Raw genomic sequence first — 115,343 nt, 5'->3', positions numbered from 1 at the left:
GCTGTCCAGCAGCTGCTTCATGGTTACGACAGCCATAATTCACTTTCATTGCAGTTCATGCCGGCGCCCGGTTGGTCGTCGGCCCTGGCGCCTGGCACGTGTGGAACCCCCGGTGGAGAACGATCACCGACGAGGACTGCCCACACGCTGTCTCGGCCGGCATGACGCTGACCGACTGCAGACGCGCGAAGTCACTCCCGCCGCAGCGAGAGCGCCACATGAGTCTACGCGCGTGAGGGCCCGACACGAAATCGCTTCCCGTGCCGAAGCGGGCCCGATGTCAAGGCCTCGGCGAGCGTTGTGGACAGAAGAATCTTTCATGCACATCTTCGCAGGTCATCGCGCGATCGGCTGACAGATCCAGCAGGCTCGGATCCATGGCTTTCTGGTGGGCACTGTGCCGCGCGGCAGCGCTGTTGGGCGTGATCGTGGCCGCCGTACCGCTGCTCGCGCTGCAGTCGCAGCCGACAGCACGCGCCGCACCCGCCTCGGCGCCATCGCGTGGGTTCACCTGGCCGCTGCCTCCGACCCCACAAGTGCTACGCACCTTCGAGCCGCCCACGCAGCGCTGGCTGCCCGGCCACCGCGGTGTCGATCTTGCTGCGACGTCAGGCGCCACCGTCTATTCGGCAGGCGACGGGGTGGTGCATTTCGCGGGTCCCGTCGCAGGAAAGCCGGTGGTGTCGATTCGGCACCCGGACGGTTTGTTGACCACGTATGAACCGGTGAAGTCCTCAGTGCGCGCCGGTACGCCGGTGGCCCGCGGCTCGCCGATCGGTGTGCTCGAGCCAGGCCATGAGGGCTGCGCTCGCCCGTGTCTGCATTGGGGCGCGCGTCGCGGAGCCGGAGCGTCGGCGACCTACCTCGATCCGCTGGCCTTGCTCGGTGTTGTGCGGGTGCGTCTGAAGCCCCTCGAGACAGGCGACGCGTGAGGCCGGCGGCCGTCAAGCCCTGGGGTGCGCCTGATCGTGGACCTTACGAAGACGTTCGACACTGACGTGGGTGTACAGCTGCGTTGTCGCAAGGCTCGCGTGGCCCAGCAGTTCCTGCACCACGCGAAGGTCGGCGCCTCCTTCGAGGAGATGGGTCGCCGCACTGTGGCGCAATCCGTGAGGGCCGAGGTCAGGGGTGTCGGGCAGGCTCCTGAGTATCTGGTGGACCACCGTGCGGGCCATCCGCTGATCGAGTCGTCCGCCCTTGGCCCCGACAAGCAACGCGTTGCCCGCCTTGGGTTGCGCCAGCGCCGGCCGCCCAGTCCTCAGCCACGTCTCCAACGCGGCGGCTGCGGGGGCGCCGAACGGCACCGTCCGTTCCTTGTCGCCTTTACCGATGACCCTGACGACGTTGCGTCCCGTGTCGACGTCCCCGATATCGAGGCCGCACAACTCCCCCACCCGAATGCCCGTGGCGTACAACAATTCGACGATCAGTCGGTTCCGCTGGCCGATGGGGTCAGCCGGGTCAGCTGGGTCGGACTGGTTCTGTGAACCGTCGGCAGGCGCCGGTTGCATGGCCGCTTGCGCCTGCTCTGTGCTCAACACCCCCGGAAGGGTGCGATGAGCCCGGGGTGCCTGCAGTCGGGTGCCCGGATCCACGGCGAGGATGCCCTCGCGGGTTGCCCAGGCCGTGAAGCGTTTTGCCGACGAAGCCTGTCGCGCGATGGTGGTGCGGGCTGCTCCCGCCTTGCTGTGTGCCGCGAGCCAGGCACGCAGCTGACCCAGGTCGATTGCCGTCGGTGCGACGCCGCGGGCACCCGCGAAACTGATCAGCGACCGGATGTCACCGAGGTAGGCGCGCACGGTGTGGTCGCTGTGCCCACATTCGAGGCGCAGATAGCTCTCGTACTCGTCGATGATCGCGGCACTCACCGATTCAGCCAAGCGATCTCGGACCTCTACTGCAAGACGCCACACCCGACCGTGCGGCTTTTGTGTCCCGATCGCACCCGTTCGCGGGGATCAACAGGTCAGACTGCGCTGCCGGCGGCCTCTTCCTTCTTCTTGAGTTCCGCTTTCCATTGCCGGAACCCTTCTTCTGTCCGGCCACGACGCCAGTACCCCGAGATGGAAGCGTGCGATGCCGGAACGCCGCGCTCTTTCCTGACATAGGCGCGCAGATTGTGCATGACCGCCTCTGCCTCGCCGTGGATGAACACCTGAACCGTGCCCGGCAGCCAGTCTGCCTGCCTGACGGCCGCGACGATGGGAGCGTTGGCGCCGGCTTTGTCGTCCCCCACCTCATCCGACGAGCCACCCCGGTGCAACCAGGTGATCTCGGCGGTGTCAGGGGCTGCGATGTCGACGTGATCGTCCGGCCCGGCTACCTCGATGAAGGCCTTCACGACCGCGCCATCGGGCATCGATTCCAGGGCTGCGGCGAGCGCGGGCAATCCTGCTTCATCGGAAGCGAGCAGATGCCAGTCGACGTCGGATCTGGGGCGGTATCCACTGCCAGGGCCCAAGAATCGCACCACTTCGCCTGGTTGTGTGGATGCCGCCCATGGCCCCGCGAGTCCCTCGGTGCCGTGTACCACGAAATCGATCGCCACTTCGCGGGCCACCGTGTCGACCCTTCGCACCGTGTACGTCCGCAGGACCGGTTGTTGACCTGGCTCGAACTCCTTCCGGATCCGCTCAAGGTCGAACGGCTCGGGATACCGAACGCCCTCGGGCGGGAACAGGATCTTGACGTACATGTCGGTGTCGTCCACCGGTGTGAACTCTTCGAACCCGGGACCACCGAGATACACCCTCACCATGTGAGGGGTGAGTTGTTCGGTCCGTTGCACCGTCATGGTGTTGAGCTTCTTGGCCACGCGTTGGTTCCTCTCATCGCATTCGAACCCACGGTACCGGAAAGGTAGGTGACCCTAAGTTCGGCGATCCGATATACCGTCGCTGCCATGCCCACCATATTGATCACCGGCGCCTCCCGCGGTATCGGACGCGCGACCACGCAGCGCCTCGCGAATGCGGGCTGGAACGTATTCGCGGGAGTGCGTGACGACGCCGCCGGCGCCGAGTTACGCGCACTGGCCCCCGGACTGATCACACCCGTCGTCCTCGACATCACCGACGCCGACCACGTGGCAGACCTGGACCGCGTGTTGCCTGCCGAGCTGGACGCGGTTGTCAACAATGCCGGCATCGTCGTCGGCGGTCCGGTGGAAGCCGTCTCACCCGAACAGCTTCGACACCAACTCGATGTCAACGTCATCGGTCAGCATGCCGTCACCCGCGCGTTGTTGCCCCGGCTCCGGGCCTCCCGCGGACGAGTGCTGTTCGTGTCGTCGGTCAGCGGCCGGATCGCCACCCCGATGACGGGCGCCTACAACGCGTCGAAGTTCGCTCTCGAAGGCATGGCGGACGCGCTGCGAATGGAAGTGCGGCCCTGGAAGATCCCCGTCGTGCTGATCGAACCAGGCCAAACCGACACCGACATCTGGCGCGACGCCGAATCCACCCTCGAAGACCTGGTGAGTGACATGTCGCGCGAACACCGCGCTCTCTACGCCAAACACATTGCCGGATACCGCAAGTCGATCCCCCTCTCGCAGAAGGTGGCGGTTCCTGCAGACACTGTTGCCGCCACCATAGAATCCGCCTTGACGGCGCGGCGGCCGCGGGCCCGTTACGTCGTCGGTGCCGCGAACAAAGTTCAGGCGACAATGGTGGGCGCTCTACCGACCGCGGTCGCCGATCTGCTCCTACGAACCGTCATCGGCGTTCCCCGGCGGCCCTGAGGTAATCACCGCGACCCGGCCAGTCTCCACCCGGATCCATTGGTGCTCAGCAAACCTCGCGTTTCCAGGACGGCCAGCGCAGAGCGCACCTCGCGGACGGCGAGTCCACTGGCGAAAGCAATCTCGCCGATGGTCAGTGATCCACGCGCCGGCACCGCGTCGTAGGTTCGTTGCTGGGTCTCGTCGAGGCCGTCGGTCGGGCGCATCGATGACGTGCGGGCTTCCGAACCCGTCACACCGTCGGGCTCGGCCAGCCTGATGATGTCGTCTGAACTGGTCACCAGTTGCGCCACACCGTCGGCAATCATCCGGTGGCATCCGATGGAAGTCGCCGACGTGACCGGTCCTGGCACCGCACCCAGAGGCAGCCCCAGCTTCCGAGTCCACGCGGCTGTGTTGGCCGCGCCGCTGCGCCCGCCTGCCTCCACCACGACGACCGCCCGCGACAGTGCCGCCACCAGACGGTTCCGGGTCAAGAAGCGATGCTTGGCTGCCGATGTGCCCGGGCGGTATTCGCTGACCACCACTCCGGTGCGAGCGATCTCGGCGATCAACCTTGCGTGACCGGCCGGGTAGTCACGATCCAGTCCGCATGCGAGTACGGCCACCGTGGTTCCGTCCGCGGCCAACGCACATCGGTGCGCCACGCCATCGATGCCGTAGGCACCTCCGGAGATCACCGACCACCCTTCGCCGACGAGACCGCCGGTGAGCGACGACGTGACGTGCTCGCCATAGCCTGACGCCGCCCGGGATCCGACCAACGCCACCGAGCGGTCGACGGCGCCGTCGAGCCTTGCCGGGCCGCGGGCCCACAGCGCCACGGGCTCACCGCCTTTGGCCGCAGTGTCCGCCCGGCCCAGGGCGAGAAGCTGCCAGCCGGGCCATTCGTCGTCTGCGGGCGTCACCAGCCTGCCACCGAGTCGGGCGATCGCGGACAGGTCTTCCTCGGCGGTGTTGACCTGGTGGCGAGCCGCCGTCGCCCGCAGTACCTCTTCGTGGCCGGGCGGCACCGACTGCCGTGACACCGCGCGCGCCGCCTCGGTCGCGCCCACCTCCGCAATCAGCTTGTGCAGAGCGGCGTTCGGCGGCTCGGCCACACCGGCGAGGTATGCCCAGTCGAGTCGTGTGTTGTCGTCGAGCATGTCGTCCCCTCAGTTGTATCCGCGGTCGCGAAACATCAATGCTTGCGCCACATGGTTTTCGGTCGGCTGGTCGTCTCCGGAGAGATCGGCAAGCGTCCACGCCAGGCGAAGTGCCCGGTCCGCTCCGCGTGCCGTCACCCGCCCGTCTCGCAGGAACAGTTCGATCGGCCTGACCACCGAACCCGGCAAGCGAAAATCGCCCCGCCGCAGTACCGCACCCGGCACCTCCGCATTCGTCTGCCACCCGTGGGTGAGCCAGCGCTCGCGAGCAGCGGCGCGTGCCGCCATCACACGCTCGCGGACAACAGCACTCGATTCCGCGGGCCCGCCCGCCAGCGCCGCTGTCCCAGGAGGATCCATCCGAACCCTGATGTCCACCCGATCCATGAGCGGCCCCGACAGCTTGCCGAGATAACGACGACGTGCAGTGGGCGAACACACACAGTCCACGTCGTTCGCCGGGGCGCACGGGCACGGGTTGGCTGCCAGTATCAGCTGGAAGCGGGCAGGGAATCGAGCGACCCCGTCTCGGCGCGCCACTCGAACCTCACCGTCCTCCAACGGAGTTCGCAGTGTCTCGAGCACCTTGACACCAAGCTCCGCGCACTCGTCGAGGAACAGAACGCCGCGGTGCGCCCGCGACACCGCGCCGGGTTTGGCCATCCCCGTACCACCACCGATCATCGCAGTCACCGTTGTCGAGTGATGCGGAGCGATGAACGGCGCATCACGAATCAACGGGTGATCAGACGGCAACCCACCGGCAATCGAGTGAATCGCCGTGACCTCCAACGCCTCGGCCTCGTTCAACGGCGGCAGGATCCCCGGCAGCCGCCGCGCCAGCATCGTCTTCCCGATCCCCGGCGGCCCCGTCAACAACAGATGATGCGCCCCTGCAGCAGCAACCTCCATCGCATACCGCGCCTCGTCCTGACCCACCACATCACACAGATCCGGCCCCGCCACCACCGACCGGGCCGGCTGCCGCGGACCCACCGTGTCCAGCACAAACATCCCCTTGAGCCAGGCAAGCACCTCCCGCAGATGACTCGCCCCACCCACCTCGATCCCCGACACCAACCCCGCCTCGGCAACATTGCCCAACGGCACCACCGCATGAGTGAAACCCGCCTGCCGGGCCGCCACCACCGCAGGCAACACCCCACGCACCGGCCGAACCCGCCCGTCGAGCGCCAACTCACCCAAGAACACAGACTTCTCCAAATACGCAGGCGCATAATCATTTCCCGCAGCCAGCACCGCCAACGCCAACGCCAAGTCGTACATCGACCCCGACTTGGGCAACGTCGCAGGCGACAACGCCAACGTGATACGACCCTCCGGCCACTTCGCAACAGCGCCCTCGCCCCCGTCAGCACCCTTACTCGCCGCAGCAGTGTTGGTGATCGCCGCACGCACACGATCTTTCGCCTCCTTCAACGCCGCATCACCCAGACCCACCAGATGCACCCCCGGCAGACCCTGACCGATCGACGCCTCGATCTCCACCACCACACCCTCGACACCATTGATCGCCACCGACCGCACCCGCCCCAACTTCACCTCAGAACACCCCACGCAAATGCGAAATCGACACCGAGTCCTTCGAATCAATTTGCACGGCAACCACATCAAAACGCACCACCGGCCAACGCCGCCCCTGCTCACGCAGCCACACCCCGGCCAACCGGCGCATCCGCTGATACTTGGCCACCGTCACCGCCTCCGCCACATCGCCGTACAACGACCCGGTCCGCGTCTTGACCTCCACCACCACCAACGCATCACCATCAACCGCGATCACATCCAACTCCCCATAACGGCACCGCCAATTCCGCTGCACCACGGCCCACCCCAAACCCACCAGATACTCCGCCGCGGCGTCCTCCCCCAACTGACCCACCTCACGCCGCGAACGACGCACACCCCCACCTGACTGATCCATACCGAGAACATCCCAAACCGACACATCTCCACAGACCGCAGAACACACCGACCACCACCGGCCTGTGGACAACCCACACACTGTGCACTAACCCGTGAATGGAATAGGCAATTTCGCATCGTGAATACCGACCGAATGGCAGCGGACCCGACATTCCCAACGGGTTCAATTGCGAACAGATCGGCACTTTTGGAAAATGCATTCGCATGAAAAGGATCGTTCACACCCAATAGTTTCTGAGCATTCCGGTTGCCCGACCACCAGGGAATCTGTACCGTCATCGACGAGAGCCGCATCGTTGTTCGGCACTCAGAGCACAATGACATCGAATTGTCTTCGGGGGCGTAGACATTACGGACAATACGACGTCTCGAGCCAAAAACGCAGCACTACAGTCGGCAAGATTTGTCGGCGCCTTTTGATTGCCTCCGCGTTTTCGGCCCAGGACGTCCAGGAGATGACATGGTCAATTTCGGTCTCATCGATGATTGGAAGCCACCCGCTGGCAGAGTGACCATTTGGTCGGCGTCACTGGCATCGATCACACAGGCACAGCAGGCGCCCATCCACCCCACGCCACCCTCACACCAGCAGGAAGAGTATCTGCGGACTGCAGCATGTCGGCAGAACTCGCAGATCAGGTCGTCGCGGCTGTATGTCGGCACCTTCGATCAAGATCACGCGCTTGATCACGCCGCCATGACCGCGGCCGTCAACGCTTTTCTCCGGCGGCACGATACTCACCTCAGTTGGTTCTCCATCGAACCCGATGACTCCGTCGCCCGTCGGGTCATCGATCCCGCGACAATCGATTTCATTCCGCATCACCACGATGTCATCGGGGATCCTGACGAGATAAGGGAACTGGTACAACGTGAGACGCCAGGCCCATTCGAGTGGGATTGCTTCACATTCGGCACCATCGAACACGACTGCGGGTTCACCATGTATGCCGCCATCGACCACCTGCACTCCGACCCGATTTCACAGGCGATCTCACTTGTGGACGCCATTGCGCTCTATGACAATGCGCGCCACGGCCGCGACAACGATCTCGCTCCGCCCGGCAGCTACATCGATTACTGCCATCGGGAACGAACAGCATCGGCTCAGCTGTCACTGGACTCCCCGCCTGTGCAGCGATGGATCGAACTCGTCCAGGCCAATGGTGGCCACCTCCCGACCTTTCCGCTGGACCTCGGCCAGGAAAGTACAGAGAACGCGCGGAGCGCACACCTGACGGTCACATTGTTCGACGAACAGGACGCGAAGACACTGGTCCGGATCTGCCGGGACAGTCGCGCAGGGTTCATCGCGGCGGTACTCACCGTCGCCGGCCTCGCTGCGCACGAATTCACAGGCGACCGTCGATATCTGGCGATCACGCCCAAGAGCACACGGACGACTCCCGCGGAGTTCAGCGCGGTCGGTTGGTTCACCAGTCTGATTCCCGTGCCGATCGACATCGATGAATCGTCGACGTTCACAACTCTGGTTCGCCAAGCACAGGTTGCCTACCTGGCCGGACGCAAACTGTCCGACGTCTCGTTCCACCGAGTGCTCGAACTCGTCTCCGATGAACCCGACCTCGGCATCAGGACCGAACCCGGATGGTCGGTGCCGATGGTCTCGATCATGGACGCACGTCGACTACCGGGCGTCTCCGAGTTCGAGTCCATCAACGCAAGGTTCTACGGTAACCGCGGTACATCGGACGAGGTGTACACGTGGGTCAATCGATTCACCGATGAGACATCCATGAGCCTGTTGTTCCCTCACACCGCACAGGCCCGGGCTTCGGTGGACGTCTATGTGGACCGGGTGCGGCAGATCTTCAAGACGATCATCTCCGAGGGCGACTACGCACCGAGCCCAGGTGTTCGTCAGGTGACAGGTTGGGACCACGAGCTTCGCTCCCGGCTCCCACCACGACTTCTTGTTCCCCAGAAGATCCGCAGGGGGCGTCTCCACGGAGAGCATCGTGGCCGGCTCTGGCCTGTTGTCTCATCGCAGTGTCCATGCAGATGGTCGACATGACGATCGTGAACATTGCCCTGCCCAGCCTCGGGTCTGGACTCCACGCCTCCTCTGGCGAGCAATTGCTTGTACTCAGCGCGTACACACTGGCTTTCGCCTGCTTTCTGCTGACCGCTTCCCGCCTGGGCGAACGGTGGGGCCGTCGACGACTGTTCATCGGCGCTCTCGCAGGGTTCACGGTGGTATCCGTGCTGTGCGGGACCGCAACCGGCGCAGCAGAACTCATCGTGTTGAGAGCTGTTCAGGGCGCTTGCGCGGCACTGGCATCGGCCCAGACCATCGCCATCATCTCGTCCTCGTTCCCCAAGTCCCGGCATCCAGCGGTGTTCGGCATCTATGGCGCGACGGCCGGAGTCGCCGCCATGCTCGGACCGACGCTCGGGGGGCTCCTCATCTCAGCAGACGTGTGGGGGCTCGGCTGGCGCATGATCTTCCTCGTCAACCTTCCCCTCGGCCTGATCGCCTGCGTCGTGGGCCATCGATGTCTTCCGGCCCTTCATGCCATCACCCGTCCGGGCCTTGATCTCCCGGGAGTCGCGCTCTCGACCACCGGGTTGTTCCTGCTCGTTCTCCCACTGGCCACGGGGCGCGAGAGGGGTTGGCCGACCTGGCAATTGTGGATGCTGGTGGGGTCGGTGGTGGTTCTGTGCCTTTTCATCGTTCACCAGCACCGCCTCGGCAGACGGGGCGGTTATCCCCTGCTCGACCTTCAACTGTTCACCGTCAGGTCATTCGCCGTCGGCTCAGTCCTGTCGCTGCTGTTCTTCGGTGTGTTCGCCGCTTTCTTCTTCACCGTCTCGGTGACCGCACAATTCGGCCTCGGATTTTCCCCGTTGCGAACCGGCCTGCTCACCCTCCCTTTTGCGATCGGCGCCGCGGTCGGTTCGGTTGTCTCAGCGCTGCTCGTCAGACGGATCGGGGCACTGACACTGACGACGGGAGCCGTCTTGTTCAGCGGGTCACTCGTCTACACCGCCGCCATCATCGACCCCGCCGCCGGCATCGAGGTGTCGTCGATCATCCTCCCGTTGGCCGTCGGCGGCGTGGCCATGGGACTGTTCGTCGCGCCGTTGCAGGCGACGATGTTGTCGGGCACCTCAGAGCGGACCGTCGGTTCCGCCTCGGGGACCATCCCCACGGTCCAGCAGATCGGAGCATCCGTGGGGATGGCGGTGATCAGCCTGCTGTTCTTCGCAGCAGTTGTCGCACAGTCGGAAGAGGCTGTGCAAGAGGCGCAGACCAGTCTGTCGCACAGTCTCGGCACGTCCGAGGTTGCTCCACTCGCGCGGCCGTTTGTCGTTCACGAGTTCGGTCGCTGCGCCACTGCCCAGTTGGGTTCAGCACACCCGGACGCTCCCGGGCCGGGGTGTCCCGGCGCAGACGATGCCATCCAGCCATACGCGGACGGGCCTCGTTCCGCGGTCGCAACCCAGGCTGAACCGGACGTCAGCGCAGCGGCCCGCCAGGCCGCCTCGCACACCTTCTTGGCGGCCTTCACGGCCGTTCTGTGGACCCTGGCGGCGATCTCGGCGGCACTCGCCGGTCTGACCCTCGCTCTGCGCAACCCCGGACGACGTCAGATCGACTGCCGGTCGGCCGCACAGTCGGCCCCGACGCCGGCTACCGGGTCAGGGCCGCGTTGATCATCGGCCAGGACTTGTGAAGATCGTCCTGCCAGTAACCCCAGCTGTGGGTGCCTGTTGATCTCAGATCGACTGTGGCGGGAATCCCCAACTGCTGCAGTCGGTCACGCATTTTGAGTGTGCAGCGGTTGGTAGCCGTCTCGATGACCGCACCGACCGCGATCTGCTCGGCGAGCTTGGATCCGTTCCCGTTGATGCCGGGTCCGTCGATCACGTCGTACTGGCCGGGCAGACCCGTACCGTTCGAAATGTAGATGGCTTTGCCGCGCAACTTCTCGGCGTTCACATATGGGTCGTTGCGAACCCATTCGGGATCGGCCGGTGGTCCCCACATGTTCACCGTGTTCCCACCGCCACGGATCTCGACGGTCAGTCGGACGTAGGCCTGGCCTTCGGGGTCGCTGGTCATTGCGCAACCGCTGTACGAGCCGACGGCGCGGTACAGATCAGGGGACTTCAGGGCCAGCTGGAACACTGAGGTCCCGGCCATCGAGATACCCGCGATCGCGTTGCGCCCGTTGCCGTTCAGGAGCGCATCCATCAGCGGTGGTAGCTCCTCGGTCAGATAGGTGGCCCACTTCTGGCGACCGAGTTTCGGGTCGTCATTGCGCCAGTCCGCGAAGTAACTCGCCGCCCCACCCATCGGTACCACCACATTCACGTTGCGGCCCTTGAAGAACGATGTGATGTCGGTCTGGTCGAACCAGCTGCTTCCACCGTCGCCACCAGCTGCTCCGTTAAGCAGGTACATCGTGGGCGCAGGAGTCGACCGGTCCTGCGCCGGCAGCACCTTGACCATCAGGTCCGCCTCCATCGCGGCCGACCTCACGGTCACATCCACGACCCCGTCGACCTGTTCGACGGTGTTCACCACACGAGAACCGTCGGCCGAAGTCGTGTCGCCGACAATTGGTTGCCCGTCAGGTTCGGCAATTGCCGATCCCGAGCCGAATACTGTCAGGACCAATACGGCCGACACCAATGTGACAACAATGGTTTCTACATTTAGATGTGTGAGACGAGGTGTACCACCGAAGCGCCACTTCACGACAATCCTCTCTGGTGCGGCACCAGAGGGTTCACCCGACAGGTGGGCACGTCAGAACCCATGGCGCCGCCACGACTTTCGCACATCCAACCACGGCGCAACTGTGCCACGGGACGCAGACGGTACAACCCGCCTAGATCTTAAGGAAGATTTTTTGTTGTGTTAGATCTTTATTTCTCAACAGCTGTTGTCATCCGCTAATCTTCGCTGTAGTTTCACGGGTACACGACAACGCGACAAAGGGTCGGGCCGAGGCGTCATTGAGACGTCGCAGCGCGGATGTCGAACAAATTACTTGAAATGCATTTGGCATTTTGTGTTGCGAATTGCCTTACACAGAAAGCCGCCTGCTCGCAGTCAGTGCAGCGTTTCACCATTCGCCCCGGCCACCAGTGCGCTTTTGCGCTACTTCGACAGGAGCTGAACATGGTCAATTTCGGTCTGATCAACGAGTGGGAACCAGCCACGGGCCGGCTCACGAGCTGGGTTGCGTCCCCTGCCTCGCTGGATGAGGCGAAGGGCGCTCCGGTGCACCCCACCCCGGCCTCACATCAGCAGGAAGAGTATCTCCTGACCGCCGCCCGGAACGAAACCGTCGGCTTCCGGTTCTCCCGATTGTGCCTGGTGGCGTTTGACTTTCAGACTCCGCTCGACGTCGATGCCATGACCCGGACAATCAACACGTTCCTCCGGCGACACGACACCTTCCACAGCTGGTTCTCATGCGAAACCGACGGATCGATCGTTCGGCATGTGGTGGACCCCAGCGTCGTCGACTTCCGACCGACCCCACACGGCGAGTTCGACTCCCCCGACGCAATTCGCGCGCACGTCGAGACCGAAACTCCCGGACCGTTCAACTGGGATTGCTTCACATTCGGCACCATCGAACACGAGACCGGTTTCACTTTGTACGCGGCGTTCGACCACTTGGTGACCGACGGCATCTCGTCCGCACTCACCGTTGTCGAACTCCTGCAGCTGTATTCGAGTGAGAGCCAGGGAACACCGAGCGGTCTGGCCGACGTCGGCAGTTATGTCGAATACTGCGCCAGAGAACGCGCGGGCTCTGCCTCGTTGACGTTGGAATCGCCTCACGTCCAGCGCTGGATCGATCTGGTTCACTCGAACGCGGGTCGGCTCCCTACCTTCCCTCTCGACCTGGGCGTCGCCAGTGCCGGCTATGCGCGCACCGCCCACCTGTCTACGACGTTGTTCAGCGAAGCCGACGCCGAGAAGTTCGCGACGGTGTGCCGTGACCACGGCGCCGCATTCACCCCTGGGGTGCTCGCGGTTGCTGCACTGGCCAGTTATGAGTTCACCGGAGCGTCGAACTACTTCGGCCTGACCCCCAAGAGCACTCGCTCCACCCCCGCCGAATTCAGCTCGATCGGCTGGTTCACCAGTCTCATCCCCGTGCCGGTCACCGTGGACGAATCCTCGACCTTCACGTCCATCGTCGGAGCCGCTCAAGCCTCGTACGACTCGGGCAAAGAGCTCACCGACGTCTCGTTCCACCGTGTGCTGCAACTTGCCGGACCAGACCACGGGGTCAATGTCGACCCTGGGTGGTCGGTGCCGATGGTGTCGTACATCGACGTCCGGAAGCTACCGGGCGTCGATCTGTTCGACGCCATCAACACCGGGCTGTTCGGTAACCGGGGAAGCTCTGAAGAAGTCTTCCTCTGGATCAACCGCTTCAACGACGCGACCACGGTCAGCCTGCTCTTCCCGGACACCGATGAGGCACACGCTTCCATCAAGTTGTACGTCGACCGGCTGTCGGAGATCTTCACCACCATTGCTGCGCACGGCGACTACAGCCCGTCGGTGGCGGCCCTGGCGACATAGCAGTGTCTCTACCGGAATCTGTTGCGGTACAGCCACAACAGGCCGAGATCGCCCCGCGGCGGGCCTGGCTGGCATTTGCCGCCTGCCTGATCGCGGTGTTCATGCAGATGGTGGACACCACCATCGTCAACATCGCACTACCGAGTCTGGCCACCGACCTGGACGCGTCCTATTCGGCGCAACTCCTGGTCGCCACGGTGTACACGCTTGCGTTCGCCTGCACGCTGATGACGAGCTCGCGTCTGGGTGAGATGTTCGGCAGGCGCCGGGTGTTCCTGATTGCTCTCGCCGGGTTCACCGTGACGTCAGTGTTGTGCGGAACCGCCACCGGGGCAACCGAGTTGATTGCGCTGCGCGGCGCACAAGGCGTCAGCGCCGCGGCGGCGTCGGCGCAGACGATCGCGATCATCTCCGTGTTGTTCCCACGGGTCAAACACGGCGTGGTGTTCGGGATGTACGGCGCCACCGCGGGGGTGGCAGCGATGCTGGGCCCCATGCTCGGGGGCGGTCTCATCGCCGCCGACATCTTCGACCTGGGCTGGCGGACGATCTTCCTCGTCAACCTCCCGCTCGGAATGATCGCCTGCATCCTCGCCTTTCGCTATCTGCCGGATGTCAAACCCGGCGAACGGGAGCCGTTGGACGTGGCGGGGATGGTGCTCTCGAGCGCGGGACTCTTCCTGCTCATCTATCCCTTGGCGCTCGGGCGCGAGAAAGACTGGCCGATATGGCTTCTCGTGATGCTTGTCGTCTCGATCGTGCTCTTGACTGCATTCGTGTTCTACGAGCGTCGACTCCAGCGCCGCGGCGGCAGCCCCCTGCTGAGACTCGATCTGTTCCACAACCGGAACTTCACGGTCGGCGCCGTGTTGTCGCTGGCGTTCTTCAGCGTCTTCGCCGCGTTCTTTTTCACCGTGTCCATCGCAGCCCAATTCGGTCTCGGCTACTCGGCGCTTCGAACAGGCGTATTGACGTTCCCTTTTGCGGTCGGTGCCGCCATGGGTTCGTTGATCTCGCCCATCTTGGTCGGTCGCATCGGCGCCCGGACCCTGGCGCTGGGAATGGTCGCGTTCGCAGTGTGTCTCGGCTGGACCGCCATGATCATCGATCCTGCCGGTGGCTCACTGGACATCGCGGTGCTCGTGACGCCACTGCTGATCGGCGGCGTGGGCACCGGCTTGTTCGTCGCGCCACTGCAGGCGACCATCTTGTCCGGAACCACCGAATCCAATGTGGGCTCGGCATCCGGTTCCATTCCCACCATCCAGCAGATCGGGTGCTCCATCGGGCTCGCCGTGATCAGCATCGCGTTCTTCAATCAGGTTGCTGCACAGTCGCCGTCGGCGGTGGATCAGGCCGCCTCCTCGCTGTCGCGGGGCTTGGAGACCACCTCGGTGGCGCCCCCGTTCCGGCCAGTGGTCGTCGATGAGTTCTCTCGGTGCGCGAATCTGCAGCTGTCGTCGGCACATCCGGAACAGACCCCGCCGGGGTGTGGTGCAACCGACGCTCAGAAGCCGGCGACACCGGGTGATGTGCGAGCAACGGTGGCCGCTGCTGCCGCACCGGAACTCAAGACCGCCGCCCGGGAAGCCGCCGCGCATTCATTTCTCGCTGCACTGTCGATCATCTTGTGGGCGATCGCGGCAACGGCTCTTGCCCTCGCGATGATCAGCCTCTTGCTGCGACGAACCGGAGCCGTACCCCGCTAGTCGCCGAGCACACCGTCCTCGGGCAGACGCAGATCCTGTTTTTCCAGTTCCTCGATGTTGACGTCCTTGAACGTGATCACCCGTACCTGTTTCACGAACCGAGCGGGGCGGTACATGTCCCAGACCCAGGCGTCACTCATCCGGACCTCGAAGTAGACCTCGCCGTCCGCATTTCGGGGCACCATCTCGACCGCGTTGGCCAGATAGAACCGACGTTCTGTCTCGACCACGTAGGTGAATTGACCGACGATGTCCTTGTACTCGCGGTACAGGGACAGTTCCATCTCGGTTTCGTACTTCTCGAGATCTTCGGCGCTCATTCCCTCAGCCTAACGTCCTGCGGTCTCGCCCACGCGCACCCGTAGCCGCACATTGCGATACGACATCCTGTGTTGCGGGGACGGGCCGAGCTCGTCGAGACACTGCATGTGCATCTCGGTGCTGTAGCCCTTGTGGACGGCGAACCCATATCCGGGCAGCGACGTGTCCATGTCGACCATGATCCTGTCCCTGGTGACCTTCGCGATGATGCTGGCGGCGGCGATACACGCTGCTGCGCCGTCGCCTCCGATCACCGGCAGGGAGGGCGCGGTGAGCCCTGGAACCCGGAAACCATCCGACAGCACATAGCCCGGTTGGACACCGAGTCCGGCGACGGCTCGCCGCATCCCCTCGATGTTGACGACATGGATACCCAGCCGGTCGACTTCGTCTGCCTCGATGACCACCGCGCTCCAGGCAACAGCGTGCCGGGTCACGGACTTGTACAACTTGTCGCGAGTCTTCGCCGTCAGCTTCTTCGAGTCATCGAGATCGGCGAGCGAGATCAGTTGCGTCGGCTTGAGGATGCACGCAGCGACCACCAGTGGACCGGCACACGCTCCACGCCCTGCCTCGTCCACGCCGGCGACGGGCCCGAGCCCGCTGCGGTACAGCGCTGCTTCCAGGGTGCGCAAGCCGGCGGCTCGCCGTATCACCACACGAGGTGGCCAGGTGGTCGCCACCGGTTGCCTACTTCTGGGGGTCGACGGAGTCGACACCGCCGATACGCGAGAACGGGTAGATGATGTAGCGGACTTTGCCGCGTATGTCGTCGACGGGCACCATGCCACGCAATTCGTCGTCCTGGTGGTACCGGGAGTCGGCCGAATTACCGCGGTTGTCGCCCATCACCCAGACGAACCCCTCGGGAACGTCGATCGGGCCGAAGTCTGCGCCGAAGCACGAATTGAGCTGGCCGGTATCGTCTTTGAGATCGCCGGGACGCATCTGAGCGTTCTCTTCTTGCAGTTTCAGGTCGATGTACGGCTCATCGAGGGGCTGGCCGTTCACCTTGACTCCGGTGCGATCTGCGTTGCGGCACTCCACCCGCTGACCGCCTGTGGCGATGATCCGCTTGACGAGATTGTTCTCATCCGGCGGGGCGAACCCGAACCACGACATGGCGTTCTGGGCGCCGCGGATGACCGTGTTGGACGACCGCGGCGACTTCCAGCCCTGATCCCACGATGACGTGGGTGCTTTGAACACCACGACGTCGCCGGCCTTGGGGTCGCTCCACCGATACACCAACTTGTCGATGACGATCCGGTCATTGGTGCAACCGGTGCAGCCGTGCAGCGTGTTCTCCATCGATTCGGACGGGATCACGTACTGCCGCCCGATGAACGTCTGGAGAACCCATGTCAGCGCGAGCACACAGATCAAGATGATGGCGGTCTCGCGTAGCAGAGACGCCTTCTTCTTCGGTGCGACATCGGCGGTGCCGTCTATCCGGCGCCACGGACGTGCTTGCCGATCGGGGTCGGCCGCACGGTCCGGGTCTGCAGGCCGACTGTCGTACGGCTCGTCGCTGTAGGGGTCTGAACCCTCAGGATTGCGGGGGGTGTTTACCACGCCGCAAGCCTAGTAGGTCAGCGCTTTTCTTTGATCTTGGCTGCCTTGCCGCGCAGGTCACGCAGGTAGTACAGCTTCGCCCGGCGGACATCACCACGGGTGACGACCTCGACCTTGGCAATGTTCGGGCTGTGCACGGGGAAGGTGCGCTCCACACCGACACCGAACGACACCTTGCGAACGGTGAAGGTCTCACGAACGCCGCCGCCTTGACGACGGATCACAACGCCCTTGAACACCTGAACACGTTCTTTGGAGCCCTCGATGACCTTGACGTGGACGTTGAGGGTGTCTCCGGCGCGGAAGTCGGGGATGTCGTCGCGCAGGGATTTGTTGTCCAAGAAATCCAGAGTGTTCATGATGTCGGTTCCAATCTTGCTGTTGGCGTGAGTAGAGGAACCTGGCGGCTTTCGTCCTGGACAATTCAGGTGTGCGGCTCGACCGGTTCGTGCTCCGATTCGTGTGGTCTCCGCGACGAATCAGCCGCCTCGGGCGAACCCGGCGTCTGACCGTCAAACGGCAACTGGTCAATTGTGCCAGAACCACCCCCGACGGACGAAATCGCGGCGGCGAGCACCAGCTCCCCCGATTCGCCCGGGGCCGGTGCTGCGTGCACGGTGGCGTCCAGTTCTGCCTCGGCGCCGGACTTCGCATGCGCAACGTCGGGTTTGCCTGCCATGAGGTCTTGAAGAAAGATTTTCGCGCGAATCAGGGGCCTGCGCACCCGCCGCTCACGTTTCACGGCGGCGTTCATCTTCTTCGGGCGTTTTGTGTAACGCCAACGGGCCCACGGCGACGTCGGGCGTGCGAGTCGTATCGACGCCACCAGAAGTAGCGGGAAGATGAACAGTCCGATCAACCCCGTCCAGATCTTGCCCTTGAGCAGCACGACCCCTGCCAGCAGGAGCACAAACGCCGAATAGACGACGGCCACCACGATCGACACCACGTCCGCAGTGTCGACACCCGCCCAGTCGAGCGGGTGGAACCCGAGGAGAACCAGTCCCATCACCGCGACCGCCACGAACACAGCGTCGATCGACGCGCGGCCCTCTTCGGCCCAGTAGACATCCCGCAAATAGAAGATGAGCGCGAATTCGTCGAGCACCAGCGCGGCACCGACACCGAACAGCGCGGCAAAGATGGACAGGGTGGTCTGTGACCCGTTGATGGCGAGCGCTATCAGCCCGAGCCCCGACAGCATCGTCAGCACGGTCCCGAAGACAACGTGATGGATGTGCATGCCACCGGGGGTGACGTTGCTGAACCACCAGCTGACCTCGGCACGGATCAGTCGGACGCTGATCCGGATTCCGAGAAACCCGAGGATGAAGCCGATGTACGCCATGAAGAGCGGCAGCCGGCCGTTGTCGATGATCGATTCTTGGAACCAATGGCCCATCCGCTGAGATTAGTCGCCGACGTGGTCGCGCAGGAGGTTTGCGACCAAAGACGTCGACCCCATCGCTGCGGCCGCCTCACACACGACTTCGCGGAGCCCTTCCCGGCCCGTGCCCGCGGTTCCGAACTCCACTGCTGCCAGCGCTCGCGCTCGTGCGAACTCTGTCCGGTACTCGGCTGACCGGCCTGCATGAGACGCTGCAAAAGCTGCCGCGTCGAACCGCCCTCGAAGGGATGCGATGGCCAGCTTCTGTGCCGGGCTCAATGGTCTGCCGTTTCTCCAGCAGCTCAGCGCGTCGGTGACCGGACCCTCGGTACGTACCGACGCAGCGTCGAGGGCCATCACCGCAGCGAGTAGGCCGGTTCGGCTGATGTGCCGGGGGTTCACCCGATCCACGAGTCCGGCAACCCCCGACCCCAGGACATCGATGCGGTGAGCATTCATTGTCCGTCCCCCTGCCCGGTGCCCTCGTCACCCGATGAAGTGGTGACACCGGCCTCTGCGAGCTGCGACCGGACCTCTGGAGTGGGAGGTGTGGTGGCGCAGACCGCCAACGGGACGAGGTCCCGGGCGGCGAGATAGTCGACAATCACCAGTTCAGGGGACCTGCCGTCACCGACGACAACCTCGTTCGGTTCGGGCACCGTCCCCGGCCGAAGGTACCCGCCGGGTTCACTGGTACCCACTACGACGATGCGGCGTCCGTCGTGGTCTTGCCCGAGTCCCACGGCGAATCGGATCCATGGCGCCACCTCGGGTGGCTGCATCGAAGACAGATGCGCTGCCCGGGTCTGCAACATCGAGAGGTCTGCGGCCGAGACATCCGTGGCGAAGGGCAGGTCGCCGCCGCGCATCCTCCCGGCTGCCGCGGCCATTGCCGAGCCTGCCCCCATCATGGCGCCGGGGATCATCGGTGCGCCGGCGGCGTTGCCCGTTGCTTGGCCGTGTTCGCTGTCAGGCTGCTCGGCTGCGTGTGCCGACGCGGTGTCAGCTAGTTCGCGACTACCGGATTCGAAGTCGCCGGCGACGGCGGCCAGCACGGTGGCAGCGGCGTGTTCGGCGCCCATGGCCGCGGTGATGTCTCCCGTCGTCACATCCACCACCTGGGCCGCGTGCAGGTCTCGATCCGCGATCGCCGCGGCCACGGTGAGTCGCTCGTGGGTCAGTACCACCAAGTCGGAGAACCGGGCTGCGAGGTCTGATTCGGCGCCGACCAGATGCGCTGCCCTGGCCGCTTGGTTCGCGAGGGCGGTCGCCTTCGCCGCCAGGGCGCTGCCTGTCCGGCCGTCCATTGCGTCGGCGACCTCTGTGCTAACCGCCTCGATGGCGGACTGCAGGGCGAAAAGCCGTTGCGCCACAATACGATACCGTTCGACTGACCGACCGATCATGTCTGGGTCGATCGCCGGCCAGGCATCGCGCAGGAGCCCTTCGACCTGCTCACCCGGCGTGGTCAGCACCGCTCGGCTCCAGGTGTAGGAAGGTGCAGGCCGATATCGGCGGACTGCAGGTCGGTGCATGCGCGACCGATGTCGTCGACGTGGTCCGCCAGGGACATTCGGAGCTGATCCAGAACCGACGTGGTCGCTTGTGAGAGGTGCGCTGCGCCGACCATGAAGATGGCGCCACCGACGTGGGACGAGCAGCGCGCTCTCAGCTCGGCGTCCACGGCAGCAACTTCTTCGCGGATGGAGTCGATCTCGCCGATCAGCGAAGCGAACTCATCAGCACCTGCACGCATCGCTGTGTCATCGAGCCGAAACGATCCGCTTCCGTGCATTGGCCTGCTCCCCCGCTGCCGCATCCCTCAACCCAGCCGCCATCAGTAAAGGTCCGAGTACCCAGGGCCTTGATATTGGACGAGTTCCCCGGCCAACCGGTTCCTTCGTTCGGTGAGCTCGTCATCGGCGCGCCGCACCAGGAGAGCGATCTCATCGGCGAGCTGACCAGCGCGGTAACGTCGCATCGCCAGAGGGTCGATCGACAGGCCGGTGAGCAATCCCCGCGCGTTGATCACCACCGTGATGAGGCGGTCCTTTGATGTCGCCTCGACGGTTGTCCCGCGCATCTCCTCGGCCAGCACACGCAGACGGTCGCGCTGCTCATCCACCTCGGTCAGCACAGCCGCCAACGCGCTGTTGCCGATATCCACCCGCCCGGGCTCGATCCCCATCAACGTCCCCCCCTCGCGTCGCAGATGTTAACCCGAGTCGGTGGCCCACGCTCGATCGACGGCAGCGCCGTTGGTCCTACTGCTCAGGAGGTAGGAGATCGGGGCGACGCTCCCTCGTGCGGGCGAGGGATTGTTCGCGGCGCCACTGTTGCTGTTTTGCGTGGTCACCGCCGCGGAGGACCTCGGGGACCTCGAGCCCGCGCCACACCGGCGGCCTGGTGTAACTGGGCCCCTCCAGGAGGCCGTCGGAGAACGAATCCTGCTGATGCGAGGACGCGTTTCCCAGTACGCCATCGATCAGGCGAACGGTGGCCTCCACCATCGCCATGACAGCCACCTCACCCCCGATGAGGACGAAGTCGCCGATCGAGACCTCCTGCACACGAACGCGTTTGGCGGCGTCATCGATCACCCGCTGATCGATCCCCTCATACCGTCCACAGGCGAAGACGATGTGCTTCTCGCGGCTCCACGCCTGCGCGGTTGCCTGGGTGAAAGGGACGCCTGCGGGAGTGGGCACCACGAGAAGCGCTTCGTCTGGACACACTTCGTCGAGACAGGGCCCCCACACCGTGGGCTTCATGACCATTCCAGGCCCGCCCCCGTAGGGGGAATCGTCGACGGCGCGGTGCACGTCGTGCGTCCAGTCGCGCAGATCGTAGGTGTCGAGTGCGACGATCCCCTTGCCGATCGCCTTGCCCAGCAATGCCATTCGCATGGGCTCGAGATAGTCGGGGAAGATCGAGACCACCCCGATACGGATGGCAGGCCCCGCCTCGTCGGTCATTCCGGATCCAGCAGACCGTCGGGTGGGTCGATTTCGATCAGGCTCCGACTCACCGTCGGCACGATCGCTGTGACAAACGGGATCAGGATCTCGCGGCCTTCGTCAGTGGTCACCGACAACAGATCCCCGGCGGGCAGATGCACCACATCGGCGACCACACCGACGTCGTCGCCATCAACGGTGCGCACCGGAACCCCTTGCAGTTCATGGTCATAGAACTCGTCCGGATCGTCGCCGGACGAAACCTCGTCGGCGTCGATCAAGAAAAGCAGTCCGCGGAGCGCCATGGCCGAGTCGCGGTCCCCGACCTCGGCAACAGACAGCAACAGCCGCCCGGAATGGTTCCGGGCGGCTGTCACCGTATAGCTGTTCTCGACGAAGGTGTTCTTACCGGTGGACAGACGGCCTCGCAGCTTCTGCCCGATGGCGAAGCGCTCTTCCGGATCGTCGGTGCGGACGTCGACCACCAGTTCACCGCGCACGCCGTGCGTCTTGGTGACGCGGCCGATTACCAGGTCCATCGTCGTCGCTTTTCGGTGCCTGCGTCAGCGGTCGGTGTCGACGATGTCGACACGAACGCCCCGGCCACCGATTCCGGTGACCAGAGTGCGCAGTGCAGTGGCCGTGCGGCCATTGCGACCGATGACCTTACCGAGGTCCTCGGGGTTCACGTGAACCTCGACAAAACGCCCTCGCCGTCCGGTGACCAGTTCGACGCGGACGTCGTCGGGGTTGGCAACGATGCCGCGAACGAGGTGTTCGACGGCGTCGGCGACGACAACGCTCACTTGTCAGCGGCCTCGGCTGGGGCCTCGTCGGCAGCGCCTGCCTCTGCCTTGGGGGCGTCGGCCTTCGAGGAATCGTCGGCCTTCTTGGCGGCCTTCTTCTTCGGTGTGGTGGCCTCGGCGGACGGTCCGTTGTCAGCGGCGGCGAGTGCGGCGTTGAACAGGTCCTGCTTGCTGGGCTTGGGCTCGGCAACACGCAGCGTGCCCTCGGCGCCCGGTAGTCCCTTGTGCTTCTGCCAGTCACCGGTGATCTTCAGCAGTGCTGCAACGGGCTCGGTCGGCTGTGCGCCGACTCCCAGCCAGTACTGCGCACGCTCGGAGTCGACCTCGATCAGGCTCGGCTCTTCCTTCGGGTGGTAACGACCAATGGTCTCGATGGCCCGGCCATTGCGACGGGTGCGGGCGTCGGCGACGACGATGCGGTACTGGGGATTGCGGATCTTGCCGAGGCGGGTGAGCTTGATCTTGACAGACACGAGTTACTTCCTTCTATGGTCACAGTGCAATTCGGCGACGCCCCATCGTTGGGGCGCCCGGTTTTGCTGTTCGGTGGTGTGACCGCCGGTCGGTGTCTAGCCGGGTCCGGCGAACCAGCGTCCCATTCTGCCAGAGGTGTGGGCCTGATAAGAAATCCGTCGGAATCACCACGCCGACGCTGGGTCGGGGTCACCACACCACGATGGCTCCTGTCAGCCGGCGGCTGCGAGGGCCTCGCGGGCATCGGCGGTGACGAGTTCCATGTTGATCGCGGACGCCGCAACCGCGCCATCGGCCGCCGCACCGCCGACCTGAGCCATCAGGTTCGCCACGTTGCCTGCGACGTACACCCCGGGAACGTCGGTCAGGCCGGTCTCATCCGCCTCGATGTACTGCCCGGCCCCCTTGGGGTGGTCGGTCAGTGTCAGACCCAGGTCGACGAGGAAGTCGGCCCGGGCGACAAACCGGGGCATCACCACGATCACCTCACGCTCACAGACCGTCCCGTCCGCCATCCGCACCCCGGTCAACTTCCCGTCGGACGACTCGACGGCCGCGACCCGACCTTCGACCACGCACACCCCGCGCGCCGCGAGCTGTGCCGACTCCTCCTCGGTCGGCCGCACGGAGTCGTTGACGAACAAGATCACGTCGGCGCTCCACTGCCGGAACAACAACGCTTGGTGCGCGGCCTGCTCGGTGACCGCCAGGATGCCGATCGCCTGGTCACGAATCTCCCAGCCGTGGCAGTAGGGACAATGCAGAACGCCTGTTCCCCACTGCTCTGACAGTCCTGGGATGTCGGGCAGCTCATCGGTCAGTCCCGTGGTGACTAGCACCCGACGGGCTCGCACCTCCCGGCCGTCGCTCAAGACGACCACAAACCCCAGATCAACGTCACCTCGGACGACTGTCGCCTCTACATCCACCACGTGCCCGCCGTAGCTGCGAACCTCCTCCCGCCCGATCGCCACATATTCCGCCGGCGAGATCCCGTCTCGGGTCAGCAAACCGTGTACTCCGGCAGCGGGAGCGTTCCTGGGTTGTCCGGAGTCGAGGACGAGGACCGACCGCCGGGAGCGGCCCAGCACGAGGGCAGCACTCAGGCCGGCTGCTCCGCCGCCTACGACGACAACCTCGTAGTCGTCGAGAATCTGCTCATCGGTACTCATCTGTCGTGACTACCCCGAAATGCCTGGCAATAATCCTTGCCGATCCAGCAAATCGCGACGACGATGGCTGATTATGGAAGACGAACTCCACCAAGCCCTCACGACGGTTGGCCCGCGGTTGCGAGCACTGCGCAAGGAACGCGAGATCACTCTCGCCGATCTGTCCGAGGCCACCGGCATCTCGGAGAGCACCCTGTCACGACTCGAATCCGGAGGCCGCAAGCCCACACTCGAGTTGCTGCTCCCATTGGCCAAGGTGCATGGCGTTCCGCTGGACGAACTCGTCGGAGCGCCCGCGACCGGTGATCCCCGGATCCATCTGCGCCCGATCAAACGGCATGGTCGCACCTTCATTCCGCTGACCCGGCGAGCCGGCGGCATCCAGGCCTTCAAGCAGATCATCCCGCCCGCGCACGGCCCCCAGGTTCCCACTCCGCAAACACACGAGGGTTACGAATGGCTCTACGTACTGTCCGGGCGGGTCCGGCTGATCCTCGGAGAACAGGACCTCGAGCTCAAGGCCGGTGAAGCCGCCGAGTTCGACACCCACGTTCCGCACTGGATGGGGGCCGCCGGGACCGAGCCCGCCGAGATGCTGTGCCTCTTCGGTACCCAAGGCGAGCGAGCGCACGTCCGCGCCACGTCGTGACGCGCTCGCGAGGCCTCGGATCAAACCACGTGTCCACCGCACACGATGGCCGCGGGCGCACGGAGCGCCGCGAGGTCCTCGACGGGATCCGCCCGTAGCACAAGGACATCAGCGCGATCACCATCGGCGAGCGTGCCGGCATCGAGCCAGGTGCGCGCCGCCGAACACGCGGCGTCGATGGCTTCGGCCGGGGTCAGGCCCACCTTCGACAGAGCCTCTATCTCGTCGACGATACGACCGTGTTCCACGAACCCGCCCGCATCGGTGCCGGCGTACACGGCAACCCCGGCCTCGATGGCCTTGGCGAAAGTCGCCGGGGCGTCGGCATACAGCTTTCGCATGTGCTTCTGATAGGCGGGGAAACGATCTGCCCCGTCGGCGATCGACGGGAAGTTCTCCACCTGGATCATGGTCGGCACCAAGGCGATATTGCGTTCGGCCATGCGTGCGATGAGGTTGTCGTCGAGTCCTGTGCCGTGTTCGATGCAGTCGATGCCGGCATCGATCAGACCGTGCAACGCCTGTGCGCCGAAGACGTGGGCGGTGACCTTCGCGCCGAGGTCGTGAGCAACCGAGACGGCTTCGAGAAGCACGTCATCGGGCCACAGCGGCGCGAGGTCGCCGAGGTCCCGGTCGATCCAATCTCCGACGAGTTTGACCCACCCATCGCCCGCGCGGGCCTGACGAGCGACCTCCGCCGGCAGGTCTTGCACGTCGTCGAGGTCGACGCCGTAGTCGCGCAGATACCGTTTCGGTCGCGCGATGTGTTTCCCGGCGCGGATGAATCGCGGGCAGGTCGGGTCGTCATCGAGTGGGTGGGTGTCGAGCGGCGAGCCGACCTCCCGGATCAGCGTTGCTCCCGCCCGCAGATCCTGGTGAGCAAATGACCGGGCCTGTTCGATGGTGACGCCGAGACCGGGCGCGATCCCCACGTGGTTGTGCGCGTCCACCAGTCCCGGCATGATCCAGCCGCCATCGGTGATCGTGGTGGCCCCGGCGACGGGAGTCCTCGTGATGACCCCGCCATCGACCCAGAACTCGACGGGTTCACCGGAGCCGACGCTGCGTCCGCGAAAGTGCAACTGCGGCAATGACATCGCGCCCGCTACCGCTATTTCTTCTTCGGCCGCTGGAACTGGCTGACGTCGATCCCCTCGAGTCCGGGCGGCAACTGATCAAGACCGGCGGGCATGTTCGACAGGTCCGGGAACCCGGCCGGCATGCCCGGCATGCCACCCATCCCGGGCATACCGCCGCGCACCTTGGGAGGTGTCGGGCCCCGTCCGCCCTTCTTGCCTTTCTTGCCCTTCTTCCGGTTGACCTTCCGGTTCCCGCCGGGCATCCCGCCCATCCGACCCGCCATCTGCGACATCATCTTGCGCGCGTCGAAGAAGCGGTCGACCAGTTGGTTCACGTCGCTGACGGTGACACCCGAACCGTTGGCGATCCGGGCGCGCCGGGAGCCGTTGATGATCTTGGGGTTCTCGCGCTCGGCGGGCGTCATGCCCCGGATGATGGCCTGCACCTTGTCGAGCTGTTTGTCATCGACCTGCGACAGCACGTCTTTCATCTGACCGGCACCGGGCAACATGCCCAGCAGGTTGCCGATCGGCCCCATCTTTCGGATCATCAGCATCTGCTCGAGGAAGTCCTCGAGGGTGAGCTCGCCCTGCGTGATCTTGGTGGCCGCGGCCTCGGCCTGCTGCGCATCCCAATGTTCTTCGGCCTGCTCGATGAGACTGAGCACGTCGCCCATGCCGAGGATCCGACTCGACATGCGGTCGGGATGGAAGACGTCGAAGTCTTCGAGTTTCTCACCGGACGAGGCGAACATGATGGGACGGCCGGTCATCTCCCGGACCGACAGCGCGGCACCGCCGCGCGCATCGCCGTCGAGTTTGGTCAACACCACGCCGGTGAAGTCGACGCCCTCGGCAAACGCCTCTGCGGTCGCCACCGCGTCCTGACCGATCATCGCGTCGAGGACGAACAGCACCTCGTCGGGCTGTACGGCGTCCCGGATGCCTTTGGCCTGACGCATCAACTCTTCGTCGATACCGAGCCGGCCCGCGGTGTCGACGATCACGATGTCGTGAAGTTTGGTCTTGGCCTCGGCGACGCCCGCGCGGGCCACCTCGACCGGCTCGGACAGGGTGTCGCCCGAGGACACACCCAGCTCGCCGGTGCCGCCGACACTGGTGCCGGGGTGGGGCGCGAACACCGGTACCCCGGCCCGCTCACCGACGATCTGCAGCTGGGTGACGGCGCCGGGACGTTGGAGGTCACAGGCCACGAGCATGGGCGTGTGCCCTTGCTTCTTGAGCCAGGACGCCAGTTTGCCCGCGAGCGTCGTCTTACCGGCACCCTGCAGACCTGCCAGCATGATCACCGTCGGCGGAGTCTTCGCGAACCGGATCCGGCGGGTCTCGCCGCCGAGGATGGTGACGAGTTCCTCGTTGACGATCTTCACGACCTGCTGGGCCGGGTTCAGGGCACCCGAGACCTCGGCGCCCTTCGCCCGTTCCTTGATGCGGCTGATGAATCCGCGGACCACCGGGAGCGAGACGTCTGCTTCGAGCAGGGCGAGACGGATCTCGCGACAAGTACGGTCGATGTCCGCGTCGGACAGCTTGCCCTTGCCGCGCAGATCGGTCAGTACATCGGCCAACCGGCCGGAGAGGGAGTCGAACATCCCCCTAGCCTATCGGCACCCCGGATTTACCGGAGTCCTCCTCTGGTTCGCGTGGCGGCGCCGGCGGCGGTACCACCGCCAGGATCGACTCTTCGAGGCGATCCCGTGTGGAGGGTCCATCGCCAGGCAGACGTATGCAGAACGAATCGACCACCGAACCGCCGAGGGTGGCGACCTTGGCCCAGGTGACGTTCGCACCGTGGTGTTCGAGCACCGCGCTCACCCGCGCCAGCAGACCGAGCCGGTCACTGGCCCTCAGTTCCAGGATCACGCTGTTGTCGTCGTATCCGTCGAACCAGAGCACCTTCGGAGGGGCCTGGGCGAAGAGGGCGGGCACGGCCGGAACGGACGCGTCCTCGGACCCGCCCACCTGCTCGGGCGGGGTCGGCACGGGTGTCTCACGCTCACGCACATCGAGCCGGGCGATCACGTCGATGCCACCGTCGACCGCCTGGATGAGTTGCTGTCGCAGCAGACCGACCTCGGGAGGCTCACCGAACAGCGGTGACACCAGGAAGGTGTTGACGGCACTGCCCGCATGGGTCTGTACCGAGGCACTGAGCAGACGCAGACCCCGCAACGCCAGCACACCGGACATCCGCGACAGCAATCCCGGCTGCTCCGGTGCGATCATCGTGACCGAGAACGTGTGCGGATTGTCGGTCGACACCAGTTCGACACTGACACCGCCGGCCTCGGCGAGCTCGGTCAACTCGGCGGTGAGCGGTTCGGGAACCGGCAGCTCACCTCGGTCGAGCAGGCGCAGGCATCGGCGCACGAGTTCCCCGATGAGTGAGGACTTCCAGTCTCCCCAGACGCCGGGTCCGGTGGCCAGCGAATCGGCCTCGGCGAGGGCGGCAAGCAATTCCAGCAGCACCTTTGACCCCCCGAGGGTGTCGACCACCCCCTGCACCGTCGCCGGGTCATCAAGATCTCGACGGGTGGCCACCTCCGGTAGCAGCAGGTGGTACCGGACCATCTTCGACAAGATCATGACGTCGTCGGGCCACAGGCCGATACGGTTGCCCACCTGGTTCGCCAACTCGGCGCCGACAACGCTGTGGTCGGCGCCACGCCCCTTGCCGAGGTCGTGGATGAGCGCGCCGAGGACAAGAAGGTCGGGCCGCGACACCCGCGTCGTCATGGAACCCGCATTGGCGGCGGTCTCGACGAGATGCCGATCCACCGTCCAGGTGTGGATGGGGTCGCGAGGCGGAAGATCTCGCACTGCTCCCCATTCGGGGATCAGCCTGCCCCACAGGCCGGTTCGGTCGAGCGCTTCGATGGGGGCGATCATGTGCGGTCCCGTGCCGAGCAGGACGAGCAGGTCCGAGAGGGCATCGGCGGGCCACGGTTCACGGAGCTCGGGCGCGAAATCAGCAAGCCGGGCGAGCGTGGACGCAGCCATCGGCAGCCCGGTCCGGGCGGATGCTGCGGCAACCCGCAAGATCAGGCCCGGGTCCTTGCTGGGCAGGGCACTGCGCGCGAGGACCACCTCGCCGTTGTGCTCGACCACCCCCTCGTCCAGCGGACGACGGATCGGAGATCGGCGGAGTTTCGAAAGCCCTTTGCGCGGAAGCGAGTTGGACGACGTCCGCAAACCGACGTCCACGGCGTAACCGATGGTGCGCGCACTGTCGCTGATGGTTCGGGCGAGATCGAACCGGTCCCCGATGCGCAGCGCGGCGCCGATCTCGTCGGCGTCTTGGGCACGGAGCTGTTCACGGGGTCGCCCGGTGATCCGGTGGAGTTCGGTACGCACGTCCAGCAACCGGGTGTACGCCTGTCGCAGCCCTCCACCGGGTGAGTCCGGGCGCAACGTCGCCATACCGTCGGTGAGCTGGGCAATCGCCAACGCGTCGAGCATGTGCACATCACGGAGACCGCCGCGGCCGTACTTGAGGTCGGGCTCTGCGCGGTGCGCGATGTCGCCACTGCGCCGCCACCGTTCCCGCGCCTGGTCGACCAGCGCAGGAAATCGCGAGCGGATGTCGGTGCGCCACTGTTGCCGCACTCCGCCGATCAGCAGCTTCGAGAGCTCCTCGTCGCCCGCGATGTGCCGTGCCTCGAGCAGGCCCAGCGCCGCGGTCATGTCACTCGCAGCCACCTGGAGTGCCTGCGGGACGGTGCGCACACTGTGGTCGAGCTTGATGTGGGCGTCCCAGAGCGGATACCAGATCTGATCCGCCGTCTCGGCGACCAGCGCCGGATCCATCTCGTCGTGGAGCAGGATGAGATCCAGATCAGAATGCGGAAGTAGCTCTTGTCTGCCCAGCCCCCGACCGCGACGATGGCGAAGCCGCTACCCGGTTTGATCCCGATCTCGGCCGCCTTCGTGGCGAGCCAGAAGTCGTGCAGGTCCACCAGGACCCGGCGTAATGCCGGGGCGTCGACGCGCTTGTGCCCGTCCACCCGGCTGAGCAGTTGCTTGCGGGCCGTCACCAGATCGGTCGCCGCAGCAGGTGTCAGATGAGACGACTGCGGTCCTGCACCCGAGGGCTCCTCGGAGGCAGGACCGCGACCGCCACGTACGAATGGCACTGTGTCTTACAGCGCGTCGCCGCCGCGTTCTCCGGTACGAACCCGGACAACCGCTTCCACCGGCGACACCCACACCTTGCCGTCACCGATCTTGCCGGTTCGGGCCGCTTCCACGATCACGTCGACCACCTTGTCCACGGCGGCGTCGTCGACGACGACCTCCACGCGGACCTTGGGGACGAAGTCCACCGAGTACTCCGCACCGCGGTACACCTCGGTGTGGCCTTTCTGACGTCCATAACCCTGGACTTCGCTGACCGTCATACCTACGACACCGGCTTGTTCCAGTCCCGCCTTGACGTCTTCAAGCGTGAATGGCTTCACGATTGCGGTAATGAGCTTCACTTAGATCATCCCTCCTTGGCCGTTGCGGCCACTGGAACGCTGTGACCAAATTGCGTGCTGGACCCGCCCAGTGATGCAAAATCGTACGCGGATTCAGCATGTTCGGATTCGTCGGCACCCTCGGACTCGGCTTCGGGGTCGAGTTTGAGACCGATGGTGAACTTCAAGATGAGCGCGATGATTGCGGTGACAACCGCCGAGTAGGCGAGCACTGCGAGCGCACCGACGACCTGGCGCCAGAGCTGGTCGACGCCGCCGCCGAAGAACAGACCGTCCACACCGGAGTAGGTGTCGGCGACCGCGACGAACCCGATCAGGATGGTGCCGACAAGGCCACCGACGAGGTGGACACCGACGACGTCGAGCGAGTCGTCGTAGCCGAGCTTGTACTTGAGACCGACGGCCAGCGCACAGAGGATGCCTGCGACCGCGCCGATGATCAAGGCGCCCCAGGTGTTCACGGCGCTACAGGCCGGGGTGATGGCAACGAGGCCGGCAACGATGCCCGACGCCGCGCCGAGTGTGGTGGCATGACCGTCACGGATCCGCTCCACGAGCAACCAGCAGAGCATTGCCGCTGCCGTGGCAATCGTCGTGGTCAAGAAGGTGCTCGCCGCAGTTCCGTTGGCGGACACCGCCGAACCGGCGTTGAATCCGTACCAGCCGAACCAGAGCAGGCCGGCGCCGAGCATCACGAACGGCAGGTTGTGCGGGCGCATCGGGGTACCGGGCCAGCCTTGACGCCTGCCGAGGATGACCGCGAGAACCAGACCGGCGATACCGGCGTTGATGTGAACCGCTGTGCCACCGGCGAAGTCGATCACCTTGAGCTTGTTGGCGATCCAGCCACCGGTCTCACCGGTGTAGCCGTCGAACGCGAACACCCAGTGAGCCACCGGGAAGTAGACGAAGGTCGACCACAGGGCGGTGAAGGCGGCCCAGGCGCTGAACTTCATGCGGTCGGCGACAGCGCCGGAGACCAAGGCCACGGTGAGGATGGCGAACATCAGCTGGAAGGCAACAAACAGTGCGAGCGGGATCGTGCCGAACATCGGGATGGCGACTTCAGCTGCGGGCTCGGTGCCGGTGGCCGGGTCGGCCAGAACTTCCGGGGCCGCGTTCCCGCTGATGACCCCATCGAGACCGAAGTACTGCGTCGGGTCACCGATGAAATTGCCCTTGTCCTCTCCGAACGCGACCGAGAAGCCGTACAACGACCAGAGCACCGTGACGATGCCCATCGAGATCACGCTCATCATGAGCATGTTGAGAACGCTCTTCGCACGGACCATGCCACCGTAGAAGAACGCCAAACCAGGCGTCATCAGCAATACGAGCGCGGAGCTCGCCAACATCCATGCCGTATCACCTGTATCCGGCAAATCCATAACGGGATAATCCGCCACCTTCAGTCCTCCTCGAGCTGTTCCCGCCGCGGCATTCTTGCCGCACCGTTGACCTGTCGAGAAGGTTGCTTGCTCCATGTTTCCGTGGTGGCGATAGCACGTTGCCGCTGTGTTAACGGAGCTGGGAGCCGTGTTTCGTCCAGATGTCGTCGCAGGTGGCTCTCCGAACGATGCGACCGAAATCCACGCAAATCGGAGAAGTCGGCAACCTTGTGTCGACGTCTACGCAGCGGGAACCATTCGGCGATCAGCCCAGCAGGGCGTCCACGAACGCTTCCGGCTCGAACGGCGCGAGATCGTCTGCGCCCTCTCCGAGCCCGACGAGTTTGACGGGGACACCCAGTTCACGCTGTACGTGGAAGACGATGCCACCCTTGGCGGTGCCGTCCAGCTTCGTGAGAACCACACCGGTGATGGACACGACGTCGGCGAACACCTTTGCCTGCGCAAGTCCGTTCTGACCTGTGGTGGCATCGAGGACCAGCAGGACCTCGTCGACGGCGGCCTTCTTCTCCACGACCCGCTTGACCTTGCCGAGCTCATCCATCAAGCCGGTCTTGGTGTGCAGTCGGCCGGCAGTGTCGATCATGACCACGTCGACGCCTTCGGCCACGCCCTTGGCAACTGCATCGAATGCCACCGCCGCCGGATCCGCTCCTTCTTTACCTCTGACAACCTCGGCGCCGACTCGTTCGGCCCAGGTCTGCAGCTGGTCGGCCGCGGCGGCGCGGAACGTATCCGCCGCCCCCAGCAGCACCCGGCGGCCATCTGCGACGAGAACACGCGCGAGTTTGCCGGTTGTGGTGGTCTTACCGGTGCCGTTGACACCGACGACCAGCAGCACCGACGGGGTGCCCGCATGGGGAAGCGCACGGATGGACCGGTCGAGGTCGGGCTCGATCTGTCCGATCAGCACACGGCGGAGCAACGCACGGACCTCGGCTGCGTTGCTGACAGGGTTGGCGGCCAGTGCAGTCCTGAGCTCGTCGACGACGGCCATGGTCACCGACGTCCCGATGTCCGCGAGAAGCAGCGTGTCCTCGATCTCCTCCCAGGAATCCTCGTCGAGGTCGCCTGCACCGAGCAGGCCCAGCATGCTCTTGCCGAACGCGTTCTGTGACCGTGAGAGCCGGCCCCGCAGATGACCCAGACGGCCGGCGGTGGGGGCGATGTCGTCGAGCACCCGGCCGGGTGGAGCGGGTTCGACGGTCGTGTCCGAGATCGGCTCCGCGGGAGCGAGAGGCTCGCGCAGAGGCGTCTCGACTACTGAATCCTCGACGATCGCCGGTTCCACGACCTCCGGTTCGACGATCGCCGGGTCGACGATGTCGGGCTCGATGACGGTCGGTTCCGCGCCCCCCACCTCTGTCGCGGGCTGTTCATCAACGGCCGGCGACCGTGGTTCGTCGACCTTTGGCTCGGGAAGCGGGACGTTGGTATAACCCCGCTTGGGCGCGTCACGGGGAATCGCGGCATCGTCGCCGACACCGGGCTGACCGTCGGTGTCGGTGCGCTCGATCGTCGGCGTGTCACCGGTCTTCGGCGGTTCGGCCAGCGCGGTCGCTCCGCCCTGCGTGAAGGAGAAACCTCCCCCGGCCTTGTACCCACCGGACTTGTCGACCTGCCGCGACCCGTCCGACGGGGTGCGATCGGCACTGTCGCGCAGCGAGATTCGCCGTCGCCGAGACAGCACCAAACCGGTCGCCACCAGGGCGAGCAGCAGCACGACTACGACAACGACGATCGCGATAACGGCGGTGGTGTTCACGCGCTCAGTCTGCCAGGCCACCGCGCCGAGTGGTTCGACCAGCACCCCCCAATGCGGGCCACGTTGTCTCACATCCCCTCTGCCACAGAACCCGGCTCCGCTCCGCTTCGTCTCTGCCAGAGAGTCGAGCTCCGCTCCGCTTCGTCTCCGCCCGAGAGTCGAGCTCCGCTCCGCTTCGTCTCTGGGCGAAATTGCGACGGCCACGACACGGTCACCGCGTACCGTGATTGTCAGACACCTCCTCCATACTCATTGCGCCCTGACCCTTCCCAGGAGACGAACATGAGCATCACGGTCGACCAATCCGCCCTCACCTCCCACTTTCTCGACGTCAGAGGCCTCACCGATGCGTTGACCGATCCGTTGTCCCCGGAAGACCAGGTACCGCAGTCGATGACCGACGCGAGCCCGGCGAAATGGCATCGGGCGCACGTCACCTGGTTCTTCGAGGAATTCATCCTGCGAACCGATCCGGACTACACGGTGTACGACGAGACGTTCCGGTATCTGTTCAACAGCTACTACGAGGCCGTCGGGGCGAGGCACCCTCGCCCCCACCGAGGTCTGGTGACCCGCCCCGGTGTGGAGGAAGTGACCAGATACCGGGAGTACGTCGACGCCGCGGTGGTGTCGGCGATGAGGGATGGCCGACTCGATGAGGAAGCCCTGCGGCTGGTGGAGCTCGGCTGCAACCATGAACAGCAGCATCAGGAACTTCTGCTGATGGACATCAAGCATCTGTTCTCGACCCATCCGTTCGCGCCGCAATATGTCGAGCGGGCACCCGACGGGCAGCCTGCCGAAGCAACTGCCCTGCAGTGGCATTCGGTGTCCGGGGGTCTCACCGACGTCGGCGCCTCGGGAGCCGGCTTCTCCTACGACAACGAAGGTCCACGACACACCGTGTTCCTGCAGGACTTCCAGATCGCCAACCGGCTTGTCACCAACGCCGAATGGCGCGAGTTCATGGCCGACGACGGCTACCGGCGTTCGGAGCTGTGGCTGTCGGACGGATGGGCCAACGTCCAGGCCACCGGACAGAACGCGCCCGGTTACTGGAGTCTCGACGACGGCACGTGGACCACGTTCACGTTGTCGGGGCGTAGGCCGGTGGTCGATGCCGAACCGGTTCTGCACGTCTCCTTCTACGAGGCAGACGCGTTTGCGCGGTGGGCAGGAGCACGCCTGCCCACCGAGTTCGAATGGGAGGCAGCCGCGTTGACGCTCGCTCCCCCGCAGGGCACGCTGTTGGACCCCGGTCGGTGTCATCCGCGCGCCGCAGGCGCCACGATGATCGGCGACGTCTGGGAATGGACAGCGAGCGCGTATCTCCCCTACCCCGGTTTCGTTCCGGCGAACGGGGCCGTTGGCGAATACAACGGGAAGTTCATGAGCGACCAGCACGTGCTGCGCGGAGCAAGCGCTGTGACGCCCGTGGGTCATCAGCGAGCCACCTACCGAAACTTCTTCCCCGCCGCGTCTCGGTGGGCCTTCAGCGGACTGCGGTTGGCGAGATGACATTGTCCGATTCACGCGAGGCCATCAATCCGCGGCTTGTCGAAGATGCCGTAGCCGGCCTGTGGCAGCAGCCGCCCGTGCTGCCTGCGCGCTGGTTGTACGACAAACGGGGCAGCGAACTGTTCGACGAGATCACGCGTCTACCCGAGTACTACCCGACGCGCCGAGAAACCGAGATCCTCGATCGGCATCGGTCGGAGATCGTCTCGACAACCGGCGCCCGCACGATGATCGAACTGGGGTCGGGAACGTCCGAGAAGACGCGGCTACTTCTGCAGTCATTCGCCGGTTCTCATGACGCCGCGTCCTCCGACGACGGTTTCACCTACGTACCCCTCGATGTCAGCGTCGAGATGCTCACGTCGTCGGCACAGCACATCGCCGCCGAGTTCCCTTCCATCTCGGTTCAGCCACTGGACGGCGACTTCAACGACCCCGACCTGACTCTGTCCACGTACCCCGGGCCGCGAATGGCCATCTTCCTCGGCGGGACCATCGGCAATCTCGACGAGACCCAACGGGCGAGCTTCTTCGGTCGGATCGCGCGTTCCCTGAAGCCCGGCGACTATTTTCTCCTGGGCGCCGACCTCATCAAGGACACCGGTCGGCTCATCGCCGCCTACAACGACCGGGCCGGGGTGACCGCAGACTTCAATCGCAACGTCATCGAGGTGTTGCGCACCGGGTTGGACGCCCAGGGGCTGTACGTGGACGACTTCGAGCACATCGCCCGATGGAATCCCCCCGAACATCGCATCGAGATGTGGTTGCGTGCCCGTCGGAATGTCGTGGCCCATTTCGGCGCCATCGAACGAACGTGGGAGTTACCGGCAGGGGCCGAGATCCTCACCGAGATCAGCACCAAGTTCGACCTCGATGTGCTGCACCAGGAAATGGCGCGCCAAGGACTCGAGCACACTCACACCTGGACCGACCATGCGGGCGACTTCTCGGTGGTTCTGGCCAGGGTCGGGTGAACCGGAAATCAGCCGGCCGGGGCACCCACATCTTGCCCACGCATGCGTTGCGAGATCACGGTGGTGATGCCGTCTCCTTGCATGCTCACGCCGTAGAGGGCATCGGCGACTTCCATCGTGGGCTTCTGGTGCGTGATCACGATGAGCTGCGACTTCTCGCGAAGCTGCTCGAACAACGTGATCAGCCGGCGCAGATTCGTGTCGTCCAATGCGGCTTCGACTTCGTCCATCACGTAGAAGGGCGACGGTCGGGCGCGGAAGATCGCCACCAGCATCGCCACCGCCGTCAGCGACTTCTCCCCACCTGACAGCAACGACAGACGCTTCACTTTCTTGCCCGGTGGACGTGCCTCCACCTCGATTCCGGTGGTCAGCATGTTGGACGGATCGGTCAGCACGAGTCGCCCCTCGCCGCCGGGAAACAGGGTTTTGAAGACTTCGACGAACTCCCGCTCGACATCGGCGTAGGCCTCGCTGAACACCTGCAAGATGCGGTTGTCGACGTCCTGCACCACATCGAGCAGGTCCTGGCGGGCCTTCTTGACGTCCTCGAGTTGGGTCGAGAGGAAGTTGTAGCGCTCTTCGAGCGCAGCGAACTCTTCGAGTGCCAGCGGATTCACCTTGCCCAGCGTGTTCAGGTCCCGCTGCGCTTTTTTGGCACGGGCCTGCTGAGTGGCGCGGTCGTACGGGAGGGGGGCCGGGGCCACGACGATCTCTCCGCGTTCCTTGGCCTGTTCGTACTCGGCGATCTCGAGATCGGTCGGCGGCAGTGCGACATCGGGACCGTACTCGGCGACCAGGTCGTCGGGACTGATGGCGAAGTCGGACATGATCTGCTCTTCGAGCTGTTCGATTCGCATCGACACCTGGGCCTTGGCCACCTCATCGCGGTGCACCGCGTCCCGCAGTGCCGCCAGTTGGGTCCCGACCTCCGCCGCGGCCTTCTTGGCAACATCGAGAGCCTGCGTTCGCGACGCTCGTTCGGCTTCCAGCCGGTCGCGAAGGGATTGAGCTTGCGCCACAGCGATGTCGAGCCGCGCGGCGATCAATTCACCCTGTTCGAGAACCACCTCCGCCACGTCGGCGGCATGGCGGCGGGCACGATTCTGGCGTTCAGCCCTCGCCCGCGCCTCCCGTTCTGCACGGGCCGCGCGGCGCAGCGAATCCGCTTTGCCTCGCACCGACGACAGTCGCTCCTCGGCACTGCGCAACGCCAGCCGCGCTTCCATCTCCACCGAGCGCGCCGCCGCGACCGCAGCCGCAGTCGTGTCGCGGTCGCTGTCAGGAAGGTCGTCGCCCTCGTCGCCGACGGCACTGTCGTCGCGCGCGAGCCTCAGCCTCTCCTCCGACTCGGCGAGTTTGGCCATGGCCTCGGCTCGGCCCTGTTCTGCCTTGGCACGCTGACCGACGAGGCGGGTCGTCTCTTCCTGGGCTGCCCGCGCGGTCTGACCGAGCCGGGCGAGTTGCTCGTAGACCGCACCGAGCTGGGCGTCGGATTCGTGCAGAGCTGCCAACGCCTGTTCAGCCGTTTCACGGCGGTCGGTCTGCTGTGTCAGGGCGCCGGCCAGTGCCGCCACCAATTCCTCGCTGCGCCGCTGGGCGCCTGGAGTTCGGCCGCGGCAGAATCGATCGCCGACTGCACCTCGATGGTCGACGGCCGGTCGCCGGTACCGCCACTGCGCCAGCCGGCGCCGATGAGGTCGCCGTCGGCGGTGACCACCCGGAGTGAACCAAGATGTGGCACAGCAGCTTTGGTAGAGTCGAGCACGAGCTCAGCGGTGTCGATGCTGTCGGCGATGACGGTGTATCCGAGGAGCAGTTCCAGTGCGCCGCGCAGTTCGGCGGGTGCCGAGACCACATCGAGCGCCCATGTGGCACCGTGCGGCAGCGATCCGGTTCCCCGGCCTGCCGGCTCCAGCCCGCCGATGAGCACCGCGGCTCGGCCACCTTCGTTCTCTCGCAACGCTGACAACGCGGTGCGGGCAGCCGGCAGATCTGCGGTCGCGACCGCGTCGGCGGCCGGACCCATCGCCGCGGCGACCGCAGCTTCGTAGCCGTCGGCGACCTTGAGGAGCGACGACATGGGGCCGAGTAGCGACCCGCCTCGGTTCTCCAGTAGCCAGGCCCCGCCGTCCTTGCGTTCGAGTCCCACCGCGAGGGCATCAATGCGCGCCTTGAGCGAGGTGACCTGCTGTTCTGCTGCCCGCTCTGCGGCCTGGAGTTCTGCCACCCGCTCGTTGGCCTGGTTCAGCGCGGCGACGCTGCGCTCATGATGTTCGTCGAGCCCGAGTTCGGATGCGTCGAGTTCGGCGATGGTGGCCTGGGTGGCCTCGAACTCCTGTTGTGCTGCTTCGGCTCTGGCGGCCGCGTTGTCGATAGCAGCACCGAGGCGTGTGGTCTCGGCATCGATCGATTCGACCTTCGTGCGCAGATTGTCGACCTGGCCCTCCAGTCGGGCCAGCCCTTCGCGTCGGTCGGCGACTGCCCGTACCGCGGCGAGATGGGCCTGCGTCGCAGCGGCCGCGGCCTGCTCCCGGCCGGTGAGAGTCTCTTTGGCTTCGTCGAGCACCAGCGCCGCGTCATCGACCGCGTCGGCCAGTGCCGTCTCCTCTTCCGCTGCGACAGCTGCCTGGCGCTCGAGTTCATCAGGGTCGCGACCGGAGTCGGCCTGCACGGGTTCACTGAGGTACCGGCTGCGCTCGTCGGCGATCCGGCACGTGGCGCCGACGCGTTCGGTCAACGCCGACAAGGCAAACCACGCCTGACCGGCCTCGTTCGCCGCGGGCACGATCTGAGCCAGGTGTTCCTCGTTCTCACTCACCTGCGCGTTCAGTTCATCGAGTTGGTGCGCGTACTCGTCCTGCTGACGGCGCAGTTCGGCTTCACTGGTGCTCTGCTCGGCGAGTTCGGAGCGTCGGGTCACGAGATCGTCTGCCGCAAGCCGCAATTGGGCGTCACGCAGGTCTGCCTGGACTGTCTGGGCACGGCGGGCGACCTCGGCCTGGCGACCGAGCGGCTTGAGTTGGCGGCGCAATTCCGCGGTCAGGTCACCGAGCCGTGCCAGGTTGGCCTGCATCGCGTCGAGTTTGCGGACGGCCTTTTCCTTGCGTTTACGGTGTTTGAGAACGCCGGCAGCTTCTTCGATGAACGCCCGGCGTTCCTCCGGTCGCGACTCCAGGATCGCGGCGAGGCGCCCCTGTCCCACGATCACGTGCATCTCGCGACCGATGCCGGAGTCGCTGAGGAGCTCCTGCACGTCCATCAGTCGGCACGAACTGCCATTGATCTCGTACTCACCAGCCCCGTCGCGGAACATCCGGCGGGTCACCGACACCTCGGAGTAGTCGATGGGCAGTGCACCATCGGAGTTGTCGATGGTGAGGGTCACCTCGGCCCGCCCGAGTGGGGCGCGACCGGAGGTGCCGGCGAAGATGACGTCCTCCATCTTGCCGCCGCGCAGCGCCTTCGCGCCCTGCTCCCCCATCACCCACGTGAGCGCGTCGACAACGTTCGACTTGCCCGAACCGTTGGGACCGACCACGCAGGTGATCCCCGGTTCGAAACGCAGAGTGGTTGCCGACGCAAAGGACTTGAAGCCCTTCAGGGTCAGGCTCTTGAGGTGCACAGCGCTTCAGCGTACCCAGTACCCGGCGACGACTGGCCCAGGCCCGACCGCGAGCCGGCTCACCGCTCGACGAATCCGGACAACCCACCGCGCGGCGCGCTCCGGTCCACCACGACGGTGTCGACGCGACCAGGACTCTGACCTGCCTCGATGAGGTCGATCAACTGCACACAGGCAGCCTCCGGGCCCTCTGCGACGATGAGCACCCGGCCGTCGGAGTGATTGGTCGCCGAACCCACCAGCCCCAGTTCGAGAGCCCGGGCCCGGGTCCACCAACGAAATCCGACACCCTGGACGTGCCCGTGGACCCACGCGGTGAGCCTGATGGTGTCGGCGGTGTCGCCGGGTGAATCGGAAGCCATCGGCTACTCCGTATCGATGCGCAGATCGACCTCGGTGCCGGTCTTGAGGGTGCGCCCCACCGTGCACACCGCATCGACCGCGCGCCGCACGACAACAAGAAGTCGCTCCGCGGCCTCGGGTTCCAGTTCGGACAGGTCCACTTCGAGGACCTCCTCGAGACGGGGATACACCTCGTTGTCACGATCGGCGTCCCCGGAAACGCGAACGGTCGCGTCGTAATCGTCGCCGAGGCGGCGGGACAGCGGCTTGTCCGAACTCATCCCAGTGCACGCGGCCAGAGCGATCTTTAGCAATTCGCCGGGGGTGAAGACGCCATCGACATCAGCGGAGCCGATCAGGACCTCCGCCCCGCGACTGCTGCGCCCCGTATAGCGGCGCGTTCCGGTGCGCTCCACCCACAACTCGGTGGTCTGCTGGTCCGTGGTGACTGGTTCGGTGGCGGTCATGTACGAATTAAACACGGAGCGCCCGCGTGCAATTCCGCCCACCGATCAGGCCCGGTCAGCGGACGAAGCGGTAGCCCATCCCCGCTTCGGTGAGCAGGTGGCGTGGACGGGTGGGATCAGGCTCGAGTTTTCTTCTCAGCCCCGCCAGATACACCCGCAGGTAGTGCGTCTGGCCTCGGTACGCCGGGCCCCACACCTCGTTGAGGATCTCGGGCTGGCCGACGAGTTTTCCTTCGTTGCGCACCAGCATTTCCAGGATCCCCCATTCGGTCGGGGTCAGGTGTACGGCCTGCCCTGCGCGGGTCACCTGCTTTGTACGCAAATCCACCGTGAACGATGCCGCTTCCACCACCGGGTGCTCGGCTTCTCGCACCGGCGACGCGCCTCGGCGCACCGCGGCCCGAAGTCTGGCCAAAAACTCCTCCATGCCAAAGGGTTTGGTCACATAGTCGTCGGCGCCGGCGTCCAATGCCTGCACCTTCTCGGAGGAATCGCTACGCGCCGACAGCACGATGACCGGGACATCGGTCCATCCACGTAGGCCTGCGAGCACCTCGAAACCGTCGATGTCCGGTAGGCCCAGGTCGAGGATCACCACCTGCGGATTGGTCTGTGCCGCAGCGGTCAACGCACCCGTACCGCTTGCGGCGGTGGTCACGTCGAACCCTCTCGCCTTGAGGTTGATGCGCAGTGCGCGCAATATCTGCGGCTCGTCGTCGACCACGAGCACCCGGATCTTGTCACTCATGACCGCACCTGTCCGGGCGGTCCGGTGTGCAGACCGATCACCATCGTGAGTCCCCACCAGGGGTGTCGACGGCTTCTATCGTCCCGTCCATGGCCTGGACGAACCCCTGTGCAACCGAGAGCCCCAGTCCGACTCCACCCCCGGTGTTCCGGTCGCCGAGGCGCCCGAACGCGGTGAACATCTTCGCCCTGTCGTGCGCAGCGACGCCCGGCCCGTGGTCGATCACAGAGATCTCGCACCGCGCCGGATCATCTCCCGTCAGCGCAGCCTCGATGGACACCGGAGCTGTGGGCCCACTGTGGCGTAAGGCGTTGTCCATCACGTTCACGAGTACTCGTTCGAGCAGTCCCGGATCGGCGTAGGCCGAGAGGTCGTTGTCGCTGAACGTGATCCGCTCGGCACCCGCCCGATCCGACCGCGCGATACCGGCGATCGCACGTTCGACGGCCTCGGTCACGTACACCGTCCGCATGTCGGGACTGACCACACCTGCCGCCAGTCGTGAGGAATCGAGGAGGTTGTCGACCACGTCGGTGAGCTGGTCGGTCGACTCCTCGATGGTGGCCAACAGCTCCGCTGTGTCGTCAGCACTGAACGCCACATCGGTGCTCCGGAGACTCGACACCGACGCCTTCACCGCGGCGAGCGGTGTCCGCAGGTCGTGGCTGACCGCAGACAGGAGCGCACGCCGGAGCTGGTCGGTGGCCGAGAGAGCCTTGGCTGCAGCCGCTTCGGTGGCCAGCGCGCGTTGTCTGACCACACCCGCCGCCTGGATGGCGACCGCAGCGAGTACCCGACGGTCCCCACCGCCGAGGGTGGGGCCTCGTAGGAGCAAGGCGAACTCTCCCCCGGGCACAGCGCAGACGGTATCGGCCTCGTCGGGGTGCGCCGGCGGGTCGGCCCCCACGGCGGCCTCCACCACACCGGGCCCGCGGCCATCTGTTCGGACCACACTGACCGCGCGCTGGTCGTAGGTCTCGCGGACACGTTCGAGGAGTACGTCTGGCTCTTCACCGCTGAGCACCGCACCGGCGAAGGTGGCGAGCAGCTCCGCCTCGCGCCCTGCGCGGCGGGCTTGGGCACGCCGAACGGTGGACGAATCGACAAGAGCGGCAACGGCAACCGCGATCACCAACATGACGACGATGGTGATGAGGTTGTCCGTCTCGTTGATCGTGAAGCTGTATCGGGGGTCGTGAACAGGAAGTTCAGCAGCAAGCCACAGACGATGGCCGACAGCGCTGCCGGGCCGATGCCCCCCAGCATCGAGACCGCTAGCACCACCACGAAGAACAGCGCCGAATCACTCGCCAGACCCAACCACCGGTCGAGCAGCGCGAGCACCCCGGCGGCCATCGCCGGAACCACCACGGCGGCGACCCAGCTCAGCGGGTGGTGGAAGCGGGACTGGCGGATGTCGAGACGGTTGCGAGTGCCTGCCACCTCATGGGTCACCATGTGCACGTCGATCTTGCCCGACTCGCGGACGACGGTGTTGCCGACGCCCTCGTCGAGCAAGCGCTGCCACCGGGATCTGCGAGAGGTACCCAAGACCAGCTGGGTTGCGTTGACACCGCGGGCGAACTCGAGCAGCGTCTCCGGTACATCGTCTCCGACAACGGTGTGCACCTGCGCGCCGAATCCCTTGGCCAGGTCGGTCAGCCCGGCCAGATCAACCGATGCCGGATCGGCGAGCCCGTCGCCGCGCACCACATGCACGACGAGCAGTTCGGCACTGGACCGCGACGCGATCCGACTGGCCCGGCGAAGCAGGGTCGCCGATTCGGGGCCGCCCGTGATGGCCACCACGACCCGCTCGCGGGCCTCCCAGGTGTCGGTGATCGCGTGCGCCGACCGGTAGGCGGCCAGCGAGTCGTCGACCTGGTCGGCCAGCCACAGCAACGCGAGTTCACGCAGAGCCGTCAGGTTTCCCTGGCGGAAGTAGCTGGCCAGCGCACCGCCGGCACGATCGCTGGGGTACACCTTGCCGGCCGAAAGTCGTTGTCGCAGAGCCTGTGGCGAGATGTCCACCAGTTCGATCTGGTCGGCGCCGCGAACCACGTCGTCGGGCACGGTTTCACGCTGGACGACGCCGGTGATCTGTGCGACCACATCGTTCAGACTCTCCAGATGCTGGATGTTGATGGTGGAGAGCACGTCGATCCCCGCATCCCGCAGAGCCTCGATGTCCTGCCATCGTTTGCGGTTCACCGCCCCCGGCGCGTTGGTGTGGGCGAGCTCGTCGACGAGCACCACCTGGGGCCTGCGCTGGAGGACCGCGGACAGATCCATCTCTGACAACGTGGTCTGGCGGTAGTCGTACTCCGTGCGCGCGATCACCTCGAGACCGTCGACCATCGCTTCCGTTGCGGTCCGGCCGTGCGATTCGACAACTGCCACAACCACATCGACGCCCTCGTCCGCGAGCGTGTGCGCCTGCGCCAGCATCTCGTACGTCTTGCCCACTCCGGGGGCGCATCCAAGGAACACCTCCAGGGTTCCTCTACGAGTGGTGGGCGCCATCATTCGACCCTAGCCGCAGTTGGGTGCGGTCAGCCCCAGCGCGAGGTTGACCTCCAGCACGTTGACCCGCGGTTCCCCGAGCACACCGAGCTGCCTGTCCTCGGTGTGACTGTCGATCACCTCGCGCACCTGTTCGGAGGGCATTCTGTGCACGCGAGCCAGGCGTGGCACCTGGATGTCGGCATAGGCCGGGCTGATGTGCGGGTCCAGGCTCGAACCGGAACCGGTCACCGCGTCGACCGGCACCTGATCGGGACGCACGTCCTCGCGTTCGGCGATGATCGCTCGCCGTGACTCGATCCACCCCGCCAATGTGACGCTGGACGGCCCCTGGTTGCTCGCCGCAGACGCAGCAGGGTCGCCCGGGGCCATCGGATCATCGGCCGCCCCCAGCACCCGCGCATGCAGGTAACCGTCGGGCCGGCCGGGTTCGGCCTGCGGATCGATCCCGATCAGGGCGGAGCCGACCCTGCAGCCGGCGCTGTCGGTGACCACCGAACCCTCGGCGCTCGACCGGTCGATACGCGAGACTCCCCACACCACTGCCGGATACACCACGCCGAGTACCACCGTCATCATCACCAGTACAGCCACTGCAACCACGCTCTGTCTGATCCATGTCGTACCGAGCTTCATGACAACTACCCCATTCCCGGGAGAAAACGGACGACCAGGTCGATCAGCCAGATGCCGACGAACGGTGTGATGACACCGCCGAGCCCGTAGACCAGCAGATTGCGGCCCAACAATGAGGAGGCCGACGAGGGCCGGTACCGAACCCCCTTGAGCGAGAGTGGGATCAGCGCGACGATGATCAGCGCATTGAAGATCACGGCGGATGTGATGGCCGACTGGGCCGAGTGCAATCCCATCACGTTGAGGGTGTCGAGCTGCGGGTAGATGCCACTGAACATCGCGGGCAGGATCGCAAAATACTTGGCGAGATCGTTGGCCAGCGAGAACGTGGTCAACGCTCCGCGGGTGATGAGCAACTGCTTCCCGATGGCCACGACGTCGATCAGCTTGGTGGGATCGGAGTCCAGATCCACCATGTTGCCTGCCTCCTTCGCCGCAGACGTCCCGGTGTTCATGGCAAGACCGACATCCGCCTGGGCAAGTGCCGGTGCGTCATTCGTGCCGTCACCGGTCATCGCGACCAGTCGGCCACCCGCCTGCTCGCGACGGATCAGTGCGAGTTTGTCTTCCGGGGTCGCCTCGGCCACGAAGTCGTCCACACCCGCCTCGTCGGCGATGGCCCGTGCGGTCAACGGGTTGTCACCGGTGACCATGACCGTCCGTATCCCCATCGCCCGGAGTTGCTCGAAGCGCTGGGCCATACCGGGTTTGACGACATCCGACAGTGCGATGACACCGATGACGCGGGCGGGTTGGTCGTCTGCGGTGGTTCCGACCACCAACGGGGTTCCTCCCGCCGACGCGATCTCCTCGACCCCGCGGGTCACCTCGGCCGGTACGGTGCCGCCGTTCTCTCCGACCCAGGCGAGGAGTGAGTCCGCAGCCCCTTTCCGGATGCTCCGTAGACCCGACGCCTCCGGCACATCGACCCCGGACATCCGGGTGTGCGCGGTGAACGGCACCACCACACGATCGTGCCGGGTCTCGGCGTCGATCGACATCGGGTCGATGCCGAAGTCGTCGCGGCAGAGATCGACGATGCTGCGTCCCTCGGGAGTGTCGTCGGACAGGCTGGATCGGCAGGCCTCTCGCGCCATCTCCTCGTCGCTGATCCCGGGTGCCGGGATCAGCGCGGTGGCCCGGCGGTTGCCGAACGTGATGGTCCCGGTCTTGTCCATCAACAAGGTGTCGATGTCGCCGGCGGCCTCGACGGCGCGGCCCGACATCGCGAGCACATTGCGCTGCACCAACCGGTCCATGCCCGCGATGCCGATGGACGAGAGCAACGCACCGATGGTTGTCGGGATCAGGCACACCAGCAGGGCGATGAGTTTGATCGGGTCCGGAGACTGGCCTGCGTATTGCTGCATCGGCCCGGCTGCCACCACGGCGAGCAAGAAGATGATGGTCAGACTCGACAGCAAGATGTCGAGCGCGATCTCGTTCGGGGTCTTCTTACGCTCGGCACCCTCGACCAGTGCGATCATCCGGTCGACGAAGGACTCCCCCGGCGACGTCGTGATCTGCACGACAATCCGATCCGAGAGCACGACGGTGCCGCCGGTCACGGCGCTGCGATCACCTCCGGATTCCCTGACCACAGGCGCTGATTCGCCGGTGATGGCCGACTCGTCGACGGTGGCGATACCCTCCACGACGTCGCCGTCGCCGGCGATCACCTCGCCTGCAGTCACCAGGATCCGGTCGCCGATGACCAGTGAGCCCCCGGAGATCTCGGTGATCGCTCCGTCGGGCCCGATTCGCCGAGCCATGGTGTCCTGTTTCACCTTTCGCAGGCTCGCCGCCTGCGCACGGCCGCGTCCCTCGGCAACAGCCTCTGCCAGGCCCGCGAACAGCACCGTGAACCACAGCCAGAAGACCACGCCGAAGGCGAACCAGGACGGCTGCCACACCGCCAGAACAGTGGTGATGATCGCTCCGAGGTACACGACGAACATCACCGGGTTACGCGCTTGGTCCTTGGGGTTCAACTTCCGGATGGCTTGTGGCACCGCGCTGATCAGCTGGCGTGCATCGAACGCTCCGCTGCCGACCAGATCGGCCGTGGTGGTGGATACCGTGTCCGGCACGGGTTCATCAAGGATTGTGCTCATGCCAATGCCTCTGCGATCGGTCCCAGCGCCATCGCTGGGAAGAATGTTAGTCCGGCAACGAGAAGTACCGTGCCGGTGAGTAATCCGCCGAACAGCAGCCCGTGGGTGGGCAGCGTCGCCACCCGATCCCGAGTCCGAACCGCCACTGCGCCCCCGGAAGAGGACTCGGGTGCCGCAGGCCGTCGTTGAGCCGCGAGGCGGCCGGCGAGTGCGAGCACAAAGATCATCGGAAGGAAGCGGCCAAGCAGCATGGCCAGCCCCAAGGAGGTCTGGAACCAGTCGCTGGTGACCGTGAGACCACCGAAGGCGCTGCCATTGTTGTTCGCAGCTGAGGCGTAGGCGTACAGCACCTCGGAGAAGCCGTGTACCGAACCCGGGGTGCCGGGGTCACCTGCATTGCCCTGAAAAGTGCTGGTGGACTCGAGGATCACGGTGATGGACGTTCCGACGAGCACCAGAGCGGGCATCACCAGCACGTACAACGCAGCCATGGTGATCTCGCCCTGGCCGATCTTCTTCCCGAGGAACTCCGGACCGCGGCCCACCAGTAGGCCACCGACGAACACCGCGATGATGGCCAGGATCAGCATGCCGTAGAGCCCGGAGCCGACACCGCCCGGAGCGACCTCGCCGAGCAACATGTTCCAGATCAGTGCGCCGCCACCGGCAGCCGAAAAGCTGTCATGTGCCGAATCAACAGCGCCGGTCGAGGTTCCTGTGGTGGAGACGGCGAACAGTGCCGAGCCGGCCACGCCGAACCGCTGCTCTTTGCCTTCCATCATCGCGCCGGCCGCCTGTGCTGCAACGCCGTTGGTCTTCGACTCGAAGAACCACACGAGAGCGAGCATGGACGCCCAGATGACGGACATGACACCCAGGATGGTCACACCCTGCCTGCGGTCGCCGACAAGAGTCGAGTAGGTGCGGGTGAGGCACACGGGGATGATCAGCAACGCGATCACCTCGGCGACATTGCTCAAGGGTGTCGGATTGGAGAACGGATGCGCCGAGTTGGCCGCGAGGGTTCCGCCGCCGTTGGTGCCCAGCATCTTGATGGCTTCCTGGGACGCGAAGGGGCCGATCACGCTGTGGCCGTTCGTGCCGTCCAGGCCTACGAAGTCGAAGCCGCTCCGCAGCGACTGGACCGCCCCCTGGGTCAGCAACACAAGCGCCATCAGCCCGGCCAACGGCAACAAGATCCGTAGCGTGCCGCGCACCAGATCAACCCAGAAGTTGCCCAGTTTGCCCCCGCCCGCGGCGACGATGCCGCGTATCAGCGCGATGGCGACCGCCAGCCCGACTGCGGCCGACAGGAAGTTCTGGACGGCCAGACCGATCATCTGCGTCAGATTGCCCATCACCACTTCAGGCGAATACGACTGCCAGTTGGTGTTGGCGACAAACGAGATGGCTGTGTTGAAGGCCATCGCCGGGCTGACACCCGGACGGCCGTCTCCGAACGGCAGGATCCCCTGGACCCGTTGCAGGACATAGAGGAACACAACGCTGATGAACGAGAAGGCAAGCACGGCGACCGCGTAGCCGACCCAGGTCTGCTGACGTGCCGAGTCGATCCGCGCCAGTCGGTAGATGAGTCGTTCAGGAGCGAGGTCGCGGCTGCTCCGGAACACCCGTGCCATGTAGTCCCCGAGCGGCACGTACGCGGCGGCCAAGATGAGGATGACGATGCCCACCTGGGCAACTGCGGCCATTGTGGAGTCCACGGGTCAGAACCTCTCGGGACACACGAGAGCGACAGCCAGGTACAGCACCACGGCAATGGCGACGACCACGAGCACCACATTGGTCACGCCCTCGGCGGTCATCGGTCACCCCGCGCCGCGACCACCCGCACCACGACGAGACACAACGCAAAACTCCCGAAAACCGCTGCCATGAAGGCAAGATCTGCCACGTTCCACTCCTGCACACGTGCCGGACTGCTTCGACGAGTCCGGCTGGTGATGCAAGCATGTATCCGCCGCCCGATCAGATCGACGGCGTTAACGGTCTTTCGACGCTGCGACCTGCGGTCTTCACGAGTCCTTTACGGCGTCACGGTTCCGGGGGGGCTTCTTCGGCCACGTTCCGGACCGCCAGCTCACCACCGGTCGAAGTGGATCACATTGTTGAGCGGTTCTCGCGGCGCCGGCTTGAAGGTCTCACCCGTGTAGTACGCCGTCGGGATCAATGCCGCCTGGTGAAACCCCGCAGGCACGCCCAGCAGGTCGGCCACCTCGGCCTCACGTTGCAGATGCAGTGTGGTCCAGGCTGTTCCGAGACCACGAGCGCGCGCCGCCAGGCAGTAGCTCCATGCGGCGGGCAGCAGGGAGCCCCACAATCCGGCCTGATTGTCCGGCGGCAAGGTCTTGCCCGCCTTGATGCACGGGATGACAAGAACGGGCACCTCGCCCATGTGCTCACCCAGCCACGCCACACTGCCGCCGACTCGCTGCTGGACGGGAGCCCGGTTCGGGTCATCGGCGAACAGGGCCGCGGCCGAATGGCGAGAGTTCAGGTATTCCTCGGTCAGTTCGCCGTAGATCCGACCGACTGCGGCGCGCAGTTCCGGGTCGGTGATCACCAGCCACTGCCAGCCCTGCCGGTTGGAACCGGACGGCGCCTGTAGCGCGACCTCCAGACACTCGCGGACGAGTTCGATGGGCACTGGCCGCGTCAAGTCCAGGCGTTTGCGTACCGTTCGGGTGGTGGTGAGCAATTCATCGGGTGTCAGATCCAGGGTCATGCCCCGATGATGCCCTAGCCGTCACGGTCTAGATGCGTGGACGCACCTGGCAGCGTGGGCAACTGAACGAGCTGCGGTTCATGAACGCCTCGCGCCGCATCGTCGCGCCGCAACGACGACAGGCCTCCCCTTCACGCCCGTAGGCGTTCAGTGAGCGTTCGAAGTAACCCGACTGTCCGTTGACGTTGACGTACAAGGCGTCAAATGACGTCCCACCTTGATCGAGTGCTCGCTCCATCACGTCCTTGGCGTTGTCGAGCACCGACCGTAACGCCTTGGCGCTCAACTTGTCGGTGAGTCGACGGCCGTGAATCTTGCTGAGCCACAATGCCTCGTCGGCGTAGATGTTGCCCACACCCGACACCACGGTCTGATCCAGCAGCGCGCGTTTGACCTCGGTGTGCTTGGCCTTGAGCAGCCGGACAACGGCATCGGGGTCGTAGTCCGGGTCAAAAGGATCGGGCGCGATGTGCGTGATCGACGCCGGCCCTGGCCCTCCGGTCGTCGAACGATGAGACGGCAGCTCGACCAGGTCGTCGACCATCCAGCCGCCGAATGTGCGCTGGTCGACAAAGCGGAGTTCCCTGCCATCGTCGAGTGTCGCCCGGATTCGCAGGTGTTTCTCGTCCTCGGCACCGGCGGTCTGCACCAGCATCTGACCGCTCATTCCCAGGTGCACGACAAGAGCCAATGCGTCGGCGCCACCGGACGGGTCCGCTTGCAGCCACAGGTATTTGCCGCGACGACGCGCAGCCGTGACGGTCGCCCCGGACAGCAGGCCGACCAAGTCGAGTGGGCCGCCCAGATGCCGCCGGACCGCCCGTGGGTGCAGGACGTCGACGGAGACGATGCGCCTACCGACCACGTGGGCAAGCAGACCGCGCCGAACGACCTCCACCTCGGGCAGTTCAGGCATCGTCTCCGGATCCGGAGATCGCCTTCCAGGCCGTCGAGGCCGCGAGTTGTTCGGCTTCTTTCTTGGTCCGCCCGACTCCTGACCCCATCGGGTCACCCGCGACAACCACCGTCGCGGTGAACTCCTTGCAATGGTCCGGTCCGGTCGAGGTGATCTGGTAGGCAGGCACCCCCAACCCCTTCTCGGCGGTCAGTTCCTGCAACGAGGTCTTCCAGTCGAGTCCGGCGCCCAGGGCGGCAGACCGGTTCAGTGCCGGCTCGAAGAGCTTCAGGACGGTCGCGCGGGCGGTTTCGAGACCGTGCTCGAGATGGACCGCACCGATCAGCGCCTCCATGCCGTCGGCCAGGATGCTGGCCTTGTTCCGGCCACCGGTCATCTCTTCACCTCGGCCCAGACGCAGGTGGGCTCCCAGCCCGCCGGGTCCGAGTCCACGCGCGACATCGGCGAGGGCGTGCATGTTCACCACACTCGCCCGGATCTTGGCCAACTCGCCTTCGGGGCGATCGGGATGGGTGCGGTACAGCTGCTCGGTGATCACCACCCCCAACACCGAATCACCGAGGAACTCCAGCCGTTCGTTGGTCGGCAGGCGACCGTGTTCGTACGCGTAGGAACGATGGGTCAGAGCCAGGGTGAGCATCTCATCGGACAGAGAAATATTAAGTGCGGCAAGAAGATCGGCATGATCGGAGTGCACTTGCGGGGCACCGCGGTCGGTTTCGGTCACTTCTTCGACTCGGGTTCCTCGGCGAATTTCGCGGCGAGACCAGCCCACCGCGGATCGATCTTGTCGTGGTGATGGCCGGGGTCCGCAACGGCAAGACGTACACCGCATTCGGGACACAGCCCGGGACAGTCAGGTGAGCACAGCGGTGCATTGGGGAGGTCGAGCGCCACCGCGTCGACAATGGCTTGTTCGAGATCGATGGTGTCATCGACGATGCGATGTACCTCGTCGGCGTCGGTGGTCTCGTCGGTCACACTGTCCGGATAGGCGAACAGTTCGGTCAGATAGACGCTCGACGTTCCCGCGATCGGCTCCAGGCAGCGAACACACTGCCCTTCGGTTTCACCACTGACGCACCCGGTGACCAGAACACCCTCGGACACGGCTTCGAGCCGCAAGTCGAGGTCGATGTCACTGCCGGCCGGGATCGCGATCATGTCCAGCCCGATGCGAGGGGCAGAGGTGATGGCACGATGCACCTCCTGCATCGAACCGGCACGTCGTCCGAGACTGCGAATGTCCAGACTGAACGGGCCGGTGGCGGGGCGATCGTGGCGGGTTGAATTACTCTCACGCTGCGACACAGGGAACCACGATACGCCCCTGATCACCGCATGCGACAATCCTGACGCCGCGCCGTGTCCTCCATCAAGACGCGGTGGTCAGACCGCCATTCCGGTGCCGAAATCCCCACGGTGGACATGCTCGGCGTAGTCGTGCACGCCTGCGCCCGTCCGAAGCTGTTGCCGACCACGGTTGACCGAGCGGATCGTCCCGGTGAGGAGTTCCTCGAACTCGGCCAGTTTGTTGTCCACGTAGATGTCGCATTCGCCGCGCAGACGATCGGACTCGGCGTGTGCCGCGTCGATGACCCGCTCGGACTCGGCACGGGCAGCCTGGACCACCTCGGTCTCGGAGACGAGCCGTTGCTGCTCGGCGATGCCCTCGGCCACCGAGCGCTCGTAGTTCGCGTTGCCCGAGGCGATCATGCGCTCGGCCTCGGCGTGGGCGCGGCCGGTCACGGACTCGTACTCACGATGAGCCGCCGCGGTCACCCGCTCGGCTTCGGCAGTGGCGTCCGCGAGCAGTTGCCCCGAGTGCGACTGCGCCTCGGCAACCATGCGGTCCGCCTGCGCTTTTGCCTCCGACAGGAGGCGATCGGCCTCAGCGCGCGAATGTGCCAGCAGCGAATCGGATTCTGCGGTGGCCTCACCGACGAGGGTGTCGGCGCGCATCCGCGCGTCGCCGATCAGCTTGTCGCGCTGATCGAGGACGTCCTGCGCGTCGTCGAGGTCGCCGGGGATGGCGTCCTTGACGTCGTCGAGCAATTCGAGCACGTCACCTCTGGGGACCACGCAACCCGCAGTCATCGGCACACTGCGCGCTTCTTCGACGATGGCGCCCAATTCGTCCAGCGCTTCGAATACCCGGTACACAGCTACCTCACTCCTCGTCGCGACATCGGCCGGTGACCCACTAAGGCCCCACCCGCGTGCAAACAGTGGTTGGTGTTAATTCTGTGACTATTGTGCCCACTGGTACGCCTGAGACTCGTCAACCTACGGGGCGTGTCGTGGTACCAAACCAGGATTTGCCCCGCTTGGCGGCCTGCCCGGACCGGCCGTTCAGCGAGCGGAGAGTTTGGCGAGCAGCTGCTCGTGGACCACCGGCGGCAGGAACTCGGTGACCGGTCCACCGAGGGTGGCGACTTCCTTCACCAGTGAGCTCGAGACATGGGCCAGACGCGGGTCGGTCAGCATGAAAATGGTCTCGGCCCCGGTCAGATCCCGGTTCATCTGCGCCATCGGCAGCTCGTATTCGAAGTCCACGGCGCCGCGCAGGCCCTTCACGATCGTGTCCATCCCCTGCGAACGCACATAGTCCACGAGCAATCCCTGCCAGCTGTCGACCCGGACGTTGGGCAGGTGAGAGGTGGTCTCCTGCAGGAGAGCAATGCGTTCAGGGATCGTGAAGAGACCACTCTTCTTCGGATTGACCATCACGGTGATCACCAGCTCATCGAACCGGGCGGCTGCCCGCTCGAAGACGAACAGATGACCCGAGGTCACCGGGTCGAATGAACCCGGACAGACAGCTCCCGACATGGGAGTCAAGTTATCAGCCTGCGGGCAGCCATCTCACCCATGTGGCGGGCTGTACACGGCAACCTCGACCCGGGTTTCCCCATACCGGCGGATCAGGACGTCATCGAACTCCGGCGGCCACCGGGTGTCGGCCGCGCGAGCAGCGCGCTCCAGCACGACCAGTCCCCCGTCGGAGACCGCCCCGTCCGCGAGCTGCCGAACCAGGTGCGCAACCTCATCTTCGGGTAGATCGTAGGGCGGATCGGCGAGCACGAGGTCGTAGGTACCGCCGCTGCGCTCGAGATGTTCAGCCGCTCGGCGGCGGATCACCCGCCCGCCCGACAACCCCGACGCCCTGACATTCGCCTCGATGATCTTCGCCGCCTTGGCGTCGGCCTCCACGAACGTCACCGATTCGGCCCCCCGCGACAACGCCTCGAGCCCCAGCGCGCCGCTTCCGGCGAACAGATCGAGCACGATCAGCCCGGTGAAGTCGATGCGGGCCGCCAAGATGTTGAACATCGATTCCCGCACCCGGTCGGTGGTCGGCCGGGTGCCGGCGGCGGGCACCGACAGTCGGCGACCACGGGCCGAGCCGGCGATGATGCGGGTCATGAGTCCATTGTTTCGGGTATCCGGCCCGGCCGCGGGACCCGGGTCCGGCGGCCCAACTACTTGCAGCCTGCAAGTTTTTGTGAGCCACCTCACAAACCGGGTTTGAACAGGGCTTATACCGGCGCTTTTGCGACCAATTTCGACAACCGGGTGACTTTCGTGTGACACGTTGTTAACTTCAAATTCGATATGAGCCCAACTCAGATCAGCGCTACCCTAACCGCCGCGCCGGACGCGGTGGCATTTCGTTCGCCAAAGGTTTCCGACGGAGTCCGGCTCTGGGAAATCGCCCGTGACTCGCAAGTTCTCGATCTCAACTCGAGTTACGCCTACCTCCTGTGGTGCAAGGATTACGCCGAGACATCGGTGGTCGCCGAAGTGGACGGACGCGTCGTCGGCTTTGTCACCGGTTACCTTCGCCCCGAACTCCCCGATGTGGTGATGGTATGGCAGGTCGCTGTCGACGCCGACCAACGGGGCCTCGGTCTGGCCGGAAAAATGCTGTCCCAGTTGATGGATCGGCTGGAGCCGCGCGGCATCACCACCCTGCACACAACGATCAGTCCGGACAACGAGGCGTCGGTGGCCCTGTTCACCGCCCTGGCCGAACGTCGCGGCATGAGCATCACCAAGGAGAGCTTCTTCTCCCCCGCCGACTTCCCGGATGATCACGAACCAGAAGATCTGTACGTCGTCGCACCGCGACGCTCGTAATGACCTGCCGCGGTTGGTAATACCGCATCCGACCACCGCTACCCGTGGTCACTTCACGGCAGAGCCGGGACCGCCCCGGCCGCCACATCTTCACCAGTTGGAATACAGCTGTATTTTTCGCACCCTACCGTGCTTCAGGCACACCCGGAGGACACGACAGACATGACTGCATCCATCCAAGAAACGTTTTCCAGCAACATCTTCGAGACCCGCGAGTCCGAGGTTCGTAGTTACAGCCGCGGCTGGCCGGCAATCTTCACCAAGGCCAAGGGCGCATGGCTCACCGACCGCGACGGAAAGCAATACCTCGACTTCTTCGCCGGCGCCGGTGCATTGAACTACGGGCACAACAACCCGATCCTCAAGTCGGCTCTGCTCGACTACATCGAGAACGACGGCATCACCCACGGTCTGGACATGTCCACCGTCGCGAAAGGCGAGTTCCTACAGGCATTCCAGGACAAGATCCTGCTGCCGCGCGGACTCGACTACAAGGTCCAGTTCCCCGGACCCACCGGCGCCAACACCGTCGAGAGCGCTCTGAAGCTGGCCCGCAAGGTCACCGGTCGTACCTCGATCATCAACTTCACCAATGCATTTCACGGTATGACCCTGGGAGCACTCTCGGTCACCGGCAACTCGATGAAGCGCGCGGGCGCAGGCATCCCCTTGGTGCACGCGACGCCCATGCCGTTCGACAACTACTTCGACGGTGTCGTGGAGGACTTCAGCTGGTTCGAGCGCGTCCTCGATGACTCGGGCAGTGGACTCAATCGTCCGGCAGCCGTGATCGTGGAGACCGTCCAGGGCGAAGGCGGCGTCAACGTGGCCCGGCCGGAATGGCTCAAGGCCCTCGCCGACCTCTGCAAGCGGCGCGAGATCCTCTTGATCGTCGACGACGTCCAGATGGGCTGCGGCCGCACGGGCCCGTTCTTCTCGTTCGAGATCGCCGGCATCGAGCCCGACATCGTCACCATGTCGAAGTCGATCAGCGGCTACGGCATGCCAATGGCGCTGACGCTGTTCAAGCCGCACCTCGACGTGTGGGCACCGGGCGAGCACAACGGCACCTTCCGCGGCAACAACCCCGCCTTCGTCACCGCAAAGAAGGCGATCGACACCTACTGGTCGGACGACACGTTCGAGAACGAGGTCATCGCCAAGGGTGAGCGGATCCGCGACTCGTTCATCTCGCTGTGCAGCGCGCACCAGGGCATCACGACCCGTGGTCGGGGCATGGTCCAGGGACTGGTGTTCGACGACGCCGAAAAGGCAGGCAAGGTGTGCGCACTCGCGTACGACCGCGGACTGCTCGTCGAGACCTCCGGCCCGTCAGACCAGGTCGTCAAGTTGCTGCCGCCGCTGACCATCACCATCGAAGAGCTCGATCAGGGGCTGGCGATCCTCGGCCAGGCCACGGCCGAGGTGCTCAGCGCCTGAGCCAGACCGACTCGACGAAAACCCAAGCGCGAAAGGACTACACGTGATCGTACGTACCACCAAGGAAATCACCGGCACCGAACGTGATGTGGAGGCGGAGAACGGCAACTGGCGTTCCAAGCGCATCGTCCTCGGCGGCGACAAAGTGGGGTTCTCCTTCCACGAGACGACCATCAAGGCAGGTTCGGTCAACGAGTTCCACTACGCCAACCATGTCGAAGCAGTGTGGCTGGTGGAGGGCACCGGGACCCTCACCGATCGCGAGACCGGCGAGGTGTACTCGCTCGGGCCGGGCACGATGTATCTCCTCAACGGGCACGAACGGCATACGGTCACCGCTGACACCGAGCTGCGCATGCTTTGTGTGTTCAATCCGCCGGTGGTCGGAACCGAAACCCACGACGAGAACGGCGTCTACCCGCTGGTCACCGTCGGCACCTGACCGGTTCGCCGGATGGCGGGCCCTGAACCCGGGCTTCGCTGGGTAGCGTTGGGCTGGCGCTTGTGCGATTGCGTCAGATGCCCGGGCCCTCCGACCGTCACCAAGGCGAACCAGCAAGAAACTCGGCACCCCGACGGGGGTGCCGAGTTTTCGTCGCCTGGACATTGTCGCAGTCGGGGTATTCTGGACGAGGTGCGAACCCGCCCCATTCGCTGGACACCGGCCCAGCCCACCGCACCGGACCCCGATCTACCCCATCGGATCGACGAGCTGGCACAGCTGCTCAACGGGCGTCGTGTGCTCGCGCTGACCGGGGCCGGGATGTCGACCGATTCGGGTATACCGGACTACCGCAGCCCCGGAACTCCCCCGCGGACACCGATGACCATCGAGATGTTCCTGAGTTCGAGCGACTTCCGCCGTCACTACTGGGCACGCAATCACCTCGGTTGGCGTCATATGGACGCGGCAGTTCCCAACGCGGGCCACCGAGCCCTCGCCGCCCTGGAACGCCGGGGCAGGGTGAGCGGCGTGATCACGCAGAACGTCGACATGCTCCACCTCAAGGCCGGTAACCGCGCAGTGCTCGAACTACACGGCAGCTACGGGCGCGTCCGTTGCCTCGACTGCGACCACCGCGTCTCTCGGCACCGACTTGCCGAACTCCTGGAGCCGGCAAACGCCGAGTTCGTCACCAGGATTCGTGGTCGCGGCGCCATCGAGGTGGCCCCCGACGCCGATGTGGTTGTGGAAGACACCACCGACTTCGCGATGCTCGACTGCCCGGACTGCGGCGGCATTCTCAAACCAGACATCGTCTACTTCGGCGAAAGCGTCCCGAAATCTGTGGTACAGCAAGGTTATTCGATGGTCGATGAAGCCGATGCGGTACTCGTCCTGGGGTCATCCCTGACGGTGATGAGTGGGCTGAGATTTGTCCGGCACGCCAGGCGTACCGGCAAACCGATCGCCATCGTCAACCGGGGACACACTCGCGGCGACGAGTGCGCGACCATGAAGATCGACGGTTCGTGCTCGGAGGTGCTGACCGGGTGGCTGGAGTCAGACCGCGACGAGATCGTCGGCATGAACAACCGGCCGTCGTAGATCAGGGGGCAGATCGGCCTTCGACTTGCCCACCATCTGGGCCACCTCGGTGGCGTCGTACGCCACGACCCCCTGGCCATCGTGTGGCCGGCCTGATCCGTCAGATCGACCACGTCGCCACCGTAGAACCGGCCGGACACCGCGGTGATACCGGCCGACAGCAGTGAACGGCGCGCGGTGGCAACGGCCTGCACCGCCCCATCATCGAGCACCAGACGTCCACTGGCTTCTGCGGCGTGCCGCACCCAGAATTTGCGCGCCGAAAGTCGTTGCGGTCGAGGCGCGAACGCAGTGCCGACCGAGGCATCGGTCAGCGCTGCGGCCGCATCGGCCGCCGCTGCCAGCAGCACCGGCAACCCGGCATCCGCGGCGAGGCGGGCAGCCGACAACTTCGATGCCATGCCGCCGGTTCCCAGGGCGCCACCGGTGCCGGCGATGACACCGTCGAGGTCTTCGGGGCCGTCGACCTCAGAGATCATGGAGGCGTTGCCCTTGCGGGGATCCCCGTCGTAGAGACCGTCGACATCGGACAGAAGGACCAGCGCATCAGCGCCCGCGAGGTGGGCGACCAGAGCCGCCAGCCGATCGTTGTCGCCGAAGCGAATCTCGTTGGTTGCCACGGTGTCGTTCTCGTTGACGATCGCGACCGCGCCGAGAGACCGCAATCGATCGAGGGTGCGCTGCGCATTGGCGTGGTGTGCACGCAGCGAGATGTCATGGGCCGTCAGCAGAACTTGCCCAACGGTGCGACCGTATCGGGCGAACGACGTGTTCCACGCGTGCGCGAGGGCCAGCTGACCGACGCTGGCCGCTGCCTGCTTGGTGGCCAGATCCTTCGGCCGGCTCTTGAGACCCAACGGCGCGATACCTGCTCCGATTGCGCCGGACGACACCACGATGACGTCCGATCCGGCCTGCATCCGCGCCTCGATCGCATCGGCCAAGGCGTCTAGACGGCCCGAGTCCAGGCCGGTCGCCAACTCGGTCAGAGCCGAGGAGCCGATCTTGACCACAACGCTACGAGCTCCCGAAATCCGTTGCCGGGTAACACTAGCCACGTTCGTCCGGATCCTCGGCATCCACATCGAGGCCGCGCCGCAGCCGTCGTGCGATCTTGCGCTCGGAGGCACCGACACGCTCCGGCCGATCCAGACGGATATCGGTACCGCGACCGCTCATGGGGAAGTCCTCCGCGACAGGCGTCTGCGGTTCCCACTCGAAGGACACATCTCCGATGGTGACCGGGCAGCCGGGCTCGGCGCCTTGCTTGACCAGTTCCGCCTCGACACCGAGCCGGTTGAGTCGGTCGGCGAGATATCCGACGGCTTCGTCGTTCTCGAACTGCGTCTGCTTGATCCAGCGCTCCGGCCGCGTACCGCGCACGATGAAACCACCGGGCTGATCGGGATCGGCGATCACCGAGAAACCGTTGTCGTCGGTGGGGATCGGGCGGATCACCGGGCGCCTGGCAACCGGTTTCGGATGGTCGATGCGGTACTGGCGCACCATGTCGGCCAACGCGTAGGTGAGTTCCTTGAGGCCCTTGTGGGAGACGGCAGAGATCGCGTAGACGGGCCAGCCCCGTTCTTGCAGTTCCGGGGTGACCATCTCGGCCAGTTCGGCCGCATCGGGCACGTCGGTCTTGTTCAGGATGACCACGCGAGGCCGATCGGCGAGATGTCCGAGACCGGTATCTGCCTGCAGAGCGGGCTGATACGCGGCCAACTCGGCCTCCAGCGCGTCGATGTCCGACACCGGGTCGCGGCCGGGCTCGAGAGTCGCGCAGTCGACCACGTGCGCCAGCACCGCACAGCGTTCGAGATGACGGAGGAACTCCAACCCCAGACCGCGGCCGGCAGACGCTCCCGGGATCAGCCCAGGAACGTCCGCAACGGTGAAGACATCTGAACCGCTGTTCACCACACCGAGATTCGGCTGAAGCGTGGTGAAAGGATAGTCGGCGATCTTCGGCTTGGCCGCCGAGAGCACCGAGACGAGAGACGATTTGCCTGCCGACGGAAAACCCACGAGGCCGACATCGGCGACGGATTTGAGTTCGAGGACGAGTTCGCGGACCTCGCCTTCCTCCCCCAGCAGAGCGAAGCCCGGCGCCTTACGCGCCTTGGACGCCAGCGAGGCGTTACCGAGACCACCACGTCCACCGGACGCCGCAGCGAAAGTGGTTCCCGCACCGACCATGTCGGCCAGGAGCCGACCGTCGCGGTCGAGCACCATGGTGCCGTCAGGGACAGGGAGAACCAGTGGTTCCCCATTTGCGCCGTCACGGTTGGCACCCGCACCGGGCCGGCCGTTACCGGCCTTCGCGTGCGGATGGAAGTGGAAGTCGAGCAGGGTGTGAACCTGCGGGTCGACCACGAGGGTGACATCGCCACCGTTGCCACCGTTGCCGCCGTCGGGTCCACCGAGGGGTTTGAACTTCTCGCGGTGCACCGATGAGCAGCCATGACCACCGTTGCCCGCCGTTGCGTGAATCGTCACGCGGTCAACAAATCTGGACATGGAACCACCTGTGAGAGAGTTTGGGATTTTCTAAGGGGCGGGCGGGATCTGGTGATCCTGCCCGCCCCTTAGGAGCTGGATTGCATTGCGCCGGATCAGGCCTGCGCAGGCTCCGGAACGATGTTCACGGTCTTGCGGCCACGCTTGCTGCCGAACTCCACAGCACCGGGGGCCAGGGCGAACAGCGTGTCGTCGCCGCCACGTCCGACATTCACGCCGGGGTGAAAGTGTGTGCCGCGCTGGCGGACCAGGATCTCACCGGCGCTCACCTGCTGGCCGCCGAAGCGCTTCACACCGAGCCGCTGAGCATTCGAGTCGCGCCCGTTGCGCGAGCTGGATGCACCCTTCTTATGTGCCATGACAGTTCTCCTGAAAAGTGTGGGGGCGTGCTTACTTGATGCCGGTGACCTTGAGGACCGTCAACTTCTGACGGTGACCCTGACGCTTGTGGTAGCCGGTCTTGTTCTTGAACTTGTGGATGCGGATCTTCGGACCCTTGACGTGCTCGACGACCTCACCGGTCACCGAGATCTTCGCCAACTTGTCGGCGTCCGTGGTCAGATCGGCACCGTCGACGACAAGCGTCACCGGAAGTGAGACGGTCGCGCCGAGTTCACTGTCGATCTTCTCGACCTTCACCAGATCGCCTTCAGCGACCTTGTACTGCTTACCGCCGGTCTTGACGATCGCGTACGTTGCCATCGGAGAGCTACCTCTTACTGTCTGTCGTGTGTTGTTCGGGCTCTTGCCCGTTGCCGATCCGGCCGGGCGCCGTCTTTCCGAGCACAGCGCAATCCGTCCGCCGAATGGCGACTGATCCAGGCTACGGGAGTGTGGCGGGCCGGGTCAAACTGACCTGGTACGACCAGCAATCCTCACTCCTCCACCGGCGGACCTGCAGGTCGCCCGGCTGCGCGCCGTCGTGGCGTGCGCCGTACCGCCACAGCCGGCTCGGTGGACGTGGAGGTCCCGACCGGCCCCGAGGTGGTCACCGGTGAGGCGATGACCTCGGCGATGACAGCGGGATCGGTCGCCGTGGTGGGAGCCGCCGGCTTGCGCCGCACTGCGCGTCGCCGTTTCGGCGGGGCACTCTGCGGCGTTTGTCCGGGTTCGTCAGCGGTGCTCTGCTGAGTATCGCCCGCCGGGGTCGCCGGGCTCTGTGCCGTTTCGTCCACAGGGCTCGCGGTATCGGATGTGCCGGACTTCTCGGGCTGCCGAGATTTCTCGGATTTTTCGGACTTCTCGGATTTCTTGGGGGCAACCGACGCCGCCCGGTCTTCGCCCGATGACGTGATGGCCGGAGCGGGGTCACCGTGAACCTTCGACGACCCTGCAGCCGTGTCCTCGACAGCCACAGACGCGGACATCGTGGACGTGGTGTCCTCGGTGTCGGTCACGTCGCGGGCAGCCGCGTTGCCGGACTGCTCCGAACCCGTCTCCGTGACCTCGAAGTCGGTCTCGGTTTGGGGTGTCTCGGAATCGGGCGTGTGGCTGGCCATCGCGCGGAACATCGGGTGCTCGGCGGGACTGTGGGCAGCCGGTTTGCTCTCGACAGCTGCAGGCTGATCCGCTTTGCCACTGCGACGGTTGCGCCGCGCCCTCTTGGTGTTGTCGCCGCGACCTGCCTGATCATCGCCGGACGAGATCTCGACCGGGTTGGCGTGCACGACGATGCCGCGCCCGTTACAGCAGGTGCAGGTGGTCGAGAATGCTTCGAGCAAACCGGTTCCGAGGCGCTTTCGCGTCATCTGCACCAAGCCGAGAGACGTCACCTCCGACACCTGATGGCGGGTGCGATCGCGGCCCAATGCCTCGGTGAGCCTGCGCAGGACCAGGTCGCGATTCGACTCGAGGACCATGTCGATGAAGTCGACGATGATCATGCCGCCGATGTCGCGCAACCTCATCTGCCGGACGATCTCTTCGGCAGCCTCGAGGTTGTTGCGGGTCACCGTCTCTTCGAGGTTTCCGCCCGAGCCGGTGAACTTGCCGGTGTTCACGTCGACGACGGTCATCGCCTCGGTGTGCTCGATGATCAGTGTTCCCCCGGAGGGCAACCACACCTTGCGGTCCAATGCCTTTGCCAACTGCTCGTCGATCCGGTGCACGTCGAACACGTCCGGCGCATCGGCGTGGGCCTTCTCGAATCGCTCGGTGCGGTCGAGCAGGTCGGGTGCGACGCCTCGGACGTAGTTCTCCACCTGGTTCCAGGCACCGTTGCCCTCGACGATGAGCTTCTTGAAGTCTTCGTTGAAGAGGTCACGGACGACCTTCACGAGAAGGTCCGGCTCTTCGTACAACGTCTGCGGCGCACCGGATTTCGAGCTACCGGCCGCCGAGGTGGCTGCGTTGATGGTTTCCCACTGCTGTTGCAGACGTTCGATGTCGGCCGTCAGCTCTTCGGCGGAGACACCTTCGGACGCGGTGCGGATGATCACACCGGCGTCGTCGGGAACGATCTTGCCGAGGATCTGCTTGAGGCGTTTGCGCTCGGTGTCGGGAAGCTTGCGGCTGATCCCGGTGGAACCGCCGCCCGGCACGTACACCAGGTACCGGCCGGCCAGGGAGATCTGCGTGGTCAGACGGGCACCCTTGTGCCCGACGGGGTCCTTGCTGACCTGGACCAAGACCTGGTCACCGGGACGCAGGGCCTGCTCGATCTTGCGTGATCCGCCATCGAGACCGGCTGCGTCCCAGTTCACCTCACCGGCGTAGAGCACGCCGTTGCGTCCCCGTCCGATGTCGACGAAGGCAGCTTCCATGCCGGGCAGGACGTTCTGCACCCGACCGAGGTAGATGTTGCCCACCATCGACGAGGAGTTGGACGTGGTCACGAAGTGCTCGACCAATACGCCGTCTTCCAGCACCGCAACCTGCGTGTAATCGCGAGTCTGCTGGTTCGAAGATTCGGCGTTCCCGTCTGAGTGCGTGTCCCCGTGAGTGACCGTTGCGGCCACACCTGAGCGTTCGCGCACCACCATCACCCGGTCGACCGCTTCGCGGCGCGCCAGGAATTCCGACTCACTCAGGATGGGCGGACGACGCCGTCCCGCGTCGCGGCCATCACGGCGTCGCTGGCGCTTGGCCTCGAGACGGGTGGACCCGGAGATGCCCTGCACCTCATCGCGGCCACGCGACTTGTTCCGTGGCTCGCGTTCGTGCACCACCGTGTTGGGCGGGTCGTCGGCAGGCAGCGGTTCGTCGCCCTCTCCGCCTTTGCGGCGGCGCCTGCGACGACGCCTACGATTTGCCGAGGCGCCGTCGCCCGAGTCGTCCTGATCATCGGAGTCCGAAGAGTCCGATTCGGCCGACTGGTCGGAGTCGTCGTCATCGCCACCGGCCGTCTCGTCGGCGGGGGCATCGGCCGGCGAGCCGTCTGGGCCCTGCTCGTTGTCGCCTTCGGAGTCGGGCCGGGCTTTCTTCGGCCTACTCCGCTTTCGCCTGTTCCCCGATTTCGTCTCGGGCTTCGCGGCTTCGTCGGTTCCGGAGGTGTCGTCGGTGTCGGAGACGTCGTCTGAGTCTGCCGAGGCGCCGTCCTGGGTCTCCCGAGCCGACTCTCCGGCCGAATCGGTGGCGTCCGTATCCGAATCGTCGTCGCCGAAGTCACCGCCGGCCTGGTCACCGCGTCCACGACCGCGACCACGACGACCGCGACGCCGTTTCCGCGAACCCGACTCGCTCTCGTCGTCCGAATCGTCGGTATCGGTTTCGGTTTCGGTGTCGGCGTCCGCGTCGACCGAGTCCTTGGTGCTCTGCGGGATGGGAGCCGATTGATCTGCCGACAGAAAGAGCGGCGATCCTGCCCCGGCCCCGGCAGAGGTCGTCGGCGTGTGCCGAGGCTGCTCCTCTTCCACCGCGGAGAAGAGGCTGGGAATCGACCGCTCGCGTGGTGCGGACTCCGGCGCCTTGTCAGCGGGCTCGGCCTCGGCCGGAGCGTCCTCACTGGGTGCAGTTGCCGCCGCAGCGACCTCGGCATCCTCGGGTGTGGAGACATTCTCTGATGCCGGCTCGGCGACAGGCGCAGTCGACACCTCCGCCGACTGCTCGCCTTCGACCGGCAGGTCGGCCGGCTGGGGGTCCGCCGGCGGGGCGTCGGCACCGGCGGTGATGGCATCGTCGCCCTCCACCGACTCGTCGGCGGGCGGCGGATTGATCCGGTCGCGTACCGCGATGGCGGTGCTGCGCACGATGCTCGACTGTGGGCTGCGAGCCGCGATGCCCAGCTCGGCGAGGTGCGCGAGCACCTCGCGGCTACTGAGGCCAAGAATCCTGGCCAGCGCGTGCACTCGTAGTTTGTGCGGGAATTCTTGCGCCGAACCTGTGCTGTTCAGTTCGTCCGGCGACTGCGTGTCGGCCACGTATTCTCCTCAAGCCCCCGGGCGCGGATAAACGCGGCCACGCGAGGGCTGTGCTATTTACCCGGACTGCGCCGGGATTGTAGGTCTCGCTTCGCCCTATGTCGGCGGGGATGACCCCGCGTTCACCGGCGATGCCTGGCGTGATGACTGACTGATGTCGAGCGCCACGATGTCCACACCACGCCACGTGAGAACCACATGAGTGGGGACCGAGCACCCGAACTGATCATCTGGCAGTCGACGCCCGCGAGGGCTCGACAACCTCTGTCAGTATCCCACACAACTGAGGCCCGGCGGTCCAGACCTCCGACATCGCCGGCACACAGGCCGACAGCGAGTCCGATCAGCCGAGGTCAGGGAACCAGAGACCGATTTCGCGCTCGGCCGAATCGGGCGAGTCCGACCCGTGGACAAGATTGAACTGGGTGCTCAGCGCGTAGTCCCCGCGGATCGTCCCGGGTACGGCTTTCTCCACCGGATCGGTTCCGCCGGCGATCTGCCGGAAGGCGGCCACGGCGCGCGGGCCCTCGAGCACCGCCGCGACCAGGGGGCCCGACGTGATGAATTCGAGCAGCGAAGGATAGAAGGGCTTGCCCTCGTGCTCCGCGTAGTGTCCCGCAGCGACGTCGTCGCTGACGGTCTTGAGTTCCAGAGCCACCAGGGTCAAGCCCTTGCGCTCGATGCGGCCGATGATGTCGCCGACCAGGCCGCGCTTCACACCGTCGGGCTTGATGAGTACCAGAGTCCGTTCAGTCACCCGGTCAGCCTAGCCCGCCGGTCGGGGGCGCTGCCCTACGGCTGGCAGTACGCGCCGTCGACTCCGAAGAACCCGTAGCTGAACACGCCACCCGTGGTGGGCGCCGGATCGATGACCACCTGGATGCAGCCGCCCGGCGAGGCAAGCGCCTCTTGTACCGCGACGTCGAAACGCGCGGCCAGTGCCAGGTTCGCCGGCTTGTACTCGGCGGGCACCGGGAGCGACGCCACGAACTCCGGCAGGTCCATGTCTGCGGCTCGCTGAGTCAGAGCATGGGTGGCGGTGTAACTGAACTGACTGCCACCCACCGGCATGGGTGGGCCCGCGACAGCCGATGCCGAGCCCGCACCGAGTGCAGTCCCCGCGACGATGCAGGCGGCGCCGGCTGCGAGTACGGCAGGAACGGATGCGAGACGAGACATAAAAGATGGGCCTTTCGACGGTTACGTGTGTGTGCGATCTTGTCAGCGTCGATGGCTCCACGGAACCCGAAATGCGAGTTTTCAGGTCACGTTCCGGCAACAACAAAAATCGTTACCGGACAACACGATTTGACCTGCGTCAGTCGGTGATCGGCTCTTGCCCGTTCAGCAAGCCGCGTTCCATTCGAAGACGAACGTCCCGCTTGATGTATGCGATGTACAACCACACCAGCAGGAACACCACGCCGACCGCCCCGATGGACCAGTGGACGATCCACCCGGCCACGGTGATCACTTGCAGCGCAAGGTCATACGGAAGCGCCCAGCTTCTGCCCTGCAGCCCGGAACCCAGGATGAGAGCGAGCGTCAGAACACCGAGATACACGGCCGACCATGCCGTCAGTCCGCCGCCGACCCGGACGACGATCGGAAAGGCGAGCATCACCACTATCGCTTCCAGGATGAGCGTTCCGGCCATCACACCCCGTAGACCACGCCAAGGATCGACCGTCGGCGGCGTGAATCGCGCTGGTGGGTCAGGGTTTTGAGGGCTCATGCCGGATCCTTGCCGAAGAGGGTGCGAGCAGCGCCCGCAGTCACCACCGAGCCGGTGATCACCACGCCGGTCCCCGACATGCCCTCGGCCTCGTCGAGGTTCTCCTCGGCCAGTTCGATGGCGGTCTCGACCGCATCGGGCAGGAAGCCGCGAACCTGGACCCGATCCTCGCCGAAGATCGTGATGGCCACGTCGGCCAGTTGTTCCGGGTCCATCGCCCGCGGGGATCCGTTGTGGGTGAGCACGATGGCGTCGAACACGGGCTCGAACGCGGCGAGTAGTCCTGCGACGTCCTTGTCGGCCATCACACTGATGACGCCGATCAGCCGCCGGAAGTCGAATTCCTCGTCCAGCGCGGCCGCGAGCGCGGCGGCACCGTGCGGGTTGTGCGCCGCGTCGAGGAAGACAGTCGGCGCCGAACGCACCCGCTCCAACCGTCCGGGACTGGTGACTGCGGCAAAGCCGGCGCGCACCGCCTCGATGTCGAGCTGCCGGTCCGCACCGGCGCCGAAGAAGGCCTCGACCGCCGCGAGTGCGAGCGCCGCGTTCGACGCCTGATGCGCTCCGTGCAGAGGCAGGAACAGTTCGGAGTATTCGCCGCCCAGGCCCTGAAGCGTGAGCATCTGTCCGCCCACCGCGGTCCGGCGTTCGAGTACCGCGAACTCCGAGCCCTCACGGGCCACGAAGTTGTCGGCCGCGACCGCGGCGCGCAGGAGCACGTCCGCCACCTCCGGCTGCTGGACGGCGAGCACGGTCACCGGGTCGGTCGGCACCAGTGCATCCGGGGCCTTCTTGATGATCCCGGCCTTCTCCCCCGCGATGGCCGTGAGGGTGTCACCCAGATAGTCGCTGTGGTCCATCGCGATCGGGGTGATCACAGCCACCGAAGCGTTGATCACGTTGGTGGCATCCCACCTGCCGCCCATGCCTGTCTCGACCACCGCGACATCCACCGGCGCCTCGGCGAAGGCCGTGTAGGCCATCGCGGTGAGGACCTCGAACTTGCTCATCCGTGGGCCGTCGGCCGCGAGTGACCGATCGTCGATCATGTCGATGTAGGGCTCGAGTTCTCGGTAGGTGTCCACGTAGACACGCGGTGAGATCGGCTCCCCATCGATGGAGATGCGTTCGGTGGCCAACTGCAGGTGCGGACTGGTGATCCGACCGGTACGCCGATGGAGAGCGGTGAGCAGCGCGTCGATCATCCTCGTGACCGAGGTCTTCCCGTTCGTGCCGGCCACATGGATCGCCGGATAGCCGTGCTGCGGCGACCCCAGCAAATCCATCAGAGCGGAGATCCTGGCCAAGCTCGGTTCGATCTTCGTCTCGGGCCAGCGGGTGTCGAGCTGCGCCTCCACCTCCCCGAGTTCGGCGAGGTCCTCCGCGGTCGGTACCTGGGGGCCCGTCACGACCGCGAATCCAATTCGGCCAGTTTGGCCTTGATACGAACGATCTCTTCCTCGGCCACCTGCGCCCGGGTCTGTATCTTCGCCTTCACGTGGTCGGGCGCCTTGGCCATGAACTGCTCGTTGGCCAGCTTCGCAGTGGTGGTGGCCAGCTCCTTTTCCGCTGCGGCCAACTCCTTCTCCAGACGACGCTTCTCCGCAGCCACATCGATCGTGCCGGAGGTGTCGATCTGCACCGTCACCGTCGTCGCACGCAGGCGCACCTCGATGGTCGCGGTCGCCGCGAAGCCCGGCTCCGCTGTGCTCAGTCGTGCCAGTGAGTCGATGTAGTCGCGCTGCGCGACGAGGTCTGCGGCTTCGAGTCCGATCAGTTCGGCGGCGACTCGCTGCGACGGCTTGAGTCCCTGGTCGCTACGGAACCGGCGGATCTCGGTGATCAGTCGCTGGGTGTCCTCGATGCGGTGATGGGCGTTGCGATCGACCTGTTCACCTGATGCGGAGGGCCAGTCGGCGATGACCACGGATTCGCCTCCGGTCATGGTCTGCCACAGAACCTCGGTGACGAATGGCATCACCGGATGCAGCATTCGCAGCAGAGAATCGAGCACGGTTCCGAGAACGATCTTTGTTGTGGCCGAGACGGTTTCGTCTTCGCGCGCGAATTGCACCTTGGCCAGTTCGAGGTACCAGTCGCACACCTCGTCCCAGGCGAAGTGGTACAGCGCCTCACAGGCCTTGGAGAACTCGTAGGCCTCGAAACCCGCGTCCGCCTCGGCATGCACCTCGTCGAGTCGCCCGAGAATCCACCGATCTGCGTCGGTGAGATCTGCACGCGGCGGCAGCTCCCCGACCTTCGCCCCGTTCATCAACGCGAACTTGGTGGCGTTGAACAACTTGGTGGCGAAATTGCGCGACGACTGCGCGAGATCGTCGCCGACGGAAAGGTCGCCGCCGGGGTTCGCACCTCGCGCGAGTGTGAATCGCAGCGCATCCGCGCCGTATTGGTTCACCCAGTCCAGCGGGTCGATCCCGTTGCCCTTCGACTTCGACATCTTGCTGCCGTGCTCATCGCGAACGAGGCCGTGCAAGAAGACGTTCCGGAACGGGACCGGAGCGTCCGCGCCGATCTGTTCGCCGATGGCCCCGGCGACGTACGTACCGAACATCATCATCCGGGCGACCCAGAAGAACAGGATGTCGTACCCGGTGACCAGGACGGACGTGGGATAGAACTTGGCCAGCTCGGCGCTCTCCTCGGGCCACCCCATGGTGGAGAAGGGCCACAGTCCGGACGAGAACCAGGTGTCGAGGACGTCGTTGTCCTGCACGTACCCTTCCGGCGCCGACTCCCCCGGGCCCACGCACACCATGTCACCGTCCGGGCCGTACCAAACCGGGATCCGATGCCCCCACCACAGCTGGCGCGAGATGCACCAGTCGTGCATGTCATCAACCCATGCGAACCAGCGCGGTTCGAGCGAAGCAGGGTGGATCACGGTGTCGCCGTTGCGTACCGCGTCGCCGGCTGCCTTGGCCAGCGACTCCACCCGCACCCACCACTGCATGCTCAGGCGTGGCTCGATCGGTTCGCCGCTTCGTTCGGAATGACCGACGCTGTGCAGATACGGGCGCACCTCCTTGACGATGCGGCCCTGTTCGGCCAGCACCTCACGGACCTTGACCCGTGCCTCGGCGCGATCGAGGCCGTCGAACTGCGTTCCGGTACCCGCGACTCGACCCGACTCGTCCATCATCGTCGGCATCGGCAGGTTGTGTCGCGCTCCGAGTGCAAAGTCGTTCGGGTCATGCGCGGGCGTGATCTTGACTGCGCCACTTCCGAATTCGGGATCGACATAGTCGTCCGCGACAACCGGGATGCGCCGATCGACAAATGGGTGGTCCAGTTCTGTGCCGACCAGGTGTTTGTAACGCTCGTCGTCCGGATGCACCGCGATCGCGGTGTCACCGAGCATGGTCTCCATTCGCGTGGTCGCAACGACGATGTGGGGCTCGTTGTCGTCGAGGGAGCCGTACCTGAAGCTGACGAGCTCGCCTTCGACGTCGGAGTACTTCACCTCGATGTCGCTGATCGCGGTCTGCAGCACCGGCGACCAGTTCACGAGTCGCTCGGCGCGGTAGATCAACCCCTCGTCGAACATCTTCTTGAACACGGTCTGCACGGCCCGGGACAGTCCGTCGTCCATGGTGAAGCGTTCACGACTCCAGTCGACGCCGTCGCCGAGACTGCGCATCTGGGCACCGATCGCTCCGCCGGATTCTGCCTTCCACTTCCACACCCGGTCGATGAACTCGTCACGCCCGATGTCGTTCTTGTCGATGCCCTGCCCCGTCAGCTGACGCTCGACCAGGGTCTGCGTCGCGATACCGGCATGGTCCATGCCCGGGAGCCAGAGCACCTCGTACCCCTGCATCCGCCGACGGCGGCACATGGCGTCCATCAGGACGTGGTCGAGGGCGTGTCCCATGTGCAGCGAGCCCGTCACGTTCGGCGGCGGCAGGACGATGGAGAACGGCGGCTTGTCGCTGGACGGGTCCGCGGTGAAGTATCCGGCCTCTACCCAGTTCCGGTACAGCCGTCCCTCGTGTACGCCGGGATCCCAGGTCTTGGGCAGGGCTTCGGAGGTGCTGTCGGAGTGCTGGGACGATTCGGTCACCGGCCAATTCTAGGCAGTCGGTGGTGAAGAGACGAAAGTGCAGGTCTCCTGCTCAGGGAACACGCAATCGGTGCAGGTCTTCGGGGGCGTTGACGTTGGTCAACCACGTCGGATCGCTCAGCGTCACCCGGTTGGTTCGCAGAGCGTCCACTGCGGCCAGCATCCGGCGTTCGCCACCCTGGACCAACTCGTCCAGCGTGGCCGCCGCACGGGTGCGGTACACCCCGGCCAGTGGGTGAGCCCGCTGCGAGTCGACGGCGATGGCGGCGTCGTCGGCGTCGGTGAGCCCGCGCAGCAGTTCATCGACCATCTCAGCGGTGACAAGGGGCATGTCGGTGGCACAGACGAACACGATGTCGCGGCCACGTTCTGCGGCTGCGGCCAATCCGGTGGCGAGACCACCGAGCGGGCCGGCGCCTTCAGCCTCACCGGTCACCCATGTGACGTCCGCGGAGCCGCTGTCAGCGGTGCCGTCGACACCATCGTGGCCGGCCCGCAAGCCCTGATAGGCGGGCGAGCCCTCCGGGGCCAGCACCAGAACCGGATCGCATCGTTCCCCCACGATCCGGGTGATCCGGCCGAGCATCGATTCGCCGTTCCATTCCAGTGCCGCTTTGTCGCTGCCCATCCGCTTGGATGCGCCACCGGCCAGGACAACTGCGCCTACTCGCTCATGCTCCATGGAGACAGTTAACGCGAGCACGGGGGCGCGTGGGCGAAAACGGGAGCACAGGGTGATGATGGTCGTCATGGGACGAGTGACCAGTCGTACGCGGGTTCGACGGATCCGGCCGGGCAACACCGATTCGCGGGCCGACTCCCTCGCTGTCGAGGAACCCCTCGAGATTCGTGTTGGCGGAGAAGCGCTCTCGGTCACGATGCGAACACCTGGGTCCGACATCGATCTCACACACGGCTTCCTGATGACCGAGGGACTCATCGACGGCGCGGACGACATCAGCGCCATCCGATATTGCGACGGCGTCGACGACCAAGGCCGCAACACCTACAACGTGCTCGACGTCAGCCTGCGCGGCGACCGGCCGCTTCCCGCGGGCTCGACACGAAATTTCTACACCACCTCATCGTGCGGTGTGTGTGGAAAGGCATCCCTCGACGCTGTTCGACTGGCATCCAACTACCGGCTGCAGGACGATCCCTCGACCGTGGATGTCGACACGCTCTTCACCATGCCAGAGCAGTTGAGGTCGCTACAGAAGACGTTCGACGCGACCGGCGGAGTACACGGAGCCGCGCTGTTCACCACCGACGGCGAACTCCTCGCGGTTCGCGAAGATGTAGGTCGCCACAACGCTGTCGACAAGGTGATCGGATGGGCTGTGACACAACGATTGCTGCCACTACGGGCAACGGTGCTGATGGTGTCCGGCCGCGCGTCTTTCGAGCTCGCGCAGAAAGCCGTCATGGCCGGGGTACCGATACTCGCGGCGGTGTCCGCGCCATCGTCACTAGCAGTCGATCTGGGCAACGACAACGACCTGACGATCGTCGGATTTCTCCGCGGAGAATCCATGAACGTCTACTCGGCCGGTCACCGCGTTCTCGAATAGCCCAGCGGCTCAGGCGCTCTTGTCGCGCCTTTCGTCGCGCCGCGGCTTGCGGGGAACGATGGTGGGAAGAACGTTGTCGCGCACGGTTTCTCCTGTGACAACCACCTTCGCGACGTCATCGCGGCTCGGGATGTCGTACATCACCGGGAGCAGGACCTCTTCCATGATGGCCCGAAGACCACGAGCACCGGTGCCACGGTGGATCGCCTGATCCGCGATGGCCTCGAGAGCGTCCTCGCTGAATTCGAGTTCCACACCGTCCATGTCGAAGAGTCGCGCGTACTGCTTGACGAGCGCGTTCTTCGGCTGCGACAGGATGCTGACGAGGGATTCCTTGTCGAGGTTGGTCACCGATGCGATCACCGGCAGTCGGCCGATGAACTCGGGGATCAGACCGAACTTGATCAGGTCCTCGGGCATGACCTCGGCGAAGTGGTCAGCACTGTCGTCGTCGTTCTTGGCGACCTCCGTGCCGAATCCGATGCCGCGCTTGCCGATTCGATCCGACACGATCTTGTCGAGTCCGGCGAATGCGCCGGCCACGATGAAGAGCACGTTTGTGGTGTCGATCTGGATGAACTCTTGATGGGGGTGCTTACGACCGCCCTGCGGAGGTACCGAGGCCTGCGTGCCCTCGAGGATCTTGAGCAATGCCTGCTGCACGCCTTCACCCGAGACGTCCCGGGTGATCGACGGGTTCTCGCTCTTGCGGGCGATCTTGTCGACCTCATCGATGTAGATGATGCCGGTCTCGGCCCGCTTGACGTCGTAGTCGGCCGCCTGGATGAGCTTGAGCAGGATGTTCTCGACATCCTCGCCCACGTAGCCGGCCTCGGTGAGCGCCGTGGCGTCGGCGATGGCGAACGGAACGTTCAGCATCTTCGCCAGGGTCTGTGCGAGGTAGGTCTTTCCACAGCCCGTCGGACCGAGCATCAGGATGTTCGACTTCGCGAGCTCCACGGGCTCCATGCCGCGCGAGTCCTTGCGGTCGCCGGCCTGGATGCGCTTGTAGTGGTTGTAGACCGCGACGGCCAGGGTGCGCTTGGCGGTGTCCTGACCGATGACGTAGTTCTCCAGGAAATCCCGGATCTCCATGGGCTTGGGGAGCTCATCGAGTTTGACATCGCTGGTCTCGGCCAGCTCTTCCTCGATGATCTCGTTGCACAGGTCGATGCACTCATCGCAGATGTACACGCCGGGGCCAGCGATCAGCTTCTTGACCTGCTTTTGGCTCTTCCCGCAGAAAGAACATTTCAGCAGATCGCCACCATCTCCGATACGTGCCATCTGTTGCTGTACCTACTTCCCTTACCCTGATGCTCCAAAGACGTGAAGTCCGGTGGTCCGCCCCAGCCCATGCGGAGCACAGTAACCACGACCGTACCCGTACGTAGGCGGAACTTCGACCGATAAAGCCAAATGTCGCGGGCCTTTTTGCCTGCCCCCACGACCGCTCTTGCCCGCCGCCGAGGACGGCGGGCCGAGCGCGGCGCTACTTCTTTCCTGACTTCTTCCGGTACTCGAAGACCTCGTCGATGATCCCGTACTCTTTGGCCGCTTGCGCGGTCAGGATGTTGTCGCGATCGGTGTCCTTGCGGATCTTGTCCGCCGGCTGTCCGGTGTGCCCGGCGAGGATGTCGTCGAGCCGCTTGCGGATCCGCTCGATCTCGGCCGCCTGGATCTCGAGGTCGGACACCTGGCCCTGGTATGCACCACCGGTGCGGGGCTGGTGGATCAGAACGGTGGCGTTGGGCAGCGCCGCACGCTTACCCGGTGTTCCGGCGGCCAGGACGATGGCCGCGGCCGATGCCGCCTCGCCGAGGCAGACGGTCGCGATGTCGCAGTGCACGTACTGCATGGTGTCGTAGATGGCCAGCATCGCGGGCACGCTCCCGCCGGGCGAGTTGACGTACATGATGATGTCGCGGTCAGGGTCCTGCGACTCGAGCACCAGCAGCTGGGCCATGATGTCGTTGGCAACCGTCTCGTCGATCGGCGTGCCCAGGAACACGATCCGCTCTTCGAAGAGCTTGGCGTAGGGGTTGTACTCGCGAGCGCCGTTCGGCGTGTGCTCGATGAACGAGGGCAGGATGTACCGCGACTGGGGTGAAAGGTTGTTCATGTCTTCTCGGTCTCTCCGGTGAGTGTGCGACGGGTTCGGTTCGGGCGCGAGACTGAGATCAGGCGCGTGTGATGACGTGGTCGACAAACCCATATTCCTTGGCGGCCTCGGCCGTGAACCACTTGTCGCGGTCTGCGTCCTCTTCGATCTTCTCCAGAGGCTGACCGGTGAACTCGGCGTTGAGCTTGTTCATCTCTTTCTTGGTCAGCGCGAACTGCTCGGCCTGGATGGCGATGTCGGCAGCGGTACCGCCGATGCCCGCTGACGGCTGGTGCATCATGATGCGCGCGTGAGGCAGGGCGTGGCGCTTACCCTTGGCGCCCGCGGCGAGCAGGAACTGTCCCATCGACGCGGCCATGCCCATCGCATAGGTGGCGATGTCACAGGGGGCGAGCTGCATGGTGTCGAAGATCGCCATGCCGGCCGTCACCGAGCCACCGGGTGAATTGATGTAAAGGCTGATGTCCTTGGTCGGATCCTCTGCGGCGAGCAGCAGGATCTGGGCGCACAGCCGGTTGGCGATCTCGTCATCGACCTGGGTGCCCAAGAAGATGATCCGCTCGCGCAGCAGGCGCTCGAAGACCGAGTCGGACAAATTCAGACCGATACCCGAACTCGCGGTTGCTCCGGAGAGCGCGGGCGTGTGGATCTTCGGCTCAGTCACGGTACCTACCTTCGACGTCCCGGAAAGATTTCCGGGGTTTTCGTTCAACGGACTCACAGTCATTTGATTGCTGTCTTCGACCCTAACGAATAGGGACGACGCCGATGGCCCGGCGTCGCCCCTATTCGCTGACAGCAGAAATTGTGCTGGCGTTTTACCAGCTACGACTCATCGGATGCCGACGTGTCGGCGTCCTCGTCGGACGTTGGCTTACCGAAGAACTCTTCGGTGTCGACGGTCTCGCCCTCGGTGTCCTTGACGGTCACCAGGTGCACGATCGACGACAGTGCCTTGCTCCGGCGGACCTCGGCGTACACCGCGCCCACCTGATTGGCCTGCTGCAGCTGCTGCGCGAACTCCGCGGGCTGCATGCCGTAACGCTGCGCCTGGAACATGATCTGCTGCATCAGCTCGTCCTGGCCGACCTCGGTGTCCTGCTGGTCGGCGATGGCGTCGAGCAACAGCTGGGTCTTGACCGACTTCTCGGCCGCCTCGCGTGTCTCGGCCTCGAACTTCTCGCGGGTGGTGCCCTGCGCCTCGAGCAGCTGCTCGAACGCCGCCTCGTCGTGTCCGAGGCTGTGCACCACCTGGTGGACCTGTCCGTCGACCTCGGCCGTGACGACGGCCTCGGGAAGCGGGATCTCGACCGACTCTGTCAGTTTGGCGACGAGCGCCTCGCTGATCGCGTTGGCCTGCTCCATCTTCTTCGACCGTGCGACACGCTCACGCAGATCGGCCTTCAGCTCGTCCACGGTGTCGAACTCACTCGCCAGCTGGGCGAACTCGTCGTCGACCTCGGGCAGCTCGCGTTCCTTGACGGTGAGGACCTTGACGGTGACCTCGGCCTGATCGCCGCTGTGCTCACCGGCCACCAGGGTGCTGGTGAAGGTCTTCTCTTCGCCGGCCTTCAGACCGATGAGGGCCTCGTCGAGTCCGTCGATGAGCTCACCGGATCCCACCTCGTGCGACAGACCGCTCGTGGCTGCCTCTTCGACCTCTTTGCCGTCGATCGTGGCGGAGAGGTCGATCGACACGAAGTCGCCGTCGGCGACGGGTCGGTCCACACCGGTCAGGGTGCCGAAACGTGCGCGCAGGGACTCCAATTGCTCGTCCACAGCTTCGTCGTCGACCTTGACCGGTTCGACCTCGACCTCGAGGGTCGAGTAGTCGGGCAGATCGATGTCCGGGCGCACGTCGACCTCGGCGGTGAACGTGATGCTCTCGCCGTACGCGAGTTCGGAGAGGTCGATCTCGGGCTGACCGATCGCCTTGATCTCGGTCTCGGCGACGGCCTCGCTGTACTTGCCCGGGATCGCCTCGTTGACGACCTGGGCGAGCACTGCGTCGCGGCCGACTCGGGCCTCGATCAGTTTGGCCGGTGCCTTGCCGGGCCGGAATCCGGGGATCCGGATGTCGCGGGCCAGCGTCTTGTAGGTGCGGGCGAAATCCGGTTCGAGTTCCGCGAACGGGACCTCGACGTTGAGTTTGACCCGCGTCGGGCTGATCTGCTCGACGGTGCTCTTCACTTGACTCCCTTGTCTTGCCTTCTCACGTGAGTCGGGATGACAGGATTTGAACCTGCGACCCTCCGCTCCCAAAGCGGATGCGCTACCAAGCTGCGCCACATCCCGTGTAGGTCCGCCCGCAGGGGTCTGTCACCGCCTGCGGAACCGAACGCAAATACTACGTGCCGTGTCGGTCTCCACCTAAACCGGTGATGGCGGCGAGGCGATTTTCGATCCGCGGGCCGGAGGCGGTACAGTCCTTTTCGCAGACGACGACGGTGGCGATCCCGCCGAAATCGTGTGCACGCGGGTGTAGCTCAATGGTAGAGCCCTAGTCTTCCAAACTAGCTACGCGGGTTCGATTCCCGTCACCCGCTCCACCCTCAGAAGCCCTGGTCAGCGCGTAGCTGACGAGGGCTTCTGGCGTTCGCGCACCACGTCAGGCGAACGCGGCACCGCCGCCGGGTGGTCGAGGTGCGCGTCAACACGAGTGAGGCACACCACATTCACTTGTGTCACAACGGTAGACACGCGCCACAACTAGGCCTTTTGCGTTTGGCTGGCCGCTTGATGCGTGCAACTATTAATCCGCGCTTTCGGGGAGCGTATAAGCCTGTCGCCGAAGTTAGGGTCCAACACAGTGTCGACCAGTAAGTTCGCCTCCGGGCGCAGCGTCACCCGCCTCCTGGCCGCCGTTGTCGGCGTGATCGTCATGGCGCTGATGATTCCGGCCACCGCATTCGCGCAGCCGGCTCCGACCATTCCGGGCCTGCCCGGTGTGCCGCTGCCGACCATTCCCGGCATCTACACCCCCGCTCCGCAGCCGCCCGCGCCGCAACCGATCCCGGAACCCGCGCCCGCGCCGCCCGCAGAGCCTGCTCCCCCAGTTGCCACCCAGACCGGTTGGGTTGCCCTCGCCGACGACGCCACGCACGAACTCACCGTCTGGCACGACGGCAAGGTCGTACGCAAGATGCCGATCTCGATGGGTAAGAACGAGAACCCGACTCCGAACGGCACCTACTACACCAAGGAGAAGTACCGGGACATGTACATGGACTCGTCCACGTACGGCGTTCCGGTCGACTCCCCCAATGGCTACCGCACCTACGTCGAGTGGGCGATTCGCATGTCGTGGGACGGCATCTTCATCCACGGTGCGCCATGGTCGGTCGCTCAGCAGGGCAACACCAACGTGAGCCACGGCTGCATCAACCTGAGCCCGGAGAATGCGCAGTTCGTGTACGAGAACTTCCCCGAGGGCACCCCGATCGTGGTGCAGGGCACCATCGGCGGGCAGTACGTCCCCGGCAGCTAGAACCTCTGATTACCGACAAAACCGGCGCCGAGAACATTCTCGGCGCCGGTTTTGTTGTGCCGGCTGTTACTCCGCGCCCAGCTCGTACCCGTTGCCAACGCCCGTGACACGCGCGATGGCGCGCATCTTGTTCACCGCATCCAGAGCTGCAACCTTGTACCCCTCGGCGAGGGTCGGGTAGTTGAAGACCGCGTCGACGAGGTAGTCGATGGTGCCACCGCAGCCCATGACCGTCTGGCCGATGTGAACCAATTCGGCTGCGTTGGAACCGAATACGTGCACCCCCAAAATGCTTCGGTCCTGGGCGTCGACGAGGAGCTTCAACATCCCGTAGGCATCGCCCATGATGGTCCCGCGTGCGAGTTCGCGGTATCGGGCGACGCCCACTTCGAACGGGACGTTCGCTGCGGTCAGTTGGTCTTCGGTCTTGCCGACGTAACTGATCTCCGGGATCGAGTAGATGCCGATCGGGTGCTTCGATGAATCGGTCTCGCCGACCGGCTCCCCGAACGCGTCGTAGGCTGCCCGCCGCCCCTGTTCCATCGCGGTCGCGGCAAGTGCCGGGAAGCCGATCACATCTCCCACCGCGTATATGTGGCTCACCGCTGTCCGGAAGCTGCCGTCGACCGTCAAGCGGCCACGTTTGTCGGCCTCGAGACCGGCTGCGGCCACGTTGAGTTCGTCTGTGACACCCTGACGCCCCGCCGAGTAGAGCACAGTGTCGGACGGGATCTTCTTGCCCGACTGCAGAACGGTCACACTGCCCGACGTGTGCTTTTCGACCATCTGCACGGTCTCGCCGAAACGGAACGTGACGCCGCGGTCACGCATCTGATACTGCAAGGCCTCGACCACCTCACGGTCACAGAAGTCCAGCATGCTCGAACGCTGCTCCACCACGGTGACCTTGGTGCCCAGCGCGGCGAACATCGACGCGTATTCGATGCCGATGACCCCTGCGCCCACCACCACCATGGACGTCGGAACCCGGTCCATCCCGAGTATCTGGTCGGAGTCGACGATGGTCACGCCGTCGAAGTCGACCGTGTCGGGACGCGCGGGGCGGGTACCGACTGCGATCACGGCGTGGTCGAACGTCACGTTCTTGTGGTCACCGTCGCCGGTGGTGATCTCGATCTCGTTCGGGCCGATGAAGGCCGCACTGCCGAGCAACAATGCAACCCTGTTGCGCGACAATTGATTCTGGATGACGTCGATTTCCTTACCGACCACGTGGGCGGTGCGGGCCGACAGATCGCCCACGGTGATGTCGGTCTTGAGCCGATACGACTGGCCGTACAGTTCACGCTGGTTCAGGCCGGTGAGGTAGAGGACCGCTTCGCGCAACGTCTTCGACGGGATGGTGCCGGTGTTGATGCACACTCCGCCCACCATGTTGCGCCGTTCGATCACCGCCGCGCGTTTACCGAGTTTGGCGGCGGCAATGGCAGCCTTCTGCCCAGCCGGGCCGGAGCCGATGACAACAAGGTCGTAATGGTCCACGTGACTTCTCCCAGCGTTGATACGTCGGGATCAGTGTCACCTACCTCGGGCCCCTGCACATTTAGACGAGTGAATTGTTATGGCGGAGCGTCTCCGGGTGGCAGTCAGGCGACGTCGTGACGAACGGTGTCCGGCAAGAAAGTGGCCTGGACCTGAAGCCAACGACTCAGCATCTCGCACCCGGTGAGCCCGTCGGGATCGAACGGCTCGAACCCATAGGCGATGTGGCGTCCACCTCGCCGATTGGCGATGACCAGCCTCCCGAGACGCACCCGCGTCGGAAGATAGCCGGCCAACTCGATTGCCAGCACACGCAGCCGCCGGAGGTCCCGTCGCCACTGACGAGGATGCAGCGATGTCCTCGCCGCGTTCTGAAAACTGTTGCTGCGCAGTATGTGCCACAACCCGTCAAACCAGCCCCGAACATCTCTCGTCGAGAACGTAGCGGTCAGATCGGCGAGGTCGCGCAGTATCGAGTCGTCGCTTGCGTTGCAGATCACGTCACCCGGATGACCGATCCAGAGCGCCGGCAGACCCTCGGGCAGATCCGGCCCGTGACCGGCCAGGCCGAAGCCATCGCAGCCCGCGACAACGCCGGGGGGCTGATACGGATCGGCGACAAAACCGACAGCGGCCACATCTGCGTGTGTGGTCGCCAACAACTGCCTGATGACCACCGCTCCCTGCGAGTAGCCGATCAGCATCACCGGCCCGGACGCCCGTGCCATTTCGGCGCGTAAGTTGTCGACACCGGCAGCAACACTCTCTCGATAACTGATCCCGTTGCGTCGGGGCACGGGTCCGTAACTGGCCGGGTATCGGACCCACCGGCAGTCGAACCGCTCATCGAGTCGATCTGTCACCTGGGCCAGCATTCCGGACACCGCCGTACGAGGGTCCTTCCGATGGGTCTCGCCCGTACCCCCGACCGCCAGGATCGTCACAGTGGTCATCACCCCATCGTGCCGGGTCAACCTGAGGCCTTGCTGTGTCGGCACCCATTGGGGTCCGCGACGCTCAGTCGGCTTGGCAGACCGGGCACCAGTAGACCTTGCGTGCGGCCATCTCGGTCATCAGGATCGGCGTGCCGCAGATGCGGCAGGGTTCACCGGTACGGCGGTACACGTACGTTCGGGGTCGGTCTGGACCGTACGACGGTGCGCCGTGATCGTCTTCGGGCCGGATGACGTGGATCTTGCCTCGCCGGACTCCCACGGTCATCAAGGTCACCAGGTCCGCCCATATCGCATCCCATTCGTCGCGGGACACATCGGTACCAGGGCGGAACGGGTTGGTCGATGCACGGAACAGCACTTCGGCCCGGTAGACGTTCCCCACACCGGCCAACACTTTCTGATCCATCAGCAGTGCACCAATTGGCTTGCGTGACTTCGCTATCGCGCTCCATGCCTGTTCCGGGTCCGCATCTTTGCGCAGAGGGTCCGGTCCGAGCCGAGACGTCAGCGCAGCGAGATCGGCCGGCGTGAACAGTTCGCAGGCGGTGGGCCCGCGAAGGTCGGTTCCGTACTCGTCGGTCTCCATCCGCATCCGGACCTGGCCGACCGGCGGCGGCAACGGGGAGGGACCGTCGGAGAACGACCCGTACAGACCGAGATGGATGTGCACCAGTTCTCCACCGGCGTAGCGATGGACCAGGTGCTTGCCCCAAGCCTCTGCCCGGGAGAACACCTGGCCGTCGAGTCGGGCTGCTGCGGCGGCGAACCTGCCCTGTGGGCTGGTGACACTGACCGTCTGCCTGGCGAACTTCCGCTGGTGCAGTCGCGCCAGACGGTGGAGCGTATGCCCTTCCGGCACGGCCCGCCCCTGCGGTCAGTCGGCAGGCAGGGCCGGTGGGGTGCCGGTGCGCTCGTATTCGGAGAGGATGTCGATCCGTCGCTGATGACGTTCTTCGCCGGACCACTCCGTGGTGACAAAAGCATCCACGATGGCCAAGGCCTCTTCTTTGCTGTGCATGCGGCCGCCTATGCCGATCAGCTGAGCGTTGTTGTGCTGCCGCGCCAGCTGGGCGGTCTCCACGCTCCAGGCCAGCGCACATCGGGCACCGGGAACCTTGTTCGCCGCGATCTGCTCGCCGTTGCCACTGCCGCCGAGGACGATGCCGAGGCTCCCCTCGTCTGCGACGGTGCGGCGAGCGGCCTCCACGCAGAACGCCGGGTAGTCGTCGACGGCGTCGTATTCGTGCGCCCCGCAGTCGATCACCTCGTGCCCACCGGATGTCAGGTGTTCAGAGATCTGGCCTTTGAGTTCGAAGCCGGCATGGTCGCCACCTAGATACACGCGCATGGCGAACAGTCTGTCAGAGTCCACCACCGGATCTGTGCCCGACCACAGATCGTTCACGGTCACCGTCGCATGGGCCGCATTCCCCTAGATTGGTCTCGTGTATCCACCGCAGTTTCCGGCGCCGCCGCAGCCCGTCACCCACTGGCTGGCGCCCGCGCCATACGCCGGTCAGCCGCGGCGCCATCCGTGGGAGATCCCGATGCTGGTCCTCATCCTCGTCATCGGCGTGGGCGCCTACGTGATCGGTGTCGTGCTCGTGGCCAGCGGTTCGCTCGACACCTGGTTCATCCTGATCCTCGTGGCGCCGCTGTTGCTGTACCTGATCCGTGGCCTCACGTACGCGATGCCGCGCGTCAACGGAGTGAAGATGAGCCCCACCCAGTTCCCGGAGGGGTACCAGATGGTGGTCGATGCCGCGCGCCGTTTCGGGCTCGAACACGTACCCGACGCCTACGTGGTCCTCGGCAACGGAACCATCAACGCCTACGCGTCCGGTCATGGTTTCCGGCGCTTCGTGGTGGTGTACTCAGATCTTTTCGAGATCGGCGGTCAGGCCCGCAGCCCCGAGTCTCTGCGCTTCATCATCGGCCACGAGGTCGGGCACATCGCCGCAGGCCACGTGTCCTACTGGCGTCAACTCGGGTCGATCGTGGGGATGAACATCCCGATCCTCGGGCAGGCCCTGTCGAGATCGATGGAGTACACGGCAGACAACCACGGGTACTACAACCAGCCGTCGGGTTCGCCAGGAGCAATCGGCGTGCTCGCCGCAGGAAAGTACATGTTGACCTCGGTGGACTTCGACGAGTTCGCCGATCGGGCGACCCACGAGAAAGGGTTTTTCACGTGGCTGACGAACCTGCGCTCCAGCCATCCCGTGCTGACCTGGCGCGCCGCCGCCCTGCGTAACCGGACCGCGCCCGGCCGGATGTTCTTTCGTCCGAAACATCTCGTCCGGGGCATCGGCAGCGGACATGTGCAGCTGCTGCCACCGCCCGGGCCTCACCCTCCCGTCGCGCAAGGTCCTTCTGGGTATTCCCCATTCCAAGCACCGGCGGGGCCGCCGGCAGGCCTCCCGAAGGACGACATCGACCAACAGCCCCGCCAGGAGGGACCTGCGCCTCAGTCGAACTGAGGGTCTTCGTTCCTGCTGCGCTTGAGTTCGAAGAAGTGCGGGTAGCTCGAGAGCGCCACTGCACCGTCCCACACCCTGCCCGCATCTTCCCCTCGTGGGATCCGCGAGAGTACCGGGCCGAAGAAGGCCACATCGTTGATGTGGATCGTCGGCGTTCCCACGTCGTCTCCCACCTTGTCCATGCCGGCGTGGTGACTCTTACGGATCGCGTCGTCGAAGGTCGTCTCGTCGGCGGCGGCCGCCAATTCCGCGGGAAGGCCCACCTCGGCCAGCGATTCCGCGATCACGGAGTCGAAGTCCTTGTTGCCCTTGTTGTGGATCAGCGTCCCCATCGCGGTGTACAGCGGAGCCAGGATCTCGTCGCCGCGCTCGGCCTGCGCCGCGGCGATCACCCGCACCGGGCGCCATGCCTGCTTGAGCCCCTCGCGGTACTCATCGGGAATGTCCTTGCCCTCGTTCAGCACCGCCAGACTCATGATGTGGAAACTGGTCTCGATGGTGCGAACCTTCTCCACCTCGAGAATCCAGCGCGAGGTGATCCAGCACCAGGGGCACAACGGGTCGAACCAGAAATCAACACGATCAGTCGAGTCGGTCATGCGCAGATCACTCCTTCATCCGGGGACAGTCGGTTCGTCAGCAGATTAACCACCTGCAGGTGACAACAACCGGTGTCCGCTTGCATTCCCGCCCGTGGTCGCGCGCCCCCGCAGGGACAGGCCATACGGTGGGTGAGTACACAAATGGCAATCGGAAAGGCGAGGCAACGTGGCGGCACCAAACTTGACCCGTGATCTTGCGAGCGAGCGCTCGGCGAACATCTCGGTCTCCAACTACGCGATCGACCTCGACCTCACGGACGGATCGGGCAAACCGGGCGAGAAGACGTTCCGTTCATCGGTCACCATCGCATTCTCGGCCGAACCCGGGTCGTCGTCATTTGTCGACCTCATCGCCGAGAAGGTGCACAGCGCCACGCTCAACGGGGAGCCGGTGGACCTGTCGGCCTACACCGAAGAGGACGGGCTGGCGCTTGCCCAACTGGCGGAACAGAACACACTCGAGGTCGTGGCCGACTGTCTCTATTCACACACCGGGGAGGGTTTGCACCGATTCGTCGACCCCACCGACGACTCCGTATACCTCTACTCACAGTTCGAGACGGCCGACGCCAAACGCATGTTCGCGTGCTTCGATCAGCCGGACATGAAGGCAACGTTCGACGTGTCGGTGACCGCGCCCGCGGACTGGAAGGTGATCTCCAACGGCGCGGGAACCGAAACAGCGCCCGGCAAGCACACTTTCGCCACCACGCCCCTGCTGAGCACGTACCTGGTGGCGCTCATCGCAGGTCCCTATGCGCAGTGGACCGACTCGTACACCGATGAGCACGGCACCATCGACCTCGGGATCTTCTGCCGGTCGTCACTGGCCGAGTTCATGGATTCCGAGCGCCTGTTCACCGAGACCAAACAAGGATTCGAGTTCTATCACAAGAACTTCGGCATTCCTTACGCGTTCGGCAAGTATGACCAGCTCTTCGTTCCCGAGTTCAATGCGGGCGCGATGGAGAATGCGGGCGCAGTGACGTTCCTCGAGGACTATGTCTTTCGTTCGAAGGTCACGAAGTATCTGTACGAGCGGCGCGCCGAGACCGTGCTGCACGAGATGGCCCACATGTGGTTCGGCGATCTCGTCACCATGCAGTGGTGGGATGACCTGTGGCTCAACGAATCGTTCGCGACATTCGCTTCGGTGCTGTGCCAGTCCGAGGCCACCGAGTACAAGAACGCTTGGACCACGTTCGCCAACGTCGAGAAGTCGTGGGCGTATCGACAGGATCAGTTGCCGTCGACACACCCCGTGGCAGCCGACATCCCCGACATCGCCGCCGTCGAGGTGAACTTCGACGGGATCACCTACGCCAAAGGCGCTTCGGTACTCAAGCAGCTTGTCGCGTATGTCGGCCTCGACCACTTCCTCGCCGGTCTCCGCGACTACTTCCAGGCCCACAAGTTCGGGAACGCGACGTTCGGCGATCTTCTCGGGGCACTCGAGAAATCTTCTGGCCGTGACCTTTCCGACTGGGGATCGCAGTGGTTGAAGACCACCGGCATCAACGTGATGCGGCCCGACTTCGACCTCGACGACGCCGGCGCATTCACCCGCTTCGAGATCATCCAGGATGGCGCCGCGCCGGGCGCCGGCGAGACCCGCACGCACCGACTGGCCGTCGGCATCTACGACGACGTCGACGGAAAGCTGGTCCGGACCAAGCGAGTGGAACTCGATGTCGAAGGTGGCCGCACGGCGGTCGACGACCTCATCGGCGTTGATCGCGGTCGGCTGATCCTGCTCAACGACGACGACCTCACGTACTGCTCGGTGCGGCTGGATCCCGACTCACTGGCGACGGCCACCAGCCGTTTGGGCGACATCAGTGAATCGATGCCGCGCACACTTGTCTGGTCGGCGGCGTGGGAGATGACTCGCCAGGCGGAGATGCGAGCACGCGAGTTCGTGGCCCTGGTCCAGGAGGGTATCGGCTCGGAGACCGAAATCGGTGTGGTGCAACGAGTCCTGTTGCAGGCGCAGACCGCGATCGACGCCTACGCGGACCCGCACTGGGCGAAGTCGGAAGGCTGGCCGGGATTCAGCGCGCGGCTGCTGGAACTCGCGCGCGCCGCCGAACCGGGCTCTGACCATCAATTGGCTTTCGTCAACACGCTGCTCTCTGGCGTCCTGGGGCCCGGACAGGCGGAGATCGTGCAGTCGCTCCTCGACTCGGACCCCGGCGATCAAGGGCTACCCGGTCTCACCGTCGACACCGACCTGCGCTGGTCGATCGTGAACGCCCTGGCGACCGCCGGTGCCATCGACACCGATCCGTCGACGACACCTGTCATCGATGCAGAACTCGAACGAGACAACACCTCGGCAGGCGGCCGGCAGGCTGCCAAGGCCCGGGCAGCGCGTCCCCTCGCCGAGGCGAAGGCCGACGCCTGGTCCAAGGCGGTCGAGGACGACACCCTCTCGAACACTCTGGGTCGGTCCGTGATCGCCGGCTTCGTGCGTCCTGGGCAGGGTGAGTTGCTTGCGCCGTACACCCAGAAGTACTTCGAGGCGGTCCCGCAGGTGTGGCAGCGACGCTCCAGTGAGGTCGCCCAGACAGTGGTTGTCGGTCTGTACCCGAACTGGGCCGCCGACGAGAACGGGTTGGCACTGGCCGACGAGTTGCTGTCCGCTGACCATCCCCCGGCCCTGCGTCGACTGATCTCCGAAGGCCGTGACACAGTGGCCCGGGCCCTGCGCGCACGGGAGTTCGACAAGAGCTGAGACGGCTACACAGGCCGGACATCGCCTCTACACAGGCCAGACATCACAAAGGCGGGACAACCACAATGGTTGCCCCGCCTTTGTGTAGGTATCAGATCAGCGGATCGTGACCGCCGAAGCGATGACCCGGACCGCCGAGATCAATCCGTCGACGAGATCGCCCGCGCGGATACCTGCGATCGCGGCGGTCACGCCCAGCTGAGCAACTCGGTCGTTGAGCCGCGGAGCGACTTCCCGGCCGGAGATGACCACAACATCTTTGGTGTTCGGCGAGACCGCGATCAACGCCGCGTGTTCGGGTTCGGGCACGCTCGGCAGCACCGCCGACGCGCCTGCGAACGCGTCGGGTCCGAGGTCACCGATGTAGATCGAGAAGCGGATGCCCGTCCGATCCGTGGCGTCGGACAGTGCATCGTCGAGCGCAACCAGTTCGTCACGCCGAAACGGCGGCGTGCCCGGTGCGGCACCGGGGAACCGGGCAGCCGAGACGCGCCCGCTACCGGTCACCGTGGCACCCATGGGGAGGGTGTCAGGGTCGATGTTCGCCCTTACGATTTCACCACTTGCCACTTGCCGAGCCTCCGATCAGATCGTCATGTCCATGCCCGTGGTACCCGGGCGCAACCGGTGTGACGTCCGTGGCGCTGAACAGCAGCGGTTCGTGCTCCCACTTCTGGTCGATCGTGTAGGGCTGCACCTTCGGGTACTTGACGCCAAAAGTGAGGGTCATCGCACCGATCACCAGCACAACCGAGATCACAGTGAGGATGACGACCGGTAAACCGATCGCCACAATCAGGTCTTCCACCACATCCGCCCTTCAGCAGTCGTCTTTCATCTGAGAACTTAGCGGACGCTGCTCTCGAACGCGTCGCCGAGGTCGCAGTGGCGCGTCGGACTCCTACGCGGCACCCGAGTCGAGGTATCGCGACCATGCGGGGTCGAAGTCTTTGACGGTCGCGAGAAGACGCCAATGGCGCCCCTTGGGTGCGCTCAGAGTTGCCTTGAGGGTCCAGCCGAGTTCGCCGAGCAGGCGGTCCGCCTTCTTGTGGTTGCAGGAGGCGCAGCACGCGACGCAGTTGTCCCACGTGTGGGTACCCCCGCGGCTCCGGGGGACGACGTGGTCGATCGTGTCCGCCTTACCGCCGCAATAGCCGCAGCGGGATCGATCGCGCTGCATCAATGCTGCTCTGGTCATCGGGACCACCGCCCGGTACGGCACCCGCACGTAGTTGCGGAGCCGGATCACAGACGGCACCGCGAGCGCCATTTCTGCCGAATGAATGAGAGGGCCGGCACCATCCTCGTGGATGACGTCGGCCCGTTCGCGCAGCACCAGGACTATCGCCCTGCGTATCGAGATAGCCGCGAGGGGTTCGTAGGTGGCATTGAGAAGGAGTACCCGGTGTTTCCCCCATCGTGTGTTCATCCGCGCGGGCGGCCCGCCGATGGCATCTACCGAGGTGCCGCGAGACCCAGGCGTCAAGGTGGTCACAGAGGAGTTACCGGAGTGATGGGGCACGCGTTCAGACCCCGCGTGGACCTTTTCCCGCTGCGACTTCGTACGCGACATCTAACCTCCCGGCCAACCAACCGACCTCGATGGGAACGATTCAGTTCAACACGGATATGGCAGAAATGCACGACAATAAGACCAGCTGCAGCTGGTCTTTTGCGTGAACTCTGCGTATCGCGGGATATGCGCGTGTGGGTCCGGCTCTGGAACAATGGTCCCCGTGACTGATTCATCGCAGACGGACCCGGCCGGCGACGCCGGTTCCACGCAGACGGAGCCGGTCCGTACGTTCTACGACGCGGTGGGCGGCGAGCAGACGTTCGTCGATCTCGTGGCGCGCTTCTATCAGGAAGTGGCAGCCGACGAGATCCTCCGGCCCTTGTACCCCGAGGAAGACCTGGGACCGGCAGAACGCCGAATGCGCATGTTCCTCATCCAGTACTGGGGCGGGCCGCGCACCTACTCCGACGAGCGCGGGCATCCGCGGCTGCGGATGCGACACAACCCCTTCCGTGTCGGCCCACTCGAACGGGACGCCTGGCTCAGATGCATGCACACAGCCATCGCCTCCATCGATTCCACCCGGCTCGACCCGCCTCACCGGCAGGCGCTCACCGAATACATGGAGATGGCGGCTCAATCCATGGTGAATACACCTATCTGACCTGGCTCGCGGAGCGGCCCCGTGATCGCAGGCGAACAACGATCGTGAGGCAAGATGATGCGGGTGAGTGACGAGAAGAACGATCTTTCCGCCGCTGAAACCGGTGCGCCACACCAGGTTCAGCAGCATGTGCAGTCGGACTATCCACTGTGGTGGCAGAACGCGGTTTTCTACCAGATCTATCCGCGCTCGTTCTCGGACAACAACGGGGACGGGGTCGGCGATCTGGCCGGTGTCATCGACAAGCTCGGCTACCTCGAACTGCTGGGCATCGACGCCATCTGGCTCAGCCCCGTCATGAAGTCACCGATGGCCGACCACGGCTACGACGTGTCCGACCCTCGCGATGTCGACCCCCTGTTCGGTGGCCTCGAAGCCCTCGATCTGCTCATCGCCGAGGCACACGGGCGAGGCATCAAGATCACCATGGATTTGGTGCCCAATCACACCAGCGACCAGCACGCCTGGTTCGTCGAAGCCCTCTCCGCCGAGCCCGGGAGCCCGGCGCGCGAACGCTACATCTTCCGCGACGGCAAGGGAGAGAACGGCGACGAGCCGCCCAACAATTGGCCCAGCGTTTTCGGCGGCCCGGCGTGGACACGCACCACCGGGCCCGACGGCGAGCCCGGACAGTGGTATCTGCATCTGTTCGCACCCGAACAACCCGACTTGAACTGGGACAACCCAGAGGTGTTCGCCGACCTCGAGCGCACGCTGCGGTTCTGGCTCGACCGTGGAGTGGACGGGTTCCGGATCGATGTGGCACACGGCATGGCCAAACCCGACGGTCTCCCGGACATGGACCACGAAGCTTTTGGCCTGCTCACCAACGACGACGACGATCCGCGGTTCAACAACGACGGTGTGCACGACATCCACCGCCTGATCCGCGGGGTACTCGACGACTACCCCGATGCGATGACCGTCGGCGAGATCTGGGTCAAGGACAACACCCGATTCGCCGAATACGTGCGCCCTGACGAGCTCCACCTCGGCTTCAACTTCCGCCTGGCAAAGGTGGGTTTCGATTCCGAGGAGATCCGCGAAGCCATCGAACATTCTCTCGAAGCCGTTGCAACAGTGTCCGGCACACCCACCTGGACGTTGTCGAACCACGATGTGGAGCGCGAGGTCACCAGGTACGCCGACGACACCGATCCACGCGCGGGGCTCGACCGCGCACGCGCGATGATCCTCGTCGAGCTGGCCTTGCCGGGTGCGGCATTCATCTACAACGGTGCCGAACTCGGGTTGCCGAATGCCGAGCTGCCGGACGAGGCACTACAGGATCCGGTGTGGGAACGCTCCGGCCATACCGAGCGTGGCCGCGACGGCTGCCGAATTCCCCTGCCCTGGGAAGGCGAGACACCCCCCTTCGCGTTCTCCAGCAACACCAAGACCTGGTTGCCGATCCCGCCGGAGTGGTCGAACCTCACCGTCGAGTCGCAACTCGAGGATCTGGAGTCGACGCTGTCGCTCTACCGGCTGGCGATCGAACTGCGTAAGACCCGTCCGGAGTTCGCCGGAGAGAGCATCGAATGGTACGGCGCACCTCCCGGATGCTTGGCGTTTCGCCGGTCGCTCGGCAAGCTGGTGTGCGCGCTCAACGCCGGGCCGGACCCCATCGGACTCCCGCCCGGAGAGCTGCTGCTCAGCAGCAGTCCCCTGGTCGACGGGAAACTCCCACCGAACGCCGCGGCGTGGCTGGTCTGAGCCAACCCGCCGGGCTCAGTTGACCTGGAGCGAAAACGCCATCGTGCGCCGCTGATAGACCGACCCGAATCGGGCGTCGAGTCGCGCCCACACCGGGGTGCAGCGCACTCGCACGACTTCGTCGGCGTCGATGAGTTCGAGGTCCGACGTCTCGGTGACGTCGTGGTTGTCGGCCTGCCGCACGAAACCCATTGCCGTCAGCGCAAAGATCGACCGCATCGATACGTTGACGACCTCCTCTGTCGTCTCCCCTGTCACGTCGAGCACTTGCTGGTCGAGCAGTGAGGTCGGCGGTCCGTGGCCGCTGCCTTGGGTGCGGGCCACCTCCGCCCCAGTACGCGACAGCTGGATCAGGACCCGGGCCGGAACGTCGTCGACGTGGACGAATCCGTCGACGGCGGGCAGGGCACCGCGCCAAGCGCTGTCGAGAGGGAATCCGGTGTCGACCGACGCGGTTTCCGGGTTGTCCGCCTCCCGCCTCAGCGCAGTACGCAATTCGGTTGCGCCGCAGACCACGTCGTCACCCTCGATGGATCCCGCGACCACCCGGGTGGCCAACACATCGAAGCCGGTGTTCACCCAGATTCCCAGCAGGCCATCGGGACGCCTCTTGATGCGGAGAACCGCGACATCGTCGGCGCGCAGAGCCCGGCCGGCGAACACGGCCAGATCGGTGCGGTCGCGGGCCGCCAGGGTCAACGTCGCCATCAGCGGATCGAACTCCTGAGCTGACGCGCCGCCACCGACAGCGTCGCGAGATCGAGTTCGCCCAATTCGGCGATGTCGGACAGGGTCGTCCGCACGCGGGCGAGGCGCGAGGAGTTGCTGAGTTCCCAGTCGGCGATCTTCTCAGCAGGTGACTCGTCGGGCTCGGCCGAATCCAGGATCACCAGACAGAGCGATCGCAGCGTGCTGTGCAGGTCGTCGCGCAACGCCAGCCGGGCGAGCGAGTGCCAGCGGTCTTTGCGGTCCAGGTCGGACACCGCGGTCAACAGATCCTCGACGCCGAGATGATCCATCACCTCGAAGTACAACTCCCCCACCTCGGCAGGCTCTCGGTCCGAAATCTCGGCCGCGTCGATGATGTCGAGCAGGCAGAACCGGTGCAGGCTGACGGCGACGGCCTCGGCGACCTCGGCGGGCACACCGTCATCGCGCAAGCGCTGGGCGCGACGCTCGACCCCGTCGGCGGAACTGCCACGAAGCCAACCCGGTAACTGGGGCGACAGTTCGGCGACAAGCGCGGCGTAGCGCGTCACCTCGGCTGCCATCGCGAGAGGTTGCGGCCGACCCGCGATCATCCAGCGCGACGCGCGAAAGAGCAGCCGTCGCGCGTAGGTGATCATGGCGTCGGTGGTCGGGACAGAGCAGGGCGCCGACGCGATGTCCTGCCACAACCCGTGCAACCCGAATATCTGCGTGACCGCCTGATATGAGCGCACCACGTCGAGCGATGTCGATCCGCTCCCCTCACACAGACGGAACACATGGGTGATCCCCGCGTTGTCCACGAGGTCGTTCACCACTGCCGTCGTGACGATCTCGCGACGCAGCGGGTGGTTGGCAATTCCTTCGCCGAACCGCTCTCGCAGCGGCACGGGGAAGTACGTCCTCAGTCGTGGCGAGAAGACGTCATTGTCGGGCAGGTCACCGCCCAGCATGTCGGACTTGAGCGCCAACTTCACGTGCGCCATCAACGTGGCCAGCTCCGGCGACGTCAGGCCATGACGTCCGGTGGACTCACCGCGCTTGATCAGTTCAGCCGGACGAGGGAGTGCCTCGAGCTTCAGGTTGACTCCACGGCCGGCGAGCTCCTTGAGCAACCTCGCGTAGACCTCGGCCGACTCGGCCGCCTGCGATCGGCTGGTCCCCAGCTCGGCGTTCTGTGACACGTTGTCGGCCAGCACGAGGTCGCCGACTTCTTCGGTCATGGACTCCAGCAACGGATTTCGATCCTCAGCGGCCAATTCACCGGCCGACACCTGGGAGTCGAGCAGGATCTTGATGTTCACCTCGTGATCAGAGCAATCGACGCCGGCCGAATTGTCCATCGCATCGGTGTTGATCCGTCCACCGCTCAGATCGAACTCGATACGACCCAGTTCGGTGACTCCGAGGTTGCCGCCCTCGCCGACGACCTTGACGCGCAACTCGTTCCCGTCCACGCGGATCGCGTCGTTCGCCTTGTCCCCCACCGCTTCATGCGACTGGGTGCTCGCCTTCACATACGTTCCGATGCCGCCGTTCCACAGCAGATCGGCGGGAGCGAGCAGGATGGCGCGGATCAGTTCCGGGGGCGAGAGCGTCGAGACGTCCTCGGGCACACCCAGGGCCTTCGCGATCTGGGGGCTGATGTCGATGGACTTGCGGTCGCGCGACCACACGCCGCCACCTTCGCTGATCAACTCGGTGTTGTAATCGGCCCACGATGAGCGCGGCAGTTCGAACAAACGCTGTCGTTCGGCGAATGACTTCTCCGCATCGGGGTCGGGATCGATGAAGATGTGACGGTGGTCGAATGCCGCGGTCAATCGAATGTGCCCCGACAGCAGCATGCCGTTACCGAAGACATCGCCGCTCATGTCGCCGATGCCCACCACCGTGAAGTCCTCGGTCTGGGTGTCGACGCCCATCTCTCGGAAGTGACGTTTGACCGCCTCCCAGGCGCCTCTGGCCGTGATGCCCATCGCCTTGTGGTCGTATCCGGCCGAACCGCCGGAGGCGAACGCATCCCCGAGCCAGAACCCGTATTGCCCCGCAACATCGTTGGCGATGTCGGAGAACGTGGCGGTGCCCTTGTCCGCGGCGACCACCAAGTAGGGATCGTCATCGTCGCGGCGTACCACCCGCGTGGGCGCGGTGACGTTCCCCGATTTCTGGTCGATGTTGTCGGTGAGGTCGAGCAGTCCTGAGATGAAGTGGCGGTAGCACTCCACTCCCTCTGCACGGTAGGCGTCCCGATCCGCGGTGGGGTCCCCCGTCGGTAACGGCGGCCGCTTGACCACGAATCCGCCTTTGGAACCAACCGGCACGATGACTGCGTTCTTCACTGCCTGCGCCTTGACCAACCCGAGGATCTCGGTCCGGAAGTCCTCACGCCGGTCCGACCAACGCAATCCGCCGCGAGCCACCGACCCGAATCTCAGGTGGACGCCCTCCACCCGGGGAGAATAGACGTAGATCTCATACAGCGGACGTGGTTCCGGCGTCTGCGGAATGTCTCTGGGGCGCAACTTGAAAGCGAGGACGTTCCGCGACGAATCATGTTCAGCGGCAACGTAGTAATTGGTACGCACGGTCGCCGAGATCACCGAGATGTAGGCACTGATGATGCGATCGACGTCGAGGCTGATGATCGACCCGACGTCGGCCGACAGACCGTCGAGCACCTCTGACCGCCGGTCATCGTCAGCTGCGTCGGGATCGAACGACGCCGCGAACAACTCGACGAGCGCCTTGGTGATCGCCGGGTGTGCGCCCAGAACCGACGCCACGTGATTGTTGCTGTAGGACGAACCGCACTGACGCAGATATTTGGAATAGGCACGCAACACTGCCGCTTCACGCCAGTTCAGGCCGCAGCGGAACACGAGTTCGTTGAAATCGTCCACCTCTGCATCACCGCGCCAGATCTGTGCGAATGCGTCGGTGAACCGATGTTCGACGTCGTCGGTGGTCTGTTCGTCGACCGCCATACCCTCGGCGAGCGAGAGACTGAACTCGTAGACGTGGCACGTCTGACCATCAGGACGTCGTAGTTCATACGGCCGTTCGTCGAGGACGTTGACGCCGAGGCTGTGCAGCACGGGCAACACCTCGGTCAAAGTCGCCGACCGGCCGCACAGATAGATGGCGAACCGCCAATGTTGTTGCGCCGGGCTCTTTTCCGCGGATTCAGCGTCATCGCCGACCGGACGATGCAACCGCACCTCGAACGCGCCGTCGTCGAGGCCCTGCACCACATCGATATCGGTGTAGGCCTCCGACGGGGCGCGGATGTCCTTGTAGCTGTCAGGAAGGGTTGCGGCGTAGAACGCGACCACCTCCGGGCCGGCGACTCCGGAGCTGTTGGCCGCCACCTGCCTCAGCCGTTCATCCCAGCCTCGTGCAGCTGCGATGAGCCTGTCCTGGATGGCCACCTGACCCGGTGATCCGACAGCAAGATCCCCGAGCTCGGCGCACGCGGGCGAGGAGATGCGCATCGCCACATGCAGAAGAGCCAAGGGCGATTCGCTGACCCTTGCGGTGTATTCCAGTGCGTCGCCGCCCAATTCGCCCAGCAATTCGTTCTGCAACGTCTCTCGTAGCCGCGTGGTGTAACGGTCTCTCGGCAGATAGACCAGGGCGGAGACGATCTCGCCCGCCGGGTCCGGACGCAGGAACACCCGGAGCTGGCGATTGGGAACCGCCTCGAGCACTTCGGTGAGTGTTCGGGCGAGCTCGCCGGCCTGCAAGGAGAACAGCTCTGACCGCGGGAACGTCTGCAGGAGTTCGAGCATCGCCATACCGGTGTACGACTCGGCCTCGACCTCGGCGGCCGCCAGCACCTCACCCACCTTGGTGTCCAATACCGGGATGTCGAAGATGTTCTCGTGCAATGCGGTGGGCGTGAACCTGCCCACGAAGACGTGCTCGCCGACACGGCGGCCGTTGTCGTCGTAATCGTCGATCTGGATCAAACTCGGAAAGTTGGACCGCTGTATGCGCGTAGGCAAATACAGCTGCTGCACGGCGACAGCACCTGTTCCTTGGGTCGCCTTGTGTTCGACGTCCGCGGTGCGCCATACGCCGAGGCCCGAGGATCGGAGCGGCGTGCGATCGGGCCCCGCCCCGTCGCAATGCAGGTAACCGAACGGGGTCAAATTGTTCTCCGCCAACCACCGCAACAGACGCGCGAAGTCTTCTCCCGCAGCCGGGTCCAGCCCGTCGGGAAGTGTTGTCGTCAGATACGACGAGTAGGTGTCGGCCAGCCCGGTCAGCAGATCGAGCATCGGCGCGCGGTCTTCGTGCACATCGGCGATGCGGCCGATCACGGTGTCGAGTTCGGTTCTCACCACATCGATGTCGATCGGCGACACCCGTGGAACGGCATCGACATGGATCCATGATTCGACCTGCTGGCCGGTTCGGACCGTGTCGCTGGGCTTGTCGGAATCGACTATCTCTCGCAGCTCGCCGCGGTCGTCGCGGACGACGAGCATGATCGGATGGTCGATGCGGGCCACCATCAGTCCTGAGGCCTCGAGTGCTGCGACCACCGATTCCACCAGCAGCGGCATGTCATCGGTGACCATCGAGACCGACACCGCACTGCCGTCGAACGCGACGTCGGTCAGCGCAACGCCGTCCGAGCGCGTGTACGCGATCTTCACGTGGGTGTTGAGCTGGGACCGTTGCTCCGGCCCCAGCTCATCCCAGGTGGTCTCGTCGGCACTGCCGGGCCCGTGAAAATAGGGGGCCACAGTCTGCGGCAGAAGCGCTTTGATCGCTTCCGAGGAATCGTCGCCCCGCGAATCCGCCAGGTCCGTTTTCGTTGATCCGGTCATGAGCCGTCACTCTCGGAGTTCTGCGGATACCGCGGTGGGCGATGAAACAACTCTAGTCGCGCGTCAGCTTTCGGTGGGTGACCGAATGCGGTCGGGCTGCGTCCGCGCCAAGACGCTCGATTTTGTTCGCCTCATAGGCCTCGAAGTTGCCTTCAAACCAGAACCACTTGCCTTCTTCGACGTTGCCCTCCCACGCCAGGATGTGGGTACAGGTGCGGTCGAGGAACCACCGGTCGTGGGAGATGACCACCGCGCAACCCGGGAACAGCTCGAGTGCGTTTTCCAGCGAACCGAGCGTCTCCACGTCGAGGTCGTTCGTCGGCTCGTCGAGCAGGATCAGGTTGCCGCCCTCTTTGAGAGTCAGGGCCAGGTTCAGACGGTTGCGCTCACCACCGGAGAGCACTTCTGCCTTCTTCTGCTGATCAGGCCCCTTGAAGCCGAATGCACTGACGTAGGCGCGCGAGGGCATCTCGTTCTGGCCGACTGTGATGAAATCCTGCCCTTCGGACACGACCTCCCACACGTTCTTCTTCGGGTCGATGTTCGAGCGGTTCTGGTCGACGTAGCTCAGTTTGACCGTCTCGCCGACCTTGACGATGCCGGAATCCGGTTCTTCGAGTCCGACGATCGTCTTGAACAGAGTTGTCTTACCAACACCGTTGGGGCCGATGACGCCGACGATTCCGTTGCGCGGCAGCGTGAACGACAGGTCCTTGATCAGCACGCGGCCGTCGAAGCCCTTGTCGAGGTTCTTGACCTCGACCACCACGTCGCCGAGGCGCGGCGGGGTCGGGATCTGGATCTCTTCGAAGTCGAGCTTGCGCATCTTGTCGGCCTCGGCAGCCATCTCTTCATAACGGCCGAGACGGGCCTTGTTCTTGGTCTGGCGCGCCTTCGAGCCCGACCGCACCCAGGCGAGCTCTTCCTTGAGCCGGCGTTGGAGCTTCTGGTCCTTCTTGCCCTGGACCTCGAGACGCTCTGCCTTCTTCTCCAGGTAGGTGGAGTAGTTGCCCTCGTAGGGGTGGAGCTTGCCGCGGTCGACCTCGCAGATCCACTGCGCGACGTGATCGAGGAAGTACCGGTCGTGGGTGACGGCCAAGACGGCGCCGTGGTACGCCGCCAGGTACTGCTCGAGCCAGAGCACGCTCTCGGCGTCGAGGTGGTTGGTGGGCTCGTCGAGGAGCAGCAGGTCGGGTTTTTGCAGCAGCAGCTTGCACAGCGCGACGCGGCGACGCTCACCACCGGACAGATGGGTGACCGGCTCGTCGGCCGGCGGGCACCGCAGTGCGTCCATCGCCTGCTCGAGCTGGGAGTCGAGGTCCCACGCATCACCGTGGTCGAGCGCCTCCTGCAGCTTGCCCATCTCTTCCATGAGCTCGTCGGAGTAGTCGGTGGCCATGAGTTCGGCGATCTCGTTGAAGCGGTCGAGCTGCTCCTTGATCAGGCCCATGCCTTCTTCGACGTTCTGCCGAACCGTCTTCTCTTCGTTCAGCTTGGGCTCCTGCATGAGGATGCCGACGGTCGCATTGGGATCGAGGAACGCCTCGCCGTTGGACGGTTGATCGATACCCGCCATGATCTTCAGGATCGACGACTTGCCGGCGCCGTTGGGCCCGACCACACCGATCTTGGCGCCTGGGTAGAAGGACATGGTGACGTCATCGAGAATCACCTTGTCGCCGTGCGCTTTACGCACCTTCTTCATTGTGTAGATAAATTCTGGCACGCTCTGGCCTCTCTCACTGTGCTCGCAGGTGTCCACCGCGGGTTTCTCGCCGGTCGGCCGCCGAGAAGGCCGTCCGCAACATCACCAGCGTAGTGGGTCGGTGATCTCCGGTCGGTCGCGGCGACCCTTCTCGGCGTGCTGCGCGGCACCGAGGCAGCTCAAGCCGCAGCCGCCTCGCCCGAATCGCATGTTGTCGGCGCGGTCACCCCGGTCTGGGGCGCATCGGTGGATCTCGTCACCCTTGACGATCCCTCGTACGCGACCCGGCAGCGCGTCAGATCGAGCCCGACCGCCGTTGCGGTCATTTCCAGGTCCGACCGCCGTTCGCCGTTGTCCGACACGTATTCATTTGTCTTGAGCTGACCGTGCGCGATGATCGGCCGGCCTTTGGCGACCACCGGCGCGACCCCGTCGATGAGTCGGCGCCAGCAACTGACCGTCAGATACAACGCGGGCCCGTCCACCCATTCGCCAGTTCGTTTGTCAACGCGTCTGGGGTTGCACACCATCCGGAACGACAACACATCTTCGCCGGCCGCGGTCTGTCGGCGACGTGGGTTCGTGATCGCGGTCCCGATCACGGTGGTGTAGGTCTCGTACATGTTCTCCCCCTCATGATGTGCGCCGAAGAACGGCGCGGATCTCTGTGGGTTCAGCATGTGCCATCGGGCGGACACGTCAGTAGGTCTCGAGCACCTACCTGTGGACCATTTCGTTGCTGTGGACAACCGGCGCGAGAACCGTCACTTACGGGCGCCAGGACCTGTCTCGCTCGCGTCCACGTCGACAACCTCGTCGCCGTCCGCTTCGATGTCGTGGTCGTCCCCTACTGGGGTTGTCGCCTTGGCCCCGGCCTGCCCCGGCCCACCGGGCCGACCTGCCAGCTGGGCGAGCATAGCGTTGTAGCTCGCCAACTCCGAATCGTGGTCGCGATCTTCCCGGCGGTCGAACCGAGTCGCCTGACGTTGGTCCTGTCGGCTCCACTGCACCAGCAGCGCCAACATCACCAGCACCAGCGGTATCTCGCCTGCCGCCCACGCGATGCCCCCACCGAGCCGCTGGTCACTCAGCAGATCGGGATTCCACGGCAGCAGAAGGCTGTTGTAGTACGACCGCGCGATGACGTTGTCGGTGCTCATCAGAGCGACACCGAAGAAGGCGTGGAACGGGAGCGACCCGAAGACCATGGCGAGTTTCGCCACTGGTGACAGGGTCCTCGGCGACGGATCGATGCCGATGACCACCCAGTAGAAGAGGTAGCCACTGACCAGAAAGTGCAAATTCATGGCCACGTGCGCCGCGTGATATTCGGCCAGCATCTCGAACAGGCCGCCGAGATACAACACGTAGTAGCTGCCGACGAACAGCACCGACGCGACCAGCGGGTGGGTGAGGAAGCGCGAGTACGGGCTGTGCAGAACGGCGAGAATCCACTCGCGCGGCCCCGGAGGAGCAGTCCTGCCCGCAGGCGGTATGGCGCGCAACGCCAGTGTCACCGGGCCGCCGAGAACCAAAAGCACCGGCACCAGCATCGACAACATCATGTGCGCCACCATGTGGACGCTGAACAGCGCCGGCGCATACTTTCCGAGGCCCGACGACGTGGCGAAGAGGAATGCCGCGCACCCCAGCATCCAGGCGATTGTCCGACCGATCGGCCACGCGTCGCCCCGTTTGCGCAGCCGGTACACCCCTCGCAGGTACACAACCGCCATGACGATGGCGAGCGTGCCGAACAGCAGATCGAAGCGCCAGTCGACGAATATCCGCCCGATGGTCGGGGCTTCATCCAATCGGTAGCCCAGGATCAATTCGGTGGCCGGCATATCGGCCGGGTTGGCGTTGGCCGGTGGCGGCGTGCGGGACAGTCCGACCGCGAGGCCGAAGGTCGCCGCAAAGACGAACAACTCGGCCAGGGCGAACCGGATCAAGGGTGTCCGGTTCTCCGTCGCCGACAAAGTCGAGATCGTGTGGCGTCGGTGCCAGGCCCCGAAGCCGCCGAGTACAACCAGAGCGACGGTCTTCGCCACAACGAGTTGGCCGTATGTCTCGGTGAACAACTGATCGAGGTGCACTCGGATCAACGCATTGATCACTCCGCTGGCACCGACGACAACAAAACACCAGAACGCGATGCGCGAGTATCGCCGGACTGCCAGGGTCGTGTGGCGACCGCCTCCGCGCGCATAGACGAGGACCGCGAAGAGTCCACCCATCCACAGACAGGCACCCACGATGTGCAGGATGAGACTGTTGGTGGCGTAATCGTGACTGCCGCCGGTTGACGAGTGCCCGGCAAGAGCAGTGGGCATGAGTGTCAGCAGAGCCAGCGGCAATGCGATCAGCGTCCAGGTCCACCGCAGGGCGATGCGGGATACGACGGCGCAGATCAACGCGAAGAGAGCAGTCCACAGCCAGGAACGGGCATCGGCGATCTGGTCGAGGGCGGTGATCAAACGGTCGACGGACATCGTTTCCGACAGCGGGAAACCCGAGGTGTCCGACACGGTGAGCGGGATCATCAGCAACGCCGAGATCGCCCACACCAGGGCTCCGACCGCGGCGAATCGGATGGCCCGGTAGCCGCCGACGTCCAGTACCCCGTCCGATTGTGGGGGGACGAAGAACGCCGCGAACAACGTGCCGCCCACAGCCACGACGGCGCCGACCTCCCCGATCGTCTGGACGGTGGGTAACCCGTACCGGGTCAGGGCACCGGGATCACCGACGCCGGCCAGATCGAGCACAACGCTCGCCGAGATGGCCGTGACCGCGATGGCCACAGCCGCCGCGACCCAGGACAGAACCCAGCCGATGCTCGCCGCCCCGCTGCGGCGGATGTCGATCGAATCGGCTGTAGTCGTACTCATCCCACCAGGGTAGGCACCACACGGGTGTGAGCTGCGTCCGCCCGCGATTGCACCGGCCGATATACTCGCCTGCGCCGACAAGTCGGCACGCCTCCGTAGCTCAGGTGGATAGAGCAAGAGCCTTCTAATCTCTAGGTCGCAGGTTCGAGTCCTGCCGGGGGCACCGAGATCCGACGTCGCATGTTCACTGCGACACCACTCGCAGATATTTGCCCCCGGGCTCTGCTGCGGCGATTCTCCGGTGTCGAAGACCGTCACTCCGGGAACGCCCCGTTCGATGAAGAATGTCGTCAGTCCGGCCACCATCTCCGCAGCGATCGCCGCACGGTCATCTCCCGCGACCGGGCGAACACGCACTCCGACCCTGGTCGCAGACCCCCGGACGAATTGGTACTGGGCCCAACGGGTCACGGTACCGAGCGCAGCGCCGATCTCTGAGGGAGCGAACTCCCTCACCCCGCCCGACGATTCGACATGGAGGAATTCGGCGACGCGGCCGGACACCCGAAACGCCGGAAGGCGGTTGCCGCACTCACAGGCATCCGATTTCATGGTGATGCTGTCGCCCAGCTGATACCGGATGATCGGTTGCACCCGCCGGAACAGGGTCGTCAGCAACACCGAGTGTGATGCGACGCCTGGGGCCGTGGGTCTCCCGTCTCGGTCGATCGGCTCGAGAACAACCCAGTCGGCGTTCAGGTGTTGCCAGCCCAGCGCGCATTCGCGTGCGATGAACATGCATTCGTTGGCCCCGTAACTGTTGATCACCGGCGCCTGCCAGGCATCACGAAGTCGCGTCGCCATCTCTGGGGTCATCCCTTCGGCAATCGGGCGCACGATGACCGGGCTGATGTGCAATCGTCGTCGAGCCTGTTCTTCGGCGAGGAGCAACAACGTGCTCGAATAACCGCTCAGCACAGCGGGATCGAAGGCGTTGAGCTGGTCGACGAGCTCACCGATGGGTGTGTCCACCGGAAGCAATCTCGCCAACTGCCTTCGTCCGGTCTGGACCTGCTGACGGGCGAGCAGAGCCCGTGCCATGTGGTGACCGCTGGTGGCCGCGATCACGGCGGTGCGACGGCCACGTCGGAGGAACTGCGCGGTCTCGACCACCGACATCCTGCGTTCCCGCATGCCCAGGGCCCGCGTGACACGGAATGCGAACTCCTCGGTGACGAAATAGCCGACATGCCCGGTGGTGCCCGAGGTGGTCGTCACAAGGTAGTCACCGAGGAACGCCGAACCTGCCGAGTCCTGGTCGTCGACAAACCTCTGTACGCCATCCAGAGTCACCCGCGGGTCGGTCACCCATTCGTCGAAGGAGTCCATCAGCTCGGTTTTCGACGTGATCGGCAAGTCCGCGATCGTCGCACCGGACCTGGGAAGATCCCGGTAGAGCCGGCCGAAATACGGTGAATGTTGCCGGACGTGTGCGACGAGCTCGTCGAGTCGTCGCCGTTGTCGTTCTTCGATCCCACCGGGTGCTTCACGCACCGCATTGCGTATGTCGCGTTGCAGTGCCTTCAGATTGTCATCCAGTTCAGTCACGAATCGACACTGTCACGAGCAGCTGCTGACCGGCGTTCTTCTTGCCTAACTCGCGTATGTGCGCGACAGTCGAATGTGACGTACACCACTTGGAGGTTGCCGTGCACCTGTGGATACAAGGCCATCACGTCGAACGACTCACGTTCGACGACAACCTGACGTTCTTCTTCGACGGTCACTGCGAGCTGGTGCTGTGGTCGCCGTTCTCACTGACCTCACCACCCATCGGAGGACGCGGGATCGACCACGACGACATCGATCCGGCCAACGTGATCCCCGAGCAACGTCCCTTGTTCACCATGCTGGGCAGCAGATGCGCAGTGGCCGAATGCACTGACGACGGGGACCTGCACATGGAGTTCGGCGACGGCAGCAGCATCGACGTTCCGGCGGACCCGGATGGGCCGTCGTGGGAGCTGTTCGCAAAACGGCAGGGGTACGCCACCTGCGAGCGGTCCGGTGAAATCCGCGTGATCGAACACCATCACGCCGCCCACTGAACGGCAGTATCGATCGTTTCGCAGTTCACTGCTAGTAGCAACCGGCATATGAACACTGTTGCATAGCGCGCAGTTGCACAGGTATGGTGCTGGCGTGGCACTCGAACACGCGATCATGACCTCGCTCGCCGAGCGTCCGGGCACCGGTTACGAAATCGGGCAACAGTTCACCCGGTCCATCGGCCATTTCTGGTCGGCCACACATCAGCAGATCTATCGGACGCTCAAAAAGCTGCACACCGACGGTCTGGTGAGCTTCGAATCCGTTGCGCAAGACGGCCGACCGGACAAAAAGGTCTACACGCTGTCAGCCAAAGGGCGTGTGGCGCTGAGGGAATGGGTCAGCTCCCCCACCGAACCTCAGCAGCTACGCGACGAACTGGGCGTCAAGATCAGGGCCGCCGAGTTCGGCAACCTACCCGGACTCATCGCAGAACTGAAGCGGCATCGCGACCTGCACGAAGGCCGACTGAGGCTCTACCAGGAATTCGAGAAGAACGACTACCCCGACCCCGACGCCCTCAACTTCCGCAAGCTCAAGCAATACCTGGTCTTGCGCGGTGGAGTGCGTATCGAGATGGGGTTCATCGAGTGGTGTGACGAAGTGATCGGCGCGTTGAGCGCTCAGCTCGACGAACCACCCAGCAACTGAAAGCGTCGCGGCCAGCCCCCGTGACAAGAAAGGTTCCACCCATGACCAACCCGTACCCAAAACTGTTCGAGCCGTTGACCATCAACAAGGTCGAACTCAAGAACCGCGTCATCATGGGCTCCATGCACACCGGTCTGGAGGATCGCCTCTGGGACGTCGACAAGCTCGCCGCCTACTACGCCGAACGAGCCAAAGGCGGTGCGGCACTGATCATCACCGGAGGAATCGCACCGACCCGTGCGGGCCTGCTGTCGCCGTTCGCGGGCAAACTCACCAACAAGCTCGACGTGATCCGCCACCGACGCCTCACCAGTGCGGTGCACAAAGAGGGCGGCAAAATCGCGATGCAGGTGCTGTACGCCGGCCGGTACGGGTACACACCGTTCAAGTTCAGTGTCAGCTGGGAAAAATCACCGGTGCACCCGTTTCAGCCGATCAAGATGAACGATGCCCTCATCAAGCATGCGATCTGGTCCTATGGGCGCTGCGCGAAGCTCGCGCGCGAGGCGGGTTACGACGGGATCGAGATCATGGGCGGCGAGGGCTACCTCCTCAACACCTTCCTGTGCAAGCGCACCAACGACCGCACCGACAAATGGGGCGGTAGCACCGAGAACCGCCAGCGCATCGTTGTCGAGATCGTCAAAGAGATTCGCAAACGAGTCGGCCCCGACTTCATGGTGATCATGCGTCAATCTATCGCCGACCTCGTCAAAGACGGCCAGACGTGGGATGAGATCGCCCTGTTGGCACGCAAACTCGAAGAGCACGGTGTCGACGCGATCAACACCGACATCGGGTGGCACGAAGCGCAGGTGCCCACCATCGTGACGTCCGTTCCTCGTGGGGCGTTTGTCAGTTACACCGAGCGCCTGCGCGAAGAGGTGTCGATTCCGCTCATCGCTTCCAACCGCATCAACACCCCCGAACTCGGGGAGCAGATCCTCGAGGGTGGACGAGTCGACGCCATCTCGATGGCGCGTCCTCTACTGGCCGACCCCGAGTTCGCCAACAAGGCGGAGGCCGGGCGGGCCGCCGAGATCAACACGTGCATCGCCTGCAACCAGGCGTGCCTCGACCATGCTTTCGTCGGCAAAAAGGTGTCGTGCCTGGTCAATCCCCGCGCAGGACGCGAGACCACGCTCACGCTCGGCACCACCCGTAAGTCCAAGCGCGTCGCCGTGGTGGGTGCTGGGCCGGCCGGACTGTCGGCTGCGGTCGCCGCCGCACGGCGGGGGCACGAGGTGCACCTGTACGAGGCCGGAGAACACATCGGCGGTCAATTCTCGATCGCAGCGCGGATTCCCGGGAAAGAAGAGTTCTCCGAGACCATCCGGTACTTCACAGCCCAGCTCGAGGCGACCGGAGTCCACGTCCACCTGAACACCTGGGTCAGCGCTGAAGAACTGATCGACGAGAAGTTCGACGACGTCGTCGTGGCGACCGGCGTCACCCCGCGCATGCCCGACATCCCCGGTATCGACCACCCCAAGGTGATGTCGTACGCGGAGGCTGTGCTCGGCCACAAGGCAATCGGAAAGACCGTTGCTGTCATCGGGGCCGGCGGTATCGGCTTCGACCTCACCGAGTTCCTCACCGTCGACGATTCTCCCACCCTGAACGTCAAGGAATGGGCAGAAGAGTGGGGCATCACCGACGACCTGGGCGTGCCGGGGTTTGTCGGTAAACCGCGTCCCACCCCCGCTGCACGCACGGTGTACCTGGTCCAACGCAAATCGGGTCGGCAGGGTAAGTCGCTGGGCAAGACGTCCGGCTGGGTGCACCGTGCGACTGTCAAGATGAAAGGCGTCGAGCAGATCTCCGGTGCCAGTTACGACAAGATCGACGATGCAGGCCTGCACCTGAGTTTCGCGCCGAAAGAGGAAGGCGGCGAGCGCACCACGCGGGTGCTCGACGTCGAGACCGTGGTGGTGTGTGCTGGTCAGGAGTCGGTGCGCGAGCTCGTCGACCCGCTGACCGTCGCGGGTGTGAGCACCCACGTGATCGGCGGCGCCGATGTGGCCGCTGAACTCGACGCGAAGCGGGCGATCCGCCAGGGCACCGAGGTCGCCGCAAGTATCGTCTGAACCCGAGACCACGAAGGGTGGAGCCGTGACCGCACCATTTCCCGACAGGCGTTGGGGCTCGAGTAGCTCGCCGCTCAACCGGGTCATGTTCGCGGTGGCCGCCACCCCACCCGGAACGTGGTTGGCACGCAAGATGATTCCGCTGGACCGGCGACTCCTGATCCGTAGCAGGGGACGGTTCACCATCGCCGGTCCGGTCGGAGCCCCCACCATGTTGCTGACGACGATCGGCGCAAAGAGCGGGCAACACCGGGTATCGCCCCTGCTGTACTTGCGCGAGGACCCCGACCTCTACGTGGTCGGTTCCAACTTCGGGCAGCCCCACCACCCCGCCTGGACCGCGAACCTGCTCGCGAACCCCGCGGCATGGGTGAATATCGACGGAACCGGGATCGCGGCGACCGCCACCCTTGTCGAGGGCAGCGAAAAGGAACGCCTCTATCGCGAGTTCGAAAAAGTGGCGCGCAATTACGCGATCTATCGCAGCAAAACCTCGCGAGACATCCGTATGTTCCGGCTGTCGGCCACCTGAAGGCATCCTCCCGATACGATCGGCGCCATGCCTATCCCCCATCCGACACCGTCAGCCAGGGCAGTCGTCACCGGCGCATCGTCGGGTATCGGCGCGGCACTCTCGACCGAGCTCGCCCGACGCGGGCACTCCCTGATCTTGGTTGCCCGCCGCGAGGAAATCCTGACCGCGACCGCGACCGAGTTGAGCGCGACATTCGGTGTCGAAGCGGAGGTGCGTGCCACCGACCTCTCTGATCCGACCGCGACCGACACCCTCTGCAACGAGCTCCGCGACCGTGAGATCTCCATCTTGTGCAACAACGCGGGCATCGCCACCTTCGGACCGTTGTCCGAGCTGGACCCAGAATACGAGCGAGCACAGGTGAGGCTCAATACTGTTGCGGTGCACGACCTCACACTCGCGGTTCTGCCGCAGATGGTTCAACGCGAAGCCGGCGGGATCCTCATGGTCGGTTCGGCGGCGGGCAACATGCCGATCCCGAACAACGCCACATATGCGGCGACCAAGGCGTTTGTGAACACCCTTTCCGAATCGGTCCGGGGTGAGGTGGCCGGCAAGGGCGTGCACGTGACTCTGCTGGCGCCGGGACCAGTGCGTACCCACACTCCGACGCCCGAAGAGGCAAGCATCGTCGATCGTGTGGTCCCCGACTTCATGTGGAACTCGAGCGAGTCAGTGGCAAAACTCAGCCTCGACGCCCTGGAGCGAAACAAGATGCGTGTGGTCCCCGGGGCGCTCTCCAAGGCGATGTCGGTTGCCGGTGGCTACACCCCCCGGAAGTTCACCGCACCGATCGTCGGCTCGTTCTATCGCAAGCTCGGCGACTAGGGCTGCCCTGGGCGCGCGCAGGTCAGGGCATGACGCCGCGAACCGCTCAACTAGGGTTGTGGGGTGCAAGACAAACTTGTGTGGATCGACTGCGAGATGACCGGGCTGCAATTGCGCAGCGACAAGCTCATCGAGATCGCAGCCCTGATCACCGACAGCGAACTCAACATCATCGGTGACGGCGTCGACGTGGTCATCCACGCCGACGACGACGCCCTGGCGGCCATGCCTGCGGTGGTGAAGAAGATGCATGCAGCATCCGGACTCACCGAAGAAGTGCGTGCGTCCACGGTGACCATCGAGGAGGCGCAGAAGCAGGTCCTCGACTACCTGCGCAAGCACATCGACACCGCCGGCGCAGTCCCCCTCGCCGGCAACTCGATCGCCACCGACCGCGGCTTCATCGCCCGGGACATGCCCGAACTCGACGCGTACCTGCATTACCGGATGGTCGATGTCAGCTCGATCAAAGAGCTGTGCCGCCGGTGGTACCCGCGCATCTACTTCGGACAGCCAGAGAAGGGCCTGGCACACCGTGCGTTGGCCGACATCCGGGAATCGATCCGGGAGCTCAAGTACTACCGGGCAACAGCGTTTGTCGCCCCTCCTGGGCCCGAATCGTCGGCCATCGAGGAAGTGACCAAAACGCTCGGTCCGGCCTGATGGCGACAGGCCGGGTAACCGATTGGAATTCCGGACCGGCGAGCCGCTAGAGTAAGTCCCTGGTTCCGCTAACGCGGATCCGATGGTGGGCGTAGTTCAGTTGGTAGAGCACCAGATTGTGATTCTGGCTGTCGCGGGTTCGAGTCCCGTCGTCCACCCCAACACGAAGGCCGGTGTGAGCGCTGATTGCGCAAGCACCGGCCTTTGTCGTTCTTCATTGTTGGCGGGGGCGTCGGTCTCGCGCCGGCGGCCCACAAGCCTTCTCTTAGTTTGCTAATGGCTTTTGGAGTTGGTCGAGGAGCTTCGCGGTGACGCGTAGCTCGACGTGTTTGTGCGCGTGTTGATCGTCTCGAGTCTGAGTGGTGGGAGTAGTTTCGGTACGGCGGTAGGGTCCGGCCGTTCTCTTGAAACGACGTGATGGCTTCTTTGGTGTGTTGTGATCGCAGGAACTACGAGACGCCTAGTCGAAGGATCAAATAAATGCGTGTGAGTATTCGTTCGGTGGTCGCCGCCTCGGCGCTAACCGGTGCAGCCTTGTTTATGTCCGCGCCAGTAGCGTCTGCCGCAGCGGAGGACGTCACAATGGCCGCCCCGACCGTGGTCGACGGTAAACTACAGGCCAAGGTCACCAACAACACCGGCGGTCTGTTGACTTGCTACGTGTCAGGCACACCGGCAGGGTCGACGAGGGAGCCACGAGACATTGAGGAATTCTCGTTCGGCGGCAACAAGACAGTCAGCACGGGGACTAGCCCCATCTTTCTACGCACGTACGATGAGCTGTTGGAGATTCCGGACGGGACGTACGACGTGTATTGGCATTGCAATACGGTAGGTGGTAACCCCAATCCGGGAGAGTGGGGCACTGACGAGAACGACACATATTCAGTCGAACCTTTCCGAAACGTCGTGGTGAAGGGCGCAATTGGCTATACACCGCCACCACCGCCCACCAATAGCTGCTCTGGCTCCTTGTGCGGCGTCAGCCTGTTCGGCTAGTTCTCGGCATTCCGGAGCCCTCGACTTCGGTCGAGGGCCGCTGAAGCGCGTCGAGTAGCCGTTTCGGGTGGTCAGGTCATGCTTGTTAGGTTTCGAGGACTCGCCAAATGCGCTGATAAGCAGCATGGCGTCGTTGTCTTAGTTGTCCTCGTGATGGAGACGGGTGAGGGCGCTGGCTTCCCGACGCACGCGTTGCCCCCACCCTGATCCTGCTACGTCTGCAACTGTCCCCAGCGGCTCCCATACGTCGGCTGCCCGGTCGACTACGCCGATCGCAGAGGGCACCGTAGCGGCGAGCGCCTCCACCGTTGATTCATCGTTTAAGGCCCGATCCGGTCGCGCAGTTCGTGCAGTTGCGCTGTATCCGAACGCATCTGGAACTCAGTTATCTGCTCGCCGGGCTGCGACGACATCTCAGTGGTGTGGCTGCGCCTGACGGACGCTGACGGCACAGTGGGGCGATACGGGCCCGGAAAACGGCGGAAGGCCGCGGGGGGCCGCCTATCCCGTAGGAGGACCGCCCTCGAGCAGGACAGGGTCAGCGTCATTCGGTTCGGGGTCGAAAATGATCACCAGGCCGGGCTCACAACCCGAAGAGAACCCGATGTCCACAGGAGGGGACGCTGAGCCTCAGGCGTTGCCCTGCTTCCAGGTCTCCCACGGAATGTTCCAGTCTCCGAGGCCGTCGGTACCCGACAGCTCGGGACCCACAGTGTTCTTCACGGTGATGACGTCGCCTCGCAACGAATTCTGAACCCACCACAGAGCGTTCTCCGGACTGACGTTCAGACAACCGTGACTCGTGTTCTCGCTGCCCTGCGCGTACACCGACCACGGCGCGGAGTGGATGTAGATACCGCTCCACGACATCTGGGTGGCGTAGTCGACATCCAGCCGGTACCCGGCCGGAGAATTCACGGGGACACCGTAGGTGGACGAATCCATCACGATGCGGTCGAGACGATCACCGATGATGTACGTGCCGTTGTCGGTGGGCGTCGAATCCTTGCCCATCGACGTCGGCATCGTCTTGATGACCTTGCCGTTCTCCGTGATGGTGATGGTCTTGGTGTTGTCGTCGGCAGTGGCGATGAGCTCGCGCCCGATCGTGAAATTGGTCTTCAGGTTCTCTTGCCCGAAGAGACCGTCACCCAGATCGATCCCGTACGTGTTGACCGCGACATCAACCTTGGTGCCGGGCTTCCAGAACTGCGCTGGGCGCCAACGCAATTCGGTGTCACTGAGCCAGTAGAAGCCACCCTCGGTAGGTGGGTCGGTACGGACCGTGATCGCGTCCTGCGCAGCCTTGCGGTTGGGGATCGCCTCGTCGAAACGTATTGCCACCGGCATCCCGACCCCGACGGTCGAATTGTCTTCGGGCAGTACGTAGGCCTGGGTGAGGTTGTTGGGCGAACTCGTGGTGAACGAGGTGGTCGCCTTGGTGCTGCCACCGATGCCCTTGGCGTCAGCGGTCAGCGTGTAGGTCTTGTTGTAACCGAACGACCCAGGGGCCACGGTCCAGCTCTTCTTGTCCGGCGACAGCGTGCCCGGCACCGGTGCGCCCGCCGAGTTGGTGATCTGGACGTCGGTGAGACGCCCGTCGCTCGCGGTGACCTTCACAGGCGCACCGGGCGAGAACCCCACATCACCGTCGACCACTGGCTTGTCCGCGAAACCGGTGATCTTCACCGCCGGCTGCAGGAGATCGTCGAACGGTGTGGTGCTGACAACCTGATCGCTGTACTTGGGCGTTGGGGCATCGGAGGCACACGCCGACATCACCGCGGCGAGTGCGATCAGGAAAACCATGAAAACAGTGGACTTTCGAGCCCCTTGTCCTACCGAGGTCTGCGTGAACCCCATCACACTCCAAACATCCCCTCAAGCCCAACGAGTGGGCACCAACCATCTGAGGAGAGTCTACGGGCAATGTGTGACGGACAGGAAACGCGACGAGCGGTCAAAACGGACCGTTTTCACCTCTGCGACCACGCGATTTTCGTTTTCCGCATAAGGCCTGCTAACGTTCCAAGTCGCAACAACGCGCGCCATTAGCTCAATTGGCAGAGCAGCTGACTCTTAATCAGCGGGTTCGGGGTTCGAGTCCCCGATGGCGCACTTCTAGGATTGACTGCACCACTTCAATTCCTGCTGGGGCCGCGACGGCCAAAGTTCATGTGAACAATCGACAGCCACCTGATCGGTCGCACGTCATCGATCGTCAACTGTCACACCTGGACACGCTCTTCCCATTACTGTCATCCCAATGACGCGAGGGGCTGCTGTCGTAGCGCTCGGCGCCAGAATCGGTAGCCGACTCGAACGCTCGAGCTATGCCGTCCGATGGCTGGTCTTGGGCATCTCCATCGGCGTGGTCGCCGGACTCGGCGCGGTGGTCTTCTTCGAAATGCTCGAGCTGGCCGGCCGACTCCTCCTGGAGGGCCTCGGCGGCTACGAACCTCCAAAGGCCGGGCGCGACGGCGACACGGGCCACTCAGACGGTTTCAGTCGGCCCTGGGCAATCCCCCTCGTCGTCGCCGGCGGCGCGCTTGCTTCGGCCGTTCTCGTCGCACGTTTGGCACCGGAGGCAGAAGGGCATGGCACCGATGCCGCGATAGAGGCCGTCCATTCCGGTCCGCGCAGCATCCGGATGCGGGCGGTGGGGGTGAAGATGGTCGCGAGCGCGTTGACCATCGGCTCCGGCGGATCTGCGGGCCGGGAAGGACCGGCGGCACAGATCTCCGCAGGATTCGGGTCGCTGTTCACGCGGTGGCTGAATCTGACCGACGACGATGGCCGAATCGCAGTGGCGATCGGGATCGGGTCAGGCATCGGGGCAATCTTCGGAGCGCCTCTGGGTGGCGCGGTGCTGTCGGGAGCCATCCTGTACCGCAACGACTTCGAGTTCCGGACGCTCATCCCCGGGTTGATCTCGTCCGTCACCGCCTACAGCGTGTTCGGCTCGGTCGAGGGCTACGATCCACTGTTCGGATTCGTGGCCGACGACTACAGATTCGAGTCACCCACACAGCTCATCTGGTTCGCCGTGATCGGACTACTCGCGGGCGGCGTGGGAATTCTGTACAGCCGCTTCTTCTACGGCACGGTCAGCGTGTTCGCCCGGTTGCCCGGCAACCGGATCGTCAAACCCGCCGTCGGCGGTCTCCTGGTGGGCCTGCTCGCCCTGGCGATGCCCGAGATACTGGGCAGCGGGTACGGCTGGGTGCAGGAAGCGATGAGCGCGGAGACACTGGCCTCGATGCCGCTGTGGATCGTGCTGGCACTCCCCTTCGCCAAGATCCTCGCGACGTCGTTGTCGATCGGGTCCGGAGGCGCCGGCGGCATCTTCGGTCCGGGCATGGTGATCGGCGCGTTCGTCGGCGCTGCGCTGTGGCGACTGCTGGAGCCATTCGCGCCCGGCGTCCCCGAGGCGCCGGCGGCGTTTGTCATCGTCGCGATGATGGCCTGTTTCGGCGCCATCGCCCGTGTGCCGGTAGCGGTGATGCTGATGGTGGCCGAGATGACCGGCGGCTACACCCTGATCCCCGGCGGGATGGTCGCCGTGGGTATCGCCTACCTGCTGGTGCTGCGGAGCGGGGACTCGATCTATCGCGCTCAGCGCGAGGACCGGGAAGCGGCTTCGGTCGAGCGGTCGGGGTCCCGGCCGCTCGACTGAAGCTGCTCAGTCAGTCAGCTGCTCAGGAGACGATTTTCTTGATGACGATCGCGACCACGACGACTCCGACCGCGATCAGCGTTCCCGCGACCGCCGGCTTCTGGAGGGTCACGAGCGCAGTGGCCTTGGCGTCTTCGGCCAGCCGCTGAGGATTGGCACGGGTCGCAAGCGCGTCCAGGGTCTCGGCGAGTTCGTCGCGGGCCCGTTCGATCTCGCGCTCGATGTCGTCGGTATCGCGTCCCACAAGGTCCTCCATCGGTGAAGTCCACTCCCCGCGCTCGTACGAAGGCGCGGAGCGGCCGGTCAGTATTCGGGCTCTACGGTAGTTCACAGTCCGGGTTGCCAGTGTTCCGCCACACGAATTGCGTCCTCGGCTAGCCTGAACCCGATGACTGAGAACACACGACTCGCAGTGGGCGACAAGGCCCCAGGCTTTTCCCTGCCGGACGCCGACGGAAACACTGTCTCGCTCGACGACTATCGGGGACGTCAGGTGATCGTCTATTTCTACCCCGCTGCCAGCACACCGGGCTGTACCAAGCAGGCCTGCGACTTCCGTGACAACCTGGGCGAGCTGAACGACGCGGGTGTCGAGGTCATCGGCATTTCTCCGGACAAGCCCGCAAAACTGGCCAAGTTCCGCGACGCAGAGGAGCTGACGTTCCCGCTTCTGTCCGACCCGGAGAAGGCAGTCCTCACGGCCTGGGGTGCGTTCGGTGAGAAGAAGATGTACGGCAAAACCGTCACCGGAGTGATCCGATCCACCTTTCTGGTGGATGCCGAGGGCAAAATCGCTGTGGCACAGTACAACGTGCGCGCCACAGGGCACGTGGCGAAACTTCGCCGCGACCTCTCGGTCTAGCCGAAGCGACCTGTGGCCATGGCCCAGCGGCAGTCCGGTACCGGCACCGGGGATTCCGGCGCCCTCAAGACCGGTGTCTCTCGGTTGCTCAGTTCCGAACCACTCGTTCCGCGCAAACGGCCCACACAGCAACGCAGCCAACTGCGGTTCGATGCGATGCTGGCCGCTGCGCGCGACCTGCTGATCGAGGTCGGCTTCGAGTCGCTGACGTGTGAGCACATCGCCCAGCGCGCCGACGTCCCGATCGGGACGCTCTATCAGTACTTCGCGAACAAGTACGTCGTGGTCTGCGAACTCGATCGCGAGGACGCTGCCGGGGTACAGAGTGAACTGGCCAGATTCGCCGCGGAGGTTCCGTCTCTGGACTGGCCTCGCCTACTGGAGAAGTTCATCGATCACCTGGCGCAGCTGTGGCACGACGATCCGTCCCGACGCGCGGTGTGGCTTGCTGTGCAGTCGACGCCCGCCACTCGCGCCACTGCCACCGTGCACGAGCGTGCGCTGGCGGAATTGGTCGCGCGGATCATCGCCCCACTGACCCCCGATCGCAGGCGCCGGGCGCTGATGTCCGAACTCCTGGTGCACACGGCGTACTCGCTGCTCAGCTTCTCGGTGCAAGAAGGTCAGAACCACTCCGCGACGGTCACCGAACTCAAGCGCATGCTGGGACGCTACATGCTCCTGGAAGATCCCGAGAACAACCGCAAAGCACAGTGATTCACAAGCGCAGGAACTACTGAGTCTGCGACTGCGGAGCCTCTTCGATCACCGCGACCGCACCCGCCATGTCGCCGTCATGGGTCAGCGAGATGTGCACCACCGTTCCTGCCAGGTGCGTACCGATCTCACCGCCCAGGCGAATGGCCGGCCGACCCCAGGCATCCGTGACGACCTCGATGTCGCCATGCCGAATCAGCGGGAGCAGGGGCGAGCGCGCGAAGCGGCTCACCGACCATGCCTTGATGACCGCTTCCTTCGCCGCCCACCGGGCCGCGAGATGCCTCGCCTCGTCACCGGTGCCCGAGGCGGCATCACGCCGCTCCCCCACCGTGAACCGATCTGCAAATGTGGTGCCGGGCTGTCTCAACTGCTCGGCGAAGCCGGGGATCGACACGAGGTCGATCCCCACTCCGATGACCGTCATCCGCCGTAGGTTCCGTTCGCCGACAGACGAGCGTCCGTATCGAGCAGCATCGCCGCTTCCTGATCGCCCTCGTAGGAGCTGTCGTCGAACCGGCGGTTCGGGGGCCGCTGGTAGGCGGGCTTGCCGCCGCACATGGCCTCGAGCAGACGCTGCTGGCCCAGCCGCGCACGTTCGGTTGCCGCAGCGCGGTAGCGCTCACGCTCAGCCGGATCAAGCGAGGCCACAAAGGCTTCCGGGTGCACCACGGCGATGAGGCCGGACACGTGCCCGAAGCCCAGGCTCGTCAAGAGACCGGCCTTGAGGGCGAACCTCTCGCCGAATCGCAACGGTTCGGTCGGCCACACCAGATGCTTGTGCTCGGCCATCACCTCGTCGACGCAATCGAGACTGCGGTTGGGCGGGATGACGCCGTCGCGCAACACCTGGCACAGACCGATCAGCTGGAAGGCTGCCGCGCCGCCCTTGGAGTGGCCCGTCAGCGACTTCTGCGACACCACGAACAACGGCGCACCGTCGCTACGACCGATCGCCTCGGCGAGCCTCTCATGGAGGTTCGCCTCGTTGGGGTCGTTGGCCTTGGTGGACGTGTCGTGCTTGGACACCAGAGCCACGTCGTCAGGACTGACACCGAGCTGACGGAGCGACCGGGCGATACCCGAATCCTGGTGTCCGCGAGCGGCTCCGAGTGCACCGATGCCCGGGGCCGGGATGGACGTGTGTACGCCGTCACCGAAGCTCTGTGCCCATCCGACCACACCGAGAACCGGCAGACCCATCTCGGCGGCCACGTCACCGCGGGCCAGCAGAATCGTTCCGCCACCCTGCGACTCGACGAATCCACCGCGACGACGGTCGTTGGCCCGGGAGAACCGGCGGGCATCGATGCCCTTGGCCTCCATCGTGGCCGTCTCGGCGGTGGCCGACATGTCGCCGAACCCGACGATGCCCTCGATACCGAGGTCGTCGAACCCACCGGCGACCGCGAACAACGCCTTGCCCAACTTGATCTTGTCGACGCCTTCTTCGACCGACACCGCCGCGGTGGCGCAGGCGGCCACCGGGTGGATCATCGCGCCATAGCTACCGATGTACGACTGAACCACGTGTGCTGCAACAACGTTCGGCAGTGCTTCCTGCAGGATGTCGTTCGCCTTGGCCTCACCGGTGAAGGTGTCGAGATACAGCGAGCGCATCGACGTCATCCCGCCCATGCCGGTGCCTTGAGTGTTGGCGACCAGGCCGGGATGCACCCACCGCATCAGTTCAGACGGTTCGAATCCGGAAGCGAGGAAGGCGTCGACGGTGGCGATGAGGTTCCACAGAGCAACCCGGTCGATCGACTCGGCCATGTCGGCCGACACACCCCAGCGGGTGGGATCGAACCCGGTCGGGATCTGGCCACCCACGGTGCGGGTGAGCTTGAATCGACGCGGTACGCGGATCTCGGTGCCCGCCTGACGTGTCACCTGCCATTCGCCACTGTCCGGGTCGACCTTGATCTTGGTCTTGTCCGGCGCGGCCGAGAGGAAGGAGCGTGCCTCCCCCTCTGACGCCACCGAGAAGGTCAGATCGTTGTCGAGATACACCGAGGTCAGCAACGGTGACGAGTTGTCGATCATGTCGCCGTCGTCGGCGTACCGGCGGATGCCGCAGCGTTCGACCACGGCGTCGTGGTAGCGATCGGCGATCTCCGACTCGGCGACCGGGTCGCCCGACCCGGCGTCGTACCAACCGGGCTTCGGTGTGGCCTCCCACGTGATCAGGCCTGTGCTCCAGGCCAATTCGAGAACGCCGGCCGCCGACAGTTCGTCTTCGACCTCCATCTCGAACCGGGTCCGTGCGCTACCGTACGGTCCGAGTTCACCGGCACCGACGATCACGACCAGGTCCTCCGGGCGCGCGTCGATCTTGCCCCACGCAGGGGTGGTCGACTCGGGCGCCCGCGCCGGGGCAGGCAGGGCGGCCAGTGTCGGCTCATCGGACTCGTCCTCGTCATCAGCTGCTGCCAGCGCGTCAGCCTGGGCCTGTGCCAGCGCCTTCATGTCGAGCGTCGCGTCGGCGAGTCCACCGGTCAGGTCGAGTTGCAACGGTTCGGTCCTGGCCTGGACCCGACTCTCGGGCGTCACCGCCGCGAGCAGCTCGGTGGCCATCTCGTGGGTTGACCAGGTCTTCACACCTGCGGCCTCGACAGCCTCGACGAGTCCATCGTTGTGGCCCATCAGCCCGGTGCCCGTGACCCACCCGATCAGCGCGTGCGCCAGGGTGACCTTGGAGTTCCACGAATCCTCCGCAGCCCAGCGCTTCACCAGTGCGTCGAGCGCGGCCTTGGACTCGCCATAAGCGCCGTCGCCACCGAACATCCCGCGGTTCGGCGAACCTGGCAGCACCACATGCAGCCGAGCCGCCAGATGATGGTCGGCCGCGATGTCGCCGAGACCGGCGATCAGCCGCTCCACCGACCAGAGCAACACCTTCATCTCCAGTTCGGCGCGGCCGCCCGCGTCGGTGAGGTCGCCGGCGACCCGCGGTGCGGCGAACGGGAACAGCAGGGTCGGCTTGAGCGCCGGCTGAGCACTCCGGTCTTGCCGCCGAGGTTCTCGGTCTGCTCGCTACCGATCCACTCGACCAGCTCGTCGACGTCGGTGTACGACGACAGGTTCGCCGGGACAATCCAGAGCGCCGCGTCGCCACGGGCACTACGGCGGTAG

The 115,343-nt window shown here is 64.8% G+C and carries 101 protein-coding genes, 5 tRNA genes and 5 pseudogenes (2 of these 111 only partly in view); 34 read left to right on the top strand and 77 right to left on the bottom strand.

Going from position 1 to position 115,343, the window contains the following annotated elements; genetic code table 11:
- Window positions 1–36, bottom strand: the 5' portion of a protein-coding gene (gene rpsB / locus MVA47_RS15110; RefSeq protein WP_030163598.1) for a 30S ribosomal protein S2. The gene continues 804 nt to the left of window position 1, outside the view; only the first 36 of its 840 coding nucleotides appear in the window; it begins with the start codon at window positions 34–36; its stop codon lies beyond the left edge, outside the window.
- Between the two features lie 341 nt (window positions 37–377).
- Here rpsB and MVA47_RS15105 point away from each other — a divergent pair, with 341 nt between their 5' ends.
- Window positions 378–932: a M23 family metallopeptidase gene (locus MVA47_RS15105; RefSeq protein ID WP_247208522.1), complete on the top strand. Its 555-nt coding sequence runs from the start codon at window positions 378–380 to the stop codon at window positions 930–932.
- Window positions 933–944: 12 nt separating this feature from the next.
- Here the strand turns inward: MVA47_RS15105 and MVA47_RS15100 are convergent, their stop codons facing one another.
- Both MVA47_RS15100 and MVA47_RS15095 read right to left on the bottom strand, forming a co-directional pair.
- Window positions 945–1,880 (bottom strand): tyrosine recombinase XerC, encoded by a 936-nt coding sequence (locus MVA47_RS15100; RefSeq protein ID WP_247208521.1) that lies wholly within the window; start codon window positions 1,878–1,880, stop codon window positions 945–947.
- A gap of 86 nt (window positions 1,881–1,966) precedes the next feature.
- Entirely contained in the window at window positions 1,967–2,815 is an 849-nt protein-coding gene (locus MVA47_RS15095; RefSeq protein ID WP_247208520.1) for a siderophore-interacting protein, read from the bottom strand.
- An 87-nt stretch (window positions 2,816–2,902) separates the two neighbouring features.
- Between MVA47_RS15095 and MVA47_RS15090 the strand changes: the two genes are divergently transcribed.
- Complete coding sequence (locus MVA47_RS15090) at window positions 2,903–3,742, top strand: SDR family oxidoreductase (RefSeq protein ID WP_247208519.1); 840 nt, start codon at window positions 2,903–2,905, stop codon at window positions 3,740–3,742.
- A gap of 5 nt (window positions 3,743–3,747) precedes the next feature.
- Here the strand turns inward: MVA47_RS15090 and dprA are convergent, their stop codons facing one another.
- The 3 genes from dprA to MVA47_RS15075 are packed head-to-tail and all read right to left on the bottom strand — an operon-like array spanning window position 3,748 to window position 6,832.
- Window positions 3,748–4,887, bottom strand: a complete 1,140-nt coding sequence (gene dprA, locus MVA47_RS15085; protein WP_247208518.1) for a DNA-processing protein DprA — start codon at window positions 4,885–4,887, stop codon at window positions 3,748–3,750.
- A gap of 9 nt (window positions 4,888–4,896) precedes the next feature.
- A complete protein-coding gene (locus MVA47_RS15080) occupies window positions 4,897–6,450 on the bottom strand; it encodes a YifB family Mg chelatase-like AAA ATPase (protein WP_247208517.1) in 1,554 nt (517 codons plus the stop codon).
- 1 nt (window position 6,451) lies between these two features.
- Window positions 6,452–6,832, bottom strand: a complete 381-nt coding sequence (locus MVA47_RS15075; RefSeq protein WP_247208516.1) for a YraN family protein — start codon at window positions 6,830–6,832, stop codon at window positions 6,452–6,454.
- A gap of 462 nt (window positions 6,833–7,294) precedes the next feature.
- Here MVA47_RS15075 and MVA47_RS15070 point away from each other — a divergent pair, with 462 nt between their 5' ends.
- Window positions 7,295–8,869, top strand: a complete 1,575-nt coding sequence (locus MVA47_RS15070) for a condensation domain-containing protein (protein ID WP_247208515.1) — start codon at window positions 7,295–7,297, stop codon at window positions 8,867–8,869.
- A complete protein-coding gene (locus tag MVA47_RS15065) occupies window positions 8,857–10,512 on the top strand; it encodes an MFS transporter (protein ID WP_308280554.1) in 1,656 nt (551 codons plus the stop codon). The genes MVA47_RS15070 and MVA47_RS15065 overlap by 13 nt, the downstream gene beginning before the upstream one ends.
- On the opposite strand, the gene MVA47_RS15060 is transcribed toward MVA47_RS15065, so the two are convergent.
- Window positions 10,490–11,491 (bottom strand): alpha/beta hydrolase family protein, encoded by a 1,002-nt coding sequence (locus tag MVA47_RS15060; RefSeq protein WP_247208514.1) that lies wholly within the window; start codon window positions 11,489–11,491, stop codon window positions 10,490–10,492. The genes MVA47_RS15065 and MVA47_RS15060 overlap by 23 nt on opposite strands.
- Window positions 11,492–11,986: 495 nt before the next feature.
- Here MVA47_RS15060 and MVA47_RS15055 point away from each other — a divergent pair, with 495 nt between their 5' ends.
- Window positions 11,987–13,411 carry a condensation domain-containing protein gene (locus MVA47_RS15055; protein WP_247208513.1) on the top strand — a complete coding sequence of 475 codons (1,425 nt, stop codon included), beginning with the start codon at window positions 11,987–11,989 and terminating at the stop codon, window positions 13,409–13,411.
- 2 nt (window positions 13,412–13,413) lie between these two features.
- Window positions 13,414–15,120, top strand: a complete 1,707-nt coding sequence (locus MVA47_RS15050; RefSeq protein WP_247208512.1) for a DHA2 family efflux MFS transporter permease subunit — start codon at window positions 13,414–13,416, stop codon at window positions 15,118–15,120.
- Here the strand turns inward: MVA47_RS15050 and MVA47_RS15045 are convergent.
- From MVA47_RS15045 to MVA47_RS14980, 14 genes are all read right to left on the bottom strand, one after another.
- Entirely contained in the window at window positions 15,117–15,440 is a 324-nt protein-coding gene (locus tag MVA47_RS15045; protein ID WP_023960295.1) for a DUF2469 domain-containing protein, read from the bottom strand. The genes MVA47_RS15050 and MVA47_RS15045 overlap by 4 nt on opposite strands.
- 9 nt (window positions 15,441–15,449) lie before the next feature.
- Window positions 15,450–16,124: a ribonuclease HII gene (locus MVA47_RS15040; RefSeq protein WP_030163637.1), complete on the bottom strand. Its 675-nt coding sequence runs from the start codon at window positions 16,122–16,124 to the stop codon at window positions 15,450–15,452.
- A gap of 7 nt (window positions 16,125–16,131) precedes the next feature.
- Entirely contained in the window at window positions 16,132–17,016 is an 885-nt protein-coding gene (gene lepB, locus MVA47_RS15035) for a signal peptidase I (protein WP_247208511.1), read from the bottom strand.
- A 17-nt stretch (window positions 17,017–17,033) separates the two neighbouring features.
- Window positions 17,034–17,375: a 50S ribosomal protein L19 gene (gene rplS, locus MVA47_RS15030; protein ID WP_030163641.1), complete on the bottom strand. Its 342-nt coding sequence runs from the start codon at window positions 17,373–17,375 to the stop codon at window positions 17,034–17,036.
- 65 nt (window positions 17,376–17,440) lie between these two features.
- A complete protein-coding gene (locus tag MVA47_RS15025; protein WP_247208510.1) occupies window positions 17,441–18,418 on the bottom strand; it encodes a hypothetical protein in 978 nt (325 codons plus the stop codon).
- Window positions 18,419–18,427: 9 nt separating this feature from the next.
- Window positions 18,428–18,862 (bottom strand): hypothetical protein, encoded by a 435-nt coding sequence (locus MVA47_RS15020; RefSeq protein ID WP_247208509.1) that lies wholly within the window; start codon window positions 18,860–18,862, stop codon window positions 18,428–18,430.
- Complete coding sequence (locus MVA47_RS15015; protein WP_247208508.1) at window positions 18,859–19,878, bottom strand: hypothetical protein; 1,020 nt, start codon at window positions 19,876–19,878, stop codon at window positions 18,859–18,861. The genes MVA47_RS15020 and MVA47_RS15015 overlap by 4 nt, the downstream gene beginning before the upstream one ends.
- Window positions 19,872–20,159 (bottom strand): hypothetical protein, encoded by a 288-nt coding sequence (locus tag MVA47_RS15010; RefSeq protein ID WP_247208507.1) that lies wholly within the window; start codon window positions 20,157–20,159, stop codon window positions 19,872–19,874. Before MVA47_RS15010 ends, MVA47_RS15015 begins: the two co-directional genes overlap by 7 nt.
- Window positions 20,160–20,240: 81 nt before the next feature.
- The gene (locus MVA47_RS15005) at window positions 20,241–20,591 is read right to left on the bottom strand and encodes a YbaB/EbfC family nucleoid-associated protein (protein ID WP_247208506.1); all 351 of its coding nucleotides are present in this window, start codon (window positions 20,589–20,591) and stop codon (window positions 20,241–20,243) included.
- A 76-nt stretch (window positions 20,592–20,667) separates the two neighbouring features.
- The gene (gene trmD / locus MVA47_RS15000; RefSeq protein WP_247210806.1) at window positions 20,668–21,354 is read right to left on the bottom strand and encodes a tRNA (guanosine(37)-N1)-methyltransferase TrmD; all 687 of its coding nucleotides are present in this window, start codon (window positions 21,352–21,354) and stop codon (window positions 20,668–20,670) included.
- 20 nt (window positions 21,355–21,374) lie between these two features.
- Window positions 21,375–21,899 carry a ribosome maturation factor RimM gene (gene rimM / locus MVA47_RS14995; RefSeq protein WP_062797751.1) on the bottom strand — a complete coding sequence of 175 codons (525 nt, stop codon included), beginning with the start codon at window positions 21,897–21,899 and terminating at the stop codon, window positions 21,375–21,377.
- A gap of 24 nt (window positions 21,900–21,923) precedes the next feature.
- Window positions 21,924–22,166: an RNA-binding protein gene (locus MVA47_RS14990; RefSeq protein ID WP_020107279.1), complete on the bottom strand. Its 243-nt coding sequence runs from the start codon at window positions 22,164–22,166 to the stop codon at window positions 21,924–21,926.
- Window positions 22,163–22,639, bottom strand: coding sequence for a 30S ribosomal protein S16 (gene rpsP / locus MVA47_RS14985; protein WP_247208505.1), 477 nt, complete (start codon window positions 22,637–22,639; stop codon window positions 22,163–22,165). Before rpsP ends, MVA47_RS14990 begins: the two co-directional genes overlap by 4 nt.
- Window positions 22,640–22,852: 213 nt before the next feature.
- On the bottom strand, window positions 22,853–23,812 hold the full coding sequence (locus MVA47_RS14980; RefSeq protein ID WP_247208504.1) for an NAD(P)/FAD-dependent oxidoreductase: 960 nt from the start codon (window positions 23,810–23,812) through the stop codon (window positions 22,853–22,855).
- Window positions 23,813–23,885: 73 nt separating this feature from the next.
- On the opposite strand from MVA47_RS14980, the gene MVA47_RS14975 reads away from it, so the two are divergent.
- Window positions 23,886–24,461, top strand: coding sequence for a helix-turn-helix domain-containing protein (locus MVA47_RS14975; RefSeq protein WP_247208503.1), 576 nt, complete (start codon window positions 23,886–23,888; stop codon window positions 24,459–24,461).
- Window positions 24,462–24,481: 20 nt separating this feature from the next.
- Here the strand turns inward: MVA47_RS14975 and MVA47_RS14970 are convergent, their stop codons facing one another.
- The 6 genes and pseudogenes from MVA47_RS14970 to ftsY form a co-directional block, all read right to left on the bottom strand.
- The gene (locus MVA47_RS14970) at window positions 24,482–25,558 is read right to left on the bottom strand and encodes an amidohydrolase family protein (protein WP_247208502.1); all 1,077 of its coding nucleotides are present in this window, start codon (window positions 25,556–25,558) and stop codon (window positions 24,482–24,484) included.
- Between the two features lie 14 nt (window positions 25,559–25,572).
- Window positions 25,573–27,153, bottom strand: coding sequence for a signal recognition particle protein (gene ffh / locus MVA47_RS14965; RefSeq protein ID WP_099384887.1), 1,581 nt, complete (start codon window positions 27,151–27,153; stop codon window positions 25,573–25,575).
- Window positions 27,154–27,157: 4 nt separating this feature from the next.
- Window positions 27,158–29,694, bottom strand: a pseudogene (locus MVA47_RS14960) ([protein-PII] uridylyltransferase).
- A gap of 6 nt (window positions 29,695–29,700) precedes the next feature.
- On the bottom strand, window positions 29,701–30,039 hold the full coding sequence (locus MVA47_RS14955; protein ID WP_023960328.1) for a P-II family nitrogen regulator: 339 nt from the start codon (window positions 30,037–30,039) through the stop codon (window positions 29,701–29,703).
- 5 nt (window positions 30,040–30,044) lie between these two features.
- A complete protein-coding gene (locus tag MVA47_RS14950) occupies window positions 30,045–31,427 on the bottom strand; it encodes an ammonium transporter (RefSeq protein ID WP_247208501.1) in 1,383 nt (460 codons plus the stop codon).
- A 265-nt stretch (window positions 31,428–31,692) separates the two neighbouring features.
- A complete protein-coding gene (gene ftsY / locus MVA47_RS14945; protein ID WP_247208500.1) occupies window positions 31,693–33,213 on the bottom strand; it encodes a signal recognition particle-docking protein FtsY in 1,521 nt (506 codons plus the stop codon).
- A gap of 282 nt (window positions 33,214–33,495) precedes the next feature.
- On the opposite strand from ftsY, the gene egtB reads away from it, so the two are divergent.
- Both egtB and egtD read left to right on the top strand, forming a co-directional pair.
- Window positions 33,496–34,731: an ergothioneine biosynthesis protein EgtB gene (egtB, locus tag MVA47_RS14940; protein WP_247208499.1), complete on the top strand. Its 1,236-nt coding sequence runs from the start codon at window positions 33,496–33,498 to the stop codon at window positions 34,729–34,731.
- Complete coding sequence (gene egtD / locus MVA47_RS14935; protein ID WP_247208498.1) at window positions 34,728–35,708, top strand: L-histidine N(alpha)-methyltransferase; 981 nt, start codon at window positions 34,728–34,730, stop codon at window positions 35,706–35,708. The genes egtB and egtD overlap by 4 nt, the downstream gene beginning before the upstream one ends.
- 8 nt (window positions 35,709–35,716) lie before the next feature.
- On the opposite strand, the pseudogene smc reads toward egtD, so the two are convergent.
- The 16 genes and pseudogenes from smc to rsmD form a co-directional block, all read right to left on the bottom strand.
- Window positions 35,717–39,333 (bottom strand): annotated as a pseudogene (gene smc, locus MVA47_RS14930) (chromosome segregation protein SMC).
- Between the two features lie 59 nt (window positions 39,334–39,392).
- Entirely contained in the window at window positions 39,393–39,695 is a 303-nt protein-coding gene (locus tag MVA47_RS14925; protein WP_247208497.1) for an acylphosphatase, read from the bottom strand.
- Between the two features lie 3 nt (window positions 39,696–39,698).
- Window positions 39,699–40,142, bottom strand: coding sequence for an OsmC family protein (locus tag MVA47_RS14920; RefSeq protein ID WP_247208496.1), 444 nt, complete (start codon window positions 40,140–40,142; stop codon window positions 39,699–39,701).
- A gap of 55 nt (window positions 40,143–40,197) precedes the next feature.
- A complete protein-coding gene (locus tag MVA47_RS14915; protein WP_247208495.1) occupies window positions 40,198–40,890 on the bottom strand; it encodes a response regulator in 693 nt (230 codons plus the stop codon).
- A gap of 37 nt (window positions 40,891–40,927) precedes the next feature.
- Window positions 40,928–43,416, bottom strand: a pseudogene (locus MVA47_RS14910) (DUF4118 domain-containing protein).
- A gap of 6 nt (window positions 43,417–43,422) precedes the next feature.
- Window positions 43,423–44,049, bottom strand: coding sequence for a potassium-transporting ATPase subunit C (locus MVA47_RS14905; protein WP_247208494.1), 627 nt, complete (start codon window positions 44,047–44,049; stop codon window positions 43,423–43,425).
- Window positions 44,050–44,054: 5 nt separating this feature from the next.
- Window positions 44,055–46,163 (bottom strand): potassium-transporting ATPase subunit KdpB, encoded by a 2,109-nt coding sequence (kdpB, locus tag MVA47_RS14900; RefSeq protein WP_247208493.1) that lies wholly within the window; start codon window positions 46,161–46,163, stop codon window positions 44,055–44,057.
- Entirely contained in the window at window positions 46,160–47,887 is a 1,728-nt protein-coding gene (gene kdpA / locus MVA47_RS14895) for a potassium-transporting ATPase subunit KdpA (protein ID WP_247208492.1), read from the bottom strand. Before kdpA ends, kdpB begins: the two co-directional genes overlap by 4 nt.
- Before the next feature lie 3 nt (window positions 47,888–47,890).
- The gene (locus MVA47_RS14890) at window positions 47,891–47,989 is read right to left on the bottom strand and encodes a potassium-transporting ATPase subunit F (protein ID WP_023960355.1); all 99 of its coding nucleotides are present in this window, start codon (window positions 47,987–47,989) and stop codon (window positions 47,891–47,893) included.
- Between the two features lie 275 nt (window positions 47,990–48,264).
- Window positions 48,265–48,909: a nitroreductase family protein gene (locus tag MVA47_RS14885; protein ID WP_247208491.1), complete on the bottom strand. Its 645-nt coding sequence runs from the start codon at window positions 48,907–48,909 to the stop codon at window positions 48,265–48,267.
- Between the two features lie 28 nt (window positions 48,910–48,937).
- On the bottom strand, window positions 48,938–49,825 hold the full coding sequence (mutM, locus tag MVA47_RS14880) for a bifunctional DNA-formamidopyrimidine glycosylase/DNA-(apurinic or apyrimidinic site) lyase (protein WP_247208490.1): 888 nt from the start codon (window positions 49,823–49,825) through the stop codon (window positions 48,938–48,940).
- The gene (rnc, locus tag MVA47_RS14875; RefSeq protein ID WP_247208489.1) at window positions 49,818–50,552 is read right to left on the bottom strand and encodes a ribonuclease III; all 735 of its coding nucleotides are present in this window, start codon (window positions 50,550–50,552) and stop codon (window positions 49,818–49,820) included. Before rnc ends, mutM begins: the two co-directional genes overlap by 8 nt.
- Window positions 50,549–51,040: a DUF177 domain-containing protein gene (locus MVA47_RS14870; protein ID WP_033335028.1), complete on the bottom strand. Its 492-nt coding sequence runs from the start codon at window positions 51,038–51,040 to the stop codon at window positions 50,549–50,551. Before MVA47_RS14870 ends, rnc begins: the two co-directional genes overlap by 4 nt.
- Before the next feature lie 174 nt (window positions 51,041–51,214).
- Complete coding sequence (locus tag MVA47_RS14865) at window positions 51,215–51,988, bottom strand: DivIVA domain-containing protein (protein WP_247208488.1); 774 nt, start codon at window positions 51,986–51,988, stop codon at window positions 51,215–51,217.
- A 189-nt stretch (window positions 51,989–52,177) separates the two neighbouring features.
- Entirely contained in the window at window positions 52,178–52,657 is a 480-nt protein-coding gene (gene coaD / locus MVA47_RS14860) for a pantetheine-phosphate adenylyltransferase (RefSeq protein ID WP_247208487.1), read from the bottom strand.
- Window positions 52,658–52,690: 33 nt separating this feature from the next.
- Entirely contained in the window at window positions 52,691–53,251 is a 561-nt protein-coding gene (rsmD, locus tag MVA47_RS14855; protein WP_247208486.1) for a 16S rRNA (guanine(966)-N(2))-methyltransferase RsmD, read from the bottom strand.
- A 189-nt stretch (window positions 53,252–53,440) separates the two neighbouring features.
- On the opposite strand from rsmD, the gene ectA reads away from it, so the two are divergent.
- The 4 genes from ectA to MVA47_RS14835 all read left to right on the top strand — a co-directional run bounded on the left by ectA (window position 53,441) and on the right by MVA47_RS14835 (window position 56,954).
- Entirely contained in the window at window positions 53,441–53,965 is a 525-nt protein-coding gene (gene ectA, locus MVA47_RS14850; protein WP_247208485.1) for a diaminobutyrate acetyltransferase, read from the top strand.
- A gap of 162 nt (window positions 53,966–54,127) precedes the next feature.
- Window positions 54,128–55,405, top strand: coding sequence for a diaminobutyrate--2-oxoglutarate transaminase (ectB, locus tag MVA47_RS14845; RefSeq protein WP_247208484.1), 1,278 nt, complete (start codon window positions 54,128–54,130; stop codon window positions 55,403–55,405).
- A 43-nt stretch (window positions 55,406–55,448) separates the two neighbouring features.
- The gene (locus MVA47_RS14840; RefSeq protein WP_247208483.1) at window positions 55,449–55,847 is read left to right on the top strand and encodes an ectoine synthase; all 399 of its coding nucleotides are present in this window, start codon (window positions 55,449–55,451) and stop codon (window positions 55,845–55,847) included.
- Between the two features lie 192 nt (window positions 55,848–56,039).
- On the top strand, window positions 56,040–56,954 hold the full coding sequence (locus MVA47_RS14835) for a Sir2 family NAD-dependent protein deacetylase (RefSeq protein ID WP_247208482.1): 915 nt from the start codon (window positions 56,040–56,042) through the stop codon (window positions 56,952–56,954).
- Here MVA47_RS14835 and proB read toward each other — a convergent pair.
- The 11 genes and pseudogenes from proB to MVA47_RS14780 form a co-directional block, all read right to left on the bottom strand.
- A pseudogene (proB, locus tag MVA47_RS14830) lies at window positions 56,910–58,033 on the bottom strand (glutamate 5-kinase). The gene MVA47_RS14835 and the pseudogene proB overlap by 45 nt on opposite strands.
- Entirely contained in the window at window positions 58,005–59,474 is a 1,470-nt protein-coding gene (obgE, locus tag MVA47_RS14825) for a GTPase ObgE (protein ID WP_030163716.1), read from the bottom strand. Before obgE ends, proB begins: the two are co-directional and overlap by 29 nt.
- A gap of 95 nt (window positions 59,475–59,569) precedes the next feature.
- On the bottom strand, window positions 59,570–59,833 hold the full coding sequence (gene rpmA, locus MVA47_RS14820; protein ID WP_023960381.1) for a 50S ribosomal protein L27: 264 nt from the start codon (window positions 59,831–59,833) through the stop codon (window positions 59,570–59,572).
- A gap of 31 nt (window positions 59,834–59,864) precedes the next feature.
- The gene (gene rplU, locus MVA47_RS14815) at window positions 59,865–60,176 is read right to left on the bottom strand and encodes a 50S ribosomal protein L21 (protein ID WP_023960383.1); all 312 of its coding nucleotides are present in this window, start codon (window positions 60,174–60,176) and stop codon (window positions 59,865–59,867) included.
- A gap of 173 nt (window positions 60,177–60,349) precedes the next feature.
- On the bottom strand, window positions 60,350–63,832 hold the full coding sequence (locus MVA47_RS14810) for an Rne/Rng family ribonuclease (protein ID WP_247208481.1): 3,483 nt from the start codon (window positions 63,830–63,832) through the stop codon (window positions 60,350–60,352).
- 343 nt (window positions 63,833–64,175) lie between these two features.
- Window positions 64,176–64,589, bottom strand: coding sequence for a nucleoside-diphosphate kinase (ndk, locus tag MVA47_RS14805; RefSeq protein ID WP_030163720.1), 414 nt, complete (start codon window positions 64,587–64,589; stop codon window positions 64,176–64,178).
- Between the two features lie 35 nt (window positions 64,590–64,624).
- Window positions 64,625–65,011, bottom strand: coding sequence for a hypothetical protein (locus MVA47_RS14800; RefSeq protein ID WP_023960389.1), 387 nt, complete (start codon window positions 65,009–65,011; stop codon window positions 64,625–64,627).
- Window positions 65,012–65,150: 139 nt separating this feature from the next.
- Window positions 65,151–65,567, bottom strand: a complete 417-nt coding sequence (locus MVA47_RS14795) for a DUF4233 domain-containing protein (protein WP_030163723.1) — start codon at window positions 65,565–65,567, stop codon at window positions 65,151–65,153.
- The gene (locus MVA47_RS14790) at window positions 65,564–66,976 is read right to left on the bottom strand and encodes a folylpolyglutamate synthase/dihydrofolate synthase family protein (protein WP_247208480.1); all 1,413 of its coding nucleotides are present in this window, start codon (window positions 66,974–66,976) and stop codon (window positions 65,564–65,566) included. The genes MVA47_RS14795 and MVA47_RS14790 overlap by 4 nt, the downstream gene beginning before the upstream one ends.
- Entirely contained in the window at window positions 66,973–69,648 is a 2,676-nt protein-coding gene (locus MVA47_RS14785; protein WP_247208479.1) for a valine--tRNA ligase, read from the bottom strand. The genes MVA47_RS14790 and MVA47_RS14785 overlap by 4 nt, the downstream gene beginning before the upstream one ends.
- A 52-nt stretch (window positions 69,649–69,700) precedes the next feature.
- A complete protein-coding gene (locus MVA47_RS14780) occupies window positions 69,701–70,330 on the bottom strand; it encodes a molybdenum cofactor guanylyltransferase (RefSeq protein ID WP_030163728.1) in 630 nt (209 codons plus the stop codon).
- Window positions 70,331–70,397: 67 nt separating this feature from the next.
- Between MVA47_RS14780 and fdhD the strand changes: the two genes are divergently transcribed.
- Window positions 70,398–71,219, top strand: coding sequence for a formate dehydrogenase accessory sulfurtransferase FdhD (gene fdhD / locus MVA47_RS14775; RefSeq protein ID WP_247208478.1), 822 nt, complete (start codon window positions 70,398–70,400; stop codon window positions 71,217–71,219).
- 9 nt (window positions 71,220–71,228) lie between these two features.
- Here fdhD and clpX read toward each other — a convergent pair whose 3' ends face one another.
- From clpX to MVA47_RS14750, 5 genes are all read right to left on the bottom strand, one after another.
- Window positions 71,229–72,506: an ATP-dependent Clp protease ATP-binding subunit ClpX gene (clpX, locus tag MVA47_RS14770; RefSeq protein ID WP_247208477.1), complete on the bottom strand. Its 1,278-nt coding sequence runs from the start codon at window positions 72,504–72,506 to the stop codon at window positions 71,229–71,231.
- Window positions 72,507–72,711: 205 nt separating this feature from the next.
- The gene (locus tag MVA47_RS14765) at window positions 72,712–73,341 is read right to left on the bottom strand and encodes an ATP-dependent Clp protease proteolytic subunit (RefSeq protein ID WP_030163730.1); all 630 of its coding nucleotides are present in this window, start codon (window positions 73,339–73,341) and stop codon (window positions 72,712–72,714) included.
- A gap of 58 nt (window positions 73,342–73,399) precedes the next feature.
- A complete protein-coding gene (locus tag MVA47_RS14760) occupies window positions 73,400–74,005 on the bottom strand; it encodes an ATP-dependent Clp protease proteolytic subunit (RefSeq protein ID WP_099385045.1) in 606 nt (201 codons plus the stop codon).
- Between the two features lie 161 nt (window positions 74,006–74,166).
- A complete protein-coding gene (tig, locus tag MVA47_RS14755) occupies window positions 74,167–75,531 on the bottom strand; it encodes a trigger factor (RefSeq protein ID WP_247208476.1) in 1,365 nt (454 codons plus the stop codon).
- Between the two features lie 31 nt (window positions 75,532–75,562).
- Window positions 75,563–75,636, bottom strand: a tRNA-Pro gene (locus MVA47_RS14750).
- A 180-nt stretch (window positions 75,637–75,816) separates the two neighbouring features.
- On the opposite strand from MVA47_RS14750, the gene MVA47_RS14745 reads away from it, so the two are divergent.
- Together MVA47_RS14745 and MVA47_RS14740 are read left to right on the top strand one after the other, a co-directional pair.
- Window positions 75,817–75,890 (top strand) — tRNA-Gly (locus MVA47_RS14745).
- Window positions 75,891–76,150: 260 nt separating this feature from the next.
- Window positions 76,151–76,828, top strand: coding sequence for a L,D-transpeptidase (locus MVA47_RS14740; protein WP_247208475.1), 678 nt, complete (start codon window positions 76,151–76,153; stop codon window positions 76,826–76,828).
- A gap of 66 nt (window positions 76,829–76,894) precedes the next feature.
- Here MVA47_RS14740 and sthA read toward each other — a convergent pair whose 3' ends face one another.
- The 4 genes from sthA to MVA47_RS14720 form a co-directional block, all read right to left on the bottom strand.
- Window positions 76,895–78,331 (bottom strand): Si-specific NAD(P)(+) transhydrogenase, encoded by a 1,437-nt coding sequence (gene sthA / locus MVA47_RS14735; protein WP_247208474.1) that lies wholly within the window; start codon window positions 78,329–78,331, stop codon window positions 76,895–76,897.
- Window positions 78,332–78,435: 104 nt separating this feature from the next.
- The gene (locus MVA47_RS14730) at window positions 78,436–79,284 is read right to left on the bottom strand and encodes a PE-PPE domain-containing protein (RefSeq protein ID WP_247208473.1); all 849 of its coding nucleotides are present in this window, start codon (window positions 79,282–79,284) and stop codon (window positions 78,436–78,438) included.
- A 64-nt stretch (window positions 79,285–79,348) separates the two neighbouring features.
- Window positions 79,349–80,146 carry a DNA-formamidopyrimidine glycosylase family protein gene (locus MVA47_RS14725; RefSeq protein ID WP_247208472.1) on the bottom strand — a complete coding sequence of 266 codons (798 nt, stop codon included), beginning with the start codon at window positions 80,144–80,146 and terminating at the stop codon, window positions 79,349–79,351.
- Window positions 80,147–80,161: 15 nt separating this feature from the next.
- Entirely contained in the window at window positions 80,162–80,635 is a 474-nt protein-coding gene (locus tag MVA47_RS14720) for a ribose-5-phosphate isomerase (RefSeq protein ID WP_030163741.1), read from the bottom strand.
- An 88-nt stretch (window positions 80,636–80,723) separates the two neighbouring features.
- Between MVA47_RS14720 and MVA47_RS14715 the strand changes: the two genes are divergently transcribed.
- Window positions 80,724–81,770: a M48 family metallopeptidase gene (locus MVA47_RS14715; protein WP_374474395.1), complete on the top strand. Its 1,047-nt coding sequence runs from the start codon at window positions 80,724–80,726 to the stop codon at window positions 81,768–81,770.
- Here MVA47_RS14715 and MVA47_RS14710 read toward each other — a convergent pair.
- A complete protein-coding gene (locus tag MVA47_RS14710; protein ID WP_062797686.1) occupies window positions 81,758–82,369 on the bottom strand; it encodes a DsbA family protein in 612 nt (203 codons plus the stop codon). The genes MVA47_RS14715 and MVA47_RS14710 overlap by 13 nt on opposite strands.
- 169 nt (window positions 82,370–82,538) lie before the next feature.
- On the opposite strand from MVA47_RS14710, the gene pepN reads away from it, so the two are divergent.
- Window positions 82,539–85,106, top strand: a complete 2,568-nt coding sequence (pepN, locus tag MVA47_RS14705; RefSeq protein ID WP_247208470.1) for an aminopeptidase N — start codon at window positions 82,539–82,541, stop codon at window positions 85,104–85,106.
- A gap of 96 nt (window positions 85,107–85,202) precedes the next feature.
- Here pepN and MVA47_RS14700 read toward each other — a convergent pair whose 3' ends face one another.
- From MVA47_RS14700 to MVA47_RS14690, 3 genes are all read right to left on the bottom strand, one after another.
- On the bottom strand, window positions 85,203–85,676 hold the full coding sequence (locus MVA47_RS14700) for a DUF5130 family protein (protein WP_374474203.1): 474 nt from the start codon (window positions 85,674–85,676) through the stop codon (window positions 85,203–85,205).
- Window positions 85,663–85,914, bottom strand: a complete 252-nt coding sequence (locus MVA47_RS14695; RefSeq protein WP_247208468.1) for a hypothetical protein — start codon at window positions 85,912–85,914, stop codon at window positions 85,663–85,665. Before MVA47_RS14695 ends, MVA47_RS14700 begins: the two co-directional genes overlap by 14 nt.
- Window positions 85,915–86,007: 93 nt before the next feature.
- Window positions 86,008–86,679: an HNH endonuclease gene (locus MVA47_RS14690; protein WP_374474201.1), complete on the bottom strand. Its 672-nt coding sequence runs from the start codon at window positions 86,677–86,679 to the stop codon at window positions 86,008–86,010.
- 154 nt (window positions 86,680–86,833) lie between these two features.
- On the opposite strand from MVA47_RS14690, the gene MVA47_RS14685 reads away from it, so the two are divergent.
- Both MVA47_RS14685 and MVA47_RS14680 read left to right on the top strand, forming a co-directional pair.
- Window positions 86,834–87,286 (top strand): globin, encoded by a 453-nt coding sequence (locus MVA47_RS14685; RefSeq protein ID WP_374474199.1) that lies wholly within the window; start codon window positions 86,834–86,836, stop codon window positions 87,284–87,286.
- 129 nt (window positions 87,287–87,415) lie between these two features.
- The gene (locus MVA47_RS14680; RefSeq protein ID WP_247210804.1) at window positions 87,416–88,999 is read left to right on the top strand and encodes a glycoside hydrolase family 13 protein; all 1,584 of its coding nucleotides are present in this window, start codon (window positions 87,416–87,418) and stop codon (window positions 88,997–88,999) included.
- A 15-nt stretch (window positions 89,000–89,014) separates the two neighbouring features.
- Here MVA47_RS14680 and MVA47_RS14675 read toward each other — a convergent pair whose 3' ends face one another.
- The 5 genes from MVA47_RS14675 to MVA47_RS14655 all read right to left on the bottom strand — a co-directional run bounded on the left by MVA47_RS14675 (window position 89,015) and on the right by MVA47_RS14655 (window position 99,141).
- Window positions 89,015–89,707, bottom strand: a complete 693-nt coding sequence (locus MVA47_RS14675) for a hypothetical protein (RefSeq protein ID WP_247208467.1) — start codon at window positions 89,705–89,707, stop codon at window positions 89,015–89,017.
- Window positions 89,707–94,545, bottom strand: a complete 4,839-nt coding sequence (locus MVA47_RS14670) for an NAD-glutamate dehydrogenase (RefSeq protein ID WP_247208466.1) — start codon at window positions 94,543–94,545, stop codon at window positions 89,707–89,709. Before MVA47_RS14670 ends, MVA47_RS14675 begins: the two co-directional genes overlap by 1 nt.
- Before the next feature lie 52 nt (window positions 94,546–94,597).
- Window positions 94,598–96,271 carry an energy-dependent translational throttle protein EttA gene (gene ettA / locus MVA47_RS14665; protein WP_030163760.1) on the bottom strand — a complete coding sequence of 558 codons (1,674 nt, stop codon included), beginning with the start codon at window positions 96,269–96,271 and terminating at the stop codon, window positions 94,598–94,600.
- Window positions 96,272–96,429: 158 nt separating this feature from the next.
- A complete protein-coding gene (locus MVA47_RS14660; RefSeq protein ID WP_247208465.1) occupies window positions 96,430–96,873 on the bottom strand; it encodes a single-stranded DNA-binding protein in 444 nt (147 codons plus the stop codon).
- A gap of 141 nt (window positions 96,874–97,014) precedes the next feature.
- Entirely contained in the window at window positions 97,015–99,141 is a 2,127-nt protein-coding gene (locus tag MVA47_RS14655) for a cytochrome c oxidase assembly protein (protein WP_247208464.1), read from the bottom strand.
- 89 nt (window positions 99,142–99,230) lie between these two features.
- On the opposite strand from MVA47_RS14655, the gene MVA47_RS14650 reads away from it, so the two are divergent.
- From MVA47_RS14650 to MVA47_RS14605, 10 genes are all read left to right on the top strand, one after another.
- Window positions 99,231–99,304 (top strand) — tRNA-Arg (locus MVA47_RS14650).
- Between the two features lie 689 nt (window positions 99,305–99,993).
- A complete protein-coding gene (locus MVA47_RS14645) occupies window positions 99,994–100,557 on the top strand; it encodes a hypothetical protein (RefSeq protein ID WP_247208463.1) in 564 nt (187 codons plus the stop codon).
- Window positions 100,558–100,790: 233 nt separating this feature from the next.
- On the top strand, window positions 100,791–101,189 hold the full coding sequence (locus MVA47_RS14640; RefSeq protein ID WP_247208462.1) for a DUF6188 family protein: 399 nt from the start codon (window positions 100,791–100,793) through the stop codon (window positions 101,187–101,189).
- A gap of 94 nt (window positions 101,190–101,283) precedes the next feature.
- Complete coding sequence (locus MVA47_RS14635) at window positions 101,284–101,841, top strand: PadR family transcriptional regulator (RefSeq protein WP_247208461.1); 558 nt, start codon at window positions 101,284–101,286, stop codon at window positions 101,839–101,841.
- A 41-nt stretch (window positions 101,842–101,882) separates the two neighbouring features.
- The gene (locus MVA47_RS14630) at window positions 101,883–103,928 is read left to right on the top strand and encodes an NADPH-dependent 2,4-dienoyl-CoA reductase (RefSeq protein WP_247208460.1); all 2,046 of its coding nucleotides are present in this window, start codon (window positions 101,883–101,885) and stop codon (window positions 103,926–103,928) included.
- 25 nt (window positions 103,929–103,953) lie between these two features.
- Window positions 103,954–104,460, top strand: coding sequence for a nitroreductase family deazaflavin-dependent oxidoreductase (locus MVA47_RS14625; RefSeq protein ID WP_247208459.1), 507 nt, complete (start codon window positions 103,954–103,956; stop codon window positions 104,458–104,460).
- Window positions 104,461–104,487: 27 nt separating this feature from the next.
- Window positions 104,488–105,291, top strand: a complete 804-nt coding sequence (gene cmrA / locus MVA47_RS14620; RefSeq protein WP_247208458.1) for a mycolate reductase — start codon at window positions 104,488–104,490, stop codon at window positions 105,289–105,291.
- A 63-nt stretch (window positions 105,292–105,354) separates the two neighbouring features.
- Entirely contained in the window at window positions 105,355–105,954 is a 600-nt protein-coding gene (gene orn, locus MVA47_RS14615; protein WP_247208457.1) for an oligoribonuclease, read from the top strand.
- 85 nt (window positions 105,955–106,039) lie between these two features.
- Window positions 106,040–106,115, top strand: a tRNA-His gene (locus MVA47_RS14610).
- A 319-nt stretch (window positions 106,116–106,434) separates the two neighbouring features.
- Entirely contained in the window at window positions 106,435–106,953 is a 519-nt protein-coding gene (locus tag MVA47_RS14605) for a hypothetical protein (RefSeq protein WP_247208456.1), read from the top strand.
- Window positions 106,954–107,091: 138 nt separating this feature from the next.
- Here MVA47_RS14605 and MVA47_RS27280 read toward each other — a convergent pair whose 3' ends face one another.
- The gene (locus tag MVA47_RS27280) at window positions 107,092–107,259 is read right to left on the bottom strand and encodes a DUF3631 domain-containing protein (protein WP_374474195.1); all 168 of its coding nucleotides are present in this window, start codon (window positions 107,257–107,259) and stop codon (window positions 107,092–107,094) included.
- Window positions 107,260–107,583: 324 nt separating this feature from the next.
- Complete coding sequence (locus MVA47_RS14600) at window positions 107,584–108,762, bottom strand: Ig-like domain-containing protein (protein WP_281504764.1); 1,179 nt, start codon at window positions 108,760–108,762, stop codon at window positions 107,584–107,586.
- Between the two features lie 236 nt (window positions 108,763–108,998).
- Between MVA47_RS14600 and MVA47_RS14595 the strand changes: the two genes are divergently transcribed.
- Window positions 108,999–109,071 (top strand) — tRNA-Lys (locus MVA47_RS14595).
- Window positions 109,072–109,219: 148 nt separating this feature from the next.
- A complete protein-coding gene (locus tag MVA47_RS14590; protein WP_247208455.1) occupies window positions 109,220–110,629 on the top strand; it encodes a chloride channel protein in 1,410 nt (469 codons plus the stop codon).
- 22 nt (window positions 110,630–110,651) lie between these two features.
- On the opposite strand, the gene MVA47_RS14585 is transcribed toward MVA47_RS14590, so the two are convergent.
- A complete protein-coding gene (locus MVA47_RS14585) occupies window positions 110,652–110,873 on the bottom strand; it encodes a DUF3618 domain-containing protein (RefSeq protein WP_099385042.1) in 222 nt (73 codons plus the stop codon).
- Window positions 110,874–111,017: 144 nt separating this feature from the next.
- On the opposite strand from MVA47_RS14585, the gene bcp reads away from it, so the two are divergent.
- Together bcp and MVA47_RS14575 are read left to right on the top strand one after the other, a co-directional pair.
- Window positions 111,018–111,491, top strand: a complete 474-nt coding sequence (gene bcp / locus MVA47_RS14580) for a thioredoxin-dependent thiol peroxidase (protein WP_247208454.1) — start codon at window positions 111,018–111,020, stop codon at window positions 111,489–111,491.
- An 18-nt stretch (window positions 111,492–111,509) separates the two neighbouring features.
- The gene (locus MVA47_RS14575) at window positions 111,510–112,208 is read left to right on the top strand and encodes a TetR/AcrR family transcriptional regulator (protein ID WP_247208453.1); all 699 of its coding nucleotides are present in this window, start codon (window positions 111,510–111,512) and stop codon (window positions 112,206–112,208) included.
- A 16-nt stretch (window positions 112,209–112,224) separates the two neighbouring features.
- On the opposite strand, the gene MVA47_RS14570 is transcribed toward MVA47_RS14575, so the two are convergent.
- Window positions 112,225–112,635 (bottom strand): holo-ACP synthase, encoded by a 411-nt coding sequence (locus MVA47_RS14570; protein WP_247208452.1) that lies wholly within the window; start codon window positions 112,633–112,635, stop codon window positions 112,225–112,227.
- Window positions 112,632–115,343 (bottom strand): annotated as a pseudogene (locus MVA47_RS14565) (fatty acid synthase subunit beta domain-containing protein) (it continues 6,509 nt past the right edge of the window). Before MVA47_RS14565 ends, MVA47_RS14570 begins: the two are co-directional and overlap by 4 nt.

The sequence above is a fragment of the Williamsia sp. DF01-3 genome (assembly GCF_023051145.1).
Lineage (GTDB): Bacteria > Actinomycetota > Actinomycetes > Mycobacteriales > Mycobacteriaceae > Williamsia.
This window is presented reverse-complemented; position numbering and strand designations above follow the sequence as displayed.

Bases quoted from the DNA above. Each gene is read 5' to 3' on its own strand.
- dprA (WP_247208518.1), bottom strand. From the start codon at position 4,887: ATGCTCGACGACAACACACGACTCGACTGGGCATACCTCGCCGGTGTG.
- MVA47_RS14970 (WP_247208502.1), bottom strand. From the start codon at position 25,558: ATGTCATTGCCGCAGTTGCACTTTCGCGGACGCAGCGTCGGCTCCGGT.
- MVA47_RS15070 (WP_247208515.1), top strand. From the start codon at position 7,295: ATGGTCAATTTCGGTCTCATCGATGATTGGAAGCCACCCGCTGGCAGA.
- MVA47_RS15090 (WP_247208519.1), top strand. From the start codon at position 2,903: ATGCCCACCATATTGATCACCGGCGCCTCCCGCGGTATCGGACGCGCG.
- MVA47_RS14915 (WP_247208495.1), bottom strand. From the start codon at position 40,890: ATGAGTGACAAGATCCGGGTGCTCGTGGTCGACGACGAGCCGCAGATA.
- rimM (WP_062797751.1), bottom strand. From the start codon at position 21,899: ATGGACCTGGTAATCGGCCGCGTCACCAAGACGCACGGCGTGCGCGGT.
- MVA47_RS15025 (WP_247208510.1), bottom strand. From the start codon at position 18,418: ATGGGCCATTGGTTCCAAGAATCGATCATCGACAACGGCCGGCTGCCG.
- egtB (WP_247208499.1), top strand. From the start codon at position 33,496: ATGAGCATCACGGTCGACCAATCCGCCCTCACCTCCCACTTTCTCGAC.
- MVA47_RS14780 (WP_030163728.1), bottom strand. From the start codon at position 70,330: ATGGAGCATGAGCGAGTAGGCGCAGTTGTCCTGGCCGGTGGCGCATCC.
- rplS (WP_030163641.1), bottom strand. From the start codon at position 17,375: ATGAACACTCTGGATTTCTTGGACAACAAATCCCTGCGCGACGACATC.
- MVA47_RS14870 (WP_033335028.1), bottom strand. From the start codon at position 51,040: ATGCAGGAGGTGCATCGTGCCATCACCTCTGCCCCTCGCATCGGGCTG.
- MVA47_RS14710 (WP_062797686.1), bottom strand. From the start codon at position 82,369: ATGACCGACTCGACTGATCGTGTTGATTTCTGGTTCGACCCGTTGTGC.
- ffh (WP_099384887.1), bottom strand. From the start codon at position 27,153: ATGTTCGACTCCCTCTCCGGCCGGTTGGCCGATGTACTGACCGATCTG.
- MVA47_RS15010 (WP_247208507.1), bottom strand. From the start codon at position 20,159: ATGCGTGCAGGTGCTGATGAGTTCGCTTCGCTGATCGGCGAGATCGAC.
- mutM (WP_247208490.1), bottom strand. From the start codon at position 49,825: ATGCCTGAACTGCCCGAGGTGGAGGTCGTTCGGCGCGGTCTGCTTGCC.
- clpX (WP_247208477.1), bottom strand. From the start codon at position 72,506: ATGGCACGTATCGGAGATGGTGGCGATCTGCTGAAATGTTCTTTCTGC.
- MVA47_RS14630 (WP_247208460.1), top strand. From the start codon at position 101,883: ATGACCAACCCGTACCCAAAACTGTTCGAGCCGTTGACCATCAACAAG.
- MVA47_RS15005 (WP_247208506.1), bottom strand. From the start codon at position 20,591: ATGGGGATCGAGCCCGGGCGGGTGGATATCGGCAACAGCGCGTTGGCG.
- kdpB (WP_247208493.1), bottom strand. From the start codon at position 46,163: ATGAGCACAATCCTTGATGAACCCGTGCCGGACACGGTATCCACCACC.
- MVA47_RS14975 (WP_247208503.1), top strand. From the start codon at position 23,886: ATGGAAGACGAACTCCACCAAGCCCTCACGACGGTTGGCCCGCGGTTG.
- MVA47_RS14980 (WP_247208504.1), bottom strand. From the start codon at position 23,812: ATGAGTACCGATGAGCAGATTCTCGACGACTACGAGGTTGTCGTCGTA.
- MVA47_RS14670 (WP_247208466.1), bottom strand. From the start codon at position 94,545: ATGACCGGATCAACGAAAACGGACCTGGCGGATTCGCGGGGCGACGAT.
- MVA47_RS14685 (WP_374474199.1), top strand. From the start codon at position 86,834: ATGGTCCCCGTGACTGATTCATCGCAGACGGACCCGGCCGGCGACGCC.
- MVA47_RS14570 (WP_247208452.1), bottom strand. From the start codon at position 112,635: ATGACGGTCATCGGAGTGGGGATCGACCTCGTGTCGATCCCCGGCTTC.
- MVA47_RS14575 (WP_247208453.1), top strand. From the start codon at position 111,510: ATGGCCCAGCGGCAGTCCGGTACCGGCACCGGGGATTCCGGCGCCCTC.
- MVA47_RS14675 (WP_247208467.1), bottom strand. From the start codon at position 89,707: ATGGCGACGTTGACCCTGGCGGCCCGCGACCGCACCGATCTGGCCGTG.
- MVA47_RS15045 (WP_023960295.1), bottom strand. From the start codon at position 15,440: ATGAGCGCCGAAGATCTCGAGAAGTACGAAACCGAGATGGAACTGTCC.
- ectA (WP_247208485.1), top strand. From the start codon at position 53,441: ATGAGCCCAACTCAGATCAGCGCTACCCTAACCGCCGCGCCGGACGCG.
- MVA47_RS14720 (WP_030163741.1), bottom strand. From the start codon at position 80,635: ATGCGCGTGTATCTAGGTGGCGACCATGCCGGCTTCGAACTCAAAGGC.
- MVA47_RS15020 (WP_247208509.1), bottom strand. From the start codon at position 18,862: ATGAATGCTCACCGCATCGATGTCCTGGGGTCGGGGGTTGCCGGACTC.
- MVA47_RS14905 (WP_247208494.1), bottom strand. From the start codon at position 44,049: ATGAAGCTCGGTACGACATGGATCAGACAGAGCGTGGTTGCAGTGGCT.
- MVA47_RS14660 (WP_247208465.1), bottom strand. From the start codon at position 96,873: ATGTACGAGACCTACACCACCGTGATCGGGACCGCGATCACGAACCCA.
- bcp (WP_247208454.1), top strand. From the start codon at position 111,018: ATGACTGAGAACACACGACTCGCAGTGGGCGACAAGGCCCCAGGCTTT.
- MVA47_RS14690 (WP_374474201.1), bottom strand. From the start codon at position 86,679: ATGTCGCGTACGAAGTCGCAGCGGGAAAAGGTCCACGCGGGGTCTGAA.
- cmrA (WP_247208458.1), top strand. From the start codon at position 104,488: ATGCCTATCCCCCATCCGACACCGTCAGCCAGGGCAGTCGTCACCGGC.
- MVA47_RS14795 (WP_030163723.1), bottom strand. From the start codon at position 65,567: ATGAGCCCTCAAAACCCTGACCCACCAGCGCGATTCACGCCGCCGACG.
- MVA47_RS14885 (WP_247208491.1), bottom strand. From the start codon at position 48,909: ATGACCCTGGATCTGACACCCGATGAATTGCTCACCACCACCCGAACG.
- obgE (WP_030163716.1), bottom strand. From the start codon at position 59,474: ATGTCCAGATTTGTTGACCGCGTGACGATTCACGCAACGGCGGGCAAC.
- MVA47_RS14920 (WP_247208496.1), bottom strand. From the start codon at position 40,142: ATGACCGCCACCGAACCAGTCACCACGGACCAGCAGACCACCGAGTTG.
- ectB (WP_247208484.1), top strand. From the start codon at position 54,128: ATGACTGCATCCATCCAAGAAACGTTTTCCAGCAACATCTTCGAGACC.
- rplU (WP_023960383.1), bottom strand. From the start codon at position 60,176: ATGGCAACGTACGCGATCGTCAAGACCGGCGGTAAGCAGTACAAGGTC.
- MVA47_RS14800 (WP_023960389.1), bottom strand. From the start codon at position 65,011: ATGTCTCGTCTCGCATCCGTTCCTGCCGTACTCGCAGCCGGCGCCGCC.
- coaD (WP_247208487.1), bottom strand. From the start codon at position 52,657: ATGTCGGGAGCTGTCTGTCCGGGTTCATTCGACCCGGTGACCTCGGGT.
- fdhD (WP_247208478.1), top strand. From the start codon at position 70,398: ATGGGACGAGTGACCAGTCGTACGCGGGTTCGACGGATCCGGCCGGGC.
- MVA47_RS14890 (WP_023960355.1), bottom strand. From the start codon at position 47,989: ATGACCGCCGAGGGCGTGACCAATGTGGTGCTCGTGGTCGTCGCCATT.
- MVA47_RS14600 (WP_281504764.1), bottom strand. From the start codon at position 108,762: ATGGTTTTCCTGATCGCACTCGCCGCGGTGATGTCGGCGTGTGCCTCC.
- MVA47_RS15105 (WP_247208522.1), top strand. From the start codon at position 378: ATGGCTTTCTGGTGGGCACTGTGCCGCGCGGCAGCGCTGTTGGGCGTG.
- rsmD (WP_247208486.1), bottom strand. From the start codon at position 53,251: ATGACCCGCATCATCGCCGGCTCGGCCCGTGGTCGCCGACTGTCGGTG.
- egtD (WP_247208498.1), top strand. From the start codon at position 34,728: ATGACATTGTCCGATTCACGCGAGGCCATCAATCCGCGGCTTGTCGAA.
- MVA47_RS14590 (WP_247208455.1), top strand. From the start codon at position 109,220: ATGACGCGAGGGGCTGCTGTCGTAGCGCTCGGCGCCAGAATCGGTAGC.
- rpmA (WP_023960381.1), bottom strand. From the start codon at position 59,833: ATGGCACATAAGAAGGGTGCATCCAGCTCGCGCAACGGGCGCGACTCG.
- MVA47_RS14765 (WP_030163730.1), bottom strand. From the start codon at position 73,341: ATGAACAACCTTTCACCCCAGTCGCGGTACATCCTGCCCTCGTTCATC.
- MVA47_RS14730 (WP_247208473.1), bottom strand. From the start codon at position 79,284: ATGACCACTGTGACGATCCTGGCGGTCGGGGGTACGGGCGAGACCCAT.
- MVA47_RS14950 (WP_247208501.1), bottom strand. From the start codon at position 31,427: ATGGATTTGCCGGATACAGGTGATACGGCATGGATGTTGGCGAGCTCC.
- MVA47_RS15075 (WP_247208516.1), bottom strand. From the start codon at position 6,832: ATGGATCAGTCAGGTGGGGGTGTGCGTCGTTCGCGGCGTGAGGTGGGT.
- MVA47_RS14925 (WP_247208497.1), bottom strand. From the start codon at position 39,695: ATGGCTTCCGATTCACCCGGCGACACCGCCGACACCATCAGGCTCACC.
- MVA47_RS14655 (WP_247208464.1), bottom strand. From the start codon at position 99,141: ATGAGTACGACTACAGCCGATTCGATCGACATCCGCCGCAGCGGGGCG.
- MVA47_RS15065 (WP_308280554.1), top strand. From the start codon at position 8,857: ATGGTCGACATGACGATCGTGAACATTGCCCTGCCCAGCCTCGGGTCT.
- MVA47_RS14605 (WP_247208456.1), top strand. From the start codon at position 106,435: ATGCGTGTGAGTATTCGTTCGGTGGTCGCCGCCTCGGCGCTAACCGGT.
- MVA47_RS15055 (WP_247208513.1), top strand. From the start codon at position 11,987: ATGGTCAATTTCGGTCTGATCAACGAGTGGGAACCAGCCACGGGCCGG.